Source organism: Kitasatospora sp. NBC_01302, from assembly GCF_035976515.1.
In the GTDB taxonomy this organism is placed as follows: Bacteria; Actinomycetota; Actinomycetes; order Streptomycetales; family Streptomycetaceae; genus Kitasatospora.
Genome location: NZ_CP108404.1, coordinates 3,094,024 through 3,204,945, shown reverse-complemented (window position 1 = coordinate 3,204,945; position 110,922 = coordinate 3,094,024). Strand labels below are relative to the sequence as shown.

At 72.8% G+C, this 110,922-nt stretch carries 107 protein-coding genes and 1 pseudogene (2 of these 108 cut by a window edge); 48 read left to right on the top strand and 60 right to left on the bottom strand.

Annotation, left to right across the window (positions count from 1 at the left end; all coding sequences use genetic code 11):
• On the top strand, nt 1-204 hold the 3' portion of the coding sequence (locus OG294_RS13260; RefSeq protein ID WP_327066690.1) for an ABC transporter ATP-binding protein. 729 nt of this gene lie to the left of the window's left edge; only the last 204 of its 933 coding nucleotides appear in the window; its start codon lies beyond the left edge, outside the window; the stop codon is at nt 202-204.
• Entirely contained in the window at nt 201-1,220 is a 1,020-nt protein-coding gene (locus OG294_RS13255) for an ABC transporter permease (RefSeq protein ID WP_327066689.1), read from the top strand. Before OG294_RS13260 ends, OG294_RS13255 begins: the two co-directional genes overlap by 4 nt.
• A 66-nt stretch (nt 1,221-1,286) precedes the next feature.
• On the opposite strand, the gene pgl is transcribed toward OG294_RS13255, so the two are convergent.
• The 5 genes from pgl to tkt all read right to left on the bottom strand — a co-directional run bounded on the left by pgl (nt 1,287) and on the right by tkt (nt 8,167).
• Nucleotides 1,287-2,072: a 6-phosphogluconolactonase gene (pgl, locus tag OG294_RS13250; protein ID WP_327066688.1), complete on the bottom strand. Its 786-nt coding sequence runs from the start codon at nt 2,070-2,072 to the stop codon at nt 1,287-1,289.
• Nucleotides 2,069-3,238, bottom strand: coding sequence for a glucose-6-phosphate dehydrogenase assembly protein OpcA (gene opcA / locus OG294_RS13245; protein WP_327066687.1), 1,170 nt, complete (start codon nt 3,236-3,238; stop codon nt 2,069-2,071). The genes pgl and opcA overlap by 4 nt, the downstream gene beginning before the upstream one ends.
• Nucleotides 3,235-4,779, bottom strand: a complete 1,545-nt coding sequence (gene zwf, locus OG294_RS13240) for a glucose-6-phosphate dehydrogenase (RefSeq protein ID WP_327071533.1) — start codon at nt 4,777-4,779, stop codon at nt 3,235-3,237. Before zwf ends, opcA begins: the two co-directional genes overlap by 4 nt.
• 79 nt (nt 4,780-4,858) lie before the next feature.
• Entirely contained in the window at nt 4,859-6,001 is a 1,143-nt protein-coding gene (gene tal / locus OG294_RS13235) for a transaldolase (RefSeq protein ID WP_327066686.1), read from the bottom strand.
• Nucleotides 6,002-6,067: 66 nt separating this feature from the next.
• Nucleotides 6,068-8,167, bottom strand: a complete 2,100-nt coding sequence (gene tkt, locus OG294_RS13230) for a transketolase (RefSeq protein ID WP_327066685.1) — start codon at nt 8,165-8,167, stop codon at nt 6,068-6,070.
• Between the two features lie 426 nt (nt 8,168-8,593).
• On the opposite strand from tkt, the gene OG294_RS13225 reads away from it, so the two are divergent.
• Both OG294_RS13225 and OG294_RS13220 read left to right on the top strand, forming a co-directional pair.
• Nucleotides 8,594-9,541: a heme o synthase gene (locus tag OG294_RS13225; RefSeq protein ID WP_327066684.1), complete on the top strand. Its 948-nt coding sequence runs from the start codon at nt 8,594-8,596 to the stop codon at nt 9,539-9,541.
• 152 nt (nt 9,542-9,693) lie between these two features.
• A complete protein-coding gene (locus OG294_RS13220) occupies nt 9,694-10,029 on the top strand; it encodes a hypothetical protein (RefSeq protein ID WP_442789150.1) in 336 nt (111 codons plus the stop codon).
• 97 nt (nt 10,030-10,126) lie between these two features.
• Here the strand turns inward: OG294_RS13220 and OG294_RS13215 are convergent, their stop codons facing one another.
• Nucleotides 10,127-11,038, bottom strand: a complete 912-nt coding sequence (locus tag OG294_RS13215; protein WP_327071532.1) for a COX15/CtaA family protein — start codon at nt 11,036-11,038, stop codon at nt 10,127-10,129.
• 198 nt (nt 11,039-11,236) lie between these two features.
• Here OG294_RS13215 and OG294_RS13210 point away from each other — a divergent pair, with 198 nt between their 5' ends.
• On the top strand, nt 11,237-12,655 hold the full coding sequence (locus OG294_RS13210; protein WP_327066682.1) for a choice-of-anchor A family protein: 1,419 nt from the start codon (nt 11,237-11,239) through the stop codon (nt 12,653-12,655).
• Between the two features lie 334 nt (nt 12,656-12,989).
• On the top strand, nt 12,990-13,730 hold the full coding sequence (locus OG294_RS13205) for an LPXTG cell wall anchor domain-containing protein (RefSeq protein WP_327066681.1): 741 nt from the start codon (nt 12,990-12,992) through the stop codon (nt 13,728-13,730).
• 73 nt (nt 13,731-13,803) lie between these two features.
• Here the strand turns inward: OG294_RS13205 and OG294_RS13200 are convergent, their stop codons facing one another.
• On the bottom strand, nt 13,804-14,523 hold the full coding sequence (locus OG294_RS13200) for an ABC transporter permease (protein WP_327071531.1): 720 nt from the start codon (nt 14,521-14,523) through the stop codon (nt 13,804-13,806).
• A 41-nt stretch (nt 14,524-14,564) separates the two neighbouring features.
• Nucleotides 14,565-15,491: an ABC transporter ATP-binding protein gene (locus OG294_RS13195; RefSeq protein ID WP_327066680.1), complete on the bottom strand. Its 927-nt coding sequence runs from the start codon at nt 15,489-15,491 to the stop codon at nt 14,565-14,567.
• A gap of 165 nt (nt 15,492-15,656) precedes the next feature.
• Between OG294_RS13195 and OG294_RS13190 the strand changes: the two genes are divergently transcribed.
• The 9 genes from OG294_RS13190 to OG294_RS13150 all read left to right on the top strand — a co-directional run bounded on the left by OG294_RS13190 (nt 15,657) and on the right by OG294_RS13150 (nt 23,242).
• Nucleotides 15,657-16,505 (top strand): helix-turn-helix transcriptional regulator, encoded by an 849-nt coding sequence (locus tag OG294_RS13190; RefSeq protein ID WP_327066679.1) that lies wholly within the window; start codon nt 15,657-15,659, stop codon nt 16,503-16,505.
• A complete protein-coding gene (sufB, locus tag OG294_RS13185; protein ID WP_327066678.1) occupies nt 16,502-17,917 on the top strand; it encodes a Fe-S cluster assembly protein SufB in 1,416 nt (471 codons plus the stop codon). The genes OG294_RS13190 and sufB overlap by 4 nt, the downstream gene beginning before the upstream one ends.
• Nucleotides 17,918-17,976: 59 nt before the next feature.
• On the top strand, nt 17,977-19,224 hold the full coding sequence (gene sufD / locus OG294_RS13180; RefSeq protein ID WP_327066677.1) for a Fe-S cluster assembly protein SufD: 1,248 nt from the start codon (nt 17,977-17,979) through the stop codon (nt 19,222-19,224).
• On the top strand, nt 19,221-19,541 hold the full coding sequence (locus OG294_RS13175; RefSeq protein WP_327066676.1) for a non-heme iron oxygenase ferredoxin subunit: 321 nt from the start codon (nt 19,221-19,223) through the stop codon (nt 19,539-19,541). Before sufD ends, OG294_RS13175 begins: the two co-directional genes overlap by 4 nt.
• 2 nt (nt 19,542-19,543) lie before the next feature.
• A complete protein-coding gene (sufC, locus tag OG294_RS13170; RefSeq protein WP_327066675.1) occupies nt 19,544-20,308 on the top strand; it encodes a Fe-S cluster assembly ATPase SufC in 765 nt (254 codons plus the stop codon).
• A gap of 2 nt (nt 20,309-20,310) precedes the next feature.
• Nucleotides 20,311-21,576 (top strand): cysteine desulfurase, encoded by a 1,266-nt coding sequence (locus OG294_RS13165; RefSeq protein ID WP_327071530.1) that lies wholly within the window; start codon nt 20,311-20,313, stop codon nt 21,574-21,576.
• Between the two features lie 16 nt (nt 21,577-21,592).
• On the top strand, nt 21,593-22,045 hold the full coding sequence (gene sufU, locus OG294_RS13160; protein ID WP_327066674.1) for a Fe-S cluster assembly sulfur transfer protein SufU: 453 nt from the start codon (nt 21,593-21,595) through the stop codon (nt 22,043-22,045).
• Between the two features lie 55 nt (nt 22,046-22,100).
• Complete coding sequence (locus tag OG294_RS13155; RefSeq protein WP_327066673.1) at nt 22,101-22,499, top strand: metal-sulfur cluster assembly factor; 399 nt, start codon at nt 22,101-22,103, stop codon at nt 22,497-22,499.
• 92 nt (nt 22,500-22,591) lie between these two features.
• On the top strand, nt 22,592-23,242 hold the full coding sequence (locus OG294_RS13150) for a Uma2 family endonuclease (protein WP_327066672.1): 651 nt from the start codon (nt 22,592-22,594) through the stop codon (nt 23,240-23,242).
• Nucleotides 23,243-23,403: 161 nt separating this feature from the next.
• Here the strand turns inward: OG294_RS13150 and OG294_RS13145 are convergent, their stop codons facing one another.
• Nucleotides 23,404-24,726 (bottom strand): MFS transporter, encoded by a 1,323-nt coding sequence (locus OG294_RS13145; protein WP_327066671.1) that lies wholly within the window; start codon nt 24,724-24,726, stop codon nt 23,404-23,406.
• A gap of 384 nt (nt 24,727-25,110) precedes the next feature.
• Between OG294_RS13145 and OG294_RS13140 the strand changes: the two genes are divergently transcribed.
• A complete protein-coding gene (locus tag OG294_RS13140) occupies nt 25,111-26,736 on the top strand; it encodes a hypothetical protein (RefSeq protein ID WP_327066670.1) in 1,626 nt (541 codons plus the stop codon).
• A gap of 25 nt (nt 26,737-26,761) precedes the next feature.
• Here the strand turns inward: OG294_RS13140 and OG294_RS13135 are convergent, their stop codons facing one another.
• Both OG294_RS13135 and OG294_RS13130 read right to left on the bottom strand, forming a co-directional pair.
• The gene (locus tag OG294_RS13135; RefSeq protein WP_327071529.1) at nt 26,762-27,232 is read right to left on the bottom strand and encodes an SRPBCC family protein; all 471 of its coding nucleotides are present in this window, start codon (nt 27,230-27,232) and stop codon (nt 26,762-26,764) included.
• Nucleotides 27,229-27,684: a VOC family protein gene (locus OG294_RS13130; RefSeq protein ID WP_327066669.1), complete on the bottom strand. Its 456-nt coding sequence runs from the start codon at nt 27,682-27,684 to the stop codon at nt 27,229-27,231. The genes OG294_RS13135 and OG294_RS13130 overlap by 4 nt, the downstream gene beginning before the upstream one ends.
• 245 nt (nt 27,685-27,929) lie before the next feature.
• Here OG294_RS13130 and OG294_RS13125 point away from each other — a divergent pair, with 245 nt between their 5' ends.
• A complete protein-coding gene (locus tag OG294_RS13125; protein ID WP_327066668.1) occupies nt 27,930-29,150 on the top strand; it encodes a hypothetical protein in 1,221 nt (406 codons plus the stop codon).
• 55 nt (nt 29,151-29,205) lie between these two features.
• On the opposite strand, the gene OG294_RS13120 is transcribed toward OG294_RS13125, so the two are convergent.
• Nucleotides 29,206-30,846, bottom strand: a complete 1,641-nt coding sequence (locus OG294_RS13120; RefSeq protein WP_327066667.1) for a PucR family transcriptional regulator — start codon at nt 30,844-30,846, stop codon at nt 29,206-29,208.
• Nucleotides 30,847-31,033: 187 nt separating this feature from the next.
• On the opposite strand from OG294_RS13120, the gene pruA reads away from it, so the two are divergent.
• The 3 genes from pruA to OG294_RS13105 all read left to right on the top strand — a co-directional run bounded on the left by pruA (nt 31,034) and on the right by OG294_RS13105 (nt 34,707).
• Nucleotides 31,034-32,662, top strand: a complete 1,629-nt coding sequence (gene pruA, locus OG294_RS13115) for an L-glutamate gamma-semialdehyde dehydrogenase (RefSeq protein ID WP_327066666.1) — start codon at nt 31,034-31,036, stop codon at nt 32,660-32,662.
• A 127-nt stretch (nt 32,663-32,789) separates the two neighbouring features.
• Entirely contained in the window at nt 32,790-33,719 is a 930-nt protein-coding gene (locus OG294_RS13110; RefSeq protein WP_327066665.1) for a proline dehydrogenase family protein, read from the top strand.
• Between the two features lie 223 nt (nt 33,720-33,942).
• Nucleotides 33,943-34,707, top strand: a complete 765-nt coding sequence (locus tag OG294_RS13105; protein ID WP_327066664.1) for a CDP-alcohol phosphatidyltransferase family protein — start codon at nt 33,943-33,945, stop codon at nt 34,705-34,707.
• A 112-nt stretch (nt 34,708-34,819) separates the two neighbouring features.
• On the opposite strand, the gene OG294_RS13100 is transcribed toward OG294_RS13105, so the two are convergent.
• The 3 genes from OG294_RS13100 to OG294_RS41100 all read right to left on the bottom strand — a co-directional run bounded on the left by OG294_RS13100 (nt 34,820) and on the right by OG294_RS41100 (nt 37,413).
• Nucleotides 34,820-35,146, bottom strand: coding sequence for a nuclear transport factor 2 family protein (locus OG294_RS13100; protein WP_327066663.1), 327 nt, complete (start codon nt 35,144-35,146; stop codon nt 34,820-34,822).
• A gap of 18 nt (nt 35,147-35,164) precedes the next feature.
• On the bottom strand, nt 35,165-36,349 hold the full coding sequence (locus OG294_RS13095; RefSeq protein ID WP_327066662.1) for a M20 metallopeptidase family protein: 1,185 nt from the start codon (nt 36,347-36,349) through the stop codon (nt 35,165-35,167).
• 308 nt (nt 36,350-36,657) lie between these two features.
• Nucleotides 36,658-37,413, bottom strand: coding sequence for a helix-turn-helix domain-containing protein (locus tag OG294_RS41100; protein ID WP_442789149.1), 756 nt, complete (start codon nt 37,411-37,413; stop codon nt 36,658-36,660).
• Nucleotides 37,414-37,640: 227 nt separating this feature from the next.
• Here OG294_RS41100 and OG294_RS13075 point away from each other — a divergent pair, with 227 nt between their 5' ends.
• Entirely contained in the window at nt 37,641-37,898 is a 258-nt protein-coding gene (locus OG294_RS13075; protein ID WP_327066661.1) for a hypothetical protein, read from the top strand.
• Here the strand turns inward: OG294_RS13075 and OG294_RS13070 are convergent.
• The 3 genes from OG294_RS13070 to OG294_RS13060 all read right to left on the bottom strand — a co-directional run bounded on the left by OG294_RS13070 (nt 37,868) and on the right by OG294_RS13060 (nt 40,584).
• A complete protein-coding gene (locus OG294_RS13070; RefSeq protein ID WP_327066660.1) occupies nt 37,868-38,914 on the bottom strand; it encodes a trypsin-like serine peptidase in 1,047 nt (348 codons plus the stop codon). The genes OG294_RS13075 and OG294_RS13070 overlap by 31 nt on opposite strands.
• A gap of 48 nt (nt 38,915-38,962) precedes the next feature.
• Nucleotides 38,963-40,075 carry a trypsin-like serine peptidase gene (locus tag OG294_RS13065; RefSeq protein WP_327066659.1) on the bottom strand — a complete coding sequence of 371 codons (1,113 nt, stop codon included), beginning with the start codon at nt 40,073-40,075 and terminating at the stop codon, nt 38,963-38,965.
• 218 nt (nt 40,076-40,293) lie between these two features.
• Nucleotides 40,294-40,584, bottom strand: a complete 291-nt coding sequence (locus OG294_RS13060) for a hypothetical protein (RefSeq protein ID WP_327066658.1) — start codon at nt 40,582-40,584, stop codon at nt 40,294-40,296.
• Nucleotides 40,585-40,674: 90 nt separating this feature from the next.
• Here OG294_RS13060 and OG294_RS13055 point away from each other — a divergent pair, with 90 nt between their 5' ends.
• Nucleotides 40,675-41,211, top strand: coding sequence for a DUF6879 family protein (locus OG294_RS13055; protein WP_327066657.1), 537 nt, complete (start codon nt 40,675-40,677; stop codon nt 41,209-41,211).
• Nucleotides 41,212-41,312: 101 nt separating this feature from the next.
• Here OG294_RS13055 and OG294_RS13050 read toward each other — a convergent pair whose 3' ends face one another.
• From OG294_RS13050 to OG294_RS13005, 10 genes are all read right to left on the bottom strand, one after another.
• Entirely contained in the window at nt 41,313-42,170 is an 858-nt protein-coding gene (locus tag OG294_RS13050; protein ID WP_327066656.1) for a hypothetical protein, read from the bottom strand.
• A 33-nt stretch (nt 42,171-42,203) separates the two neighbouring features.
• A complete protein-coding gene (locus OG294_RS13045) occupies nt 42,204-42,584 on the bottom strand; it encodes a DUF6879 family protein (protein ID WP_327066655.1) in 381 nt (126 codons plus the stop codon).
• Complete coding sequence (locus OG294_RS13040; protein WP_327066654.1) at nt 42,496-43,017, bottom strand: DUF6879 family protein; 522 nt, start codon at nt 43,015-43,017, stop codon at nt 42,496-42,498. The genes OG294_RS13045 and OG294_RS13040 overlap by 89 nt, the downstream gene beginning before the upstream one ends.
• Nucleotides 43,001-43,543, bottom strand: a complete 543-nt coding sequence (locus tag OG294_RS13035) for a DUF6879 family protein (RefSeq protein WP_327066653.1) — start codon at nt 43,541-43,543, stop codon at nt 43,001-43,003. Before OG294_RS13035 ends, OG294_RS13040 begins: the two co-directional genes overlap by 17 nt.
• 68 nt (nt 43,544-43,611) lie before the next feature.
• Nucleotides 43,612-44,157: a DUF6879 family protein gene (locus OG294_RS13030; RefSeq protein WP_327066652.1), complete on the bottom strand. Its 546-nt coding sequence runs from the start codon at nt 44,155-44,157 to the stop codon at nt 43,612-43,614.
• Between the two features lie 169 nt (nt 44,158-44,326).
• The gene (locus OG294_RS13025) at nt 44,327-45,541 is read right to left on the bottom strand and encodes a methyltransferase domain-containing protein (protein ID WP_327066651.1); all 1,215 of its coding nucleotides are present in this window, start codon (nt 45,539-45,541) and stop codon (nt 44,327-44,329) included.
• Complete coding sequence (locus OG294_RS13020; RefSeq protein WP_327066650.1) at nt 45,538-45,660, bottom strand: hypothetical protein; 123 nt, start codon at nt 45,658-45,660, stop codon at nt 45,538-45,540. The genes OG294_RS13025 and OG294_RS13020 overlap by 4 nt, the downstream gene beginning before the upstream one ends.
• A 103-nt stretch (nt 45,661-45,763) precedes the next feature.
• Nucleotides 45,764-46,591, bottom strand: coding sequence for a helix-turn-helix domain-containing protein (locus OG294_RS13015; RefSeq protein ID WP_327066649.1), 828 nt, complete (start codon nt 46,589-46,591; stop codon nt 45,764-45,766).
• The gene (locus OG294_RS13010; protein ID WP_327066648.1) at nt 46,588-47,103 is read right to left on the bottom strand and encodes a DUF6879 family protein; all 516 of its coding nucleotides are present in this window, start codon (nt 47,101-47,103) and stop codon (nt 46,588-46,590) included. The genes OG294_RS13015 and OG294_RS13010 overlap by 4 nt, the downstream gene beginning before the upstream one ends.
• A complete protein-coding gene (locus OG294_RS13005; protein WP_327066647.1) occupies nt 47,087-47,290 on the bottom strand; it encodes a hypothetical protein in 204 nt (67 codons plus the stop codon). The genes OG294_RS13010 and OG294_RS13005 overlap by 17 nt, the downstream gene beginning before the upstream one ends.
• Before the next feature lie 673 nt (nt 47,291-47,963).
• Between OG294_RS13005 and OG294_RS13000 the strand changes: the two genes are divergently transcribed.
• On the top strand, nt 47,964-48,338 hold the full coding sequence (locus OG294_RS13000; RefSeq protein WP_327066646.1) for a hypothetical protein: 375 nt from the start codon (nt 47,964-47,966) through the stop codon (nt 48,336-48,338).
• A gap of 46 nt (nt 48,339-48,384) precedes the next feature.
• Here the strand turns inward: OG294_RS13000 and OG294_RS12995 are convergent.
• The 3 genes and pseudogenes from OG294_RS12995 to OG294_RS12985 form a co-directional block, all read right to left on the bottom strand.
• A pseudogene (locus tag OG294_RS12995) lies at nt 48,385-48,596 on the bottom strand (hypothetical protein).
• Nucleotides 48,597-48,650: 54 nt separating this feature from the next.
• Nucleotides 48,651-48,896 (bottom strand): DUF397 domain-containing protein, encoded by a 246-nt coding sequence (locus OG294_RS12990; protein WP_327066645.1) that lies wholly within the window; start codon nt 48,894-48,896, stop codon nt 48,651-48,653.
• Nucleotides 48,893-49,813, bottom strand: a complete 921-nt coding sequence (locus OG294_RS12985; protein ID WP_442789148.1) for a helix-turn-helix domain-containing protein — start codon at nt 49,811-49,813, stop codon at nt 48,893-48,895. Before OG294_RS12985 ends, OG294_RS12990 begins: the two co-directional genes overlap by 4 nt.
• Nucleotides 49,814-49,922: 109 nt before the next feature.
• Here OG294_RS12985 and OG294_RS12980 point away from each other — a divergent pair, with 109 nt between their 5' ends.
• Nucleotides 49,923-50,390 (top strand): ATP-binding protein, encoded by a 468-nt coding sequence (locus tag OG294_RS12980; protein ID WP_327066644.1) that lies wholly within the window; start codon nt 49,923-49,925, stop codon nt 50,388-50,390.
• 95 nt (nt 50,391-50,485) lie between these two features.
• Nucleotides 50,486-51,496 (top strand): hypothetical protein, encoded by a 1,011-nt coding sequence (locus OG294_RS12975; RefSeq protein ID WP_327066643.1) that lies wholly within the window; start codon nt 50,486-50,488, stop codon nt 51,494-51,496.
• A gap of 7 nt (nt 51,497-51,503) precedes the next feature.
• On the opposite strand, the gene OG294_RS12970 is transcribed toward OG294_RS12975, so the two are convergent.
• Nucleotides 51,504-52,355, bottom strand: a complete 852-nt coding sequence (locus OG294_RS12970; protein WP_327066642.1) for a putative protein N(5)-glutamine methyltransferase — start codon at nt 52,353-52,355, stop codon at nt 51,504-51,506.
• A gap of 270 nt (nt 52,356-52,625) precedes the next feature.
• On the opposite strand from OG294_RS12970, the gene OG294_RS12965 reads away from it, so the two are divergent.
• The 3 genes from OG294_RS12965 to OG294_RS12955 all read left to right on the top strand — a co-directional run bounded on the left by OG294_RS12965 (nt 52,626) and on the right by OG294_RS12955 (nt 55,298).
• Complete coding sequence (locus OG294_RS12965; RefSeq protein ID WP_327066641.1) at nt 52,626-52,943, top strand: DUF6247 family protein; 318 nt, start codon at nt 52,626-52,628, stop codon at nt 52,941-52,943.
• A 124-nt stretch (nt 52,944-53,067) separates the two neighbouring features.
• Nucleotides 53,068-53,784, top strand: coding sequence for a TetR/AcrR family transcriptional regulator (locus OG294_RS12960; RefSeq protein ID WP_327066640.1), 717 nt, complete (start codon nt 53,068-53,070; stop codon nt 53,782-53,784).
• Entirely contained in the window at nt 53,781-55,298 is a 1,518-nt protein-coding gene (locus OG294_RS12955) for a glycosyltransferase family 39 protein (RefSeq protein WP_327066639.1), read from the top strand. The genes OG294_RS12960 and OG294_RS12955 overlap by 4 nt, the downstream gene beginning before the upstream one ends.
• A gap of 34 nt (nt 55,299-55,332) precedes the next feature.
• Here OG294_RS12955 and OG294_RS12950 read toward each other — a convergent pair whose 3' ends face one another.
• Both OG294_RS12950 and OG294_RS12945 read right to left on the bottom strand, forming a co-directional pair.
• Nucleotides 55,333-56,529: a TerD family protein gene (locus tag OG294_RS12950; protein WP_327071526.1), complete on the bottom strand. Its 1,197-nt coding sequence runs from the start codon at nt 56,527-56,529 to the stop codon at nt 55,333-55,335.
• A gap of 154 nt (nt 56,530-56,683) precedes the next feature.
• On the bottom strand, nt 56,684-58,219 hold the full coding sequence (locus OG294_RS12945) for a hypothetical protein (protein ID WP_327066638.1): 1,536 nt from the start codon (nt 58,217-58,219) through the stop codon (nt 56,684-56,686).
• 479 nt (nt 58,220-58,698) lie between these two features.
• Here OG294_RS12945 and OG294_RS12940 point away from each other — a divergent pair, with 479 nt between their 5' ends.
• Nucleotides 58,699-59,211, top strand: a complete 513-nt coding sequence (locus OG294_RS12940) for an SsgA family sporulation/cell division regulator (RefSeq protein ID WP_327066637.1) — start codon at nt 58,699-58,701, stop codon at nt 59,209-59,211.
• A gap of 43 nt (nt 59,212-59,254) precedes the next feature.
• Here OG294_RS12940 and OG294_RS12935 read toward each other — a convergent pair whose 3' ends face one another.
• From OG294_RS12935 to OG294_RS12925, 3 genes are all read right to left on the bottom strand, one after another.
• Nucleotides 59,255-60,763 (bottom strand): helix-turn-helix domain-containing protein, encoded by a 1,509-nt coding sequence (locus OG294_RS12935; RefSeq protein ID WP_327066636.1) that lies wholly within the window; start codon nt 60,761-60,763, stop codon nt 59,255-59,257.
• Nucleotides 60,764-61,046: 283 nt separating this feature from the next.
• Nucleotides 61,047-62,159, bottom strand: coding sequence for a M48 family metalloprotease (locus OG294_RS12930; protein WP_327066635.1), 1,113 nt, complete (start codon nt 62,157-62,159; stop codon nt 61,047-61,049).
• A complete protein-coding gene (locus OG294_RS12925) occupies nt 62,156-62,578 on the bottom strand; it encodes a BlaI/MecI/CopY family transcriptional regulator (protein WP_327066634.1) in 423 nt (140 codons plus the stop codon). The genes OG294_RS12930 and OG294_RS12925 overlap by 4 nt, the downstream gene beginning before the upstream one ends.
• A gap of 95 nt (nt 62,579-62,673) precedes the next feature.
• Between OG294_RS12925 and OG294_RS12920 the strand changes: the two genes are divergently transcribed.
• The 9 genes from OG294_RS12920 to OG294_RS12880 all read left to right on the top strand — a co-directional run bounded on the left by OG294_RS12920 (nt 62,674) and on the right by OG294_RS12880 (nt 70,593).
• Entirely contained in the window at nt 62,674-63,366 is a 693-nt protein-coding gene (locus tag OG294_RS12920; protein ID WP_327066633.1) for a DedA family protein, read from the top strand.
• The gene (locus OG294_RS12915) at nt 63,366-63,983 is read left to right on the top strand and encodes a phosphatase PAP2 family protein (RefSeq protein ID WP_327066632.1); all 618 of its coding nucleotides are present in this window, start codon (nt 63,366-63,368) and stop codon (nt 63,981-63,983) included. Before OG294_RS12920 ends, OG294_RS12915 begins: the two co-directional genes overlap by 1 nt.
• A 193-nt stretch (nt 63,984-64,176) precedes the next feature.
• Nucleotides 64,177-64,713, top strand: a complete 537-nt coding sequence (locus OG294_RS12910; RefSeq protein WP_327066631.1) for a pyridoxamine 5'-phosphate oxidase family protein — start codon at nt 64,177-64,179, stop codon at nt 64,711-64,713.
• A 143-nt stretch (nt 64,714-64,856) separates the two neighbouring features.
• Complete coding sequence (locus OG294_RS12905; protein ID WP_327066630.1) at nt 64,857-65,978, top strand: TIGR03364 family FAD-dependent oxidoreductase; 1,122 nt, start codon at nt 64,857-64,859, stop codon at nt 65,976-65,978.
• A gap of 12 nt (nt 65,979-65,990) precedes the next feature.
• A complete protein-coding gene (locus OG294_RS12900) occupies nt 65,991-66,695 on the top strand; it encodes a phosphonatase-like hydrolase (protein ID WP_327066629.1) in 705 nt (234 codons plus the stop codon).
• A gap of 214 nt (nt 66,696-66,909) precedes the next feature.
• Nucleotides 66,910-67,950: a hypothetical protein gene (locus tag OG294_RS12895; RefSeq protein ID WP_327066628.1), complete on the top strand. Its 1,041-nt coding sequence runs from the start codon at nt 66,910-66,912 to the stop codon at nt 67,948-67,950.
• Nucleotides 67,951-67,970: 20 nt separating this feature from the next.
• On the top strand, nt 67,971-69,206 hold the full coding sequence (locus OG294_RS12890; RefSeq protein ID WP_327066627.1) for a hypothetical protein: 1,236 nt from the start codon (nt 67,971-67,973) through the stop codon (nt 69,204-69,206).
• 53 nt (nt 69,207-69,259) lie between these two features.
• A complete protein-coding gene (locus tag OG294_RS12885) occupies nt 69,260-69,628 on the top strand; it encodes an effector-associated constant component EACC1 (RefSeq protein ID WP_327066626.1) in 369 nt (122 codons plus the stop codon).
• A gap of 8 nt (nt 69,629-69,636) precedes the next feature.
• Entirely contained in the window at nt 69,637-70,593 is a 957-nt protein-coding gene (locus tag OG294_RS12880; protein ID WP_327066625.1) for a caspase, EACC1-associated type, read from the top strand.
• A gap of 79 nt (nt 70,594-70,672) precedes the next feature.
• On the opposite strand, the gene OG294_RS12875 is transcribed toward OG294_RS12880, so the two are convergent.
• Nucleotides 70,673-71,926 (bottom strand): MFS transporter, encoded by a 1,254-nt coding sequence (locus tag OG294_RS12875; RefSeq protein WP_327066624.1) that lies wholly within the window; start codon nt 71,924-71,926, stop codon nt 70,673-70,675.
• Between the two features lie 181 nt (nt 71,927-72,107).
• On the opposite strand from OG294_RS12875, the gene OG294_RS12870 reads away from it, so the two are divergent.
• On the top strand, nt 72,108-73,742 hold the full coding sequence (locus tag OG294_RS12870; protein WP_327066623.1) for an APC family permease: 1,635 nt from the start codon (nt 72,108-72,110) through the stop codon (nt 73,740-73,742).
• Between the two features lie 237 nt (nt 73,743-73,979).
• Here OG294_RS12870 and OG294_RS12865 read toward each other — a convergent pair whose 3' ends face one another.
• The 8 genes from OG294_RS12865 to OG294_RS12830 form a co-directional block, all read right to left on the bottom strand.
• On the bottom strand, nt 73,980-75,974 hold the full coding sequence (locus OG294_RS12865; RefSeq protein ID WP_327066622.1) for a phosphocholine-specific phospholipase C: 1,995 nt from the start codon (nt 75,972-75,974) through the stop codon (nt 73,980-73,982).
• A 13-nt stretch (nt 75,975-75,987) separates the two neighbouring features.
• A complete protein-coding gene (locus OG294_RS12860) occupies nt 75,988-77,409 on the bottom strand; it encodes an endonuclease/exonuclease/phosphatase family protein (RefSeq protein ID WP_327066621.1) in 1,422 nt (473 codons plus the stop codon).
• Between the two features lie 214 nt (nt 77,410-77,623).
• Nucleotides 77,624-77,944, bottom strand: a complete 321-nt coding sequence (locus tag OG294_RS12855; protein WP_327066620.1) for a DMT family transporter — start codon at nt 77,942-77,944, stop codon at nt 77,624-77,626.
• Nucleotides 77,945-77,949: 5 nt separating this feature from the next.
• Entirely contained in the window at nt 77,950-78,636 is a 687-nt protein-coding gene (locus tag OG294_RS12850) for an HAD family hydrolase (protein ID WP_327066619.1), read from the bottom strand.
• Nucleotides 78,637-78,644: 8 nt separating this feature from the next.
• On the bottom strand, nt 78,645-79,736 hold the full coding sequence (locus tag OG294_RS12845; RefSeq protein WP_327066618.1) for an ABC transporter ATP-binding protein: 1,092 nt from the start codon (nt 79,734-79,736) through the stop codon (nt 78,645-78,647).
• Nucleotides 79,737-79,767: 31 nt separating this feature from the next.
• The gene (locus OG294_RS12840) at nt 79,768-80,607 is read right to left on the bottom strand and encodes an ABC transporter permease (protein ID WP_442789147.1); all 840 of its coding nucleotides are present in this window, start codon (nt 80,605-80,607) and stop codon (nt 79,768-79,770) included.
• Nucleotides 80,595-81,569, bottom strand: coding sequence for an ABC transporter permease (locus OG294_RS12835; RefSeq protein ID WP_327066617.1), 975 nt, complete (start codon nt 81,567-81,569; stop codon nt 80,595-80,597). The genes OG294_RS12840 and OG294_RS12835 overlap by 13 nt, the downstream gene beginning before the upstream one ends.
• Before the next feature lie 8 nt (nt 81,570-81,577).
• Nucleotides 81,578-82,735, bottom strand: a complete 1,158-nt coding sequence (locus OG294_RS12830; RefSeq protein ID WP_327066616.1) for an ABC transporter substrate-binding protein — start codon at nt 82,733-82,735, stop codon at nt 81,578-81,580.
• Between the two features lie 374 nt (nt 82,736-83,109).
• Here OG294_RS12830 and OG294_RS12825 point away from each other — a divergent pair, with 374 nt between their 5' ends.
• Entirely contained in the window at nt 83,110-83,904 is a 795-nt protein-coding gene (locus OG294_RS12825; RefSeq protein WP_327071524.1) for a GntR family transcriptional regulator, read from the top strand.
• 19 nt (nt 83,905-83,923) lie between these two features.
• Here OG294_RS12825 and tmpA read toward each other — a convergent pair whose 3' ends face one another.
• Both tmpA and OG294_RS12815 read right to left on the bottom strand, forming a co-directional pair.
• Nucleotides 83,924-85,555, bottom strand: coding sequence for a 2-trimethylaminoethylphosphonate dioxygenase (tmpA, locus tag OG294_RS12820; RefSeq protein WP_327066615.1), 1,632 nt, complete (start codon nt 85,553-85,555; stop codon nt 83,924-83,926).
• A 278-nt stretch (nt 85,556-85,833) separates the two neighbouring features.
• Nucleotides 85,834-87,231 carry an FAD-binding oxidoreductase gene (locus OG294_RS12815; RefSeq protein WP_327066614.1) on the bottom strand — a complete coding sequence of 466 codons (1,398 nt, stop codon included), beginning with the start codon at nt 87,229-87,231 and terminating at the stop codon, nt 85,834-85,836.
• A 543-nt stretch (nt 87,232-87,774) separates the two neighbouring features.
• Between OG294_RS12815 and OG294_RS12810 the strand changes: the two genes are divergently transcribed.
• The 5 genes from OG294_RS12810 to glnII all read left to right on the top strand — a co-directional run bounded on the left by OG294_RS12810 (nt 87,775) and on the right by glnII (nt 92,683).
• Complete coding sequence (locus OG294_RS12810; protein ID WP_327066613.1) at nt 87,775-88,866, top strand: amidohydrolase family protein; 1,092 nt, start codon at nt 87,775-87,777, stop codon at nt 88,864-88,866.
• A 132-nt stretch (nt 88,867-88,998) separates the two neighbouring features.
• Nucleotides 88,999-89,676 (top strand): uracil-DNA glycosylase, encoded by a 678-nt coding sequence (locus OG294_RS12805; RefSeq protein ID WP_327066612.1) that lies wholly within the window; start codon nt 88,999-89,001, stop codon nt 89,674-89,676.
• A complete protein-coding gene (locus OG294_RS12800) occupies nt 89,676-90,116 on the top strand; it encodes a hypothetical protein (protein WP_327066611.1) in 441 nt (146 codons plus the stop codon). The genes OG294_RS12805 and OG294_RS12800 overlap by 1 nt, the downstream gene beginning before the upstream one ends.
• 143 nt (nt 90,117-90,259) lie before the next feature.
• Nucleotides 90,260-91,477 carry an SCO1860 family LAETG-anchored protein gene (locus tag OG294_RS12795; protein WP_327066610.1) on the top strand — a complete coding sequence of 406 codons (1,218 nt, stop codon included), beginning with the start codon at nt 90,260-90,262 and terminating at the stop codon, nt 91,475-91,477.
• A 183-nt stretch (nt 91,478-91,660) separates the two neighbouring features.
• Complete coding sequence (gene glnII / locus OG294_RS12790; RefSeq protein ID WP_327066609.1) at nt 91,661-92,683, top strand: glutamine synthetase; 1,023 nt, start codon at nt 91,661-91,663, stop codon at nt 92,681-92,683.
• 82 nt (nt 92,684-92,765) lie between these two features.
• On the opposite strand, the gene OG294_RS12785 is transcribed toward glnII, so the two are convergent.
• Complete coding sequence (locus tag OG294_RS12785; RefSeq protein WP_327066608.1) at nt 92,766-94,145, bottom strand: MFS transporter; 1,380 nt, start codon at nt 94,143-94,145, stop codon at nt 92,766-92,768.
• Nucleotides 94,146-94,216: 71 nt separating this feature from the next.
• Here OG294_RS12785 and OG294_RS12780 point away from each other — a divergent pair, with 71 nt between their 5' ends.
• Nucleotides 94,217-95,206 carry an ArsR/SmtB family transcription factor gene (locus tag OG294_RS12780; protein WP_327066607.1) on the top strand — a complete coding sequence of 330 codons (990 nt, stop codon included), beginning with the start codon at nt 94,217-94,219 and terminating at the stop codon, nt 95,204-95,206.
• A 7-nt stretch (nt 95,207-95,213) separates the two neighbouring features.
• Here the strand turns inward: OG294_RS12780 and cobC are convergent, their stop codons facing one another.
• The 3 genes from cobC to OG294_RS12765 form a co-directional block, all read right to left on the bottom strand.
• On the bottom strand, nt 95,214-96,701 hold the full coding sequence (cobC, locus tag OG294_RS12775; RefSeq protein ID WP_327066606.1) for an Rv2231c family pyridoxal phosphate-dependent protein CobC: 1,488 nt from the start codon (nt 96,699-96,701) through the stop codon (nt 95,214-95,216).
• 125 nt (nt 96,702-96,826) lie between these two features.
• Nucleotides 96,827-98,545, bottom strand: a complete 1,719-nt coding sequence (locus tag OG294_RS12770; protein ID WP_327066605.1) for a glycoside hydrolase family 27 protein — start codon at nt 98,543-98,545, stop codon at nt 96,827-96,829.
• Between the two features lie 153 nt (nt 98,546-98,698).
• Entirely contained in the window at nt 98,699-99,205 is a 507-nt protein-coding gene (locus tag OG294_RS12765) for a MarR family winged helix-turn-helix transcriptional regulator (protein WP_327066604.1), read from the bottom strand.
• A 47-nt stretch (nt 99,206-99,252) separates the two neighbouring features.
• Here OG294_RS12765 and OG294_RS12760 point away from each other — a divergent pair, with 47 nt between their 5' ends.
• Nucleotides 99,253-99,999 (top strand): SDR family NAD(P)-dependent oxidoreductase, encoded by a 747-nt coding sequence (locus tag OG294_RS12760; RefSeq protein ID WP_327066603.1) that lies wholly within the window; start codon nt 99,253-99,255, stop codon nt 99,997-99,999.
• 3 nt (nt 100,000-100,002) lie between these two features.
• On the opposite strand, the gene OG294_RS12755 is transcribed toward OG294_RS12760, so the two are convergent.
• The 4 genes from OG294_RS12755 to OG294_RS12740 form a co-directional block, all read right to left on the bottom strand.
• Entirely contained in the window at nt 100,003-101,442 is a 1,440-nt protein-coding gene (locus OG294_RS12755) for a phosphatidylinositol-specific phospholipase C domain-containing protein (protein ID WP_327066602.1), read from the bottom strand.
• Between the two features lie 131 nt (nt 101,443-101,573).
• Nucleotides 101,574-102,095: a Uma2 family endonuclease gene (locus OG294_RS12750; protein WP_327066601.1), complete on the bottom strand. Its 522-nt coding sequence runs from the start codon at nt 102,093-102,095 to the stop codon at nt 101,574-101,576.
• Nucleotides 102,096-102,164: 69 nt separating this feature from the next.
• Complete coding sequence (locus OG294_RS12745) at nt 102,165-103,160, bottom strand: Lrp/AsnC family transcriptional regulator (RefSeq protein ID WP_327066600.1); 996 nt, start codon at nt 103,158-103,160, stop codon at nt 102,165-102,167.
• A 58-nt stretch (nt 103,161-103,218) separates the two neighbouring features.
• Nucleotides 103,219-104,253: an MDR family NADP-dependent oxidoreductase gene (locus OG294_RS12740; RefSeq protein ID WP_327066599.1), complete on the bottom strand. Its 1,035-nt coding sequence runs from the start codon at nt 104,251-104,253 to the stop codon at nt 103,219-103,221.
• Between the two features lie 365 nt (nt 104,254-104,618).
• On the opposite strand from OG294_RS12740, the gene OG294_RS12735 reads away from it, so the two are divergent.
• Complete coding sequence (locus tag OG294_RS12735; RefSeq protein WP_327066598.1) at nt 104,619-106,181, top strand: hypothetical protein; 1,563 nt, start codon at nt 104,619-104,621, stop codon at nt 106,179-106,181.
• Between the two features lie 6 nt (nt 106,182-106,187).
• Here the strand turns inward: OG294_RS12735 and OG294_RS12730 are convergent, their stop codons facing one another.
• The 4 genes in view from OG294_RS12730 to OG294_RS12715 are tightly spaced (at most 35 nt apart) and all read right to left on the bottom strand, a layout consistent with a single transcriptional unit that may run on beyond the window.
• The gene (locus OG294_RS12730; RefSeq protein WP_327066597.1) at nt 106,188-107,549 is read right to left on the bottom strand and encodes a cobyrinate a,c-diamide synthase; all 1,362 of its coding nucleotides are present in this window, start codon (nt 107,547-107,549) and stop codon (nt 106,188-106,190) included.
• A gap of 8 nt (nt 107,550-107,557) precedes the next feature.
• On the bottom strand, nt 107,558-108,154 hold the full coding sequence (gene cobO, locus OG294_RS12725) for a cob(I)yrinic acid a,c-diamide adenosyltransferase (RefSeq protein ID WP_327066596.1): 597 nt from the start codon (nt 108,152-108,154) through the stop codon (nt 107,558-107,560).
• A gap of 4 nt (nt 108,155-108,158) precedes the next feature.
• Nucleotides 108,159-110,267: a putative cobaltochelatase gene (locus tag OG294_RS12720; RefSeq protein ID WP_442789325.1), complete on the bottom strand. Its 2,109-nt coding sequence runs from the start codon at nt 110,265-110,267 to the stop codon at nt 108,159-108,161.
• 35 nt (nt 110,268-110,302) lie between these two features.
• Nucleotides 110,303-110,922, bottom strand: the 3' portion of a protein-coding gene (locus tag OG294_RS12715; protein ID WP_327066594.1) for a cobyric acid synthase. 907 nt of this gene lie beyond the right edge of the window; only the last 620 of its 1,527 coding nucleotides appear in the window; the start codon falls outside the window, past its right edge; it ends in the stop codon at nt 110,303-110,305.

Sequence of the window (110,922 nt, the reverse complement as noted above, 5' to 3'; positions counted from 1 at the left end):
GAGAACGGCCGCGGGGTCACCGTGCTGCTGCGCCCGAGCGGTGAGCTGGACGACCAGTGGGAGGGCGGCGAGCCGACGCTGGAGGAACTGCTGCTCGCGCACCTGCGCGCGCCCGACATCCCGGCCCTGCTGACCGCCGAGGCGCGGGTGCAGCCGAACGACCTGCCCGACCGGACCGCCCGTACGACCGAGGTGACCGCATGACCAGCACCCTGGCCCCCCGCCCCGTCGGCGCCACCGGGCCCGCCGTCCGCCGCGGGCTGCGGCCGCGCGGGATCACCTGGCTGATGTGGCGCCAGAACCGGCTGCTGATCTGTGGACTGCTGCTGGCGCTGGTCGTGCTGGCGATCGCGGCCCCGGTCCTGCGGGCCGAGATGGTCTCCTTCATCGACAGCCACCACATCAAGGGCTGCGCCATGATCAGCGCCGACCCGGCCTGTCAGCAGCCGAACCTCCAGCAGGCGGTGATGGACTTCCGCGCCGGCTACGGGGACATGCTGCGGGGGATCGGTCTGCTGCTGCTCCTGCTCCCGGCCGGGGCGGGGGCCGGCCTTGGGGCCACGCTGCTGGCCAGGGAGCTGGAGAACGGCACCTGGAAGCTGGTGCTGTCGCAGTCGGTGAGCCGGGACCGCTGGGTGGCCGCCAAGCTGGTCACCGCCGCCCTGATCGCCCTGGTCGCCACGGCGGTGCCGGCCGCGCTGATGCACTGGGTCTGGCTGCCCAGTGCCAACGACGTCTCCGGGGTCGCCTGGAACAGCCTGTTCTTCTACACCTCCGGCGGTCCGGTGCTGGTGGCGACCACGCTGCTGGCGCTCTCCGTCGGGGTGCTGGCGGGGGTCGCGCTGCGTCAGGTGCTGCCCGCGATGGGCCTGACCATCGTGCTGGTCGGCCTGCTCCAGTACGGGCTGGCCGCGCTGCGCCCGCACCTGTGGAGCTGGCAGACGCTGGTCGCGTCGCCGTCCGAACTGCCCAACAGCGTCTGGGGGTTCGCCCAGGGGATCATCCTGCCGGACGGCCGGAAGCTGTCGGCGGGCGTCTGCGACCAGGCGCTCGACTACGCGGCCTGCATGGGCAAGTACCCCGGGGCCCAGGAGTACAGCGAGGTGCACCGGGCGGCGGACTACTGGCCGCTGCAGCTGGTCGAGTCGGGGATCTGCCTGGCGCTGGCCGCGGCTCTGACCGCGGTGACCGTGCTGTGGGTGCGCAAGCGGCTCGCCTGAGGCGCACGGACACGCGGAAGGGGCGGTGCGCTCGATCGAGCGCACCGCCCCTTGGGCGTTGATCCGTCAGGCCGAGGCCGGCGGGTAGAGCTGCGCGGGCAGCTTGGCGGCCGCCGCGCGGTCCAGCAGCCAGAGCGTGCGGCTGGTGCCGTACGCGCCGGAGGCCGGGGCCTGCAGCTCGCCCGGGCTGGACAGGGCCAGCGCGACCGCGTCCGCCTTGTCCTCGCCGGCCGCCAGCAGCCAGACCTCGCGCGCCGCCCGGATGGCCGGCAGGGTCAGCGAGATCCGGGTGGGCGGCGGCTTGGGCGCCCCGCGCACCCCGACCACCGTGCGCGCGGTCTCCCGCACGCCCGGGTGCTCGGGGAAGAGCGAGGCCACGTGGGTGTCCGGGCCGACGCCCAGCAGCAGCACGTCGAAGGCGGGCACCAGGGCGCGGTCCTCGGGACCCGCGGCCTTGGCCAGCTCCTCGGCGTACCGCTCGGCGGCGGCCTCCACGTCGGCACCGTCCACGCCGTCCGAGGCGGGCATGTAGTGCACCTTGGCCGGGTCGAGCGGAACCCGGGCGAGCAGCTCGTCGGCCGCCTGCACCGCGTTCCGCTCCGGGTCGGCGGACGGCACGAACCGCTCGTCGCCCCACCAGAGTTCCAGGCGCGACCAGTCCACCGCGTCGCGCGCCGGGGAGGCGGCGATCGCGGCGAGCAGCGCGTTGCCGTTGCGCCCGCCGGTGAGCACCACGGAGGCGGTGCCCCGGGCGGCCTGCGCGTCGACGATCTTGGTGATCAGTCGGGCGGCGGCCGCCTGGGCCATCAGCTCCTTGTCCCGGTGCACGACCAGCTGCGGTACCGGGGTCATGCGCCGCTCCGCTTGCGGGGCGCCGCCTTCTTGCCGGTGCCGCCCTTGTCCGCCGAGGCCTTCTTGGTGGTGGCCTTCTTGGCCGCCGGCGCCTTCTTGGCCGGGACCTTGGCGGTCACCCGGGGGGTGATCACCGAGGCCTCGACCACGGGGGCGGAGGCCGCCTCGGCAGTCGCCTCGGCACTCGCCTCGGCGGCATCGTCGACCTGGGCCGGCGTGATGCCGTAGCTGGCCTGGGTCGGCTCCTGCAGGCGCTCCACGCCGGTGCGCACGGCCGCCGCGTAGATGGCGTCCTCGTCCAGGCGGCGCAGCTCCTCGGCGATCAGCTCGGCCGTCTCGCGGCGCTTGAGCGCCACCAGGCGGTCCGGCGAGCCGGGGATGGACAGCGTGCCCATCAGCCCGTCCGGCCGGTCGAGCACGATCTCGCCGTCCTCGCTGCGCAGCCGCACGGCGGTGATGCCGGGGCCGTCGGTGACCACCCGCTCGACCGGCACGTGCAGCCGGTCGGTCAGCCACAGGCCGAGCAGCTCGACGCTGGGGTTGTACGACTCGCCCTCGACCACGGCCGAGGTGACCTTGGTGGGCCGCTGGTCCAGGGCCGCCGCCAGCATCGAGCGCCAGCTGGTGATCCTGGTCCAGGCGAGGTCGGTGTCGCCGGGGGTGTAGTTCTCGGCGCGCACCGCCAGCTGGTCGACCGGGGACTCGGCGGTCACCGCGTCGGTGATCCGGCGCTGGGCGATCGCACCGAGCGGGTCCTGGGCCGGGTGCAGCGGCGCGTTCTCCGGCCACCAGACCACCACGGGGGCGTCGGGCAGCAGCAGCGGCAGCACCACCGACTGGGCGTGCGAGGTCAGTTCGCCGTGCATCCGCAGGATCGCGGTCTCGCCCGAGCCGGCATCGCTGCCGACCAGGATCTCCGCGTCCAGCCGGGCGCCGGCCCGGGCCCGGGGGGAGCGGCCCTCGCGCTTGATCACCGCGAGGATCCGCGAGGGGTGCTCGTGCGAGGCGTCGTTCGCGGCCCGCAGGGCGTCGTAGGCGCTGCCCTCGTCGGTCACGATGACCAGCGTCAGGACCATGCCGGCCGCGGTCGAGCCGCCGGCCCGGCGCGCGTCCATCAACGCGCTGTTGATCTTGCTGGACGTGGTGTCCGTCAGGTCGATCTTCATGGCCGGCGCCAGCTCCTGCCGTCTCGTGCGAGCATCTCGTCCGCCTCGGCCGGACCCCAGGTGCCGGCCGGGTACTGCGCGGGCTTGCCGTGCTGGTCCCAGTACTTCTCGATCGGGTCGAGGATCTCCCAGGAGAGCTCGACCTCCTGGTGCCTGGGGAAGAGGTTGGCGTCGCCGAGCAGCACATCGAGGATGAGCCGCTCGTACGCCTCCGGGCTCGACTCGGTGAAGGACTCGCCGTAGGCGAAGTCCATCGTGACGTCGCGCACCTCCATCGAGGTGCCCGGCACCTTGGAACCGAACCGCACCGTGACGCCCTCGTCCGGCTGCACCCGGATCACCAGGGCGTTCTGCCCCAGCTCCTCGGTGGCGTAGGAGTCGAACGGCAGGTACGGGGCGCGCTGGAAGACCACCGCGATCTCGGTCACCCGGCGGCCCAGGCGCTTGCCCGTGCGCAGGTAGAACGGGACCCCGGCCCAGCGCCGGTTGTTGATCTCCAGCTTGATCGCCGCGTAGGTGTCGGTCTTGGACTCGGGGTTGATGCCCTCCTCGTCCAGGTACCCGACCACCTCCTCGCCGCCCTGCCAGCCGGCCGAGTACTGGCCGCGCACGGTGTGCTTGCCCAGGTCCTTGGGGAGCTGCACGGCGCTGAGCACCTTGAGCTTCTCGGCGACCAGGGCCTTGGGGTGGAAGGAGGCCGGCTCCTCGATGGCGGTGAGCGCCATCAGCTGGAGCAGGTGGTTCTGGATGACGTCACGGGCCGAGCCGATGCCGTCGTAGTACCCGGCACGTCCGCCGATGCCGATGTCCTCGGCCATGGTGATCTGCACGTGGTCCACGTAGGACCGGTTCCAGATCGGCTCGAACATCGTGTTGGCGAACCGCAGCGCCAGGATGTTCTGGACCGTCTCCTTGCCGAGGTAGTGGTCGATCCGGAAGACCTCGTCCCGGGGGAAGACCTCGTGGACGACCTTGTTCAACTCCTGGGCGCTGGCCAGGTCGTGGCCGAACGGCTTCTCGATCACCGCGCGGCGCCAGGAGCCGGGCGGCGGGTCGGCCAGGCCGTGCTTCTTCAGCTGCTGGACCACGTTGGGGAAGAACTTCGGCGGCACCGAGAGGTAGAACGCGAAGTTGCCGCCGGTGCCCTGCGCCTTGTCGAGGTCCTCGATGGTCTCGCGCAGGGTGTCGAAGGCGGTGTCGTCGTCGAAGGTGCCCTGGACGAACCGCATGCCCTTGGCCAGCTGCTGCCACACCTCCTCGCGGAAGGGGGTGCGCGCGTGGTCCTTGACGGCGTCGTGCACCTCCTTCGCGAAGTCCTCGTCCTCCCACTCACGGCGAGCGAAGCCCACCAGGGAGAAACCCGGCGGCAGCAGGCCGCGGTTGGCCAGGTCGTAGATCGCCGGCATCAGCTTCTTGCGGGAGAGGTCCCCCGTGACGCCGAAGATGACCAGGCCGGACGGCCCCGCGATCCGCGGCAGCCGGCGGTCGGCCGGATCGCGCAGCGGGTTGGCAGGTTGCTGCGGAAGATCTCCTTGCGTCACCTCGGCCCCCTCCAGGTCGGGAAATGCCTGTGCATTGCTCACTGCTGGGCTCCGCTTCAATGCGTCGTGCGAGCGGGTGTCACTTGCCGTCGGAGAAGGAGGCCAGCGACGCCGTCACGGTGTCCAGCAGCTCCTGCCAGGAGACCTCGAACTTGGAGACGCCCTCGTCCTCCAGGACCTGGACGACGTCGTCGTAGTCCACGCCGGCCGCGGCCAGCGCGTCCAGCACCCCCTGGGCGTCGGCGTAGGCGCCGGTGATGGTGTCGCCGGTGACCTGGCCGTGGTCGCCGGTGGCGTCCAGGGTGGCCTCGGGCATGGTGTTGACGGTGCCCGGCGCGACCAGCTCGGTCACGTACAGGGTGTCCGGCAGGGCCGGGTCCTTGACACCGGTGGAGGCCCACAGCGGGCGCTGCGGCTTGGCGCCGGCCGCCTCCAGGGCGGTCCAGCGGGCGCTGGCCGGCTTCTTGCCGTCCACCGAGCCGAAGACCTCCTCGTACGCCTGGTAGGCCAGGCGGGCGTTGGCCAGCGCGGCCTTGGAGCGCAGCTTGACGGCGTCGCCGCCGATCGCCTCCAGGCGCTTGTCGATCTCGGTGTCCACCCGGGAGACGAAGAACGAGGCGACCGACTCGATCGAGGACAGGTCGATGCCCTTGGCCTTGGCCTGCTCCAGGCCGGTCAGGTAGGCGTCGACCACGGCCTGGTAGCGCTCCAGCGAGAAGATCAGCGTGACGTTGACGCTGATGCCCTTCGCGATGACCTCGGTGATGGCCGGCAGGCCGGCCTTGGTCGCGGGGATCTTGATGAACACGTTGGGACGGTCCACCAGCCACCACAGCTGCTTGGCCTCGGCCACGGTGGGCGCGGTCTGGTGGGCCAGGCGCGGGTCGACCTCGATGGAGACCCGGCCGTCGCGGCCGTTGCTGGCGTCGTAGACCGGGCGCAGCACGTCGGCGGCGTCCCGCACGTCCGAGGTGGTGATCATGCGGATCGCCTCGTCGGTGGTGACCTTGCGCACCGCCAGGTCGCGCAGCTGCGCGTCGTAGGAGGTGTCGCCGCTGCCGGCGATGGCCTTCTGGAAGATGGTCGGGTTGGTGGTGACACCGACGACGTGCATGTTCTGCACGAGCTCGGCCAGGTTGCCGGAGTTCAGGCGGGTGCGGCTGAGGTCGTCCAGCCAGATCGCCACGCCTTCGTCGCTGAGGCGCTTCAATGCGTCAGTCATGCTGTTCAGTCCTTAAGGTCTATCGGAAAATCAGTCAGGAACCGGGGAGCGGCCGGGCCGCCGCACTCAGCGGTTGACGGCTTCCAGCGAGCGCAGCGACTTGTGCGCCGCGTGCGCCACGGCCTCGGCCGTGATGCCGAACTCCTGGTAGAGCACCTTGTAGTCGGCCGAGGCGCCGAAGTGCTCCAGGCTGATGATCTGGCCGTGGTCGCCGACCAGCTCGCGCCAGCCCTGGGCGATGCCGGCCTCGACCGAGACGCGGGCCTTGACGGTGGGCGGCAGCACCTGGTCGCGGTAGGCCTGGTCCTGCTCGTTGAACCACTCGACGGACGGCATCGAGACGACCCGGGTCGGGATGCCCTCCGCCTCCAGGGTCTCGCGGGCCTGGACGGCCAGCTGCACCTCGGAGCCGGTGCCGATGAGGATGACCTTCGGGGCGTTGTCCGAGGCCTCGGCCAGCACGTAGCCGCCGCGGGCGGTGCCCTCGGCGGAGCCGAAGACCTCGCGGTCGTAGGTCGGCACGCCCTGGCGGGTCAGCGCCAGTCCCACCGGGCCGGGGTGGCTGGTGTGGCGCTCCAGGATGGTGCGCCAGGCGACCGCCGTCTCGTTGGCGTCGCCGGGGCGGACCACCGACAGGCCCGGGATGGCGCGCAGCGCGGCCAGGTGCTCGACCGGCTGGTGGGTCGGACCGTCCTCGCCCAGGCCGATCGAGTCGTGCGTCCAGACGTAGGTGACCGGCAGCTTCATCAGCGCGGCCAGTCGCACCGCCGGGCGCATGTAGTCGGAGAAGACCAGGAAGGTGCCGCCGTAGACACGGGTCTTGCCGTGCAGCGCGATGCCGTTCATGGTCGAGCCCATGGCGTGCTCGCGGATGCCGAAGTGGATCGTCCGGCCGTAGGGGCTCGCGCCCTTGAGCGGGTTGCCCACCGGCAGGAACGAGCTGCCCTCGTCGATCGTGGTGAGGTTGGACTCCGCGAGGTCGGCCGAGCCGCCCCACAGCTCCGGGATCACCGCGCCGAGCGCCTTGAGGGCGTCACCGCTGGCCTTGCGGGTGGCGACGTCCTTGCCGGCCGGGAAGGAGGGGAGCTCCTTGCGCCAGCCGTTCGGCAGCTCGCCGGCCTGGATCCGGTCGAACTCGGCGGAGCGGGCGGGGTTGGCGGTGCGCCAGGCGGTGAAGGACTTCTCCCACTCGGCGCGGGTGGCCTTGCCGCGCTGGATCACCGCGCGGGCGTGGCTGAGCACCGCGTCGGAGACCTCGAAGGTGCGCTCGGGGTCGAAGCCGAGGACCTTCTTGGTGGCCGCGATCTCGGCGTCGCCCAGGGCGGAGCCGTGCGCCTTGGCGGTGTTCTGCGCGTCCGGGGCCGGCCAGGCGATGATGGTGCGCATCGCGATCATGGACGGGCGCGAGGTCTCGGCCTTGGCGGCGTCCAGCGCGGCGGCCAGCGCCTGCACGTCGATGTCGCCGTTCGCCTTGGGGGCCACGCGCTGCACGTGCCAGCCGTAGGCCTCGTAGCGGGCGAGGACGTCCTCGGAGAAGGCGGTGTGGGTGTCGCCCTCGATCGAGATGTGGTTGTCGTCGTAGAGCGCGACCAGGTTGCCGAGCTTCTGGTGGCCGGCCAGCGAGGAGGCCTCGGCGGAGATGCCCTCCTCCAGGTCGCCGTCCGAGACGATGGCCCAGATGGTGTGGTCGAACGGGGAGGCGCCCTCGGCGGCCTCCGGGTCGAACAGGCCGCGCTCGTAGCGGGCGGCCATCGCCATGCCCACCGCGTTGGCGATGCCCTGGCCGAGCGGCCCGGTGGTGGTCTCCACGCCGGCCGTGTGGCCGTGCTCGGGGTGACCGGGGGTGCGGCTGCCCGCGACCCGGAAGGACTTCAGGTCGTCCAGCTCCAGGCCGTAGCCGGAGAGGAAGAGCTGGGTGTACAGCGTCATGCTGGTGTGGCCCGGGGACAGGACGAAGCGGTCGCGCCCCGCCCAGTTCGGGTCGGTGGGGTCGTGTCGCAGGAAGCGCTGGAAAATGAGGTAGGCCGCGGGGGCGAGGGCCATCGCCGTCCCCGGGTGCCCGTTCCCGACCTTCTGCACCGCGTCCATGGCCAGGACCCGGGCGGTGTCGACCGTCCGCTCGTCCAGCTCGGACCACTCGATTACGTTCGTCGGCGTCGTGCTCACCCTTCTCAGGGCTCCTTCCGTATTGAGGTGTGACCCCGTGAAGGGACCGGGTCGGCCACGACACTGTGGGCCTGACGCATGTTCGGTAGTGCCGGTCACGGAGGGTTTCCCGCTTCTCCGGGCGAGCCTACCGCCCAGCCCGGGGCACGCCTTCCGTACGGGGAGAACCCGGAGTTTCGTGACCCGATTCCCATGTGTACTGAGTGCAGTGCGCCGCTGCCACCGGAACCACCTTGACCCGGTTTGTCCGGTGCCGCCCTTCGGTGAACTGGGCAGTTCACCCACGGGGGTGCGGCGCGGCCCCGTCAGCGGACCCCGCGGCGGATCGGGATCTATGCACCGTCTAAGGTGGCGTGGTACGCGCAGGTGAACGGATTCACGAGCAATCGACCCGTGGACGCCTGCGAAGTTTCATCTTCAGTTGGGGTGTTCGTGACCGCCGTCGAATCCCGCCCCGCCGGGGTCCTCGGGACGACCCCCGCGCGTCGGCCGCTCGGGGCCCGTGTCGGGGCATTTGTCGCACTGACCAAGCCTCGGATCATCGAGCTGCTGCTGATGAGCACGGTTCCGGTGATGTTCCTGGCGAAGCGCGGGGTGCCCAACCTCTGGCTGGTGCTGGCGGTCGTCATCGGGGGCTACCTCTCCGCGGGTGGTGCCAACGCGCTCAACATGTACATCGACCGCGACATCGACGCGGTGATGAGCCGCACCGAGCGCCGCCCGCTGGTGACGGGGATGGTCTCGCCGCGCGAGGCGATGGTCTTCGGCATCAGCCTGGGCGTGATCTCCACGCTGTGGCTGGGCTACTTCGTCAACTGGCTGGCCTCCGGGCTGGCGCTGGCGGGACTGCTCTTCTACGTCTTCGTCTACACCCTGGGGCTCAAGCGCCGCACCGCGCAGAACATCGTGTGGGGCGGCATCGCCGGCTGCATGCCGGTGCTGGTCGGCTGGGCGGCGGTGACCGGCTCGCTGAGCTGGGCGCCGTTCGTGCTGTTCCTGGTGATCTTCTTCTGGACGCCGCCGCATTACTGGCCCCTGTCGATGAAGGTCCGGGAGGACTACGAGAAGGCCGGCATCCCGATGCTCCCGGTCACCGCCGGCAACCTGGCGGTTGCCCGGCAGATCGTCATCTACTCCTGGGTCATGGTGGCGGTCTCGCTGGCGCTCTGGCCGCTGGCGCACACCAGCTGGCTCTACCCCGTCTCCGCCGTGGTGCTGGGCGCCCTCTGGCTCAAGGAGGCGCACGGCCTGTACTCCCGCGCCAAGGCCGGGGTGGTGGGGGCCAAGCTCAAGGAGATGCGGCTGTTCCACTGGTCGATCACCTACCTGACGCTGCTGATGGTCGCGATCGCGATCGACCCGTTCCTGCGGTAGGCGTCCGTACGCCGGTACTCGGCCGACGGCCCCGGGGTGTCCCTGCGACACGCCGGGGCCGTCGGCGTTCTGCGGGGCGGACGGGCGTTTGTGGCCCGCGGCACATCGCGAAGCCGTCGCCAGCTGGGCTACCCGTGGGTAGCATGCCGGACATGAGCAGCGCAGAGACCTCCGCACCCGCCGCCGACGCCCGTACCGAGCGTCGGGCCAAGCGCGTCGCCAAGCACCTGACCGCCTTCAGCAAGCAGCACGGCGGCAACGCCGACGGCGTGGTGGAGTACGTGGGCGCGGTGGCGACCCGGATCGTGCTGGTGGGTCAGGACGGCGCCTGGGGCGACCAGGTGGCGCCCAGCTACGCCGTCGGCCGCCGGGCCGCCGAGCTGGCCGGGATCACGCTGCACGACTCCTTCGAGGGCGAGCTCGCCCTGAAGGTACGGACCGGACCGTACGAGTGGAAGCGGATGGCGGGCATCCAGCTCGGCGGCTGACCGCCGTTCGGTACGGCTCCCGGTCCGAAGGCGAAGGCCCCGGCCCCCCGGTGCGGTGGGGGTCGGGGCCTTCGCGGTCTGTCGGCCGTGACGGTGCTCAGACCGCCGCGGTCTGCGGCGCGGTCCGGGCGGGCGGCGCGTCTACGGGCTCCTCGGCGCGGGTGCGCAGCGCCAGCGGGACCCGCAGCACGGCGATCCAGGTCAGTGCGGCGCCCAGCATGTGCACGCCGACCAGCAGCTCCGGCGCGTCGGTGAAGTACTGCACGAAGCCCACCAGGCCCTGTGCCATCAGCACCGCGAACAGCTCCCGGGCCCGGGCCCGGGCGGCCGGGGGGGCCTTGACGGCGGCCAGCACGAAGATCACCGCGAGCGACAGTCCGACCGTCACGCAGGCGAAGTCGGTGTGCAGCTGGGCCAGCCGGTCGTAGCTGATCGGCACCCGCGGAACGTCGCTGGAGTCGCCCGGGTGGTGGCCCGCGCCGGTCACCAGGGTGCCGGCCACCACCAGCGCGCCGGTGGCGGCCACCAGCAGGTGGCTCAGCTGCCGGACCGGTCCGGTGACCAGCGGCCGGGGCGGCCCGTCGCCCTCCTTGGCCCGCTCCCAGGTCACCACCGCCACCCAGACCAGGGCCAGCGCCGAGAGCATGTGGCAGGCGACCACGTACGGGTTGAGATGGACCAGCACGGTGATCCCGCCGAGCACGGCGTTGCTCATCACCACCCAGAACTGCCACCAGCCCAGCCGGGTCAGCGACCGCCGCCACGGCTCGGCGCAGCGGGCCGCCAGGATGGCCCAGCCGATCGCCGCGCAGAGCACGTAGGTGAGCATCCGGTTGGTGAACTCGATGATCCCGTGCACGCCCATCGCGGGGGTGGGGGTGACGCTGTCCCCGGTGCAGGTCGGCCAGGTCTTGCAGCCGAGTCCGGAGCCGGTCAGGCGGACCGCGCCGCCGGTGACCACGATGACGACGCTCATCACCAGCGCGGCGAGTGCGGCGCGCCGCACCATGGTGGCGGACGGGTGCCAGCGCTCGGCGAGCTGGGAGAAGGGATTGAACACGGATTCATCCTAGGTTGCGCTGTTGCCGATCTTGCGGCGGGGGCGGCCTGCCGGTCCGGCGCGCCGCGCGGGGGGCAAAGACGACTGTTGGGGCGGATCGGACATTGGTCTTGACCAATGCCGGAGATCGTCGACAGAGTGCGCGACATGCGCATATCCGCTCCCATCTCGGCCCTCGCGCTCGGCGGTTCGCTCGCGCTGGGCCTTGCCGTCGCGCCGGCCGCTCTTGCCGCGCCCGCCCCGCAGCCCTGCCAGAGCCTGGGGACCGCCAACCTGTACGGCGAGTTCGTCGAGGGCGACGACACCCACGCGCCGGATGCCGAGGGTGCCGTCGCGGTCGGCGGCAACGCCGACTTCAGCGGCGGCTTCAGCATCGGCCAGGAGCTCACGGACGCCCAGGTGAAGGCGCTGCCGGGCGGCAACGCGCTGGTGGTGGGCGGCAACATCACGGTGGGCGGCGGCAACACCGAGGTGATGAAGGGCAACGGCGTCTACGCCGGCCAGAAGATCGGCGGCGGCCGGCTGGAGGGCCACGCCGGCACGGTGACCCGCGGTCCCTCGCCGATCGACTTCGCCGCCGAGTTCGCCAAGCTGCGCGCGCTCTCCGCCGGGCTCGCCGCGCAGGGCGCCACCGCTGGCACCACGGTGACCGCCGAGGGGCAGGGCGGCGCTGCCACCCTGACGCTGACCGGGACGAACGCCGCGGACAACAGCTTCGTGGTGAGCGCGGGCCAACTGCAGGGCGCCAAGGCCCTGCGGGTGCAGGTGCCGGCCGGGGCCACCGCGGTGGTCAACGTGACCGGTGACGGCTACGACTCGCGGGCGGCCGGCACCACCTCGGTCTGGCTCTGGGACCACGGCAAGCAGAGCTGGGTCGAGGACGACAAGCTGCAGAGCGCGGACGGCGGCGCGGTGCGCGCTTCGCTGCTGTGGAACTTCCCGACCGCCACCAAGGTGGTCAAGAACAGCGCGCTCGCCTGGGCGGGCAGCATCCTGGCCCCGAACGCGGCCGTCGACCTGGGCAGCGGCGGCCCGGTCAACGGCTCGGTGATCGCGCACTCGCTGACCGGCAGCGGGGGAGCGGAGACCCACCACTACCCGTTCACCGCCTGCCTGCCGACCCCCGGCGGGCCCACGGTGGCGCCGAGCGCCCCGGCCACCGGGCCGGCGGCGCCCTCCGCGACCGCTCCGGCCACCGGGCCGGTGAACGCTGCGACGAGCACGGCGCCCGCCGGTGGCGCCACGCCGGGTGCGCCGGTCACCGCGCCAGGGGCCGGGCCGACGGGGTCGGCCGGGCCGTCCGGTGCTCCGAGCAGCCGCCCCTCGGCCGGCGGCAGCGCCCCGGCCACGGCGACCCCCGCCCCGAGCGGCAGCGCCGGCGGGGTGCTGCCGGTGGGTGCGACCGGCGGCAGCCCGAGCCCGGCGCCCACGGCGCCCGCGCACGGCGGACTCGCCTTCACGGGAGCCTCCGGTGTGATCCCGCTGACCGTGGGGGGCGTCCTGGTGCTCGGGGCCGGCGCGGGGATCGTGGTCGCGACCCGTCGCCGCACGGCCAGAAAGGCCTGACCTTCCGCTGATCGTTGTCGGCTGTCCTGAACCGGCCCCCCTGTGATCGACGTGTATCACCGGGGGGCCGGCTCATTTCTTCGAACGCGAGGGAGAGGCCAGGAGAAAGGTTCGCCCGGGTGCAGGAACGTTGTTCCCGGTGAATCACGAGGTCAGCTCCGCCAGCACGCCAATGCCACCGCGGACAGGCGGAATTCAGCCGTTCGGTGGGGGTGGTGTGCCGGCTGTGGGCCGGTAGAGTCCCCCGCACCAGGTGTAGCCGGTCGCTCACAGATCATCCAACGGTCCATCAACGACCGCGCTGCACAGCCTCATTCGGAAGGATCATCACGTTATGGCGCGACAAGCGCGGATAACCGGCCGCACCTTTGCGGGGGCCGCTGTGCTCGCGGTGGCTGCCACCGGCCTGCTGGCCGGCAGCGCTTCGGCGCACACGAACTCGGTCACCGAGACCTGCTCGTCGCTGACGGTCAATCTGGCCAACTACAACGCGAACGTGAAGAACACGATCACGGTGACCGTCGACGGCAAGACCGTCGTGGACCACCAGGCGTTCAAGAGCACCTTCGCGCAGACGTTCCCGGTGGACCCCAAGCACGCCGCCACGGTCGATGCGACGGTCGCGGTCGTCGCGGGTGACGACCCGACGACGAAGGAGGGCTGGACCTTCACCAAGCAGGTGCAGATCCCGGTCTGCCCGCCGGCCAGCCCCAGCCCCAGCCCGAGCACCTCGGTGCCGAGCAGCCCGAGCCCGAGCCCGAGCACCTCCGTGCCGAGCAGCCCGAGCCCGAGCCCGACCAAGCCGGCTCCGACCACCCCGGCGCCGACCACTGCGGCTCCCACCACCCCGGCGGCGAGCCCCACGCCGACCGCCCCGGCGGCGAGCCCCACCACCGTGGCGCCCGTCTCGGCGACCACCCCGGCGGCGCCCAAGCCGAGCAGCACCTCGCCCTCGCTGGCCTTCACCGGCGGTGGCAGCTCGGCCGGCCCGATCGCGGCCGCGGGTGCGGCAGTGATCGCGCTCGGTGGCGGTCTGCTCTTCCTGGCCCGTCGCAAGAAGGCCGCGCGTCACTGACGCACAGGCCTGAGTAAGCGCTGAGGGGGTGGGGACCGGATCCGGTCCCCACCCCCTCAGCGCTTGGGGCCGCCTACTCCCAGCGGAAGAACCGCGCGGCGGCGGCCAGCGCGAGCACCGCCCAGCCGGCCAGGATCCCGAGGTCCGACCAGGGCACCCCGGCGCCGTTCTGCAGCACCGAGCGCAGCCCGTCCGAGAGGGCGCTGATCGGCAGCAGGTCGAGCACCCCGCGCACCGCGGCGGGGAACTTCGACAGCGGCACGATCACCCCGCCGGCCAGCAGCAGCAGGATGAAGACCAGGTTGGCGGCGGCCAGCGTGGCCTCGGCCTTCAGGGTGCCGGCCATCAGCAGCCCGAGCCCGGAGAAGGCGGCGGTGCCGAGCACCAGCAGCGCGACCACCGAGAACGGGTCGCCGTGCGGCGACCAGCCCAGCGCCAGCGCGATCACCGAGAGCAGTGCGACCTGGAGCACCTCGGTGACCAGCACGCAGCCGGTCTTGGCGGCCAGCAGCGTCCAGCGCGGCAGCGGGCTGGCGCCGAGCCGCTTGAGCACGCCGTAGCGGCGCTCGAAGCCGGTGGCGATGGCCTGCCCGGTGAAGGCGGTGGACATCACCGCGAGCGCCAGCAGGCCCGGGGCCAGGAAGTCGACCCGCTTGCCGGGGCCGGTCACCGAGACCACGTCCACGGCGCTGAAGAGCACCAGCAGCACGGTCGGGATCACCACGGTGAGCAGCAGCTGCTCGCCGTTGCGCAGCAGCATCTTCGTCTCGAAGGCGGTCTGCGCGAGCAGCATCCTGTGGACGGGGGCGGCGCCGGGCCGCGGTGCGTAGGTACTCACGAGCGCAGATCCCGTCCGGTCAGTTCGAGGAAGACGTCTTCGAGGCTGCGCCGCTGCACGGTCAGCTTCTCGGGCAGTACGCCGACGTCGGCGCACCAGGCGGTCACGGTGGCGACCAGCTTGGGGTCCATCGGAGCCTCGACCCGGTAGTTCCCGGGCGCCAGTTCGACGGCTGACGCGCCGTCAGGGAGCACCTTGGTCAGCGCGCCCAGGTCGAGGCCGGCCGGCCCCTGGAAGTGCAGGCTGCTCTCCGCGCCGCCGCGGCAGAGCTCCTCGGGGGTGCCGGCGGCGATCACCCGGCCGTGGTCGACGATGGCGACGGCGTCGGCGAGCTGCTCGGCCTCGTCCATGTAGTGGGTGGTGACCACCACGGTGACGCCGTCCCGGCGCAGGTCGCGGACCAGCTCCCAGGTGGCGTGGCGGGCCTGCGGGTCCAGGCCCGCGGTCGGCTCGTCGAGGAAGACCAGCTCGGGGCGGCCGACCACGGCCATCGCGAGGGCGAGCCGCTGCTGCTGGCCGCCGGAGAGCCGGCGGTAGGTGGTGCGGCCGGTCGCCGCCAGGCCCAGGCGCTCGACCAGGGCGTCCACGTCGAGCGGGTGGGCGTGCAGCCGGGCGGTGTGCCGGAGCATCTCGACGGCCCGGGCGCCGGCGTAGACGCCACCCGACTGGAGCATCACGCCGATCCGGGGTCGCAGCTCGGCGGCCTGCCGGACCGGGTCGAGGCCGAGCACCCGCACGGTGCCGGCGTCGGGGCGGCGGTAGCCCTCGCAGGTCTCGATGGTGGTGGTCTTGCCGGCGCCGTTGGGGCCGAGCACGGCGGTGACGGTGCCGCGCTCGATGCGCAGGTCCAGGCCGTCCACCGCGGTCTTGTCGCCGTACCGCTTGACCAGCCCGGCGATCTCGACGGCGGGTGAGTTCTGCATACCCGCGAGTGTAGGAGGCCCGGCCGAGGGGCCGGCACGGCGACCCGACTTGATCGTTTACGCAGGTCAGGTAAGGCTTACCTGCGTGACCGATCCCACCGCTGAGGCGTGGATCACGGCTTGTTCGGTCGGAAGTAATTACGCAACAATGGTGTTGTGAAAAACATGCGCGAGCACACGCAGGACCTGGAGGCCGAGTCGGCCCCCGGGTTCCCGGTGCCCGCGACCTCGGCGGAGGTGCTGCTGGAGGGCCACCGGGCCACCCGTGACCGGGTCGCCCGCTCGATCCTGGACCACGGCCCCTCCTCCGCCGCCGATCTTGCCAGCCGGCTGGGCCTGACCGCCGCGGCGGTCCGCCGTCACCTGGATGGCCTGCTCGCCGCGGGTCTGGTCGAGTCCCGCGAGCAGCGGGTCTACGGCAGCCGTGGCCGCGGCCGTCCGGCCAAGGTCTTCGCGCTCACCGAGTGCGGCCGGGACGCCTTCTACCAGGCCTACGACCAGCTGGCCGCCGACGCGCTGCGCTGGATCGCCGAGGCGGTCGGCGGCGGCAAGGCGGGCGAGGAGGCGGTCGCCGCCTTCGCCCGGGCCCGGTTCGGCAAGCAGGGGCAGAAGTACCTGAGCGCCCTGGAGCGGGCCTCGGCCGGCGAGCGGACCGAGGCACTCGCTCAGGCTTTGAGTGCCGACGGGTACGCTGCCACGGTGCGCAGAGTGCCCTCTGCCGGTCAGGCCGCCAAGGCTCCGGCCGGCGCCCAGCTCTGTCAGCACCACTGCCCGGTGGCGCACATCGCCGAGCAGTTCCCCCAGCTCTGCGAGGCGGAGACCGAGGTCTTCTCCCAGCTGCTGGGCACCCACGTACAACGGCTGGCCACCATCGCCCACGGCGACGGGGTCTGCACCACCTATGTGCCGGCACCCGGTGCCGCACCGTCGCCCGCTCCGGGCACCGGTGCAGCGCCGACTGCCGGTACGACCACCGAACCACCCGCTACGTCCGCGCGGAGGAACCCCGCATGACTGACACCGTTTCCCACCCGGAGCTCGAGGGTCTGGGCACCTACGAGTACGGCTGGTCGGACCCCGACGCGGCCGGCTCGGTGGCCAAGCGCGGCCTGAGCGAGGAGGTCGTCCGCGACATCTCGGCGAAGAAGTCCGAGGCGGAGTGGATGCTCAACCTGCGCCTCAAGGGTCTGAAGCTGTTCGGGAAGAAGCCCATGCCGACCTGGGGCTCGGACCTGTCCGGCATCGACTTCGACAACATCAAGTACTTCGTGCGCTCGACCGAGAAGCAGGCGGAGTCCTGGGAGGACCTGCCCGCCGACATCAAGGCGACCTACGACAAGCTCGGCATCCCGGAGGCGGAGAAGCAGCGCCTGGTCGCGGGCGTCGCCGCCCAGTACGAGTCCGAGGTCGTCTACCACCAGATCCGCGAGGACCTGGAGCAGCAGGGCGTGATCTTCCTCGACACGGACACCGCGCTCAAGGAGCACCCGGAGCTCTTCAAGGAGTACTTCGGCACGGTGATCCCGGTCGGCGACAACAAGTTCGCCTCGCTGAACACGGCCGTGTGGTCCGGCGGATCGTTCATCTACGTGCCGAAGGGCGTGCACGTGGACATCCCGCTGCAGGCCTACTTCCGGATCAACACCGAGAACATGGGCCAGTTCGAGCGGACGCTGATCATCGTCGACGAGGATGCCTACGTCCACTACGTCGAGGGCTGCACCGCGCCGATCTACTCCTCGGACTCGCTGCACAGCGCCGTGGTGGAGATCATCGTCAAGAAGGGCGGCCGCTGCCGCTACACGACCATCCAGAACTGGTCGAACAACGTCTACAACCTGGTGACCAAGCGGGCCGTGGCCTACGAGGGCGCGACCATGGAGTGGGTCGACGGCAACATCGGCTCCAAGGTCACCATGAAGTACCCGGCCGTCTACCTGATGGGCGAGCACGCCAAGGGCGAGACCCTGTCGATCGCCTTCGCGGGCGAGGGCCAGCACCAGGACGCCGGCGCCAAGATGGTGCACATGGCGCCGAACACCTCCTCCAACATCGTCTCCAAGTCGGTGGCGCGCGGCGGTGGCCGCACCTCCTACCGCGGTCTGATCGAGATCGGCGAGGGCTCCAAGGGCGCCAAGTCCAACGTGCTCTGTGACGCGCTGCTGGTGGACACCGTCTCCCGCTCGGACACCTACCCGTACGTGGACGTCCGCGAGGACGACGTGTCGATGGGCCACGAGGCGACCGTCTCCAAGGTCAGCGAGGACCAGCTCTTCTACCTGATGAGCCGGGGCATGACCGAGTTCGAGGCGATGGCGATGATCGTGCGCGGCTTCGTCGAGCCGATCGCGCGCGAGCTGCCGATGGAGTACGCGCTCGAGCTCAACCGGCTGATCGAGCTGCAGATGGAGGGTTCGGTCGGCTGACGTCCAGTCAGCAGTCCGACACCGCCCACACTTTCAGGAAGAGAGCAACACGAACAGCCATGGCTGACACGCCTTTGAATGTCGCAGCGAACACCCCCGGCTCCACCACCGCCGGCTCGATCGAGGTCGGCACCGCCGGTGCCGGCGCGCAGCTCGCCGGGCCCGGCACCGGCCGGGACAGCGTGCGGCAGCCGATCGACGCCCGCGTCGCGGTCCAGCCCTCCTACGACGTGAACGACTTCCCGGTGCCCACCGGCCGCGAGGAGGACTGGCGGTTCACCCCGCTGCACCGCCTGGCCGGCCTGCACGACGGCACCGCGGCCGGTAACGCCGCTGGTGAGGACAAGGTCGAGTTCGGCCTGCCGGAGGGCGTCACCGCCGACCTGGTCGGCCGCGACGACGAGCGGATCGGCAAGGCCGGCAAGCCCGTCGACCGGGTCGCCGCGCAGGCGTTCAGCGCCTTCGAGCAGGCGCTGGTGGTCACCGTCCCCAAGGACGCGGTGCTCACCGAGCCGGTCCGGATCGACGTGCACGGCGAGGGCGGCGTCAAGTTCGCCCACGTGGTGATCGACGTCAAGCCGTTCGCCGAGGCCGTCGTGGTGCTGAACCACACCGGTACCGGCACCCGGGCCGCCAACGTCGAGCTGCTGGTCGGCGACGGCGCCAAGCTGACCTTCGTCTCGATCCAGGACTGGGACCGCGACGCGGTGCACGCCTCCCAGCAGACCGCGCTGATCGGCCGGGACGCCGCGCTCAAGTCGGTCGTGGTGACCTTCGGCGGCGACCTGGTGCGCATCCACCCCCGGGTCACCTACGCGGCCCCCGGCGGCGAGGCCGAGCTGTTCGGCCTCTACTTCGCGGACGCCGGCCAGCACCTGGAGCACCGCCTGCAGATCGACCACGACACCCCGCACTGCCGGTCCAACGTGGTCTACAAGGGCGCCCTGCAGGGCCAGGACGCGCACGCGGTCTGGGTCGGCGACGTGCTGATCCGCGCCGCCGCGACCGGCACCGACACCTACGAGCACAACCGCAACCTGGTGCTCACCGACGGCGCCCGGGTCGACTCGATCCCGAACCTGGAGATCGAGACCGGCGAGATCGTCGGCGCGGGCCACGCCTCGGCGACCGGCCGCTTCGACGACGAGCAGCTCTTCTACCTGCAGTCGCGCGGCATCCCGCAGGAGGAGGCGCGCCGACTGGTGGTGCGCGGCTTCTTCGCCGAACTGGTGCAGCAGATCGGCGTGGCCGAGCTCCACGACCAGCTGATGGCCAAGATCGAGGCCGAACTGGCGGGCGTGGCATGAGCTACCAGCGTGTCTGCTCGCTGAGCGAGCTGGGCGAGGACACCCCCAAGCGGGTGGAGCTGGGCGGCGGTCTGGCGATCTCCGTCGTGCGCACCGAGGGGGAGGTGTTCGCGATCAACGACATCTGCTCGCACGCGAACGTCTCGCTCTCCGAGGGCGAGGTCGAGGACTGCCGGATCGAGTGCTGGCTGCACGGCTCCACGTTCGACCTGCGCACCGGCAAGCCCTCGGGACTGCCCGCCACCCGGCCGGTCCCCGTTTACCCCGTAAAGATCGAAGGGGACGATGTGCTCGTCTCCGTCACCCAGGAGTCCTGAGCATGGCAACCCTTGAAATCCGTGACCTGCACGTCTCCGTCGAGACCGAGTCGGGCCCGCGCGAGATCCTGCGCGGCGTCGACCTGACGGTCAAGCAGGGCGAGACCCACGCCATCATGGGCCCCAACGGCTCCGGCAAGTCCACCCTGGCCTACACCCTGGCCGGTCACCCGAAGTACACCGTCACCAGCGGCGAGGTGCTGCTGGACGGCGAGGACGTGCTCGCGATGTCCGTCGACGAGCGCGCCCGGGCCGGTGTCTTCCTGGCCATGCAGTACCCGGTCGAGGTTCCCGGCGTCTCGGTCTCCAACTTCCTGCGCACCGCGGCCACCGCGATCCGCGGCGAGGCCCCCAAGCTGCGCACCTGGGTGAAGGAGGTCAAGGAGGCCATGGCGACGCTGCAGATGGACCCGGCCTTCGCCGAGCGCAACGTCAACGAGGGCTTCTCCGGCGGTGAGAAGAAGCGCCACGAGATCCTCCAGCTGGAGCTGCTCAAGCCGAAGATCGCGATCCTGGACGAGACCGACTCGGGCCTGGACGTCGACGCGCTGCGCCAGGTCTCCGAGGGCATCAACCGGGTGCGCGCGACCGGCGAGGTCGGCACCCTGCTGGTCACCCACTACACCCGCATCCTGCGGTACATCAAGCCCGACTACGTTCACGTCTTCTCGGCCGGCCGGATCGTCGAGTCCGGTGGCGCGGAGCTGGCCGACAAGCTGGAGAACGAGGGCTACGAGGCTTACGTGAAGGGCGGCGCTTCCGAGTGACAATCCTCTCCGGCTCGGCGCTGAGCGGTCTGCTCGACACCGACGCGATCCGCAAGGACTTCCCGGTCCTGCAGCGCGTGCTGCACGACGGCAAGCCCCTGGTCTACCTGGACAACGCGGCCACCTCGCAGAAGCCCCGGCAGGTGCTGGAGGCGCTCAACGCGTACTACGAGCAGCACAACGCCAACGTGCACCGCGGCGTGCACGTGCTGGCCGAAGAGGCCACCGCGCTGTACGAGGGTGCCCGGGACAAGGTCGCGGCGTTCATCAACGCGCCGAGCCGGGACGAGGTGATCTTCACCAAGAACGCCTCGGAGTCGCTCAACCTGGTTGCCAACATGCTCGGTTGGGCCGACGAGCCGTACCGCGTCGACGCGGACGCGGAGATCGTCATCACCGAGATGGAGCACCACTCCAACATCGTGCCGTGGCAGCTGCTCTCGCAGCGCACCGGCGCGAAGCTGAAGTGGTTCGGGCTGACCGACGAGGGCCGGCTCGACCTGTCCAACATCGAGCAGCTGATCACCGAGAAGACGAAGATCGTCTCCTTCACGCTGGTCTCCAACCTGCTCGGCACCGTCAACCCGGTCGAGGCGATCGTCCGCCGCGCCCAGGACGTCGGCGCGCTGGTGCTGATCGACGCCTCCCAGGCCGCCCCGCACATGGTGCTGGACGTGCAGGCGCTGGAGGCCGACTTCGTCGCCTTCACCGGTCACAAGATGCTCGGGCCCACCGGCATCGGCGTGCTCTGGGGGCGCCAGGAGCTGCTGGAGGACCTGCCGCCGTTCCTCGGCGGCGGCGAGATGATCGAGACCGTCACCATGGGCTCGTCCACCTACGCCCCCGCGCCGCACAAGTTCGAGGCCGGCACCCCGCCGATCGCCCAGGCGGTCGGGCTCGGCGCGGCCATCGACTACCTGTCGAACATCGGCATGGAGCGGATCGCCGCGCACGAGCACGCGATCACCGAGTACGCGGTCAACCGCCTGCAGGAGGTCCCGGACCTGCGCATCATCGGCCCGCGCACGGCCGTGGACCGCGGTGCCGCGATCTCCTTCGTGCTCGGCGACGTGCACCCGCACGACGTGGGCCAGGTGCTGGACGAGCAGGGCATCGCCGTGCGCGTCGGTCACCACTGCGCGCGGCCGGTCTGCCTGCGGTACGGAATTCCGGCGACCACCCGGGCGTCGTTCTACCTGTACTCGACGCCGGGCGAGGTCGACCAGCTGATCGACGGCCTGCACCACGTCCGCAACTTCTTCGGCTGAGGAGGGTGACGCCGCCATGAAGCTCGACTCCATGTACCAGGAGATCATCCTGGACCACTACCGCAACCCCCACGGCAAGGGGCTGCGGGACGGCGACGCCGAGGTGCACCACGTCAACCCGACCTGCGGTGACGAGATCACCCTGCGGGTGCGGCTGGACGGTCCGGTGGTCGCGGACATCTCCTACGAGTCGCAGGGCTGCTCGATCAGCCAGGCCAGCGCCTCGGTGCTGAACGACCTGGTGGTCGGCAAGACGGTCGGCGACGCGCAGGCCATCCAGGAGGCGTTCCTGGAACTGATGCAGAGCAAGGGCCAGGGCGAGGGCGACGAGGAGGTGCTGGAGGACGCGGTCGCGTTCGCCGGCGTCTCCAAGTACCCCGCCCGGGTCAAGTGCGCCCTGCTGAGCTGGATGGCCTGGAAGGACGCCACCGCGAAGGCGCTGGCCGAGCAGCCCGCCATCACCGACTGACCGACCGGCCGGCTTCCTGCCGACCATCTGTCGACTTTCTGAGGACCGATTGCGTATGAGCGACACCGAGGCCGGCACCCCGGCCGCCGCTGAGGCCGAGGCCCCGACCGAGGGCCCGACGGTCATCGTCGGCACCACGGCCGGCACCGTCTCCGTCGAGGACCTGACCGAGGCCCTGATGGACGTCGTCGACCCCGAGCTGGGCATCGACGTGGTCAACCTGGGCCTGATCTACGGCATCCACATCGACGAGTCCGACGTGGCCACCATCGACATGACGCTGACCTCCGCGGCCTGCCCGCTGACCGACGTCATCGAGGACCAGGCCAGGACGGCCACCGACGGCCTCGTCCAGGACCTGCGGATCAACTGGGTCTGGATGCCGCCGTGGGGCCCGGACAAGATCACCGACGACGGTCGCGAGCAGCTGCGGGCGCTGGGGTTCAACGTCTGAGGCTCGCCGTACGGTCAATCCACTGCCGCGTGACTCGCTCCTTCGGGGGAATGAGTCACGCGGCAGCGGTATGTCTGCCTACCCTGGGTGCTGTGTCCGAAGCCGCGATCGCGCACTTCCCGTTGCCTGACTTCCCGTATGTGATGTGGCTGCGGGGTGAGTTGGCCGACTGGTTGCGGGTGCCGAAGAACGTTCCGGTGGAAGTGATCGCGGGGGACGTCGTTGTGTCACCTGGCCGGACTCTCGCACATGCCATCATCGTTGGGGATATCCAGCAGGAGATCTGTGGCCGGGGGATCGCCGATTCCCGGTTTCCCTGGCGGGCCATTCAGCTGCTCGGGCTTGACTTGGCCGGGATCGGCGATGGTTACATCCCCGATCTGCTGGTTCTCCACCAGCAGACGGAGGCCGAAGGTTGGGCCGGGGCCTTTGAGTTTCCGCGAGCGGATCAGGTTGAGCTGGTCATGGAAGTGACGGCGAGAGCCAGCGCCCACGATGACCGGGAGCCTGTTCAGGGCTGTCGCGCGACCAAGTGGAGCGGATACGCCCGAACCGGCGTGCCGTATTACCTGCTGATCGATCGGGACCCGAAGCGGTCGGGGATCACCCTGTACGGCAACCCCGACCGCTTCGCAGGCCGTTACGAGGAGCTTCAGAGCTGGAAGTTCGGCGAGCCGGTGCGGTTGCCCGAGCCGTTCGACGTCGAGTTCCGCACCGAGCTCTGGCGCCCCTGGGACGACTAGTGCCGCGTCAGGCAACTTTTGCCCGTCAAGGAGCGGCGTCCGGTGCGTGCTGTCGGCGTGCCGGCCGGAAGTCCTCGTACTGGACGTACTTGGGCTTTCGGCCGGTGCGGCGAGAGTGCGTGCCGGGCGTCGCGACGGGGCGAAGGTTGCCTGACGCGGCACTAGCGTCGGCGCAGCACGGCGCCCGCCAGGGCGAGGCAGGCGGTGGCGGCGATGACGGCGAAGCCGCTGACGGCCGGGAGGAGGCCGTAGTGCTGGGAGAGGGCGCCGACGGCGACGATGGGGAGCGAGCTGCCGAGGTAGACGATGACCCAGAGGGTGCTCATCTCGCTGGCGCGGCGGGCCGGGTCCATGGCGGCGACGGCGGTGGTGAACAGGGAGCGGAAGGCGATGCCCTGGCAGGCGCCGCCGAGGACGCTGCCGAGGAAGAGCAGGGCCGGCTGGTGGGCGTACTGGGCGGTGACCACCAGGGCCAGGCCGAGGGCGAGGCCGGTCATGCCCAGGGCGATCAGGCGGCGGTCGGTGGTGGGCGGTATGAGGAGCTGGGCGAGGGCCGAGGAGCCGAGCAGCAGGGCGGCGACCACGGCGCCGACCATGCGTGAGTGGGTGTGCAGCAGGCCGGCCGAGAAGGCCGGGGCCAGGCTCAGGTAGACGCCGAAGACGGCGTAGGAGACGAAGCCGGCGCCGGCCGCGAGCAGGAAGGTGCGGCGGCCCTGGGCGGGCAGCGCCAGGCGGCGCGGGCGCAGGTGGAGCGGGGCGGTGACGCGCGGGGGCGCGTTGTGCGGGCGGCGGGCGCCGGGCATCCGGGGGTGCACCAGGGCCAGCGGGACGCAGAGCACCAGCAGCGCGACCGCATGGGCCAGGAAGGGCGTCAGCAGGGGGTGGGAGCCGCCCGCGAGCGAGGCGCCGACCACGGGGCCCAGCGCCACGCCGCCGGCCGAGCAGGCCAGGGTGAGCTTGGCGGCCAGCGTCGGGTGGTCGGGCAGCAGGTCGCCGAGCGCCGCGCCGGCGGCGCCGGTGGCCAGCGCGACCGCGATGCCCTGGACGGCCCGGCCCGCGGCCAGCTGGCCGAAGCTGTTGGCGGTGGCGAAGATCGCGTCGCCGCTGGCGGCCAGGCAGACGGCCGGCAGGATCAGCGCGCGGCGGCCGACCAGGTCGGACCAGTGGCCCACCGCGGCGAGCACCGGCACCAGCGCGAAGACGTAGACCGTGAAGAGCAGCGTGGTGTCGAAGGCGGTCAGACCGAGCCGCTGCTGGAGCAGGGGGTAGACCGGGGTGGCGAGGTTGGCTCCGATCAGGAGCAGGAGGAGGGCGGCGGCACAGAGGCCGACGCGCACGCCGCGCAGTGCGTTCCAGCGGCTGACCGCGGCGAGTTGGAGCTGGGTGCGTGGTGCGAGCTCCAGGGGGAGCAGGGCCTCCGAGAGCCGGGTACCGGACAACTGCGCGTTGGGCAGGCCGGGACCGGCAGGGGAGAGGTCCGCCATGGCAGGGGTCTCCTGTGGCCGGGCACCACCGCGGGCCGGCGTGGGAGGCCGACGCGCCCGTCCGGTGGCGCTGTGGTGGTGGCCATGGTGCGGGAGATCCGTGGTGGTGCGAGCTGTGCTGACGAGAGCTGGGCGGCTTTGCCCAGGCAGGACCGCGCGCGGGGTGTGCACGGGGTCCAGTCGAAGGATACGGGGTGGCGCGACAGGGGCGCGCATGAGTGGCGCGCGCCCCCCGCAGGACGGGCGCCGCCGCCGGTCCGGCCGATACGCTGATCGCAGTGCGCCCCGCCGTGACACCCCGCCGTGACACCCTGCTGTGACACCGTGCAGACCCGCCTTGACGTAGTGCAGTGCAGACCCGCCCTCATGAGGAGAACGCGCCCGATGGCCGCTCGACGCCGCAAGAACCCTGACCACCCGTCGGCGACCGGGCCTGACGCACAGCCCGGCGAGAGCCTGCTGCCTGCCGACTTCGAGCTCGCCGACCTCTACGGCGCGCACGGTTCGGACGAGGAGGAGGACCTCGACGACCTCGCCGTGCTGGTGCCGCCGGTGCGGCTGCTGCCCGAGGCCGAGCTGGCCGCCGCCGCGCTGGCCGTCCCGCTGATCGCCCACGCGGTCAAGCTGGCCCGGTGGAGCGCCCCGACCCGTCCGGTGGACGAGCTGGGCGACCTGCTGGACGCCGACCGCGAGGCCGCCGCCCGGTTCCTGGGCCTGGCCCCGGCCGAGGGCGAGGTTTCCGAGGAGGCGGTGCTGGAGGCGATGCGGGTCTGGTCGCTGGCCAGTGACCTGGAGCTGGTGCTGGTCGCCCACGACGAGGCCGGTCAGCGCTCGGCGGGCCCCAGCCAGGAGCTGGCCCCGGTGGAGCAGGGCGATCCGGAGTCGGTGCTGGAGCTGTGGCTGGCCGCCGCCGACGTGATCGCCGAGCTGGCCGTCGAGATCGAGCCGCTGGACGCCGAGCCGGACGCCGGTGAGCGCGCCGACGACGAGCGGGCCGAGGAGCTGCTCGCGCAGTACGAGGAGGTCCAGGAGCAGGCCGCGGAGCTGCTGGACGAGGCCCTGCAGGTGCTCTACGAGGCCACCGCCTTCGCCGAGCCGGGCCAGGAGACGGTGCCGCTGGGCGTACTGGCCGCGCTGCTGGTGGTGCCCGAGGGCGAGGAGCCGGACGAGGAGATGCTCGGCGACATCACCGATGTGATGGTCGCCCTGGACCCGATGCTGGCCGACCTCGCCGAGATCGGGCTGCTGGAGTACCAGCCGATCGATCCGGAGCTCTTCGACGAGGAGGAGGGCGAGGAGGCGGCGCAGGGCGCGGCGGCCGAGCAGGCCCTGGACGAGGCGGAGGCGGCCCGGTTCGGCCTGGTCAAGCTGACTCCGCTGGGCCAGTACGGGGTGCGCCAGTGGCTGCTGGACGAGGGCTACGAGGCGCCGCTGATCGGCGAGCTGGCCACCGGTGACGCCGCCGCGCTGCTGCAGGGCATCGCGGAGGCCGGCAACGTGCTGCCCGAGCAGGAGATCCGGGTCTGGCTGGCGGACCGCGAGCCGCTGACCGCCGCCCGGGAGCTGCTGGCCGCCGCGCGCGGCGAGGACCGCACCGCGCCGCTGCGCCGGATGCTGGCCCAGCTGGCGCTGGGCGAGCTGGGCGAGGCGGCCGAGCCGGCCGCCCGGGAGGTGCTCGGCGACCCGGAGCTGGGCGGCGGGGTGCGGGCCTGGCTGGTCTCCCGCGGGGCCGAGGACGTGCCCGCCCCGGACCGCACGATGGTGCTGTGGACCACGGTGGACACCTTCGCCGCCCAGCTGCTGGACAGCGAGGGCGACGCCGAGCTGCTGCGCGAGCTGATCTCCGGGATGCCGGTGACCGACAACCCGGCGAGCTTCTTCGGCGAGCTGTGGCGGGTCGAGCACCCCTACACCGCGCGGGTGCTGGAGGCGGTCGGGGAGCTGCACCTGGACCGGCAGGTGGCCAAGGAGGCCCGCAAGGCGGCGTTCAAGGCGAGGTCGCGGCAGTAGGGCTGCCGCAGGACGGCGTGCGCCGCTACCCGCCGTCGAGCAGGTAGCGGCGCAGGCCGCGGTGGCCGGCGCGCATCATCAGCGCGTGGTTGGCGAGGAAGAGCGGCCGGGCGGGCAGCGCGAGCAGCCGCATCAGCGGCCGGCCGCCGCGCACGTCCTCCTCGAAGACGGCCAGCGCGGCGCCGGGCCCGTCCGGGCGCACCGTCCAGCGGGACCAGCCGGCCAGATCGCCGGCCAGCGCGGCCTCCAGGACCCCGCCCCGGCCGCCCGGGGCCGCCTCCTCGCGGCGCGCGGTGGCGGTGAGGAGCAGCTCGTAGGGCAGCACCGAGCGGATCCGCAGCCGCCCCGAGTCGGCGTCCAGCTGCTGGACCTCGCGGACCTGCGGCCACCAGCGCGGATAGTGCTCCACCTCGCGCAGCACCCGGTAGACCTGCGCGGCGGGTGCGGGCAGCTGCCAGGCGCTGGTCAGCCGGTAGTGGTTGAAGTCGGTCTTCAGGGCAGGTCCAGCCGGCCGTCGGCGGTGAACGCGAAGGACGGGTTGTGGGCCAGCTCCCAGAGGTGGCCGTCCGGGTCCTCGAAGTAGCCGCCGTAGCCGCCCCAGTCGGTGGCGGCCGGCGGCTTGACCACGCCGGCGCCCGCCGCCACGGCGACCGCGAACGCCTCGTCCACCGCCCGGGGCGACTCCAGGTTGACCGCCAGCGTCACGCCGCGGAAGGCCGGCTCGCCGCCCGCCGGGATGCCGGCGTCGGCGGCCAGCTGCTCGGAGGGGACGAGGCCGAGCGCCGAGTCGGCGGTGCGGAACCAGGCGATCTCGGGGGTGGAGGCGGTGGAGAGCTGCCAGCCCAGCGCCCGGTAGAAGGCGGTGCTGGCGGCCAGGTCGGCCACGCCCAGGGTGATGATGCTGATCCGGGCGGGCACCCGCGGGGCGCCCTCGTCGCTGCTCGTCATGGTGTCCAGCCTAGGCCGCGTCCAGGGGTGCGGCACCGGGTACGGGATGGTGGCGCGACACCTTAGGCCGGATCGCCGCGCGGCGGGAGGGAGCGGGCGATCTGCCAACCGTACGAGGGAAGCTGATGGCCCCGCAGGTCACGCGCACGTATCGTGGGCGGACGCGGTCCGACCTGCCGGATACCCCCCGGCCCGCGGTCGGCCGCGGGACCGGACGAGGGCGAAACCGCGGGGGTGCGGCGAAGGTGACGATCAGCAGCGGGAGCTGGGCCGCGGAGCCGGACGACGACGCCCTGCGGGCGCTGACCGAGCGGGACCAGGAGCAGGGCCTCGACCCGGTCGCGGTCTTCGAGGAGCTCGACTTCCTGGTGTACAGCGTGAACCGGGCCGGGCGCGGTGCGCGCGGGGTCGCGCAGGTTCGGGCGCCGCTGCCGCAGGAGGCCGCCGAGCCGGTGGCGGGCGGTGCGGCGCCGGCCGTGGACAGCGATGCGATGACCGGCTGCGAGAGTGCGGGCGGCGAGCTCTGCTGGGTCGAGCTGCGCTCCGGCGACTGGACCTCGCTGGAGGGCCCGTACGTCACCGTGCGCACCTACCAGCCCGGCGTGCAGCGCTACACCCCGCTGCCCGAGCTGGAGGAGCTGGTGGAGCGCGAGCGCGACCGGGTCTACGAGCAGCTCGGCATCGACGAGGGCGACAGCCCGGGCCAGGTGCGGGCGATGCGCGAGTGGATCAGCGTGGAGGGCGAGCCGGTCGCCGTGCAGATCCACGAGGAACGCGGCGCGGGCAACGGCCCGTCGGCGCAGGCCAGGACGGTGTGGGCCGGGCGGCTGCTGGTCTACGGCTCGGTGGTGCTGATCTGCGGCCGCGGCATCGGACCCGCCGACATCGAGCTGAGCCACCTGCGGCACGACGACTACGAGCGCTTCACGGTGGGCCGCACCGCGCTGCTGCGCCAGGTGCGGGACCGCCGGCTGGCGCGGGTGGCCCAGGCCCAGCGCAGCCGGCTGGCGCTGACCGGGATGGACGCGCACCGGGCGCTGCTGGAGTTCAGCGTGGAGCGGGCGATGGCGCACCGGGCGCACCGGCTCTCCTGCGGCCGCACCAAGCTGCCGCGCCGGTTGCGGGTGGCCGAGCCGCCCGAGCAGTGGGAGGCGGCGATCCGCCAGCAGATGCGCTACGCCGGGGAGGACCGGGCCGAGGCGGGCGAGGCGGTCGGGCTGATGGTCGCCCACCTGCTGGCGCTGGCCGAGCGGGTGGAGTGGCTGGTCGGCGGCCAGGCGGGCCGGGACGCGCTGGAGGAGCTGATCCGCTACACCGTCTTCGCCAGTCAGGTGCCGAGCCTGCCGGCCCAGGCGGCGTGGGCGGAGCTGGTCGCCAGCCGGGGGCTGGGGCCGGAGGCGGTCGAGCAGGCCGAGCGGCTCTGGCTGGCGGCCTGGGAGCGGTGGCGCCGGGAGCGCGCGCACTGAGGCGGCGCGCACTGAGGTGCCGGGCCGCTCCGGGGTCGGAGCGGCTGGAGCGGCGCTACTGCTCCTCGTCGGCGGGGAGCCGCAGTTGGAGCATCGCCAGCAGCCGCTGCTGCGGCTGGGCGAGGTCGATGCCGGTCAACTGCTCGGCCCGGCGCACCCGGTAGCGCAGGGTGTTGGGGTGGATGTGCAACGCCTGTGCGGCCACCCGTACTTCGCCCAGCGCGTCCAGCCAGGCCAGCACCGACTCGGCGAGCCGGGTGCCGTGCCGCGCGTCGTACTCGGTGAGCGCGGACAGCCGCGGGTCGCGCAGCGCCGGGCGCTCCTGGAGCAGTGCCAGCACCTCGCTGACCAGCACCTCGGCCTGCACGTCGATCAGCGCGGCGACCTCGGGCACCACGCCGCCGCGCCCCATCGCGTCCAGGATCCGGTCCGCCTGGGCGCGGGAGGCGGGCACCGCGCCCAGCCCGTTGACGGTGCTGCCGATCGCGGCCCGCAGCTCGACGCCCAGGTGGTCGCGGGCGGCGTCCACCACCTCCTGGGCCCAGGCCCGCACGGTGGCCATCGGCAGGCCGGCGGGCAGTTCGGGCAGCAGCACGTAGATCCGGGTGTCGATGGGCGCCAGCAGCGCACCGCGGTGGCGGGCGGCGGCGTGCACCGAGATCAGCCCGGTCACCTCGCTGCGGTTGAGGTCCGCGCCGACGGCCGCGTACCCCAGCACGGTGGCCGGGCGGTGCTGGTGCAGGCCGAGGTGGGTGGCCAGCGACTGCGGTCCGGTGCTGCCCTCCAGCAGTCCGGTGAGCAGGGTCTGGGTCAGCCGGACGTCCGCGGAGACCTCGCGCCGGCGGCGCATCAGCTGAGCGGCGGCCACCCGGGCCGCGCCGACCAGCGCCTGCTCGGCCTGTCCAGTGAGCGGCTGCGAGCCCTCCTGGACCCAGATGGTGCCGAGCGGCTGGGCACCGGCCCGGATGCCGATCGCCAGGCGCCGGCGCAGGCCCAGCTCCGGGTGCGGCTCGACCGCGATCACGGTGTCCGAGGTGCGCAGGTGCTGGAAGATGCCCCACTCGCGGAGCTTGGACAGGTAGGGCTCGGGCCCCTGCCAGCCCAGGATGGACAGCCGCCGCAGGTCGTCCACCTCGTCGGAGTCGGCCGAGCGGGAGTAGGCGAGCACCCGGCTGGAGGTGTCCTCGATGGAGACGATGCCGCCGGTCAGCACGGCGGTGGTCTGGGCCAGCGAGAAGAGGTCGCCGGTGCCGGAGCCCGAGGACGGATTCTCGGCGCTCTCCGGTGCGTCCGGGCCGCCGATGACCGCCCTGGCCAGCGCGTCCAGGTGCTCCCAGCGGGTCTCGCGGCGCACCGAGAGCAGCGCCACGCCCGCCTCGGTGGCCGCCTCGCGCAGCGCGTCGGCCTGCCCCGGGGCGTCCAGCTTGACGGCGACGGCGGCGGCCCTGGCGCGTCCGGCGGCGCGCAGCGCGGGCAGCGCGGCCCGGCCGCGGGCGCCGATGGCGAGGATGAGCTCGCCGGGGTTGGCGGTGGCCGGGTCCTCGGGGTCGAGGATCGCCACGTCCTGGACGAGCACGTCGAGTCCGGCCGGCGCGGCCTGCAGCTCGACCAGCGGCTCGCCGAGCGACATCAGCAGTTGGCGCAGCGGGATGCCGCGGAGCGGGAGGCCGGGGACGGGGAGGCCGGGAGCGGGCATCCGGGGCCTCCTTCGGGGTGTTGCCGCGCGGGCTGCGTGATGTTCATCCACTCGGACAATGCCGTACGGATGACTTTAGCCGCCTGGCCAACCATCGTGGTCCGGCCCGCGGCTTAACGTTCCTCCAAGGCCCGCGTGTGACCCCCGCACTGGCCGTCCCCCACGACTCGAAGGAGAGCGCGCGCTCATGGATGCTGTGACCCAGGTCCCCGCGCCGGTGAACGAGCCGGTCCACAGCTACGCCCCCGGCACCCCCGAACGGGCCCGCCTGGAGGCGAAGCTGAAGGAGCTGGGGGGCCAGGAGCCCGTCCAGCTGACCATGACGATCAACGGTGAGCGCCGGATGGGTGGCGGCACCGAGATCCACGTCGTCCAGCCGCACAACCACGCGGCTCGGCTCGGCACCCTGCGCAACGCCACCCAGGACGACGCGCAGGAGGCCATCGACACTGCCCTGGCGGCGGCCCCCGCCTGGCAGGCGCTCTCCTTCGACTCGCGCGCCGCGATCTTCCTCAAGGCCGCCGACCTGCTGGCCGGCCCGTGGCGCGAGACGCTGGCCGCGGCCACCATGCTCGGCCAGTCCAAGACCGCGCAGCAGGCCGAGATCGACTCCTCCTGCGAGCTGATCGACTTCCTGCGCTTCAACGTGCACTTCGCCCGGCAGATCATCGCCGAGCAGCCGCTCTCCTCGGACGGCGTGTGGAACCGCAGCGACCACCGCCCGCTGGAGGGCTTCGTCTACGCGATCACCCCGTTCAACTTCACCGCCATCGCGGGCAACCTGCCCACCGCCCCGGCGCTGATGGGCAACGTGGTGCTCTGGAAGCCGTCGCCCACCCAGCAGTTCTCCGCGCACCTGCTGATGCAGCTGCTGGAGGAGGCGGGCCTGCCCAAGGGCGTCATCAACATGGTGACCGGCGACGGCCTGGCCGTCTCCGAGGTGGCCCTCAAGCACCCGGCGCTGGCCGCCATCCACTTCACCGGCTCCACCCCGACCTTCCAGCACCTGTGGCGCGAGGTCGGCAACAACATCGCCGGCTACCGCACCTACCCGCGGATCGTCGGCGAGACCGGTGGCAAGGACTTCCTGGTCGCGCACCCGTCGGCCGACCCGAAGGTGCTGAAGACCGCGATGACCCGCGGCGCCTTCGAGTTCCAGGGCCAGAAGTGCTCGGCGCTCTCCCGCGCCTACGTCCCCGCCTCGATCTGGGCCGGTCTCAAGGACGAGTTCAAGGCCGAGGTCGAGGGCCTGACCATGGGCGACGTCACCGACCTGGCGAACTTCATGAGCGCCGTGATCGACGACCGCTCGTTCGCCAAGAACAAGGCCGCCATCGACCGCGCCCAGGCCGACCCGGCCGTCGAGGTGCTGGCCGGCGGCACCTACGACGACTCGGTGGGCTACTTCGTCCGTCCGACCGTGCTGGTCTGCACCGACCCGGCGGCCGAGTACTTCCGTGACGAGTACTTCGGCCCGATCCTCGCGGTGTACGTGTACGAGGACGAGAAGTACGAGGAGATGCTGGCCCAGATGGAGTCGGTCTCCCCCTACGGCCTGACCGGCTCGATCATCTCCCAGGACCGCGCGGCGGCCCAGGACGCGATGCACAAGCTGCGCTTCGCGGCGGGCAACTTCTACATCAACGACAAGCCCACCGGTGCGGTCGTCGGCCAGCAGCCGTTCGGCGGCGGCCGGGCCTCGGGGACCAACGACAAGGCCGGCGCCAAGCAGAACCTGGCCCGCTGGACCTCGACCCGCTCCATCAAGGAGACCTTCGTCCCGCCGACGGACTACCGCTACCCGCACATGGGCTGACGGTCCGTCAGTCACACCCCGAGGTCCTCTCCTCCTGCCGACCTCACCTCCCGGGGCGGCGGCCCGACCCTCGGCCGCCGCCCCACCCCTCTCTTCCTCCCCCACACCCTGTGATCCAGGAGTACCGATGCTCCGTTCCGCCCTCCTTGCCGCGTCGCGCTCGCCGCAGGTGCGCACCGTCGTGGAGAAGTTCCCGCCGACCCACGCGATAGTCGAGCGCTTCGTCGCCGGCGAGCTGCTCGACGACGCCGTGACCGCCTGCGACGACCTGGTCGCCACCGGCCGCAAGGTCACCCTCGACCACCTCGGCGAGGACACCAAGGACGCCGCGCAGGCGGCCGGCACGGCCGAGGCGTACGAGCACCTGCTCGCCGCGCTGAAGGAGACCGGCCTGGCGGCGGGCGCCGAGGTCTCGGTCAAGCTCTCGGCGGTGGGCCAGTTCCTCCCGGTGGACGGCGAGAAGATCGCGCTGGAGAACGCCCGGCGGATCTGCGAGGCCGCGGCCGACGCGGGCACCACGGTCACCCTGGACATGGAGGACCACACCACCACCGACTCCACCCTGTCGATCGCGCGCGAGCTGCGCGCCGACTTCCCGTGGCTCGGCGTGGTGCTGCAGGCCTACCTGCGCCGTACCGAGGAGGACTGCAAGGAGTTCGCCGCGGCCGGCTCCCGGGTCCGGCTGTGCAAGGGCGCCTACAAGGAGCCCGAGTCGGTCGCCTTCCAGGGCAAGCACGACGTCGACCTGGCCTACGTCCGCGCCCTCAAGGTGCTGATGGCGGGCGAGGGCTACCCGATGATCGCCTCGCACGACCCCAACATGATCAAGATCGCCGGCCAGCTGGCCGAGTGGAACGGCCGCGCCCGCGACAGCTTCGAGTACCAGATGCTCTACGGCATCCGCCCCGAGGAGCAGCTGCGCCTGGCCCAGGCCGGCAACACCATGCGGGTGTACCTGCCGTACGGGCAGGAGTGGTACGGCTACTTCATGCGCCGCCTGGCCGAGCGTCCGGCCAACCTGACCTTCTTCCTGCGCGCGATGGCGACGCGGGGCTGATCAGCCGGTGGTCGAGCTGCGGCGGAGTCGGATTCGGCTCCGCCGCAGTCGTGTTCGGTGCGGGCGCGGCCGGGGCGGGGAGCTGCGCCGGTGCAGGTTCGGGGGAGGAGCGGGCCAGGAGCGGGGGCCGGGTCGTTTGCGCTCGCGTTGTTCCCTAGGCTTGCGCTGATCACGTTCGCGGCCGCAGCGGCCGGGCGGATCTTCGGCCAGACACGGAGACAGCATGAGCAGGGTCCAACTCGAAGAACTGCGTGGTGTGATCCACCCGCCGGGCAAGCTCGACAGCAGGGCGGAACACTGGGCCGGGCGGCTCTACATGCGCTCCGTCTCGCTGCGGGTCACCCGGCTGATGCTGGACACGCGCTGGTCGCCGAACCAGATCACCGGTGTGATGGTGGTCGCAGGCGTGCTCTCCGGCGCCGCGCTGCTGATCCCGGGGCTGACCGGGGCGGTGCTCTGCGTCCTGTTCATGCAGCTCTACCTGCTGCTCGACTGCGTCGATGGTGAAGTCGCCCGCTGGCGCCAGCAGTTCAGCCCGCTCGGGGTCTACCTGGACCGGCTCGGCGCCTATCTGGCGGACGCCGCGGTGATGATCGGCATGGGTTTCCGGGCCTCCTCGCTCGGGCTCTCGCCGTACCTGGTGGCCGGGATGTCGGCCGCCGTCGGCGTGCTGCTGCTCAAGGCCTCCTCCGACCTGGTGCACGTGGCGCGCTCGGACAGCGGACTGGCGAAGGCCACCGACCAGTCGGTGGTGCCGCGTTCCTCCGGGATCGCCCGGCTGCGGCGGCTGGCCTCGGGCGTCCAGCTGCACCGGCTCTGCAACGGGATCGAGTGCACCCTGCTGCTGCTGGTCGCGGCGGTGGTCGACCAGGCGCGCGGTGACCTGCGGGCCACCAAGGTCGCCGTGATCGTGGTCACGGCGATCGTGTGGGTGCTGGTGCCCGCGCACGTGGTGTCGATCCTCTCCTCGTCGCGGCTGAAGAAGTAGCGGCCGGGGAAGGAACGGATGACGTGGCAGCGGCCGGCGGGGGCGGCTGCTGCGGACGGCTGTTGCCGACGGCGGCCGGTCGGGCTCCTCGGGGCCCGGCCGGCCGCCGTGTTCAGCCGAGGAAGTCGACGCGGTCGATGAGGCCTTCGCGCACCCGGTAGGCCACCAGCACGCGGAGCGGCTCGTCGGCCAGGCCGTGGGCGACCTCGTGGTCGACCACCCAGTCGCCCTCGGTGAGCCGTCCCACGATCTCCGCCCGGCAGCGGCCTTCGGCGAACTGTCCGGTGTACGTGTCGCGCAGCGCCTGATGCCCCTGCAGCGGGCTGCCGGTGCGCCGGTTGATCACGACGTCCTCGGCGTAGGTGGCGACGAAGGCGTCGATGTCGTGGCTGTTGTAGGCGGCGAGCTGCTGCTCGACGACCTCGCGGGGGTCGGTCATGGCTGTGGTCCTTCCTGTTCAGGCCGCGAGGCGGCGGGTGGCGAGTTCGGCGTAGAGCGCGGCGCCGTCCGGGAGCACCGCGTCGTCGAACTCCGCGTAGGGCGAGTGGTTGAGCGGCAGGTCCTCCGGGTCGACCCCCTTCGGGGCGGCGCCGAGCCAGGCGTACGAGCCCGGCACGGCGTCCAGGACCCGGGAGAAGTCCTCCGACCCGGTCATCGGGTTCGGCATCGCCTGGTAGCGCTCCTCGCCGAAGACCTCCCGGACGGTGTCCGCCAGGAAGTCGGTCTCGGCCCCGTCGTTCACGGTCACCGGGTACTGGGGGAGGTACTCGACCTCGGCCCGCAGGCCGTGGGCGGCCGCGATGGCCCGGATCAGCTCCACCGTGGTGTCGGCGACCTTGGACTCCGCCTCGGCGGAGAAGGCGCGCACGGTCGCCTCGAAGTAGGCGGTCTCGGGGATGATGTTGCGCTGGGTGCCGGCCTGGATCAGCCCGACGGTCACCACCACCGGGTCGAACACGTCGAACCGGCGGGTCACCATGGTCTGCAGCGCGGTGACCATCTCGCAGGCCGCGGGGATGGGGTCCTTGGCCCGGTGCGGCACCGAGCCGTGGCCGCCCGCACCGTGGACCGTGACGTTCAGCGAACCGGAGGCGGCCATGATGGGTCCGCGCCGGGAGCTGAACTCGCCGTGCGGCATGGCCGTCGCCACGTGCAGGGCGTAGGCGGCGACGGGGTGTCGGCCGGCCGCGTCCAGCACGCCCTCGGCCAGCATGGCGCCGGCGCCGTCCCAACCCTCCTCGCCGGGCTGGAACATGAACACGACGTCGCCGTGCAGTTGCTCGCGCCGTGCGGCCAGCAGGTGCGCGGCGCCCGCGAGCATGGCGGTGTGCAGGTCGTGTCCGCAGGCGTGCATGGCGCCGTTGGCGGCGGCGAACGGCACCGGGGCCTTCTCGGCGACCGGCAGGCCGTCCATGTCGCCGCGCAGCAGCACCGCCGGGCCCGGCCTGCCGCCGCGCAGCACCGCGGTGACCGAGCTCAGCGACGCGCCCAGGCTCACCTCCAGCGGCAGGCCGTCGAGGGCCTGCAGCACCCGCTCCTGGGTGCGCGGCAGGGCCAGGCCCAGCTCGGGGAAGCGGTGCAGGTCGTGCCGGAGCCGGACCAGGTCCGGGGCCAGCGCGAGAGCGTCGTCGTAGAGGGACACGGTTGTCTCCGGGATCTTGGTCGATGCGATCTCGTGCGATGCGATCTTGTTCGGCGATTCTGAGTCTTTCGGCCGGAGTCTCCGGAGATTCGCAGGATCATGCCAGGAAGCGGCCCTCTGATGAACGAATCCACCGGTGGTCGTGGACTGGCGCGCCCCGGTTCCGCGAGCGGTGAACCGGGGCGAGGTGACGGTACGTCAGAACAAGTGCAGCCCCCGCTGTATGCCGGGTGCCGGGACCCTGCCCGGCACCCGGCGCTCTACGCGGGTCTCTGCGTGGGTCTCCAGGTGGGTCTCTGCGTGGGTCTCTACGTGGGGTCGGAGCTCGGCGCGGCAGCATCGCCCGAGGCCGCGGCGGGTCGGGTGTAGAGGATCTCGCGGGCCTGCTCCGCGGTGCGGGTGAGGCCCTCGGAGACGAAGTCGAGGAAGCGGGCGACGTTTTCGAGGCGGGTGGCGGCCGGCGTGCCGCGCCCGAGGAGGTCGGCGCCCTGCTGTGCGGTCTCGATGAACCGGGTGTTGGAGCGGGCGCTGCGGATCATCGACTGGTACCAGAGGTCGTCGTCGACGATGTAGCGCTCGCGGCGGCGTTCGTCGCGTTCCCGGCGGACGAGCTCCATGCTGTCCAGGAAGCTGATCGCCTTGGAGACGGACGCCGGGCTGACCTGGAGGCGCTGGGCGAGTTCGGCTGCGGTGAGGCTGCCCGAGTCGGTGGTGTAGAGGCAGGCCAGCACCCGGGACATCATCCTGGGCAGGCCCGACTGGACGAGCACGAGGGTGAGTTCCTCCTCGTACGCGCGAACGGCGTCCGCGTTGCGCCCGGCCGGCTGGGGGGCCGACTCCGGCCCTCGGGCGGTGGCGGGGCTGCGCCGGTGGGCGCGGCGCTCGGTGGCGCGGTGGGCGAGGTCCGCGCGGTAGGCGGTAGGGCCGCCGTTGCGCATCACCTCGCGCGTGACCGTCGAGGTCGGGCGTTCGAGGCGCCGGGCGATCTCGGCGTAGGGGAGGCCGTCGGCCAGCCCCAGCGCGATCTGCTGGCGTTCCTGCTGAGTGAGCCTGCCTCCCGGCATCGGGATCTCCCTGGTGGTCCTTCGTGCTGGTTCCTGACTCCCCCAGAGTAGCGTTCACTTCCATCTCATTGCAATGAGTGGGGTGGGCGCCGTTGCGTTACTGGCTAGATCGTTGCAACAGTTTCCCGCTACCTGCCTGCAGTTATGCGGTTTTGGCGCAACGAGTCCGTTGCCGAGATGTGGAAAGCAACGTAGCGTTTCCGTTGTCAGAAATAAGGATCGACGAGGTGGGGAGCTTGCGGCCGATCGCGGTCGACGGCGATGCCGAGGCCGGCCGACCGGGCGGCCCCACGGAGATCAACACCACGCGGGGCGACATCCGGATCACCGAGGCCCTGTGCGGCGAGCCGGTGCTGCGCACCGAGTCCGGCGACATCTCGGTCGGCGCCGTCCTTGTCCGGGCCGAGGCCGGGTGGACTCGGCCCGTGGTGGGTGGACGGACTGCTCGGGGTGGTCAGGCCGGGCGGGTCTGCGCCCAGGCGTAGAGGCGGTGGGCGCTGTCGCCGAGCCGGGTGGCGTAGAGCGTGTCGGCCGGTCCGCCCGCGAGGTCGTCGGTGGTGGTGGTGACGCCGACGACGGTGCCGACGCCGGTCCTGGTGTCGAACTGCGCGAGGTGCGGGCCGCCGCTCGCGCCGTGGGACATGTCGCAGCGCTCACCCCACAGGAGCGGGGCCTTGGGGCCGGGCTCGGCCGGTCCGGCGCAATGGATCATGCGGGAACCGGCGTACTTGCTGCTGGGGTTGTTGAGCCGGTCCTTCGGATACCCGAAGGTGTGGATGAACTCGCCCTTGACGGGCTTGGTGAACGCGATCCGCTGGCTGCCGGTGACGTCCGCGATCCGCCGTCCGTCGGCGGCGGGGTTCGCCACCAGGACTCCGGTGTCGTAGCCGGCGACGGCCACCTGCTCGGAGCTGGTACTGCTCGGATCGGCGTCCCAACGGGAGGAGGTGGCAACGGACTTGATGCTGAAGCCGCCGAGCGGCTTCGTCCCGTTGCGGTAGCCGGGCACGAAGTACAGGTTGTGGTTCCACGTGGTGTCGGTGGCGGGAGCCCCGACGCCCCGCAGACAGTGCGCTGCCGTGACGAGGGTGCTGCGGTTGGCGCTGGTGACGACGGTCGCGGTGCAACTGCCGTCGTAGCCGTCGGAGAAGGTGAAGAAGAGACGGCCGATGCTCCGGTCCGCCGCCCCGCCGTGCGCCCAAACCGCCCCGGGATCGGGCGTGTTCGGGGGGAGCGGGGTCGGATCGTCGGGCGTGTCGTCGTCCGCGGGCACCGGGGTGACCTCGGGGACCAGGGCGCCGGCCAGCTTCATCCGGGTCGGGGTCCAGTAGCCGTCGATCCGGCTGCGCTCCTGGTCGGTGGTGGCGCCGGCGTGCGTGGTGATGGGCTCCGGCTCCGCGGCGAGCGCCGCGGTGGGCAGCAGGACCGCCGTCGTGGTCGCGCTCAGCAGGAGGGCTCCCGCGGCGGCGAGCCTACCGGGGAGGGTGGGGTGCGTGGACATCGTCGCCAATCCTGGGTGGGGTGCGGTTTGTTTCAACGCGCTTGCTGCTCAAGCGCGTTCGGCGGCCTGGTACAGCGGCTTGGTGATCGCGGAGGTGAACTGCGGGCCGACCAGGTGCCGGGTGCAGTCGGTGGTGCCGGCGGTGCAGACCTGGCCCGAGGCGTCGAGGTACGGGCCCAGGGTGTCGTCGCCCACCACCGTGCCGATCCCCGAGGACGGGTCGAGGCCGGCGATGCGGGGGCCGCCGCTGGAGCCGCCGCCCATCACGCAGGGGGCGCCCCACTGGCCGCGGGGCTCCGGGTACTCCTTGGTACCGGGGTTCTCGCGGGTCTGCCCCGCGCAGTACGCGAGCCGGGCCCCGGTGTACTCGGGCAGGCCCGCGCGCGCCGGATCGCCCGCCGCCGCCCGCGGATAGCCGAACTCGTGGACCGACGCGGCGCCCGGCCGGTCGAAGCCGATGCGCTGTGCGGCGCCGACCGCGTCCTGCACGCGCTTGCCCGCGGCGTTGCCGTTCAGGACCAGGAAGGCCTGGTCGTACGCGTCGAACTTCAGGGGGCTCTGCTCGTCGTTGAGCAGCCAGGTGGCGTCGGCGACCCCGGCGCGGGCGACGAACCTGCCGTACGGCGCGAGACCGTCGTGGTAGCCCGGGACGAACATCTCGTTCGTCAGCCACTCGTCGTTGTCACCGAGGAGGTCGGGGCTGTTGACGCAGTGCCCCGCCGTCACGACGGTGCTGCGGTTGGCGCTGTTCACGACGGTCGCGGTGCAGCTCTCGTCCTCACCGTGGTTGGTGAAGAAGAGCCGGCCCACCGTCCTGCTCAGGGCGTCGGCCCCGGTCCACGGAGCGCCGTCGGGGCCGCTCTTGGCCGGGTTGCCGGACGACGGCGTGGTCAGGGCGGCGATCCGCTCGGGGGTCCAGTAGTCCAGCACGGCCTGCTGCTGCGCGGGGGTGATGGCCTCGGGGTGGACGGCGACCTGGCTGGGGGCGGGGGCGGGGGCGGCTCCGGCGGGGGTGGCGGCTTCTGCGGGGGTGGCGAGGGCGAGGCCTGCGGTTAACAGGGCTGCTGCCAGGGCGGTTTGGGTGCGGGTGCGGGTGCGGGTGCGGGTGCGGGTGCGGGTGGTGGCGGGGTGGCCGTCGGTCCGGCCGTGCGTGGTTGGCATGTGCGGCACGGTAGTGACGAGGTGTCAGATACCTGTCTGGGGAGGGTCTCAGTCGTTCGGCGGTTGCGGCAGGGTGCGGTAACGAGCGTTGCATCCGTGTATCGGTCATCGGGTCCCACCAGTGGCCGGCCGCGTCGGGGTGGGGTGGGTCCGGGCGTGACGTGCCCGCCGGTGTGGGCCGGCGGGCGTTTTCGGGAGGTGGGCGGGCGAGTGGGGTGCTATGGGGCGCGGCGCAGCCAGCGGGCCAGGGTGTGGCCCAGGGCCAGGTAGACGAGCGCGGGGATGCCGTAGTTGAGCAGGGTCCGCAGCCAGCCCTGGGCCGGGGTGAACAGGTCGTGCGCCCAGGCACCCAGCCAGTCGGCCGCCTCGTGGACCCAGTGCGCCAGGTCGTTGGAGGGATTCGCGCTCAGCAGGTACAGGACGATCCACAGTCCCAAGATCCCCGCGACGACGTCGGTGACGACCATGACCGTGCGGGCCGCGCCCGCCCCTCGGTATCTGCCATCCATGAGTGGCGTGTAGCCGCGATCGGGGGCGGCAAACATGCGGGGGCCCAACTAGGCTGTGGAGAGTACCGGTTGACGGGAGGGAGGCGTGCCATGCGGTCGAGCGTGCCCAGCTTCGCCGAGCTGCTGGGCGGGTGCGAGCGGTCCGCCGTGCACCTGGAGCTGCGGGACTCGTACGCCCCGACCGAGCGGTTCGCGGCGTGGCAGCGCGGTGAGCGGATCAACTGGGAGGACCGCGCGTCCTGGTGGCACCCCTACGACCAGCTGATCGCGGACACGGTGGCGCGGGGTGTGGTGATCCGTCGGGCGCGGGTGGTCTCGGAGCCCGTGTCCGCGTACATCTGGTGGGAGCACTACGTCACCCACGCCAACGTCACGGCGGGCGAGGAGGTCCGCTGGCTGCCGCGCCGACGGGCCACGAGCATTCCGCTGCCGGGCAACGACTTCTGGCTGTTCGACGGCGCGCTGCTCCGCCTGCACCACTTCTCCGGTGACGGCGCGGTGGTGGAGGACGAGATCACCGAGGAGCCGGAGATTGTGGAGCTGTGCGCCACTGCCTTCGAGGCGGTCTGGGAGCGAGCGATCCCGCACCACCTGTTCGACGTGGGGCAGGCTGGGAGCTGCCAGTAGTCGGCGTACGGGATTCGCGTGGACCGCGAACCGGGCGCGGCTGCGGACACGGGAGGTGTCGCAGGGCCGCGCCCGTCCGCCGGGTGGGCGGGCGGCCCGGATCAGCCGCGGCCCCAGGTCCCGGTGGACCAGATGGCGCCGCCCGGGTCGCTGCGGCCCTGGAGGTAGACGACGACGTTGGCGTCGTCCTGTACCTTGAGGTAGGAGGACTCGCGCAGGTCCCCGCTCTGGCTGGACCAGAGCTGCCCGCCCGAGGTGCTGACGGTCAGTCGGCCGCCGCTGATCACGGCGTAGGCGCCGGGGTGGTTCCAGGTGCCGCTGGCCCACAGCACCGCGCCGTCGCGCTTGCGGTAGAGCACCAGGTTGCCGTCGGCCTGCATGACCAGCCAGACCGACGCCGACTCGGCGTAGGTCTTGGACGACATCATGCCGGTCACTGTGTCGCCGTAGAGGGTGTTCGAGTAGCCCTGCCAGTGGACACCGCTCATGCCCTCGACGGAGAGCGTGTCGTTGAGGATCCCGACGTTGCTGCCCGGGTTGCCCCAGGTCGAGGAGGACCAGAGGGCGCCGGCCGGGTCGCTGCGGCCCTGGCGGTAGACGACGAAGTTGCCGTCGGCCTGCATCACCGCGTAGGCCCCGGGATTGCCGTAGGTGCCGGAATTCCAGAGCGCCGGGCCGTGGTTGCCGGACGGGCCGACCAGGTAGAGCACGAGGTTGCCGTCGTCCTGCATGATGAGGGTCATCTCACCGTTCACCAGGCTCTGGCCCGGCTGCAGGGACTGACCCGACTGCAGAAGCGACTGGCCTGCCGAGGTGGAGCCGGTCGCGAGCATCGTGGTGGCCGCCGCCGGCGCAGCCACGGCCGCGGGTGCGGCGGTCGCGAGTGCGGTCGCCCCGAGCAGGACGGCGGCGGCGGCGCGTCTGAGCGCTGCGGGCCTTCTGTCGCGTGTAGTTCGCATGAACATCCCCTCCGGAAGTTACTGATCCACTTCTTACACCGTCGGGGTCGGACACCTGCCACCGGGCTCCCTGCGGCGAACTCCGCAGAGTGCGGCGCGTCCTGCCCACTCGTTTCGATCGCCGTGGACGGGAGCATCCGGGCAGGTCAGGAGGGGGGTGATGGGCGCGGGGTTGCCCCCGTGGCCGCCGCCTTCGGTCTCGGGCATGTCGTACCTTCCGGTGGTGGGATCGGACTCGGCACGTTCGCCGGCGACGTCGTAGCGGTCCCGGGTCTCCATCTTGAAGGCGGAGGAGGCGAAGGTCCGGAACAGGTCGTTGAAGTCGTCACCCGTGAGCAGCAGGCACGTACTCCTCGAAGGGGACGGAGGCGGTGATCGCGATGCGCTGGTACTCCCGGTACTGCTCGGGGTCACCGTTGTGCAGCTCGCGGCTGAGCTGGGTGCCGTCGGCGGCGTAGTGCATGAGGACGATCTCCGCCCGGTCGAACATCCAGAAGTCCTGGACTCCGGCCAGCGGGTTCTCGCGGTCGGTCACGTCCAGGATGCGGATGTCGTCCCCGGCCCACAGGTGGGGGAGGTAGTACATGAACTCGTAACGGAGGTAGTCGGAGAGCGGTCGGGTGACGATGTGCACCCGGCCCTTGGCCCTGCCGTCGCGGCGGACTTGCTTCAGGTGTTCGGTGTAGTCGGAGGAGTAGGTGTGCGGGTCGATGCGGTGGCCGGCGAGGAAGTCCCGGATCTCCGCTTCTTCCTGCGGAACCCGGTAGACGGGCAGGGTTTCGAGCCGCCAGGCCTCCGAGCGGAAATCGCGACACCTGGCTTGCCACTGGTCACCGTCCAGGAACACAGGGGGTCTCCTCTCCGTACCGCTCCCACCACTCGGCGAAGGGCACCGCGTGCTGGAGGGCGGTGTCGCGATGCGTCAGCCAATCATGGGCGGATGGTTGCAGGTCGGCGCCCTTGAACGAGCCGGAGGGGGTGTAGGACATGGTGACCACAGCGGTCTCGTCGAAGGCCCAGAAGTCCGGTACGCCTTCGAGTGGGTTGGGCTGCTCGGTCGTGTCGAGGATGAAGAACTCCTCACCGGCCGTGCTGTTCTTGACGTAGCCCCAGCCGAGTTCGAACCGGAGGTAGGGCGTCAGCGGGCGGCGGAGGATGTGGACGCGGTACATGCGTTTGCCGGCGCGGGTGTTGGCGCGGACCTCGTCGGCCCAGGCTTGGTTGTAGTCGGCCGGTTGGGGTTCGGCAGCGAAGAAGGCGCGGAGGCTCTCGGGGTTCGAGGAGCCGGTGTAGTCGTCCAGGGTCTCCAGGCGGAATGCTTCGCGCTGGAAGTCGGAGAACAGCTTTTCGAAGTCGTCACGCGAGATGTGCATCGGCATCTCCAGATCTGGCTGGATGGGACGTCGGATCGGCGGACTTCTGGGGCATCGGACATCGGCGCTCAGGTGCCGGACGGTACCTGAGCGCTGAACGCGTGGTGCGGGGTGGCGAAGTGCCAGGCAGCGTCGCGTACCTGGCAGGCGCGGGCCACCGGCACCGGGTCGGTGAGCAGCTCCACACCGGTCAGATCGTCGTCGGCGTCGAAGTGCAGCAGGGCGATCACGCGTGAGTCGAACAGCCAGGTGTCCTCGCCCGGAAGGCTCAGGCGGTCGGCATCAGCGCGCCAGAGGTACCGGATGTCCTCGCCGACGGCACTGTTGCGCTTGGCGTTGTCGAGCAGATAGCGCTGCCCGGGGGTGGGCGGGTTGTCCGTGATCCGGACCCGTTCGAAGCGCTTGCCCATGGCCACCTGCTCGCGGCGCGAACGGCACCAGGGGTCGTCCAAGTCCCAGTCGGCTTCCCGCCCGGCGGCGAACCGGTGGTAGGTCTCCGTGTGTTCGTCGGAGCGGTACCGGCGGCGGGTCTCCAAGCGGAAGGCCGCGTGCTGGAAGCTCTCGAACATGCCGTCGAACTCATCGAAGCTGATGTACCGCAGTCGTCGGCTCACAGCCGCTCCCCTCGCTGTCGTGGAATCGTCCCAGAGCGTGGCTGCGCGCGTGTGGGTCATTCGGAGCGGCTTCCGCTTCCGGTGGTGGTCTCAACGTCGGGCCGGCGGACTTCTGGGGCGTCGGAGGCGTAGCTTCAGGGCTCGTCGGGGCCGTGGGTGTGGAGCTGTGTCACGGCTGCTCGTCCACGTGGCCGTGGCGGGGCACGGGGTGGTCGGGGGTGTCGAGCCAGGGGGTGTGGTGGCCGTCGCTGACGGTCAGGCCGAAGCGGTGGATGGCAGGGCGGTCGTGCTCGTCCCACCAGTCGAGGGTGCGTTCGACGGCCTGCCAGAGGCGGCGGGGACCGGCCTGGTAGACGGTGCTCGCGGTCGGCGGCCCGTCGGTGGGCCAGGTCACGGCGGCCCAGGAGCTGTCGGTCAGCGAGTAGAACCAGGCGGTGGTGGAGCGTCCGGCGTCGTCCTGGGCGAGGACATGGGTGATGTCGGAGACGGCGAGGCCGATGGCGAAGGACTGCACGTCCCAGGAGTCGCCGAGGTCGGCGGCGGTGCGAGTGGTCCGGTGGGTGGTGTCGGCGTTGCCGGGGAACTCGGGTACGTGGGTGGCGTGTTCGGGGTAGGGGGTGCGTTGGTCGCGGGCCTTCATGAAGCCGACGAGTTGGGTGAAGCGGCCCGAGGCGGAGTGGTGGTCCTCGGCGACGGTCAGTCTCACGACGGCGTCGCGCTGGCTGTAGTGGGTGCCCCAGGGCGCGAGGATGATGCCGCCGGGCCTGGTCTGTTGAAGCCAGCTGCCAGGGATGCGGCGCAGGCCGTAGGTGGCGATGACCCGGTCGTACGGCGCACCGGCGGGCCAGCCAGACTCGCCGTCGCCGGTGACGATGTGCGGGCTGAGGCCGACTGTGGCGAGGTTGGCTCGAGCCTGGGCGGCGATGGCGGGGTCGACCTCGATGCTGACGACCTGTCGGGAGCCGAGGCGCTGGGCGAGCAGGCCGACGTTCCAGCCCGTCCCGGCACCGGCCTCCAGGACTTTCAGGCCGGGGCGTACGTCGAGATCGCGCAGCATCGACATGACCAGGCTGGGCTGGCTGGTGCTGCTGGTGGAGAGTCGGCCGGGCTCGGGGCCGGTGTGGTGGCCGTCGTCCCACTGGGTGACGAGCGGGATGTCGGTATGCACGGCGGCGAGCCAGCCGTCCGGGTCGTTGGCCCGGTCGACGGCGACGCTGCGGCCCTGCTCCTCGTTCCAGGCCCAGGCCAGGTCGGGGACGAAGCGCGAGCGGGGGACGGCGGCGAAGGCGGGCGCCCAATCGGGTGACATGGCACCGGTGTTGAGGAGGAGCCGCCCCAGCTCCTGGCCGGGGCGGTCCGTTCCCTCGGAGAGGGGGAGAGTCACTTGCGGTGGCCTCCGTTGCCGGGCGGCGGGCCGCTGTCGGGCGAGGGGGTGGGCGGCCAGGGCATGGGCGGGGTGGGCGCGGGGCTGCCCCCGTGGCCGCCGCCTTCAGGCTCGGGCATGTCGTACCTCCGGTGGTGCGGTTGGGCCCGGCAGGGGATTCTGACGGGTCGTCGGGGTCACCACGGTAGGGCCGGAGGCGAGGGGGTTCGAGGCCCTTTCCTGTTACCGCAAGAATCCGTCTCGGATGGGCTCGATCAGGCTCAGCATTTCTTCGCCGTAGGCGGCTGCCGAGGAGAATCGGTCGAACGTTTCGACGTATATATCAAGGTCCTTGGGGTCTCTTGTGGTGACCTCGGAGTGGAACGTCTCCACGATCACAATGTGATCGTCGTATGAGCTGAAGCAGGTCATCGGGAAGTCGGGCATGCGGCGGCTGAGCGGGAGGATGCCGATGCGGACGTTGGGCAGGCGAGAGAATGAGACCAGCCGATCCAGTTGGGTTGCCATGACCAGCTGGTCGCAGATGAGCCATCGCAGGACGTGTTCACAGATGAGAAAGTGAAACGACTTGGTGGGGTCGTAGAGGACTGCCTGCCGCTCTGTCCGGGCCGCCACCGTCCTCGCCCTGGAGTCCGGTGACTGCCCTGGGATGAGGGAGAAGACCGCTGACATGTATTCGGGGGTCTGGAGCAGGCCGGGGATCAACTGCCCCTGGAACACCTTGAGTGCGGTGGTACGAGCCTCGATCGCCATGATGGACTGCTGGTGCTTGGGCGGCCCCAGACGGCGCAGGACACGCCACACGGTTGCCTCCGTGACGGCGGCTCGCGCCTGGGTCAGGAACGCGGCCTTTGCGGACTCGGAGACACCGAGCGCTGTCAGGATGAGCTCGACGTCGGTCACGGTCGGCAAGATCCGACCGTTCTCGATCTTGCTGAGCTTCCCCGGAGACATGGAAGCCCTGCGGGCGACGAAGTCACCGGTAACGCCCGATGCTGTTCGAAGTGCCCGCAGGGCTTTGCCCAGCTCCTGGCCGTCGGGGGCGGTCAAGCCGGTTGCCGCCAGTAGTCGGCGTACGGGATCGCGTGGCGCCAGGCGGTGTCGCGGTAGGCGAGGTATTGCGGGAGCAGGTCCTGGTGGAGGGGTTCGGCGCCGAGGAACTCGTCGTCGGTGCTGTAGTGCATGCGGTAGGCGCGGGAGTCGTCGAAGAGCCAGAAGTCGTGGTCGGGGAGGCCGGTGACGTTGAGTTCGGCGAGGTCGATGATCCTGATGTCCTCGCCGGCCCGGGCGTTCCCGACGTAGCCCCAGCCGAGCTCGAAGCGCAGGTAGTCGGTCAGCGGCGAGCGGAGGATGTGGACTCGGCGCAGGCTCTTGCCCGCGCCGGTCATCGACCGCACCCAGGGGCTGTCCTCCCACTCCTTGGGCATGTCGGCGCCATCGAGGAAGGCCTGGTACTCGGCACGTTCTCCGGCGACGTCGTAGCGGTCCCGGGTCTCCATCTTGAAAGCGGAGGAGGCGAAGGTCCGGAACAGGTCGTTGAAGTCGTCACCCGTGAGAAGCACCGAAGTATCCCTCCAGCAGCTCGGCCGTCACCTCGACGGCCGTCTCGTTCTCCGGCAGGCCGAGTTGTGACAGGCGCTCGGCGTCGAGCACCTTGTAGCCCTGGACAATGTACCGGCCGTCCTCGGTGCGCCACAGGGTCGGGCACGGTCCTTCGCGGCAGTCGCTGATCAGTTTGGTGAGCGCCAAGGCTCCCCCTCCTCATTCGAGTCGGCTGTTCCGTCCGATACTCCCGATTCACCGTATACAGGGTCAAGGGCAGCGGCTTTCCATTACAGGAAAGGGCACTTGGGGCCCTTCAAGGGAGGGAGAGCGTGTAGGGACGCCGTGGAGATGTGCGAGGCCGCAGTGCTTCCAGGCTCGCGGAGTGCGGTGGTGGCCTCAACGTCGGGCTGGCCGACTTTTGGGTCGGAGGAGCGCGGTGCTCATGTGCAGGGCGGTACCTCCGTGCTGAACTCGTTTTGCGGGGTGGCGAAGCGGCGGGCAGCGTCCCGCATCTGGCAGGTGCGGCCACCGGTATCGGGTCGGTGATCAGTTCCGCGGCGGTCGGATCGGCGCCGAACGGGCTGTCGGTTGTGCTGCGCATGGCTGAAGCGCTCAGGTCGACCCAGGAAGGAGCGGGGCAGTGCAGTGTGAGCGTGCTGAGGGACAGCCTCTGGGAGTCGGATGTGACGGCTTCAGGGCGGCTGCTCGCGCTGGGGGCGAAGGTCGGGGGTTGGTGGCTGGGTGGTGCGCCGGGGGTGCTTCGTGTTCAATCTAATGGGGGGTTTGGCTCAAGTCGTTGGTGTGGAGCGCCGATTCTGGAGGTGGAGGGCCGGTCCTGATCGTGGGCCTGCCGTGTTTCGCGAAGGAGAAGACGCTGATGATGCGGAGCAAGCTCGTGCTGGGCGCGTGTGCGATGGCGCTGACGCTGGCCGGGGGTGTGGGCTGGGCGGTGCAGGCGAACGCCGATGCGGCCGGGGCGCAGCAGAAGAGTGAGCCGGCCTCGACCCGGGCTATCGCGGGCTACGAGATCGTCAAGCTGGACAACGCGAACGTGGGCAACTTCCAGCGGCGGGTCGTCAACTGCCCCGGTGAGAAGGTGGCCATCGGCGGCGGCGCCGAGGCCCGGGGCGACGACTCGGTGCTGAACGGCAGCTTCCCGACCGACAACGGCCGGGGCTGGATCGGCATCGGCCACCAGCCCGGCGCGGACACCGTGGGCATCAGCGTCTTCGTGGTCTGCGCCGACCGCTGACAGGCTCCCTAGGACTGACGGGACAGCAGCTGGGGCTGCTGTCCCGTCAGTTCGTATGTGCGTGTGCGGCAGCCGGTTCCTCCTCGGTGAACGCGCCGTGCTGCTCTTTGTAGCGGCGCGTTCGTTGCCGAGTCGCTGGTGTCCGATCTCCCGGGCGACCGCCTCGGCGACGTAGCTGGGGATGTCGGCCATGAGCCTCTTCAGCTCGGCGACCTGTTCGGTCGGCAGGGTGACGGTGATCCGGGTGGTGGCTGCCAGAGGGCGCGAAGTGCCCGCCGGGTCGGGATGGCGGGCACTTCGAGGGTGGGGGTGTCAGAGGGTGGTGGCGAGGGTGAGGAAGGCGGACCAGGTGGCCGGGGAGAAGGTGAGGTGGGGGCCGGCCTTGTCCTTGGAGTCGCGGACGTGGACGTGGGGGCAGGTGGGGGTGGCGGCGACCTCGATGCAGTTGCCACCTTCGGCGCTGCTGTGGGTGCTCTTGGTCCAGGCGATCTCGATGCAGTCGCCACCCTCGGCGTTGCTGTAGCTGCTCTTGAACCAGGCGAGTTCCGCGGTGCTCATAGTTCTCCCAGCATCTTCTCGATCAGAGCCTGGGTCTCCAGCGGCGTGAGTGCCTGGGCCCTGAGGCTGCCGTACTGTGCAGCCAGGATACGGACCTCCTCTGGATCTTTGGTCAGATGGCTGAAGCTCTGGACCTCGATGTAGCCGAGCTGCGGCTTGCCCTTGGGGGTGAGGAGGACGAATGGGCCGCTCATGCCTGCATGTTCGGGACGTTCGGTCGGCATCACCTGGATTTCCACGTTGCGCTTGCGGCTGACGTGGAGCAGCTTTTCGAGCTGGTGGCGGTGTACCTCTCGACCGCCAACGGGGCGGCGCAGCACTGCCTCCTCGATGATCCAGCTTGTGTCACAGAACGGCCAGACCTCCAGAATCTGTTGGCGCGCCATGCGCGCCAACACCCGCTCCTCGATGGTTGCTTCAGCGAGGAGCGGTCTGCGCGCAGAGAACAGGGCCCGCGCGTGCTCCTCGGTTTGGAGTAGGCCCGGGATGTCGTGAGTGCTGTACTGGTGCCGCTCGATGGCCTGGGCCTCCAGCAGTGCGTAGTCGCGGAACCAGGCCGGATGCCGGATCTTCGCCTTCTGCTGGGCCTTGTCGATCTCCTCTTGGGTGACCACCATGATGCCCTCGGCCTTGAGGAGCTTGTCGACCGCGAGCATGTAGTCCTTCTGCGGCACCCGCCGCCCGCGCTCCAGCGACGACACCAGGTCCTCGCTGTAGCCCAAGATGTGCGCGACCTCCCGCTGCGTCAATCCCTGGCGCTCGCGCAGGAGTTTGAGCTGTTTGCCGATCGCGCGGAAGAACTCGGAGCTGTCGTCCGAGTCGTCCGGCGCGTCCGGTCGCTGCTCCGGTAGCTCTGGGGTTGCTGTCTGGTCCGCTGTCGTCATCACGACCACCACCCGTGTGCTGTGTGCCCGCATCTGGTAACGGTCGAAGGGTCGGACTGGCAACACTCTGCTCTGGTACCCGTACGCTCCGTACCGGATCTCACTCTGGTCAGCGTACGCTTCAGTTGCCACGCTCGGTGACATGACGACCGAAATCACCCTTGCCCAATCGTCCTTGACCTCGCTCTGCGCCGGTTGGCAGTTCGTCTCGTCGAGACGAGGGGCCTGGCAGGCCCGGCTCGCGGCCGGGCGACAGTTGACTTCCTGGGGGTGGAGTCAGGCCGAGGAGCTGTATCACGACGTCGCGCTGATCGTGTCCGAGCTGGCGTCGAATGCCGTGACGCACGGTCACGTTCGCGGCCGGGACTTCCAGCTGCACATGCTGCTCGGGCCCTGCCCCGGCCTGGCGACGGTGCTGCGGATCGAGGTCTCCGATTCGCGCGGCGAGCGGATGCCCCAGCTTCCGACGGCTCCCGAGTACGGTGCGGAGGCCGGGCGCGGGCTGCTGCTGGTGGATGCGCTGGTGGACCGGTGGGGGGCGGTGGCACGGCCGCCGTCAGGGAAAACGCTCTGGTGCGAGCTGGATCTGACGACAAGTCAGCAAGAGTGATCAGTTGCGGAACGTGGCTGGACGGGCACGGAGTGTGTGGATACCGTGGCCGCAAAAGCGCGGTTGCCCTGGAAAGAAAAGGGCGAGCCCGGTAGGTGTTAGCAGCACCAGGCCGGGCTCTTCACCGCCAGTGGACTGAGATAGAGGCCACCACGATGCTCACGCATGTTATCGCGCCCACGCGCGACTTCACCCAGATCTCGAACGACCACATCTGGAATGACGATCTGTCAGACGCAGCCTTCCGGTTGCTGGTAAGGGCTCTCGCCCTGTCGCCCGCCAAGGCCCGCGCCACCACCGTCACCGAGCTGGCCGCCGGCCTGAGCGGTGGACGGATCACCGCTGATCGGGCGCGCAAGCAGCTCGCGCGCGCCGGTCTGCTGAACTCCACGCGCTGGCGCTGCCGGGGCGGGCAGGTGCGGACGGAGTCGATGATCTCCAACGTCCCCGTGGATGACGGTGATGCGGAACGGATGTTCGCCGCGCACTTCGACCGGGAGGACACGCGGCGGGAGGATGATCGGCGGGACGGCGAGCGACGGGAGGAGGAGCGGCGGGACGACGACCGGCGAGGCGGACCGGGTGCCGGAGGGCGAGGGGGCGGCCCGCCCGCAGCGTCGTCGGACGGCACCGCCCTCCCTTCGGGAGTAACACTGACGGAGGAGGACACTTCCCCCCTCCCGGTCCCCGCGATCGAGGCGGAGGCCGAGCGGGTGCTGCTCTCGTTGCGGCAGTCCGATCCGCGCCTCGTGCTGGGCGGGCGCGAGGTGCGGCGGCTGCTGCCGCTGGCCGTGGAGTGGCTGCTCAGGGGCGTGAGTTCGGCGTCGTTGCGGCACGGGATCAGCGACGGACTGCCGCCGGAGCTGAAGAGTCCGTATGCGGTGCTGCGGTACCGGCTGATCGAGAAGATGCCGGAACAGCCCACCGTGCTGGAGCTGGTGGGCTGTTCCGGCTGCGAGCGGGTGTTCCGCCCGGTGAGTGGCGAGGAGCGGTGCGGGGCCTGTCGCAGTGAGGTGGCCGCGGAGAGGCCCGGGGGCCGGGGTGTCGGTCAGGTGGGTTGGCGGGAGCGGCTGGCCATGCTCAACGCTGCCACCGAGGGTGGCTGACGGTGGCTCAGTGGGCGGCGACCACCACGGTGGCGTCCAGCTCGTCGTCCGTCCGGACGTCGGCGCGCAGCCCGGCACGGGTCACGACGTCGACGGCGTGCGGGACTTGGCGTTCACTGGTCTCGAAGAGCAGGTGGCCGCCCGGCGCCAGCCACTGCGGCGCTGCCGCCGCGACCCGGCGCAGCACGTCCAGGCCGTCCGCGCCGCCGTCCAGCGCGACGCGGGCCTCGTGCACCCGGGCCTCGGCGGGGAGCAGCTCGATCGCGTCGGTCGGTACGTAGGGGACGTTGGCGAGCAGGGTGTCGATCCGGCCGCGCAGCGCGGTGGGCAGCGGGTCGAAGAGGTCGCCCTGGTAGACGGCGCCGACCGCAGGCGGGATGTTGCGGCGGGCGCTGGCCACGGCGGCGGGGTCGATGTCGGTGGCGTGCAGGTCGACGGCGTGCAGGTCGGTGCCTCCGACCGCCGCCGGGTCCGCCGCCGCGACCGCCGCCGCGACCGCCGCCGCGAGCGCCGCGCCGAGGGCGCCCGCGCCGCAGCACAGGTCGACCACCAGGGCGCCGGGCGAGGTGAGGGTGGTGGCGACGTCGACCAGGAACTCGGTGCGGCGACGGGGCACGAAGACGCCGGGCCCGACGCTGATCCGCAGCCCGTGGAAGGAGGCCCAGCCGAGCACGTGCTCCAGCGGGAGGCCCTGGACGCGCTGCTCGACCATGGCGGCGAGCTGTTCGGCGGTGGTGGCGGTTTGGAGGATCAGCTCGGCCTCGTCCTCGGCGAAGACGCAGCCGGCGGCGCGCAGCGTGGTGACGATGACGGCGTAGGGCAGCGGGGCGGAGGCGGCAGTGGAACGGGAGAGCGACATGAGAGCGGTGAGACGCCTTTCGGGACAAACCGAAGGGGCTCTCGCGACCGTCTGGAGGGCCTCGATCAGGCCGACGGACCGTGCGGGGAGAGCACCCAGCCTGCGACAGCGGTAATGGGTCTCACCTCCTGGGTCGGTCCGGGTCCTGCGGAGGGCCCAGGCTAGCAGAGCGGCGGGGCGGGCCGGAGCGAGTCCGATGGGCGTTGAAGGGGGCGGGCATGGGGCGGCCGGAGTTGTTGGAGAAGGGCAAGTGAGAGGCCAGGAGGAATGATGTCCGTTCTGACCACCGAGGCGGCACTCCGAGCGGCGGTGAACCGTCTGCACGCGCCGTCCGGAGCCCTGTTCGAGCAGGAGTTTCGGGCCGCGTGGGAAGAGGCGATCCAGACCGAGAGCGTCGTGCCCATGCACGTCTTCCTGCACCGCTGGGCCGTGTGGGTGTGCATCGAGAGGCACCCGGGCAAGGCCGACCGCCAGCATGAGCTGGAGCGCATCGTCGGCACCTCCGAGGACGTCCGCGCTCGGCGCGCGGCGGCCATCGAACTCGCCTCCATGCTTTCCTGGGCGCAGCAGGAGCTGGAGCGGGCCTGACGGTCCATGAGGGCGGGCCGGTTGCGGAGACCACCCCTTGGCGGCAGAAGTGGTAGGGCAGGGCCGTTGCGTAGCTGGCTCCGACCCGTTGATTGACTGACTGAGTCAGTCTTATGGTGTCCCCATGCGTGGACGGATGCCGATGCGGCCGTTGGAGGAGATCGCCGATGCGGCGGTCGCCGTGTTCCTGGAGCGGGGGTTCCGGCCTGCGGGGATCTCGGACGTGGCTGCTGCGCTCGGGCTCAGCCATGGCGCCGTCTACACGTATGCGAAGAGCAAGCAGGCGCTGTTCCACCTGGCGCTGACGCGGGTGCTGCAGCCGGGTGCGGTGGGCGGGATGGCGGTGCCGGTGCCCAGTCCGAGCGCCGGGGAGATCATCGCGCTGGTCGAGAGCTGGGCGGGCGACCAGAGCGGGCTGGCGCTGCTGACCGAGGCCGCGTCCGGACCGTCCGAGTCGTCCGGGCAGCGGTCGTCGGCGGCGGAAGTCGAGGCACTGGTCGACGAGTTGTACACGTTCGTCGAGCGGAACCGGGTGGCGCTGCAGTTGGTCGAGCGCTGTGCCGAGGAGCTGCCCGAGCTGGCGCAGTGGTACTTCGTGCAGCGGCGGCGCTCGACGATCGAGCTGATCGGTGCGTTCCTGGCCACCCGGATCGAGGCCGGTCTGCTGCGGCCGGTGCCCGATGTGCCGGTCGCCGCCCGGTTCATCGTCGAGACCGTCGCCTGGTTCGCCATGCACCGCCACGGCGACCCGGACTCGCGGATGCTGGCCGACGACGACTGCCGCCGCACCGTGCGCCACCTGCTTGTCGCCGCGTTTCCGACCACCGGGGGAGAGTCATGACCGAGACCGTTGAACGTGCTTTAGACCCCACCGACCCTGCGATACCCGGCCGCGAGCGGCTGGCGTGGCGCCCTGTGGGGCTGATCGCGCTGGCCGTCGCGCTGGTGCACCTGGCGGTCGCCGCCCGCTACGGCTGGCACCGCGACGAGTTCTCCTACGTGATCTGCGGCCGGCACCCGGACTGGGGTTACGCCGACCAGCCGCCGCTGGCCCCGCTGCTCGCCGCAGGCGCCGCCGCCCTGCCCGGCGGCGTGCTGCCACTGCGGGTGCTGGCGATCGCCGCGCAGGTCGGCTGCGTGCTGCTCGCGCCCGTGCTGGCGGCCGAGTTCGGTGGCGGGCGGCGTGCGCAGACCCTCACCGCGGCGGCGATCGCGGCCTGCCCGGCGTACGTGGCCTCCTCGCTGCTGTTCGGCACGACCGTGCTGGACCAGGTGGTGTGGGTGGCCGTGCTGGTGCTGGTCGCGCGCGCCCTGCGGCTGCGGACGGCCGGGGCCTGGCTGGCGGCCGGTGCGGTGGCGGGCATCGGGCTGGAGAACAAGGACACCGTGGCCGTGCTGCTGCTCGGCGTCCTGGTCGGCCTGGCGCTGCTGCGGCGCCAGGCGCTGTGCACCGCAGGGCCGTGGCTCGCCGGGGTCGTGACGCTCGCGCTGGCTGCGCCGAACGTGCTCTGGGACGCCGGGCACGGCTGGCCGAACCTGCGGATGGCCCGGTCGCTCGCCGCCGGGCAGGGCGGTCCGCTCGGCTCGCTGGCCCATCTTCCGGTGCTCGCCCTGCTGTTGGCCGGTCCGCCGATGATCATGCTGTGGGCGTTCGGGGTGCGCTGGCTGGCCTCGCCGGCCGGCCGTGCGCACCGGTGGGTGCTGGTGGTCGCGGCGGTGGCCGTGGTGGTGTTCACCGCGAGCGGCGGGAAGGCGTACTACCCGGCCCCCGTCCTGGCCGGGCTGTTCGCGGCGGGGGCGGTGCGGATGGAGTCGGCGGGGCAGCTGCAGCCGCGGGCCTGGGGGAGAGGCGGCTGGGCGTGGCCGATCGGGGCGTGCGCCCTGGTCGCGCTGCTGATCGGGCTGCCGGTGCTGCCGGTGAGCGCGGCCAATGCCATCCGGGTGGTGAACCCGACGCTGGTCGAGACGTACGGGTGGCCGGGGTTCGTCGCGCAGGTGCGGCAGGCCGCCGCCGCGCTGCCGCCCGGCACCCCGATCTTCACCAGCAACTACGGCGAGGCGGGCGCCCTGACGATCCTCGGCCCGGCGCAGGGCCTGCGGCAGCCGGTGGTCACCGCGCAGAACACCTACGCCCTGTGGGGCCCGCCGGCCGGGCGCCCGGATGTCGCCCTGTGCGTGGGCGAGTTCGGGCCCGCCCAGCTGCACCGGTCGTGGGACGAGGTCACCGAGGTCGCCCCGATCCGGATGAACGGGGTGCACGACGAGGAGACGGAAAAGCACGCCGCGATCTACGTCTGCCGTTACCCGCACGGCAGCTGGGCCCAACTCTGGCCGGGCCTGGTCCACTTCGACTGAGCGCGCGACCGGAGCGGGGCGGCGGAGCGGGCCGTCAGAGCAGGGCGGCGGCGGGTTTGACCATGCCGCGGGCGGTCTTGGCGTCCACGTACTCGCCGAGGGCGGTCATCACCCACTCGCCGGAGAGCTGGCGGACCAGTTTGCACATGACGACGCCGGTGTGGGGTTCGGCGTTGGTCAGGTCGAAGCGGACCAGCTCCTCGCCGGTGGTGGCGTCGAGCAGGCGGCAGTAGGCGTCGCGGACGTCGGTGAAGCGCTGGCCGGAGAAGGAGTTGACCACGAAGGCCAGGCCGACGACCTCGGGCGGCAGGCCGTCGAGGTGGACGTCGATGGCCTCGTCGTCGCCGGTGCCGCCGCCGGTGAGGTTGTCGCCGGTGTGCTGGATCGCGCCGTTGAAGACGTTGAGCTTCATGAACCAGACCGTCTCCAGCCGCTCGCGCCGGGCGTCGAAGGCGATGCAGGAGGCGTCCAGGTCGATGTTGCGGCCGCGGCGGGCGGGCTGCCAGCCGAGCGCCATCCGGACCGAACTGAGCAGCGCGTGGCCGCCCTTGACCAGGGAGACGGAGCCGCCCTTGACCAGCGAGACCCGGCCCTTGTCCAGGGTGACGCGCGGGGCGGCGGCGGGGGCGGGCGTGTAGGCGGGCATCGGCGGGACGTGCGCGGGGGAGGAGGGCGGCGGCGGGGTCGGCGGGGCGTACTCGGGCACCGGGGGAGCGGCGGCCGTCGCGGGGCCGGCCACCTCGTCGATCGAGACGCCGAAGTCGGAGGCGATCCCGGCCAGTCCGTTGGCGTAGCCCTGGCCGACCGCGCGGATCTTCCACTCCGCGCCGCGCCGGTAGACCTCGACCAGCACCAGGGCGGTCTCGCGGCCCAGGCGGGGCGGGGTGAAGGTGGCCAGGACGCGGCCGGTGTCGGCGTCCAGCACGGTGGCGGTCGGCTCGATGCCCGCGAAGGTGGCGCCCTGCCCGTCCAGGCTGGCGGTGATCACGACAGTGGCGACGTCCGAGGGCACCGCCCAGGTGTCCACGGTGATCGCGTCGGCCTGCGAGCCGCCGGCCGGGTTGTGGGTGACGCCCGGACCGCGCGGGGCGTTGTAGAAGACCAGGTCCGCGTCCGAACGGACCTTGCCGGTCTTGGTGATCAGCAGGCCCGACACGTCCAGGCGCTGACGGGCGGTCACCTCGATGCGTACCCGGACGGCGGTCAGCGGCGCGTTCGCGCCTTGGGACAGGGCCGTGGCCACGTGATCCTCCTCAACTGGGCGAACGCGACGGGACGGACGGAACGTCCCGCTGCCCGGCGCGAGGGGTGCGTGCTGCGAGCGCTCGATGCGCCCCGGTGCGCCGGTGCAGGGCCAGCCTAGCCAAGGGGAGGTCGGGGTGGGGTCAGCGGCCGGGAGAGGCGCCGACGAGGGTGCGGGGCAGGGGCGCTGGGGTGCCGGCGAGGGTGGCCGACGGGGCGCCCGGGGCGGTGGCCGGGGTGGGCCTGGCGCTCGGGGTGGGCTTGGCGCTCGGGGTGGCCGGGGCGCTCGGGGTGCTCGGGCCGAAGGCGCCGAGGGCGGCCACCGCGCGGGGGTCGTCCAGGGCGAAACCGGAGGCCGTCCAGCCGCCGGCGACCAGACGGCCGGCGGCGGTGGTGGCAGCGGTGGCGGGGGCGCCCTGGACGGTGAAGGTGTAGGTGCCCGGGGCCACGTCCGCGCCGGGCGGCGGGGCGAAGCGGTAGATCACGGCGGAGCCGCGCGTCAGCAGCGTCACCCGGGCGCCGGGGAGGGTGCTCCAGGCCAGCGCGCCGGGGCCCGCGTCGGCGCGGTCCAGGCGCAGTTCGACCTCGGTGGCGGTGAGCTCCTCGGCGACGGTGAGGGTCACGGTGCGGGCCCGGCCGCCGCCGGGGAGGGTGGTGGTGCTGCCCTGGCCGGTGAGGGCGGGGGCGTCCTCGGCGGGGGTGCTGCTGTCGGGGGCGTCCGTGCCGGGAGCGGACGCGCCGTCGGTGGCCGTCGGGTCCGGGGCGGGGCGCGGCGCCGGGATCAGCGGGCGCGCGGGGGAGGTCGGCGTCAGCGGCGCGGGAGGCGTGCGCGCGGGCGGCACGGTGACCGGGGGCAGGGGCTGGTCGGCCGCGTCGCCGCCGGTGGTGGTGACGTTCGGGCGGGTGGCGTGCGGCGCGCCGGCGGACGGCGTCGGGCTGGGCGAGGCCTGGGCCTGCTGGGCCTGGGCCTGGGCCTGAGGCTGCTGGGGCTGCTGAGTCTGCTGGCCGAGTGCCCCGGCGGCGGGGGTGGCGCCCGGGCTGACGGGAGCGTTCAAGGGGCTGGCGCTCGCCGCGGAGGGCGTGGGCGAGGGCGAGTACGCCGGAGCGATCGGGGCGCCCGCGACCGGCGCGGGGCCGGTCGGCCCGGCGCCCGGAGCGGCTCCGGTGGTGGATCCGGTACTTCCGGTGCTGCTCCCGGTGGTGGCTCCCGCGTTGACTCCGCTCAGCGGCAGCGCGGTGGTCGGGCCGGCCGTCGGGCCGGTGGCGCCGGTCGTGGGCCCGGCGACGGGGCGGCTGCCCGGTCCGCCGACCACGGTGCCGGTACCGGTCAGCCGGGCGCCGGTCGGGCCGGTACCGGTCGGGCCGGTGGTGGCCGGGGCGGCTCCGCCGCCCGCGAGCGGCACGGCCGCCGGCTCGGGCGTGCCGGTACCGGTGGGGGTGGCGCCGACGGTGGACATCCGCACGCCGTAGCCGATCCGCTGCTGACTGCTGACCAGCCAGGTGGTCGCGATGCTGATGCCGACCACGGTGGACATCGCCATCGCGGCGCCGGAGACCCTGATCGCGGGCAGTCGCAACTGCCCGCCCAGCGGCTTGGGCCGGCTGTGCCGACCGTGTGGCAGCGGCGGGTGCTCGTCGGTGTGCCGCGCCGCCGCGGGGGTGCCTTCCCGGTGCGTCACCGGACTCCTCTCCTCCCCAGCCGGCCTCCCCGGCCGACTGACGCTGCCCCGCTCCAGGTCTCGCTGTCCGTCGGTACGGCCCTGCCGAACCGCCATCGGTACGCCGTGCTGAACCGACCGGCCCCGGCCGTCCGTAGGGACTGTCAGGGCACTCGTCCGCCGTCGGTGGCCGCCACCCCCCGTGCAGGCCACCCGGATCGGCGGAGTGACGAGAGTACCAGCGCGGCGGCGGTGAGTGACGGGACCGGTCCCACCAGTTCGGGTACCCGGTGTCAGCTGCTCGTTAACGGGCTCACGGCGTGTGGTGGGACCTGATGCACAGGAAGTTGACGTACCGTCGGACGGTCGGTGGACGCACGGCGGGCGGGGCGCCGGAGCCGGCCCGAACGGCGGTGCGTTGCAACCCCCTGCAACCTTTGCGGCGCGCGACGGCGGCGGAGCAGGCTGGGCCGGTCCCGCCTCGCCCCGGAGAAACAGCCATGCCGCGCGATCCACTGTCCGCCAGCGGCGGAGCCCCGTACCAAGCCACCTACCCCGCCACCCAAGCAGCCCGGCAGCAGCTGCCGTTCCGTCCGGCCTCGCCGGTGGAGGAGATCCTCACCCTGCGCATCGCGCTGGGCCGGGACAAGGTGGGCACCGTCCCCACCCGGTTCCGCTACGAGCCCGCGCGGCCCTACGAGGTGCTGGTCACCTTCCATCTGGGCCGCCCCGACGAGGTCGACTGGGTCTTCTCCCGCGAGCTGCTGCGCGACGGCCTGATCGGCCTGACCGGTCAGGGCGACGTGCGGCTGTGGCCCGCGCACTGCCCCTGCCACGGCGCGACCCTGCACCTGGCGCTGGAATCCCCCTACGGCAGCGCGCTGCTGGAGGCCTCCGCACCCCGGGTGCGGGACTGGCTGGAGCGCACGTACGCCGAGGTGCCCGAGGGCGCCGAGCCGGACTGCGCCCCGACGGACGAGCAGTTGACGGCGTTCCTGTTCGGGGACTGCTGACGGCTCGCGCCGCCGATCGGCCCGGTCCGCTGCCCGGTCGGCCTCATCGGCCCGGTCGGGTGCCGGGTTTCAGGGCGCCGGCCTCTTCGAGTGCGCCGGATTCGAGTGCGCTGCGTTCGAGGGCGCCGGCCGGCCGTCTGGGGCTCGGCACCTGACTGCCCGTCATGCCGCCCTCCGGTCCGCCCTGGCTGGCGATCCGGCAGCCGGGCAGTAGCGCCGAACCGCTGTCCAGCACCGCGCGCAGGCGGCGGATGCCGGGCGCCGAGGAGGCGGGCAGCAGCTGGTAGGAGTCGGCCGGGTGGACCACCTCCACCTGCACCGACTCGGCGAACCGGTACGGCCGGTGCTCCAGCAGGCCGCCCAGGTAGCGGCGCAGCCGGGAGAGTTCGGCCCGGACGGTGACCACCCGGGACGGGTCGCCGAACAGCCCTTCGGCCAACTGGGCCGCCGTGCGGCCGCTCTGGTGGGTGGCCAGCAGCAGGAGCAGCTCGGCGTGCCGCGGGCTGAGCGCGTGCGACCAGCTGCCGACGCCGCCGCGCACCGAGACCTCCGGGCGGGCGGTGTTGCTCAGGTCGAGCACCAGCCGGGCCCCCACGGCCTGTTCGGAGACGGCCTGCGGTGAGCTGGTGAGCGGGCGGACCAACCAGCCGTCGGCCAGCGGTTCGACCGCGCACTCGCCGAGCGAGGGCAGCCAGTGGATCGGCGCGGAGGCCCAGCCCTCGGCGGGCAGCCGCAGCCGGTTGACCGGCGGCAGGCCGGCGGCGGCGGCCGTCCAGCCGTCCCGGTCGACCACCAGGGCCGGCCCGGCGGCCTGGGCCAGCACCGGTGCCGCCACCGTGCGCAGCCGGTGCAGCGACTCCAACTGGGCGGCGCGCAGCTCGGTCTCGGCCAGCCGGGCGGCGGTCACGGCGAGCGCGAGCAGCTGCGGGTGGACACCGCGGGCCGGTCCGCTGAGGTCGACCACGCCGGCCACCCGGCCGGTGCGCGGGTCGCGGACGGGGGCGCCGACGCAGGTCCAGGCGTGCTGGTTGCGCACGTAGTGCTCGGTGGAGTGCACGCGCAGCGGGCGCCCGGTGCGCGCCACCGTGCCGATCCCGTTGGTGCCGACCGCCTCCTCGTCCCAGCGGCCACCGGTCATGAAGCCGATCAGGTCACCGCTGCGGCGCAGTTGACGTGGTCCCTCGTGCCAGAGCAGGGTGCCCTGGGCGTCGGCGACGGCGAGGATCAGCGGCAGGTCGGTGACCGGGTCGAGGAGCGTGCCGCGCAGCGTGGGCATCACGGCGTCCAGGCCGCTGGCCCGGCGGCGGTGCTCGATCTCGGCGGTGCCCAGGTGCTCCGGGTCCCGGCCGCGATCGGGGTCCAGGCCGAGGCGGCGCAGGCGCTCCCAGGAGTCGCCGATCTCGGGGCGCGGGGCCTGGCGGGGGATCTCGCCCAGCACGGCCTGCTCGTGCGTTCTGGCCTGCTCGGCCGGGGAGCGGAGGGCGAACTCGTCGGATCGGCCCAGGTGGGCCGCGTCGGCGTGCGACGTGTCCCGGTGTGCCGTGTCCCGCATGGTGGCTCCCCTCGCCGCATGTCCGGTCCCAACTCGGCCGGAGCAGGGCCGGGCAAGCCCTGTCGCCCACAGCGTACGGGTGCCGGGAGCCGGTCGGTCGAGCGATCCTCGCACGAGCAGGCCGGGTTGACGCCCCCTCGGGCGCGGTCCGGGTGGGGGTGGGGTGGCGCGGGGGAGCGGACAGGGTGGCGCGGGGGAGCGAAGGACGCTGGCGCGCCCGGCCCGGACCAGCGGGAGGTCCGGGCGGGGGCCGGGTGAGGTCCGGGTGAGGTCCGGGTGAGGGCTAGCGGGATCCGCTGCCGGCTTCGGTGTCCGGGGTCTGGGCGTCCTGCTGCTGGGCGCGCTCGACGGTGCGGTGCAGGTCGTGGGTGGCCGTCATGGTGGCGGCCGTGCTGACCGCGAGGCAGCAGCCGAGCAGCAGGCCGGCGGTCGCCAGGCGGCGGGTGCCGGTGCGCGCGCGGCGGCGCGGGCGCGCGGGTGCGGGCGGGGCGAGCAGGGCGGCGACCCGGCGGGGGACCGGCCCCGCGGCGGCGGCCGGGGCCAGCAGGGGGCGTGCCGGGCGCGGGCTGCGGGCGGCGGCCAGGGCGGCGCGGCCCACCGCCCGGGCGGTCACCGCGCGGTCGCCGACCGCCGCGGCGGCGGACTCGTCGGCCCAGCGCTCCAGGTGGAAGCCGAGCGGCGCGCGCAGCTGGCCGAGCGCCGGGTGGAGCACGGCGGCGTACTCGGCGGCGGCCAGCAGCAGGTGGTGGCGGCCGTGCAGGTGCGCTCGCTCGTGGGCGAGCAGCGCGGCCCGCTCGGGGCCGGTCAGCGCGCGCAGCATGCCGGTGGTGACCACGATCCGGCCCGGTCGGCCGAGCCGGCCGGGCAGCGCGTAGGCGTCGGCGCGGTCGTCGGTGAGGACGGTGAGGGGGTGGTGCGCGGCGGGGCTGAGCAGCGCGCGCAGCGCGGCCAGGGAGAGCGGGCCGGCGGGTGCGTGCGAGGGGGCGGGTGCGTGCGGGTCGGCGGAGGCCGCGGCGTCGGGGTGCTCGCCGAGGGCGGTGCGGGCCCGGTGCAGGTCGGTGTACTGGCGGTGCGCGGTGCGCAGGGTCAGTCCGCCGGCCACCAGCAGCGCGAGGGCCGCCGGTGCGGCCAGGAAGAGGGCGGCGGGCGAGGCCCGGTCGAGCCAGGGCAGCGAGAGGTGGCCGAGGGCCGCGACCGGCGGCAGCCGCAGCAGCCCCGCGAGCGCGAGCAGGCCGAGCGAGGCGGCGCTGGCGACGGCCAGCACGGCCCCGGTGGCGCTCAGCACCCAGGAGGCGGCGCGCGGCGCCAGCGCGTCGGCCAGGCGGCGGGCGGCCGGGGCAGCGAGGAAGGGGACGACGAAGGGGAGCAGGAAGGGGAGCCAGATCGCCAGGATCACCGGACACCACCCAGGGCCTGCCCGCCGCCGTCGCCCGGCACGGCGTCGCCGTGCCCGTCGCCGAGGAGCTCGCGCAGCAGCCGCTCGTCGTCGGCGGAGAGGTCGGAGACGAAGCGGGCCAGCACCGTGGAGCGGTCCTGCTCGCGGTCGAGCTCGGTGCGCATCCGGCGGGCGGCCAGGCCGGCCGGGTCCTGGACGGTCGGCGTGTAGGCGTAGGCGCGCCCGGCCCGGGTGCGGCCGACGGTGCCCTTCTCGTGCAGCCGGGCCAGGATCGTGGCGATCGTGGTGCGGGCGAGCTCACCGCCGAGGGCAGCCTGCACGTCGTGCGGGGTCAGGGGCCGGTCGGCGGCCCAGAGGGCCGCGAGGACCTGGGCTTCGAGTTCCCCGGAGGAGCGGCGGGCGGCGGGCACTTCGGGCATATCGACGTGACCTCCAGTCATCGTCTACAGTCGTGTAGACCGTCTACGTCACTGTAGACGGTCGGGGCGCGTTCCGCAGGACCGCCTCGACCAGTATGAGAGGTCCGCCGAACGTGCTTTCTGCCTCCACCCTGCAAGCGGTGAATGTGCTCGACGCCTCATCGCTGCTCGCCGCCTTCGGTGCGCTCGGCATCGCCGTGGTGCTCTTCGCGGAGACCGGCCTGCTGGTCGGGTTCTTCCTGCCCGGCGACTCGCTGCTCTTCACCGCCGGGCTGCTCTGCGTCTCCGGCAGCCACAGCGGGCCGCACCTGGTGCTCTGGCAGGTGGTGGTGGCCGCACTCGTCGGCGCGCTGGCCGGCGCCCAGGTGGGCTACCTGATCGGCCGCCGCGGCGGCCGGACGCTGCTCGCCCGCTCCCGGGCCAAGGCGCTGCACAAGGGGGTCGCGCGGGCCGAGGAGCTGCTGAACAGCTACGGCCACGGCAAGGCGATCGTGCTGGCCCGGTTCATCCCCGTGGTGCGCACCGTGCTCAACCCGCTGGCGGGCGTGCTGGAGGTGCCGGTGCGGACCTTCACGCTGTGGCAGGTGGTCGGCGGCACGGTGTGGAGCGTGGGCGTGGTGCTGGCCGGCTACGGTCTCGGGTCCTCGGTGCCCAGTATCGACACGTACCTCCTGCCGATCATCGGTCTGGTAGTAGTTGTCTCTGTGATCCCGATTGCGCTCGAATTGCTCCGTGCCCGCCGCGAGGCCCGCAGGGCCGCCAGCCCCCGTGAGCGGGGTGACGTCTGATGGCGGCGACCCTGCTCGCCTACGACGGCAGCACCATCGACGGCGGTTTCTACAGCACCGTGACCGGCTGGGCGGCGCACGCGCCGCACTGGCTCGACCAGGTGATCAAGACCTGGTCGGCGCTGGGGCTCGGCCTCTTCGCGGTCTTCATGGTCTGGGGCTGGTGGCAGGCCCGGCGGGCGGACTCGGTGGTGATGGCCCGGGTGCTCGCCTCGCCGCTCATCGTGATCGTGGCCTACCTGGTCAACTCGGTGCTCAAGAGCATGGTGGACGAGGTCCGGCCGTGCCAGCAGCTGCCCAGCACCGTGACGCTGGAGACCTGCCCGGCGCCCGGCGACTGGTCGTTCCCGAGCAACCACTCGGTGATCGCGTTCGCCGCGGCCGTCGCGCTCTGGTTCGCGTTCCGCCGGCTGGGCTGGATCGCGCTGGTCTTCGCCGCGCTGATGGCGGCCTCCCGGGTCTGGGTGGGCGTGCACTACCCGCACGACGTGGTGGTGGGCGCGCTGGTCGGCACGGTGGCCGCGCTCGCGCTGGCACCGGTCGCCCGGCGGGCGGCGCCACTGGTGGACAAGCTGCGGGGCGGGGCGCTGGGGCCGGTGCTGGGGGCCGGCGCGTAGGGCGTTCCCCTTGATGACAGGAGCCGGGTTCGGGCGCACGGGCGCCCGGGCCCGGCTCCTTCGTACGGGTGCGGTGCCGCCCGGCCCGCGGCGGTGATCCGCACCCTTGTGCGGCCGGGGCCGCGGGAGCAGCATGAGACCCCGGGCCGACGCCCCCTGTGCCGGCCCCACTGGTCGGTCGAAGGGGACGCGCATGCCGTACCGGCTCGACAACATCCAGGGCGACTGGCCCGCCGAGGAACTCCGCAAGGGCGTGGAAGGCCTGCTGGCCGAATCCATGGTGCTGACCCTGGCCACCGCGGGGCCCGAGCACGGCCCGCACGCCAACCTCGCCTTCTACGCGTTCGACGACGACCTGGTGCTCTACTTCGTCAGCGAGCGCTCGACTCGGCACAGCCTGCACCTGTCGGAGCAGGCGCGGGCGGCGGCCACGGTCTTCCTGCCGCCGCCGGTCTTCGGCGAGCAGCTGCGCGGGGTGCAGCTGGCCGGGCGGGCGGGCGAGGCCTGGGGGCACCAGGCCGAGGCGGCGCTGGCGGCGTACCAGGGGCGGTACCCGAGCTTCGCGCAGGATCCGCAGGTGCGGGCGCAGTTCCTGGCCGGGGGCGGGGCGGCGGCGCTCTACCGGTTCCAGGTGGAGGAGCTGACGGCGGTGGACGAGCCGCACTTCGGGCGGCGCAACTACCTGCGGGCGAGAGTGGTGCGGGAGGGCGGCCGGGTGACCGCCGACTGAGGGGGTGCGGCCCGGCGATGTGAAGTTGGCTGTACAACTTCTCCCGGTTTGGGCCTGGGTTGGCTGTACAACTTGATAACTATTCGCTCTCTCGTGGCGAGTCGGCCACCTCGCGGCCACCTGGGCCACGCAGGCTGGACGCCATGAGAGTCATAGTCGTTGGAGCAGGCGTACTCGGCACCATGCACGCCTGGCAGGCCGTCGAGCGCGGCCATGAGGTGGTCCACATCGAGCGTGAAGCCGAGGCCCGTGGCGCCTCGGTACGCAACTTCGGCCTGGTGTGGGTCGGTGGCCGCGCCGGTGGCGAGGAGCTGGCGACCGCGCTGCGCGCCCGCGAGCTGTGGGAGCGGATCGGCGAGCGGGTGCCGGCGCTCGGCTTCCGTCCGGCCGGCTCGCTCACCGTGGTCCGCACCGAGGCCGAGCTGGCCGTCGCCGAGCAGGCGCTGACCCTGCCCGATGCCGAGCAGCGCGGCTACCGGCTGCTCGACGAGGCCCGGACGCGGGCGCTCAACCCCGCGCTGCGCGGCAAGCTGCTGGGCGCGCTGCACTGCGAGCGCGACGGCGCCGTGGAGCCGCGCACCGCGCAGCCCGCGCTGCGCGAGGCGCTGCTGGCCAGCGGCCGCTACACCTTCTTGCCCGGGCGCGAGGTGCGCGAGGTGATCGGCGAGAACGCGGTCCGCGACGACCACGGTCAGGTGCACACCGGCGACGTCGTGGTGCTGTGCACCGGCGCCTGGCTCGGCGGCCTGGTCCGCGAGCTGGTCCCCGACCTGCCGGTGCGCCGGGTCCGGCTGCAGATGATGCAGACCGACCCGCTGGGCGAGGAGCTGACCACGGCCGTCGCCGACGCGGACAGCTTCCGCTACTACCCCGCCTACACGGGCAGCGCGCTCAGTGGCCTGCAGCAGGCGCAGCCGCAGCCGCCGGTGGCCGCCGAGCACAAGATGCAGCTGCTGGTGGTGCAGCGCAAGGACGGCGGCCTGACCATCGGCGACACCCACGAGTACGAGCACCCGTTCAACTTCGACGTGGTCGAGGAGCCGTACGAGCACCTGACCACCGTGGCCGAGGAGCTGCTGGGCCGCCCGCTGCCGCGGATCCGCCGCCGCTGGGCCGGGGTGTACGCGCAGTGCACCGACACCACCCGGGTGGTCCACCGCCAGCAGGTGCGCGACGGCGTCTGGCTGGTCACCGGGCCCGGCGGGCGCGGCATGACCTGCTCCCCGGCGATCGCCGAGACCACCGCCGACCAGATCAACCTGTGAGGAACAGCACTGATGACGACTGACAACACCGCCGAGTCCATCCGCCTGGTCGTGCTCGACATGGCCGGTACCACCGTGGCCGACGACGGCCTGGTCGAGCAGGCCTTCCAGGCCGCGGCCGGCGCGCTGGGCGTGGTGGCCGGCAGCGACGAGCACCAGGAGATGCTGGCGTACGTCCGCACCACCATGGGCGAGTCCAAGATCTCGGTCTTCCGCCACCTGTTCGGCGAGGAGGAGAAGGCCCAGCGGGCCAACGCCGCCTTCGAGCAGGCCTACCACGACCTGGTCGACGCCGGGCACTGCGCCGCACTGCCGGGCGCGGCCGAGGCGATCGCCGAACTGCGCGCCCAGGGCCGCAAGGTGGTGCTCACCACCGGCTTCTCCCGGGCCACCCAGGACCGGATCCTGTCGGCGCTCGGCTGGCAGGAGATCGCCGACCTGACGCTCTGCCCGGCCGACGCGGGCCGCGGCCGCCCGTTCCCGGACCTGGCGCTCACCGCGCTGCTGCGCACCGGGACCGACTCGGTGCGCCAGGTCGCGGTGGTCGGCGACACCGGCTACGACATGCTCACCGGCACCCGGGCGGGGGCGAGCGTGGTGGCGGGCGTGCTGACCGGCGCGCACCAGGCCGAGCGGCTGCGGGCGGACGGCGCGACGCACGTGCTGGGCTCGATCGCCGAGCTGCCGGCGCTGCTGGCGGGCGCTGACGGGCGCTGACGGGCGTCGAAGGGCGTTGACGGTCCGTCGGACAACTCCGCCTGACAACTCCGTCGGACAACTCCGTCGGACAACGTCGGACAACGGGGTGGCCAGGGTTCTGCAACACCTTGGTCACCCTGTCCGTCGGGGCGGTCACCGCAGGTGACAGCATCGGCGGCCATGTGCCACGATGCACAGCGCAGTTGACGGCCTGTTGGATCGGGGGACACACATGCCATTCGGAAACGCGCTGCCGGTACCCGGCTGGGTCGGGGGTGACGGCAACGCCGCGTATCTGGACAAGACACTGAGGCACGAGCAGGTCGAGACAGCGCTGGACGACCGGGTCTCCGGGCGGACGGTGCTCCAGCTCTGGCTGCGCGCGGCGCTGATCTCCTGGATCGCGCTGCTCGTCCAACTTCCCTTCCTCATCATGTCGTTGGCCGGAAGCACCGATTCGGGCCAGTACGGGGAGAGCAGCGGCTCCTCGATCGGGGGCTTCGCGCTGTTCGTGGTCTTCGACGTGCCGGTGATATTCCTGCTGGTGCTCTTCTGCGGCAAGCTCACCGAGCCGATCGGCGAGTGGCGGGTGCTGCTGGAGAACCGCAGCGAGCAGGACGTGCAGTCGACCTACCACAAGATCTGCGGCGTGGTGGCCCGGCGGTCCTTCCCGCTCGGCGTCAACTACCGCCGCCTGAAGACCGGTTACGGTGCCCAGCAGTCCAACGGCCGGCTCGCGCTGAGCAACGGCGACTGCGAGGCGGTCATCTCGGTCTTCCGGTACGGCGACAGCCTGTACCTGGGGTGGCAGATGTGGCGCACCCGGCGTGGCTGGCGGCTGATCGCGCGCTTCGTCGGGGACTCGCTCGGCAGCGTCTTCGGGCAGGCCGACCTGGCCTGGGCGATGCTGCGCACCGAGAACGTGCGGGCGATGCGGGAGGCGGTGCACGCGGTCTGCCGGGAGGGGCTGGTGACCGCGATCGAACGCGAAGAGGTGCCGGAGCAGTTCGGCTTCGGCGGTGGCCGCGCGCCGCAGGTGGAGCACCCGCGGACGTCCGGCCCGGTCGCCGCCGCGGCGCCCGCGCCGGCGCCGTACCTGGAGCGTGCGACGGCCGCCGCACCGGCACCGGTGCCCGGCCCGGTCGTTCCTGGCCCGGTCGTCCCTGGTCCTGTCGTGCCGGGGCCGGTCGTGCCCGCGCCCGCACCGGAGCAGCCGCAGGGGCCGCCGACCATCGGGGACGGCTGGAGCACCGGCGAGCCGGCCCGGCCGTGACGCGGCCGGTGACCCCGGGCGTGCTGTCGCACACCACGGAGGCCGGCAGCTGGGCCTGGGTCGGGCTGCGCCTGGCGCCGGCCCGCTCGCTGCATGCGCACCGCGGCTATGCCGACGTGCCCGAGGAGGAGCGCCGGCGACAGGCCTCGGCGGCCGAACTCGCCTGGCTGGCCGGGCTGTGCCGCCCCGGCGAGGCGGTCCGCTTCGAGCTGCGCCACATCAGCGAGCCGGGGCGCGGCCTGCTGCGCTGCGTGCTGCTCGGCCAGGCGGCGGGCGCCACGCCCGAGGCGGCGCAGGCGCTCGCCGGTGCGCTGCGGGGACGGCTGGCGCAGCTGCCGCCGCACGTGGTGGGCCAGGAGATCACCGAGGAAGGCGAGTTGCTGGCCGAACTCGATCCGTTCGGTGGCAGCACCGGCGCCGGTGCCAGTGCTGGTAGCGGCGCCGGTGACAGCGCCGGTGGCGAGCGGCGGGCGGCGGTGGTGGTCGAGCTGCGCAAGCGGTTGACGGCCCGGCCGCTGAGCCGGACCGACACCGACCGCAGTCATGCCGTGGTGGCCCACAACCTCGCCGGGGCGGGCGTCGGTTGGGAGCCGTTCTGGGCGGCGCTGGCCGACCGGCCGGAGCGCACCGTGCTCTCGGTTGCGCTGGCGGCGCAGCAGCTGGCCCGGCCCGAGATCGACGAACTGGCCCGCTACGCCCAGGAGTACCAGCGGCTGGCCGCGCCCGCGCGGACGGCCTCGACCTGGCAGCTGAGCCGGCCGGGCGACCCGGCGGCGCACGAGGCCGCCGGGTGCCTGGCGCAGGCGGTGCAGCGCGCGGTGCACCCGGGCTACCGGATGCGGCTCACCCTGGTCGGCGCCGAGCAGCAACGGGCGGGCTCGACAGCCGAGTTGGCGCACCTGCTGGCCGGGCTGCTGGGCGGCCCGGCGGCTCCGGCCGCGGTGCTGCCGGTGCTCGGGGCGGAGCGGGCGGCGGCGCTGGCCAACCTCGCCGCGGTCAACCTGGAACCGCTGCCGCACACCTATGCGCAGGGGCTGCCCCCGGGCCACTACGGCTGGGTGGAGCAGACGCTGAGCGCGTTCGGCGACCTCGGCGAGGCGGCCGGGGCGCTGCGGCTGCCGTACCAGGTGCTCAGCCACCGCCCGCTCTTCGACGACCGCTTCCTCGCCGCCGGCGCCGGCCCGGTGGCGAACGGGTCGGCGCCCGCCGCGCCGCCTCGGCCGCCGGGCCCCGCGCCCGCCCGTCCGCAGTTCTGAGCCGCAGCCGAGCCGCGGTTCCGAGCCTTCTTCGACCACCAGGAGCCCTCCCGATGACCGAGTTTCTGATCAGCTTCGACGGCGACCCCGACGAGGTCGACACCGACGCCCGCGACCTGCGCGAATTCCTCAGCCAGGACGGCGCGTTGCGCGGCCGGGTGACCAACCGGCTGGTCCCGCCCGGGCCGGGGGAGCAGGGCGGGGTGGCCGACGCCGTGCAGTACGCCACCGAACTCGGGCCGCTGGTGCTGCAGCCGTTCACCCTCTGGCTCGCCTCCCGGCTGCGCCGCGGCAAGGGCCAGGTGAAGATCACCCTGCACCGGCCCGACGGCACCGAGCTGAAGATCAGCGCGGACGGCCTCGCGGACGTCCAGGCGGTGCTCGACCGGGTCGAGGGATTCCTCGATCCCGAGGACGAGTGAGCGGGGCGGTGGACTGGCCGCCGCTGCTGCCCGATCCCACGCGCTCCTCGGCGGTGCTGGTCTCGGTCGGCACTTTCCACGCCGAGGGGCTGGACCCGCTGCCCCAGGCCCACGCCGCCGTCGACGAGTTGGCGGACGCGCTGGCCGGGGCCCACGGGCCGCTCGACTGGGACCGGGTGATCAGGATCAGCGACCCGCAGAGCCCGGGCGAGGTACTCGGCCCGCTCGCGGCCGTCGCCGCGGGCAGCGAGGACCTGCTGCTCTTCTACTACGCGGGCCACGGCGTGCTGGACGCGGGCGGGCGGCTGCACTTCGCGCTGCCGGGCACCGAGGAGCAGCGGGCGCCGAGCACGGCGCTGCCCGCCGCGGCCGTGCTGGAGCTGCTGGCGGGCCCGGAGAGCCGCGCGCGCCACCGGCTGGCCTGGCTGGACTGCTGCTTCGCCGGGCGGGCGCTGGACCTGCCCGCCGCCGGTGACGTCAACCTGCTCACCGCCGCCGACCGTACGCGCAAGGCGCTGGCCCCGCCCGCCGCGCGCACCACCAGCTTCGCCGCCCACCTGGTCGAGCTGCTGCGGGACGGCGTGCCGGACGGGCCGCCCCACCTGGACCTGCCGCTGATCCACCGCCGGATCGAGGTGGCGCTGGGCCGGGTGCCGGACGACATGCCGAACCGGCGCCGGATCCTGGCGCCCAACCCGTGCCACCGGATCACCCACACCAGCGCCGACCTGGCGCTGACCCGCAACGCCGCCCACGGCACCGCGCGCAGCCGCGAAGGACTGCTGGCGCGCAGCCGGTTCGCGGTCCAGGTGGCCGAGGCCGACCGGCCGGGCCGCGCGGCCCAGGCCGTCCAGCTGTTCACGGCGATCCTGCAGGACGCCGAGCAGGCGCTCGGGCCGCGGGACCCGGACACCCAGCGGGTGCGCGAGGCGCTGCGCTGGGCGCAGCACCGGGCCGCGAGCTGACGGTGCGTCCGGGCCTGTCCGGTGGGTCCTGCCGGGCGCGGGACGCCGGGCAGGATCCACCGGACAGGCTCTGGAAGGCTCAGGCCGCGAGTGCGGCGTGGCGATCGGCCGGGAGCGCCCGCAGGTGGTGCAGCCAGGCCGCGCCGGCCGCGGAGAACAGGCCGAAGGCCGTGCAGCAGGCCCAGGGCAGCCAGGCCCGGCCGGTGTGCCGGGCCAGGTCCATGGTCCAGCCGACCAGGAAGTTGCCGCCGGCCGAGGCGAAGCCGGAGAAGAGGTAGAAGAGCCCGAAGTAGGTGCCGGTCAGGTCGGTGCGGCCGAACTTGGGGATCAGCTCCATCACCGCCGGCTGCGCCACCATGACGCCGAAGTACAGCACGCAGGCGCCCGCGCAGACCGGCACCAGGCGCACCGCGATCGCGGCGAGACCGGGCGGGTGGTGCAGCCCGGCCACCAGGGCGGGCGGCAGGAACCCCAGGCCCATCAGCGCCAGGCCGGGACCGACCCACCGCCCGATGTCGCCGCCCGCCCGCACGCGGCGGGTGATCCGCAGTTGGAGGGCGAGGTTGGCGAGGGTGCCCAGGGTCGGCGGGATGGCACCCGCGCCGTCCCAGCCGGAGGCCGCCCGGGCGCCGTCCGGCATCAGCAGGAACATCTGGTTCTCCATCGTGGCCATTCCCACCATGGTGGCCGAGAAGGCGAGAAAGCCGCGATTGCCGAGAGCCTCGCGCAATTCCTCCAGCACGCCCGGACGGGCGCTGACGGTCTGCTGGCGGGGCAATGCGAAGATCTGCGCGACGGTCAATACGGCGAACATCACCGTGGCGGCCAGTGCGCACAGGCGGAAGTCGAGCAGGATCAGCATGCTGCCCAGGGCCAGACCCGCCAGGCTGCCCGCGGTGGAGACAATGTTCAGCAGCCCGAATGCCTCGGCCGCGCGATCGCCGGATTCCACCGTCAGATAGGCGCGGACGGACGGATAGAAGAGTGCGGCCGAGAGCCCGGTGAGGGCGGAGGCGGCGAGCACCAGGTGGATGCCGTCGCCGCAGGCGAAGAGCCCGAATCCGACCGTGCGCAGCAGGCAGCCGGCCGGGATGACCAGGTGTGCGCCGAGCCGGTCGGTGGCGCTGCCGCCCAGGACGAACAGGCACTGCGAGCAGAGGTTGCGCACCCCGAGGATCAATCCGATCAAGGCCGCCGACATTCCGAGATCCCGGTCGAGGTGGGTTGCGAGATAGGGGATCAGTACGTAGAAGCCCAGATCAACACCGAACTGGTTGACCAGGAGCAGGCGTACCGACATGGGAAAGCTGCGAAAGGAGTTGAGTGTTCCCATATCGGCAGATTAGGGAGACTCCCGGGGGGTGAGTGCCCGGTCACTCTTTTCAGCTACAGTTGCCATATTTACGGTACCCAGATGAGGACGTTTCCTGGCGCCGGTGGACCGACTACTGCGTCCCAGTGACAGAGTGCTCTCTATACGCATGGTCATTTCATCGTCGCGGTAGAGATGGGGGATGTCCTCCTCTTCGCAGCCCGTCCCGCGGGATTCGCCGCCGTCCGCCGATACGGCCCGGTGCGGAACGCAGGAAGGGGGTGCGGCGCACGGCCAGGAGCGCAGGCTCCATCGCCAGCTGGGGTACTGGCGGCTGGCGGGGATCGGGCTCGGGGACATCATCGGCTCCGGCTGGCTGTTCGCCGCGATGTACGCGGCGCGGATCGCCGGGCCGCTCTCCCTGCTCTGCTGGCTGGCCGGCGGCGCGCTGGCCGCGCTGGTCGCCCTGGTCATGGTGGACCTGGGCGCCTCGCGCCCCGAGGCCGGCGGCACGGTGCGCTGGCCGCTGTACGCCAACGGACCGCTGGTGGCCGCCATGCTCGGCTGGGCCGTGCTGCTGGCGGTGGGGGCCAACGCCGCCGAGGTCGCGGCGATCGTGCAGTACCTCGCGCACTGGCGGCCCCAGCTGTACGACGGCTCGCGGCTGACCTGGAGCGGGGTGCTGCTGGCGCTGGCCATCACCGTGCTGCTCGGCGTGCTCAACGCCTTCGGCGTGCGGCTGTTCGCCCGGGTCAACCTGCTGGTGACCGCGGTCAAGCTGGTGGTCCCGGTGCTCACGGTGGTGCTGCTGCTGGTCAGCGCGCGCTTCGAGCCGGGGCGGCTGAGCGGGCACGGGCACGGCGGCTTCGCCCCCTACGGCTGGTCGGCCGGGCTGACCGCGCTCTCGGTGGGCGGCATCGTCTACGCCTTCAACGGCTTCCAGTCGCCGGTGGAGTTCTCCGGCGAGGTCCGCGACCCGCGCCGGGACGTGCCGCGCTCGGTGCTCACCGGCCTGGCCCTGGCGGTGGTGCTGTACCTGGGGCTGCAGCTGGCCTTCCTGGTCGCCGTGCCGGAGCGCGACCTGGCGGGCGGCTGGCAGGGGGTGGCGTTCGACTCGCCCTTCGCGGAGCTGGCCCTGCTGCTCAACCTGCACTGGCTCTCCATGGTGATGTACGCGGACGCCGTGCTGTCGCCCGGCGGCTCCGCGCTGGTGGGGCTGGCGGCCACCGCCCGGCGCACCTACGCACTGGCGAAGAACGGCACGCTGCCGCGCTGGTTCCGGCGGGTGCACGCCGGCTCCGGCATCCCCCGGCGGGCGCTGGTGCTCAACACGGCGATCACCGCGATGTTCCTGGTGCCGCTCGGCGGCTGGCAGGACATCGTCAGCACCCTCGGGGACCTGCTGCTGATGGTGTACGCGACCTCCGCCGTCGCCGCCCGCACGCTGCGCGTGGGCGACCCGGCGCGGGCGGCCGGGCGCTCGCCCGCACTGCGCTGGGTGGCGCCGCTCGCCTTCGTGGTGGCCACCCTGTTCGTCTACTGGTCGGCCTGGCACCGGCTGCGGGTGACCGTGCCGCTGACCCTGCTGGGGCTGCCGCTGTTCTGGGTCACCCGGCGCGGGGAGCCGGCCGCCCAGCTGCTGCGCGAACTGCGCAAGGGCGCCTGGCTGATCGCCTGGCTGCTCGCGCTGCTGGCGTTCTCCGCGGTCGGCGGCTTCGGCGGCAGCAACCTGGTGCCCAAGCCCTACGACTCGCTCGCGGTCGGCGGCTGCGGCCTGGCGGCCTTCTTCTGGGGCGTGCGTTCGGGCCGCAGCCATCTGGCGGAGACCGCGGGGTAGCGGGTCGCGCCCGGCGCGGGCCCGCGGAAAGGCGGAATTCCGGTTGCCGGAACGCCCGGGATCTTTCGCCGAGTGGATCGCACATTGATCGAATCTTCGGGGTCCGAACCTGATTCGAGAGGAACGGCGGATTCCAGGTCGGGTCGGCCCGGGAGTATTGCGGCCGTGTGTGGTCGACGAGAATACGGGCTGCCGTGCTGCGGTCCGACAGACTGCAGCACGGCCATTCGGCTCCGGTCAGCGCTGCGGGTGCGCCCAGCCCGCGTAGCGCTGGGCGAAGCGGGTGCCGGTGCCGGCCGTGACCGTGACGTCGTAGCGGCCCTGCGGGTCGAGCGGCCAGTCGATCCGGGTGGTGCGCCCGGCGCCGACCCAGACGGTCTGCGGCGTGCCCGCGAAGTCGTTGCCGGTGGCGGTGAAGCTCACCTGCCCCGCGCCGTCGTTGGCCAGCTCGAAGCGGATCGACTTCGGGTCGCGCAGGTCCGCCGAGACGATCGGCACCGCCACGTCCTCCTGCTCCAGGCGGGTCACCGTGCCGGCGAACCGGGTGACGAAGCCGTCGGCGCCGTGCACCGTGAAGTCGTAGCGGCCGTCGGTGGTCGAGGCGTCCCAGACGTAGGTCTTGCTCGCGCCCGGCTCCACGGTGAACGGGGTCGCGGCGAAAGGCAGTTGGATGTTCGGGTAGACCATGAAGGAGTAGCCGACCGTGCCGAAGTTGGTCATCGTGCAGGTGACCCTGCCACTGGCCCGGTCCACGTCGATGTCGGCCCACGGGCGGTACGGCAGGGTGCGGTGCGGGCGGTCGCCGCGCTCCTGGGGCGGCATCGACTGGGTTCCGCTCTTGGGCAGCGCGACCGGCGGGAGCGAGGCGTTCGCGTCCGCCTTGGCCATCAGCGCGGTGGTGTCGGGCAGTTGCGGGATCGAGAAGTCCGGCTTGGTGAAGTCGAAGCAGCTGGTCAGGTCGCCGCAGACGGTGCGCCGCCACTGCGAGATGTTCGGCTCCTGCACCCCGGTGACCTGCTCCAGGAACCGCAGCACCGAGGTGTGGTCGAAGACCTGGGAGTTGACCCAGCCGCCGCGCGACCAGGGCGAGGCGACCCAGAGCGGCACCCGGTTGCCGAGCCCGATCGCCCGTCCCTGGGTGAACTCCTCGGGGGTGCCGGGCTCGGGGGTGGGCGGGACGTGGTGGTCGAAGTAGCCGTCGTTCTCGTCGTACATGACCAGGAAGACGGTGTGCTGCCAGACCTCGGGGTTGGACATCAGCGACTGCAGGGCGGTGTTCACCCAGTGGGCGCCGTAGTCCGGGCTGGCGTTGGGGTGTTCGCAGAACAGGTAGGGCGCGACCAGCCAGGAGACGGTGGGCAGCGAGCCGTCCTTGCAGTGCCGGTCGAAGTCGGTGGGGTCGAACTTCGTCATCGCGTTGATGTAACGCGGGTCGGTGGTGGGGAAGTTGTGGAACTGCTTGAAGTAGCTCAGCGCGTTGTCGTCGTAGTCGCCGGTGCGGTCGTCCTCGCTCGGGTTGTGGTAGACCCGCCAGCTGATGCCGGCCGCTTCGAGCCGCTCGGCGTAGGTGGTCCAGTCGGCCACCGGGTTCTGGGTGACCGGGGTGTTGTCGATCCACGGGCCGGTGGTGCCGTCCCGCCCCGGGCCCGAGGTGCCGGTCCACAGGTAGAGGCGGTTCGGGTCGGTGGGGCCGGCCAGCGAGCAGAAGTACGCGTCGCAGAGGGTGAACGCGTCGGCCAGCGCGTACTGGTAGGGGATGTCCTCGCGGGTGAAGTAGCCCATGGTGCGCTCGCCCTTGGCGGCCACCCACTTGTTCATCGCGCCGTTGTTGATCGCCTGGTGGCCGGTGGCCCAGTCGTGCGCGAGGCCGGCGGCGTTCTGCGCGTTGTACCGGGTGGTGTCCATCCGGTACGGCAGCATCACGCCGCCGTCGCTGCGGCCCGGGTCCGGCTGCCGGAAGACCGGGTCGCCGTTCGGGAAGGTCAGCGCCTGCTTGTCGGCGAAGCCGCGCACGCCGTTCAGTGAGCCGAAGTAGTGGTCGAAGCTGCGGTTCTCCTGCATCAGGACGACCACGTGCTTGACGTCGGTGACGTCACCGGCGTGGCTGCCCCTGCCACTGGCGCCCTTGCCGTCGGTCTCCTTGGCCTGCGCGGTGCCGGGGAGCCCGACCACGGCGGCGGCGGCCGTCGCGGCGGCGGCGCCCATGACGGTACGGCGGTTCAACTCGGTCATCGGTGTGGCCCTTTCAGAGCGCGAAGGTCGCGACGGCGGCGGCGGTGTCCGAAGGCCAGCCGTTGGCGGCGGTGTCCGGGTCCGCGGCCGGCCAGCCGGTGGCGATCACGTGCGCCTCGCGCAGCTCGATCCGCCCGGTGTCGGCGTAGAGGACGTAGTCGATCCGGTCCTGTGGCTCGGGCCTGCCGCCGCGTGCCTTGCGGGTGGGCGACCAGGTGGCGCCGGGGGTCCTGGCCGGGTCCGGGTGGTCCTCGCGGAAGCTGTCGGTCAGCCCGGCGGCCTGGAGCGCCTCGCTGACCGGCCAGGCGAGCGCGGTGCCGCGGGTGGCCGCGGTCCAGTCCAGGTGCGAGGGCGAGGAGAGCTCGCCGGCCAGGATCACCGGGCCCTTGTTCTCCGCCTTGATCGCGGCCACCAGCGCCTGGGCCTGCTGGTAGCGCACCGAGGCGGTCTCGGTGGCGATCACCTCGGCCGGCGTGCGGCCGTCCTGGATCGCGTACGGGCCGTAGGAGTTCTCGTCCAGGTGCACCGTCCACAGCCGGATGCCGGTGCCGTTCGGCAGCTGCACGGTGACCCCGGCGGCGGGCAGCGTGGCGGTCGCCGGGGTGACGTCGGCCAGCGGGTAGCGGCTCAGCACGCCGACGCTGCCCGCGCTCTGGTAGGCGTACCAGCCGAGCGCGTCGGCCAGTCGCTGCGCGCCCGCACCGGCGGTCTCCTGCAGGCCCACCACGTCCCAGCCCTGGGTGAGGATCACCCGCAGCTGCTTCTCGAAGCCGTCGGTGCTGTGCGTGCCGGCGTCCCAGAGGTTCCAACTGGCCACCTTGAGCGCCTGCTTGCCCTTCGGCTCGACGACCGGCAGCTGCACGGTGACGGTGTCCTGCGCCCCCGCGCTGTCGCGCACCCCGACCGTGACGACCGCGGGGCGCGCGAGCGCCTTGCCCGGCGCGGTGCCGGTGACCGTGCCGTCCGCGGCGACCGAGAGCCAGGAGTCGCCGCCGGCCCGCCGGAACGTCGCGCTCCCCGCCGGGTTCCCGGCCGGCCGCGCCCACAGCCCGCCCAGCGCGATGCGCACCGGGGCGCCCGGCGCCGCCGGCGTGGCGGTCAGCGCGTCCACCGCGCTGTGCGGCGGGACGACGGCGGGCTTGGGCGCGAAGCCGAACGGCGCGCTCTGCGCGAGGACCGCGTAGCCGTCCTTGGCCAGCAGGTAGGCCGTGTACGGGCCGCCGGTCAGCGCGGAGGTGTCGAGCGTGAGGTCGCCCGAGGTGCCGGGGGTGTACTTCCAGACGAGGGAGGAGCCGTTGCCCGGCTGGCGGGTGCCGTCGTAGATCCCGACCCAGTTGGTGGCGTCGGGCACGTCGGTGCTCCAGTGGAAGGTGAGCTTGTCACCCTCGGTGGGGCTGGGCGGGCTGCTGAGCGCGAGGGAGCTGCCTGTGGCCACGGGAATCCTGTCGGTCAGGGGCTTCGACACGGCCCGAGTTGGCTGAACAACTCGGGCCGCAGAACACTGCCCACATTCAGGCGATCCGTGACGGACGGTGCATGAACGCCGTATGACGGACAGTCGGGAATCCGTCGAACTCGCCGCTCGCGGCCGGGGAAAGGCTCGAGCCCCGGGACGGGGTCCCAGGGCTCGAAGGGTGTGCGGAGGTGCGTCAGTGCGAGGCGCGCAGGTTGAGCAGCACCACGCCCAGGATGATGAGCGCGATCCCCGCCAGCTGCGGTTTGCCCAGTTGCTCGCCGAAGGCGGCCACGCCGATCGCGGCCACCGCCGCCGTCCCGGCGCCGGACCAGACGGCGTAGGCGACCGAGACCGGTATGTGCTTCAGTGCCCGGCCCAGCAGCACGAAGGAGAGCACATAGCCGATCCCCACGCCCACGCTGGGCCACAGCCTGCTGAAGCCGTCGGTGAGTTTCAGGCAGCTGGTGGCGCAGACCTCGCTCAGGATGGCGAAGGTGAGGAGCAGATAGGGCATGAGCGCTATTCTCGCGGACCGGTCAGCCCGGCCAGCAACGGCAGGTCCGCCTCGGTGAGGCTGCCCAGCAGGGTGATCCCGGGGCCGGACGGCATCGTGACCGCGGAGGAGGGCACCGCCAGCACCGCGCAGCCCGCCGCGTGCGCGGAGGCGACGCCGGTCGGGGTGTCCTCGACCGCCACGCAGGCCGCCGGGTCCAGGCCCAGGTGGGCGGCGGCGGCCAGGTAGGGCGCGGGGTCCGGCTTGGTGCGCGGGGTGTCCTCGGCGGCCAGCGTGACGGCGAACCAGTCGGCCCCCAGGTGGGTGAGGACCAGGTCGACCACCTGCCGGGGCGAGGCGGAGACCAGCGCGGTGGGCACCGCGGCCTCGCGCAGCCGGCTCAGCAGGGCCAGCGCCCCGGGGCGCGGCACCACCTGGGCGGCGACCCTGGTGATGAACGCCTCGTTGAGCCGGGCGGCCAGCACGGTCGCGCCCGGGGAGTGGGCCACCACCCGGTCCAGGTGGGCCGCGGTGTGCTCGACGGCGTGGCCGAGCACCTCGGACTGGTCCGAATCGCCGAGCCGGTGGCCCAGTTCGGCGGCGATCTCGGCGGTGGCCGACCACCAGAGGTGCTCGGTGTCGACCAGGGTGCCGTCCATGTCGAACAGGACGGCTTGGGGCAGTCCGGCCTGGGGCTGCAGCGCAGTGGTCATCGCGGCGATCACTGCCCGGCGCCGGCGCGGACGTCCACCAGGACGGGGCGCTCGGGCAGGCTCACAGTGGCGCCGCCGCCGATCGGCAGCGCGGCGGCCTCCTCGGTGGGCAGGTCCGACTTGACCTCGGTGCCGTCGGTGAGCCGGACGGTCAGCCGGGTGACCGCGCCCAGGAAGCTGGCGCCGACGACCACCGCGTTGCCCGTCCCGTCCGGGGTCAGGCCGACGTTCTCGGGCCGGACCAGGACGTCCAGCTCGCCGGCGGCGGGCACCGCGCCGTCCACCGCGTGGCGGCGGCCGAGCACCTCGACGCCGTCGCCGGAGCGGGCGGCGGGGATGCGGCTCATGGTGCCGACGAACTGGGCGACGAAGGCGGTGGTGGGGCGGGCGTAGAGCTGGCTGGGGGTGTCGCACTGCTCCAGGCGCCCGGCGCGCAGCACCGCGACCCGGTCGGCCATCGACAGCGCCTCCTCCTGGTCGTGGGTCACGAACAGGGTGGTGATGCCGAGCTCCTGCTGCAGCCGGCGGATCTCCTCGCGCAGGTTGAGCCGGACCTTGGCGTCCAGCGCCGAGAGCGGCTCGTCCAGCAGCAGCACCCGCGGCTGCAGGGCCAGCGCCCGGGCCAGCGCGATGCGCTGCTGCTGGCCGCCGGACATCTGGTGCGGGTAGTGCCCGGCGCGCTGCGGCAGGCCGACCAGCTCCAGCAGCTCCAGCGCCCGCTTGCGGCGCTCCTCCTTGCCCACGCCCCGCATCTTGAGCCCGAACGAGACGTTGTCCACGGCGGTCAGGTGCGGGAAGAGGCTGTAGGACTGGAACACCATGCCCGCGTCGCGCTTGTGCGCCGGGATCCGGGTGACGTCCGTGCCGTCGACCAGCACCTCGCCCGAGTCGTGGGTCTCGAAGCCCGCCAGGATCCGCAGCGCGGTGGTCTTGCCGCAGCCGGAGGGGCCCAGCAGGGCGAGCAGCTCGCCCGGGTGGACGGTCAGGTCGAGCCCGTCCAGTGCGACGGTCGAGCCGAACGCCCGCCGCAGCGAGCGGAATTCGACGGTGGCACTACCTGGTGCGAGGGGGACGCCGGCGATGGCGGTGGCCGTGGTCATGGGAAGAACTCCTGGAGAAGTGCGTGGGGGATCAGGAACGCGCGGACTTGCGGCGGCCGCTGCCGAGCGCGGACATCAGCAGCAGCACGATCCAGACGACCATCAGGCTGATCATCGAGACCGCGACGGACATCTGGCCGTCGGTCTTGCCGTAGGTGTTGATCCACACCGAGAAGGGCTGGAAGCCGAGGATGGAGGCGGTGGTGAACTCGCCGAGCACCAGGGCCACGGTGAGCACCGAGGCGCTCAGCAGCGCGCTGCGCAGGTTGGGCAGGACCACCGAGAGGACCGCGCGCGGGTAGCTGGCGCCGCAGTTGCGGGCCGCCTCCACCAGCGTCACGACGTCCACGCCGCGCAGTCCGCCGTCCAGCGCCCGGTAGGCGAAGGGCAGCGCCATCAGCACGTAGGCGATCAGCAGGACCACCGGGAAGTCCGGGTTCTGGATCGCCACGAAGGTCTGGAAGAACGGCGAGTTCGCGAAGTAGTCCGGGCCCCAGCGCAGCACCCCGACGATGCCGGTGGTGAGCGCGACCACCGGGACGACCAGCGGCAGCGAGCACATCACCTCCACCACCGGGCGCAGCCTGGGCGCACCGAGCCGGGCGGCGAGCAGCGCGGGCACCAGCACCAGCAGCAGCACCACGACGGTGGCGCCGGCCAGCTCCAGGCTCAGGTAGAGGCTGTCCAGGAAGCCGGGCGCGGAGAGCAGCTCGGTGTAGGCGTGGAAGGTGAAGCCGCCGTGGTAGTCGTCGATGCTGAAGAACAGCGAGGCGGCCATCGGCACCGCGAAGTAGACGCCGCAGATCAGCAGCACCAGACCGCGGCCGACGCGCAGGCGGCTCAGGGGAGCGGGAATCTTCAGCTGAGCCACTTGGCACTCCGGCGCTGGAGGGGCAGGTAGACGGCCATCACCAGGCCGGCCACCACGATCATGTCGAGGCCGAGCGCGAGGGCCAGGTTGCCCTGGCCGACCAGCACGTTGCCGGAGAGCGCATCGCCGATCTGCATCGAGATCAGCGGGATCGAGCTGCCGACCATGGCCTCGGCGGTGGCGTACGCGGCGAACGAGGCGCCGAAGAGCAGCACGTAGCCGCCCAGCAGCGAGGGCAGCAGCACCGGCAGCGCCACGTACCGCCAGTACTGGAAGGTGGTCGCGCCGTTGTTGGCGGCGGCCTCGCGCCACTGCACCCGCAGGCCCTCCAGGGCCGGGGTGATGGTGAGGATCATCAGCGGGATCAGGAAGTACAGGTAGACGATCGCGAGACCGTCGAAGGTGTACAGGCTCCAGCCGTACTTCTTCAGACCCAGGCCGGTGGTGACCTCGCCCGCGTTGCCGAGGGTGGCCACGAACATGAACGCCAGCGGCACGCCGCCGAAGTTGGCCAGCACGCCGGAGCCGGACAGCACCGCCTCGCGCACGATGCGGAACCGGGAGGTGGCCACCGCCTGGGCCAGCGGCAGGCCGATCACGGTGCCGATCAGGGCGGTCAGCGCGGAGAGCTTGACACTGCCGAGCAGCGCGGTGAAGTAGGCGCCCTGGAGCGAGGCGGTGAGGTTGGAGAGGGTGAAGGTACCGCCGCCGCCCGGGGCGTCGGAGGAGGTGGTGAACGCGCCGATGGCGATCGCGACGGCGGGCAGGCCGAACCCGATGGCGAAGAAGACCATCAGGGGCAGCGCGCCGAGCCAGGCACGGTTGCCCGAGCGGCGCTTGCCGCCCTTGGGGCGGTCGGCCGTGGGGGCGGCCTCGGAAGCGGGAGCGGTACCGGGGGTCCCCGCGCCGCCGTTGCTGTCAACGGCGGCGGGGGCCGGCACCGGGGTGGGAGCCGTAGTCATGGTGTGGGTCAGCCCCCGATGGCCTTGGCCCAGTTGGACGTGATGGCCGTCTTGGCGGCGTCCTGCTGCGACTGGGACGGGAAGGTGGTGAACGGCTTGGCGATGTTCGGCAGCTTGGCGACGGCGGTCGCGTCCAGGGTGCCGGCGGTCTTCATCGAGTCGAACAGGGCCGGGGTGGCGTAGCCGCCCAGGAAGCCGTTCTGGCCCTCGGCGCTGTAGAGGTACTCCTCCCACAGGCGGGCGGCGGCCGGGTGCGGCGCGTCCTTGTTGATCGCCTGGTTGTAGTACTGGGCGAAGCTGCCGTCCGAGGGGATCGAGACCTTCCAGTCGATGCCCTTGCTGGCGTACTGGCTGGTGTAGCCGGTGTTCAGGTACGACCAGTCGATGGTGATCGGGGTCTCGCCGTTCTGCACGGTGGCGGAGGTGGCCTCGACCGGGTTGAAGTTGCCGATCTGCTTCAGCTTGCCGAAGAAGTCGATGCCGGGCTGGATGTTGTCCAGCGAACCGCCGTTGGCCAGCGAGGCCGCCCAGACGGCGCTGAGCGCGGCGTTGGCCTTGGTCGGGTTGCCGTTGAGGGCGACCATGCCCTTGTAGGCCGGGTTCAGCAGGTCCGCGAAGGTCTGCGGGCAGGGGTTGACCTTCTTGGCGTCGCAGCCGATCGAGATGTAGCCGCCGTAGTCGTTGTAGGTGTTGCCGTTGGCGTCCTTCATGGAGGCCGGGATCTGGTCGAAGCCCGCGACCTTGTACGGCGCGAACAGGCCCTGCTGGGTGCCGGAGATCGCGAAGGCGCTGCCCAGGTCGACCACGTCGGGCGCGCGGTTCTGGCCCTTGCGGGAGGTGATCGCGTTGATCTCGTCCTGGCTGGAGCCGTCCGGGTTCTCGTCCTCGATCTTGATGCCGTACTTCTTGGTGAAGCCGTCCATCAGGGTGCCGTAGTTGGCCCAGTCCCGCGGGAGGGTGATGACGTGCAGGTTCCCCTCCTTCTTGGCGGCGGCGACCAGCGCGTCCATGCCGCCGAAGTCGGCGGCCGAGGTGGCGGTCTTCGCGTCCTTGCCGCCGCTGCTCGCGGTCGAGGAGCTGCTGGCGGAACCGCAGGCGGTGAGGGAGAGCGCGGCGGCGGTCAGCACCGCCGCGAAGGCGGCGGCACGGGCACGGTGCACGGTCACGGGAGGATCTCCTGGATCGAGGTGCGCAGGGGTCGCAAGGGGCAGGATGCGGGGCTGCGACTGCGAGGAAAGGGAGCCGGGATCAAGTTGGTCAGCCAACTTCGTCCGACACCGGACAGTACGCCGGAGCTTGGTGACCAGAAGGTGAACGGGCGCCCCAGAACAGGGGTCGGCTGTGGGAACGGTCAAGGCCGGTCGGCCGATATCCGCCCATCCGCCGCGCCGGGGGCCCGCGCGAAGCGGATATGGTCGGAACGTCCTGAGCTGCACGAGACCCTGAGGCCTGAGGGCCGGGCGCGCGGGACACTGAAGTCGCAAGGAGACCGAAGTCGAGGGGGGATCTGGTGGTGGGAGGCACGGTGACCGGGAGCGCTATGCAGCTCGACGGGCAGGAGGTGCAGGAGACGCCGGACGGTGGTGCCGCCGGCGGCGCCCTGTACCGCCAGGTCGCGGCCGACCTGCGGGAGGCGATCACCACCGGCGCCTACGGCGAGGCGGGCCGGCTGCCCGCCGAAGGCGCGCTGGCCGAGCGGTACGGCGTCTCGCGCGGCACGGTGCGCCAGGCGCTGGCGGTGCTGCGCGCCGACGGCCTGGTGACCTCGCGGCGCGGCACCCGGCGGGTGGTGCTCGGCAACGCCCGGGTGCAGAGCTTCTCCGAGCTGCTGAGCTTCACCCACTGGGCCCGCGCGATGGGCGAGGAGCCCGGCGGCCGGCTGGAGTCGCTGGTGCGCCGCCCGGCCGACGCCGCCGAGCGCGAGCAACTGCGCCTCGCCCCGGGCGCCGAGGTCTACGTGACGCTGCGGCTGCGCACCCTGTCGGGCAGCGCGGTGATGGTCGAGCGCACCGTCTACCCGCCGCACGTCGGAGTGCTGGTGGCCCAGCTGCCGCCGGACGTGGTCTCGCACACCGAGCACCTGCGGGAGCACGGCATCCTGTTCACCGACGCCGACCACACCATCGACGTGGTGGCCGCCAACGCCGAGGACGCCAAGCTGCTCGGCTGCCGGCGCGGCGCCCCGCTGCTGCGCGAGCGCCGCCGCACGACCGACCCCACCGGGTGCCCGGTGGAGTGGTCGCAGGACCGCTACCTGCCGGGCACGGTCGCCTTCAGCGTGCACAACTCGATGGTCACCTCGGCGCTCTCGCGGCACGCGCGGGCGGGCGACTGACGGCCCGACCGGTCGGTGCTCAGCCCAGCAGCCGGGCGAGCAGCGGCCGGAAGTGCTCGAAGCCGGGGGTGTCCGCGTCGGCCACCTTGGCCGCGTCGTCCCACCGCCGCACCGCCACCGCCTCTGCTGCGCCCGGCAGTTCGGCGAAGGCGGCGGCCTGCTCCGGGGTCATCGGGCCGCCCTGCACCTGCAGGGTGTACTCGGAGGCCGCGGAGAGCCCCGCCCGGTAGGCGGGCTCGACCGCGCACAGGTAGCGCTTGGCGGACACGTGCAGCCGCACCGGCTCGGTGACCCCGGGGGCGAACCACTGGGCCAGCCAGTCGGCGCCGGTGTGGCTGTGGCGGTTGTCCTGGCCCTCCATCAGCTGACGGCCCGTCATCACGCCCTGGCTGTCCTTGTCGAAGAAGTGGCCGACATCGTGCAGCAGGGCCGCCGCCACCAGGTGGTCCGGGGCGCCCTCGCGCTGGGCCAGGGCGGCGGCCTGGAGCATGTGCTCGGCCTGGGTGACCGCCTCGCCCAGGTACTCGGCCGCGCCCGCGCCCTCGAACAGCTCCTGGATCCGGTCCAGCGCGGCGGCGCGCCGGTCCAGCACGGCGAGGGTGGAGGCGAGGCCGTCCAGGTCGGCGTAGCAGCCCTGCAGGTGGCGCCGACCGTCCTGTTCGAAGGCCGTACGGGCGTGCAGCAGACGGACGTTGTCGAAGATCAGGCAGTCGCCGGGGTCGAGCCGGAAGTCCAGCTGCAGCTCGGGGCGCAGGGTGATCGCGGCGAACTTCCGGTAGGCGGTGTAGAAGGCGTCCAACTCGGCGTCGGGCAGCTGGAGTCGGCCGATCGAGCGGTTGTTGAACCGCACCTCGCGGATCCGCCCCAGCGGGTCGGTCCCGATCAGCGGCCGGTCCGCGCGCAGCTCGGTGTCGCGGTCGCGGAAGACGAACGGCACCAGGGTGCGGGTCAGCACCTCGAAGTCGGCCGGGGCCTCGGCGCGCAGCAGTGCGGCGGCCTGAAAGCCGTCGACCAGGCCCGAGTCGCCGCCGGCCGCGGCGTTCTCCAGGCAGTGCAGCAGCTGCAGGGTGGGCACCGGGTCGCGGTAGGGGTTGTCGGTGTGCGGGCTGATCGCCACGCTGGTGAAGGCGAGGTTGTTGGGGTCGGGCTCGACCCGGACGTCGAAGATCTCGCCGTAGTTGGTCTGCCGGACGTAGCCGAAGCTCGCCGCGACCTCAAGCACCTGCCGCTCCACGGTGGGTACTTCGCGCAGCACCGCGAAGCCGAGCCGCTGCACGGCGCGCAGCACCGCGGCCCGCTCGGCGGGGTCGGCCAGGTAGTCGCTCCAGCGTGCCTCGGGGATCCCGGCGGCGAAGTCGGCGGCCCGCCAGAGCCGCTTGCCCGCCTCGCTGCGGCGGTCGCCGGTGGCGGGCTGCTCGGGCGTGATCCGGTCGGGCGCGGCGAACCAGTCGAGCGGGTAGCGCGAGCGGTGGCCGTCGGACCAGAGCACCTCCCGCCGGCCGTCCTGCTCGATCTCCGCGGAGATGCCCAACTCCGCCGGGAGATCGGTGATCTGGAAGAGCTTCTGGCCGTTGCGCGGGTCGCGGCACTCGGCGCACGGGCAGTTGTCGCGCAGCCAGTACAGGGAGCGCGACGCGATGGCGTCAGACATGGAACGGGCCCTTCGGCAGGTGAGATGGCCGCCAAGTTGTATAGCCAACTTGGCCTCGGAAGGACCCTTTCGGGCGATGGTGAGCACGGAGTGGCGCGCAGTTGGCGCGCAGCCGAACAAAGCACCACAGCGTGGTGGTCGGGGCATGGCGGGGCCCGGCCGCCGGGGAGGAGGTGCGGCGGCCGGGCCGGTCCAGGGGCGCACCGGCCCGGCCGGAGCGGGGGTGCACGGCCCGGCCGCCGCGGAGGTGCTCCGGTTCGGCCGGTGCGGAGGTGGCGTCAGCCGTTGCCGGCCGGCAGGGCGGGCACGCCGGAGAAGACGGCCGCCGGGTCGAAGCGGCGCTTGACGGCCAGCAGCCGCTCGGCGTTGGCCCCGAAGCCGAGCAGCGCGCGCTCGCTCTCGTCCGCGCCCATCAGGTTGGGGTAGCCGCCCGGCAGCGCGTGCCCGGCCAGGTCCGCGGAGAGCCGGCGGGCCCACTGCCGGTGCGCCTCGCCCGCGATGTCGCCCGGCGCCCAGGAGGCCGCGATCTCCACCAGCAGGTGGTCCTGGCGCAGTCCGAAGGCGGTGTCGGCCGGCGGCACCCGGCTCGCCGCGCCGTGGAAGTGGTGCAGGAAGATCCCGGAGTACGGCGCCGCCATCCGGGCGGCGGCCTCGGTCAGCACGGCGATGGACTCCTCGCCCAGCGCGGGCAGCCAGCGGGTGCGCATCTCGGTGTGCCGGCCGTTCGCGACGCTGTCGTCGAAGAGGCCGGCCACCTGGAGGTAGGGCACCTGGGTGAACTCCCCGGCCACCGCGCCGCCCAGCTTCCCCAGCAGTGAGGCCCAGGGCGCGGCGGCGGCCGGCTCGCCGGCCCAGAGCGGCAGCAGGAAGGCCAGCGGCTCGGCGTCCGGCACCGCGAAGAAGCCCGCCATCACGGTGAGTTCGTCCGGCGCCTCGGCGACGATCTCGGCGTGGTGGCGCAGCACGGCCGCCGCCCGCTCCAGCGGGTAGAGCAGCAGGCCGCTGGTCACCGTGGTGAGCGGGTGCACCCGGAGGCGCAGCGAGGTCAGCACGCCGAAGTTGCCGCCGCCGCCGCGCAGCGCCCAGAACAGGTCCGGGTTCTCCTCAGGGCTCGCGGTCACCGCGCGGCCGTCGGCCAGCACCACCCGGGCGCTCAGCAGGTTGTCGCAGGCCAGCCCGTGCGCACCGGCGAGCAGCCCGTAACCGCCGCCCAGGGTCAGCCCCGTCACGCCGACCGCCTTGACCGTGCCGGTCACCGGCGCGAAGCCGTGCGCCTGTGCCGCGCCGATCACGTCCCCGGCCCGTACCCCGCCCTGCACCTCGGCGGTGCCGCTCGCCGGATCCACCGTCACCTCGCGCAGCCCGGACAGGTCGAGCACCACCCCGCCCTCGCGCAGCGCGCGCCCGGCCCAGTCGTGGCCGCCGCCGCGCACCGAGAGCGGCAGACCATGCTCGCGGGCGATCCGCACCGCGGCCACCACGTCCGGCTCGCCGGTGCAGCGGGCGAGCACCGCGGGCCGGTGGTCCACCGCGGCGTTCCAGAGCTGCCGGGCCTCCCGGTAACCGGGGTCGGCGGCCACCAGGACCTCTCCGGCGAGCGCGGCTCGCAGGGCGGCGGCGGCCCCGGTGGCCGCTCTCGACAGGTCGGCGCCGGACAGGGCGGGGGAGCTGGTCATCGCGGGTCCTCACTCGGTCGTCGTGGTTGCTCTCGCGCGGTCGGGGTGGTCAAGGTGGCCGGGGCGCGGCTCGTGGTGAGGGGTCGGACCGTGGGAGGCAGCCTCGGTGGCCGCGCCCGGGGCCGGGCGACCGGGGGATGTGGTCGCTCGGCCCCGGGTTGCGGGGGCTCACCGGCGGTGACGGCATCGCGCACGTCGGCGGGCGGTGAGCCGGCGGTCGGGGGCGGCCGGGCGGATGGCGGCCCCGGACCGGGTCTGGGGTGTGGCGCTGGGGCGGTGCGCGGGAGCTTGCTCGGGTGGTGCGCGGGCGATGCTCGGGGAGGTGCTCGGAAGGTGCTCGGGAGGTGCGAGGCCTTGCGGTGAAGGGAGTCAATCACGTCAGTCATGCTGAGTCAATCGATCTGTCGAGATCGATTCCCAAGGCTTCCCGCTATTTCTGCTGATGTGTCCGCGATTTCCAAAATAGGTGGGGGAGAATAGGGGTAATAAAGATGACGGCAATTGACCATCGAAGTCATAAAGTGGCTGCGATAGAGTGCCGCCATGACGGATGGCGCGGTGCTGCACATCACGGGCCGGGTGCTGGTCGGCCCCGACGAGGTCCGGGACGAACTCTGGGTGCTCGACGGCCGGGTGACCTACCAGCGGCCCGCGGGCGCCCGCGACGTCCGCACGGTGCACGGCTGGGTGCTGCCCGGCCTGGTGGACGCGCACTGCCACGTCGGCCTGGACGCGCACGGCGCGGTGGACGAGGCGACCAGCGAGAAGCAGGCACTGACCGATCTCGGCGCGGGCACCCTGCTGATCCGCGACGCCGGCTCGGCCGCCGACACCCGCTGGATCGACGAGCGCGAGGACCTGCCGAAAATCATCCGGGCCGGCCGGCACATCGCCCGCACCCGCCGCTATCTGCGCAATTACGCGCACGAGATCGAGCCCGGCGATCTGACCGCCTACGTGGTCCAGGAGGCCCGCCGCGGTGACGGCTGGGTCAAGCTGGTCGGCGACTGGATCGACCGCGAGCGCGGCGACCTGGCCGCCTGCTGGCCCGGCGACGCGCTGCGCGAGGCGATCGCGGCGGCGCACGCCGAGGGCGCGCGGGTCACCGCGCACTGCTTCGCGGCCGAGTCGCTGCCCGACCTGCTGGCGGCCGGCATCGACTGCGTCGAGCACGCCACCGGCCTGACCGAGGAGTTGATCCCGGTGTTCGCCGAGCGCTCGGTGGCGATCGTGCCGACGCTGGTCAACATCGCGACCTTCCCGAGCCTGGCGGCCGGCGGCGAGGCCAAGTTCCCCGCCTGGGCGGCCCACCTGCGCCGCCTGCACGAGCGCCGCTACGACACGGTGGGCGCCGCGCACGACGCGGGCGTGCCGATCTACGTCGGCACCGACGCGGGCGGCTCGCTGGCCCACGGCCTGGTCGCGGCCGAGGTGGCCGAGCTGGTCAAGGCCGGGCTGAGCGCCACCGAGGCGCTCTCGGCGGCCAGTTGGGGAGCGCGGGCCTGGCTCGGCCGGGACGCGCTGAGCGAGGGGGCACCGGCCGACCTGGTGGTCTACGCCGAGGACCCGCGCGCGGACGTGCGGGTGCTGGCCGACCCGCAGCTGGTGGTGCTGCGCGGCCGGCCGTTGGGCTGAGCCGCCGCACCGGGCTGCCCTCCGGGTTGCCGTGCCGGGGCGCCGCACCGGGTTGCCTCGCCGGGGCGCTGACCTGGGCCGGGCCGCCAGGCGCCCTCGTGGCGGGCTGCCTTGGGCCGATAGGGTGATGCCATGGCACCGCGTCCTCTGCATGAGATCGTCGAACCAGGCTGGGCCCAGGCCCTGCAACCGGTGGCCGGGCAGGTCACCGCCATGGGTGAGTTCCTGCGCGGCGAGCTGGCCGCCGGGCGCACCTACCTGCCGGCCGGGCCCGACGTGCTGCGCGCCTTCCAGCAGCCGTTCGACCAGGTGAGAGTCCTGATCATGGGTCAGGACCCGTACCCGACGCCGGGCCACGCGGTGGGGCTGAGCTTCTCGGTGGCGCCGCAGGTGCGGCCGATCCCGGGCAGCCTGATCAACATCTACCGCGAGTACGGCCAGGACCTCGGCTTCCCGCCGCCCGCCAACGGCGATCTGACGCCGTGGACCCGGCAGGGCGTGCTGCTGCTCAACCGGGCGCTGACCACCGCGCCCGGCAAGCCGGCCGCGCACCGGGGCAAGGGCTGGGAGCAGGTCACCGAGCAGGCGATCCGGGCGCTGGTGGCCCGCGGCACGCCGCTGGTGGCGATCCTGTGGGGGCGGGACGCGCGCAACCTGCGTCCGCTGCTGGGCTCGCTGCCGGCCATCGAGTCGGCGCACCCGAGCCCGATGTCGGCGGACCGCGGCTTCTTCGGCTCGCGGCCGTTCAGCCGGGCCAACGAGCTGCTGGTGCAGCAGGGGGCTCAGCCGGTGGATTGGCGGCTCTCCTGATGGCGACGTCTGCTGAGCCCACGCAGGCTGCGCAGCTGACCAAGGAGCCCGCCGGGGCTGCTCAGCCCGCGGCCGGTCAGCCCGCGCAGCCGGTGCCGTCCGGGCCGGCGGCCGTGCTGGCGGCGGTCGGGTTCGGCCTGCTGATGGTCTTCCTGGGCGTGCTCGGCTGGGACGGCAACTCCCAGCTGCCCAGCATGGCACAGACCGCCCCCGGCCTGGTGGCCGCGCTGCTCGGCGCGGTGATCAACCCCGGCCACACGGTGCGGCAGCCGGTCTGGAGCGGCCTGGCGACCTGTGCGCTGCTCGCGGCCGGCTCGGCCGGCCTGGCCGTCCTGGTCGACCCGCGGCATCCGGACGCCGTGCCGGCGCTGACCGCGTCGGTGGCCGCGTTCGCCGGTCTCTTCGTCAACACCAGCAAGATCACCCACGCCAGTGGGTGAAGTGGGCCTGGTTCACTCCAATGAGTGAACCAGGGGCGGTAGTTGCCCTCGGGACGGTTGAACCGCCCCGAGGATGACGGGATTCCGCAGCCGGTGCCGTCTCCGTGCCCGGCTCAAGTTCCGTACTCCGTGGGGGTTCCACCGTGCTGTCCGCTGCCCGTCCCGTCCACCGCCGCGCCGCCGTCGTGCTGGCCGCCACCGCCCTCGCGGCGCTGCCGGTCCCGGCCTTCGCCGCCACCCCCGACACTGGTCGGGCCAGTGCGGTGACCGCCGAACTCAGCCTCGACGTCAGCCTGTTGAACAATGCGGTGGACGTGCCGGTGGACGTCGCGCTGAACAAGGTGCAGTCCCCGGCCGAGGCGAACGGCGCGATGCTCACCGCGGACGTCGCCGGGGTCGGGCAGTCCGGGCCGATCGACCTGGTGCGGGCCGAGGTCGGCAAGTCGGTCACCCATGTCGACGCCCAAGGCGCCAGCGCCGCTGTCCAGTTGGTCAACGCCAACGTGAACGTCCCCGGTCTGCCCGGCAGCGCGCTGCTCGGACTGCAGGCGCTCGGCAGCTCGGTGAGCTGCCCGGTGGACGGCCAGCCGACCGCCACGGTGACCTCGCCCGCCAAGCTCACCGTGCTGGGCCACTCGGTCACCTTGAAGCTGGACGGGACGACCCAGGTGAGTGTGCCCGGGGTCGGCGAGGTCGACATCGACTTCTCGCCACGCAGCACCACCTCCACCTCTGCGGCGGCTGCCGCGCTCACCGTGCGGGTGGCGCTGAACCCGCTGAACCTCAACGTCGCCAAGGTGACGGGGACGGTCACGGTGGCGTCGGTGAGCTGCCAGAAGCCGACCGGGGCGGGCGGGGCGCCGTCCGGCTCGGCCGCGCCGTCCGCGCCCGCCTCGGTGAGCGCGCCGTCCGCGGGCCCCTCGGACTCGTCCAACCCGTCCACCCCGTCCACCCCGTCCGCCGCGCCGTCCGGGTCCGGGCCGGCGGGGGCCGGGTCCTCGGGCGGTCCGTCGGTGGGCGCCTCCACGGGCGCGCCGTCGGCGGGTGGCCCGGCGAGCACCGGCGGCACCGGCACCTCCGGCGGCGCCGGCAGCTCCGGCGGCTCCGGTGGCGCCGGGGTGCCGGTGAGCGGTGAGCCCGTTGCCCAGCTCGGCGTCGGCGGCTCGGGTGCCCCGAGCGCGGCCGCCTCCGGCAACCCGGCCCCGAGCGTGGCGTCCGGCGGGACCTCGAAGGCCTCCGGCCTTGCCTTCACCGGCGCGGCCGGCACCATCCCGGCGCTCGCCGGCGGCAGTGCGCTGGTGGTGGTCGGGGTGGCCACCGTCCTGCTGGCCCGCCGTCGTCGGGCCGCGCACCGCCGCTGAGCTGCGACGATCCGGACGAGCGCCGGTCAGCGCGGCCGTCCGTCCGGTTGGTGACACCTTCGCACTGTGAGGGTGTCACTTCGGACAGTCGGTTCACATGCTGGTTACACAAGAGGAACAACGGGGAAACGGCGGCTTGCGACGCTACGCGGGCACCCACCGAGACATGCGAGGTAGACCGCCGTGGCAATCAAGGCCGAGTACATCTGGATCGACGGCACGCAGCCGACCGCCAAGCTCCGCTCCAAGACTCGGATCCTGGCCAACGCCGACAAGCTGCCGACCTGGGGCTTCGACGGTTCCTCCACCAACCAGGCCGAGGGCCACGCCTCGGACCGGGTGCTCGAGCCGGTCGCCTCCTTCCCGGACCCGATCCGCGGCGGCGACCACATCCTGGTGCTCTGCGAGGTCAACGAGACGGACGGCACCCCGCACGTCTCCAACACCCGCGCCCTGCTGCGCCCGATCGCCGAGCGGTTCGCCGCGCAGGAGTCGATCTTCGGTATCGAGCAGGAGTACACCTTCTTCAAGGGCTCGCGCCCGCTCGGCTTCCCCGAGGGCGGCTTCCCGGCCCCGCAGGGCGGCTACTACTGCGGGATCGGCGCCGAGGAGGTCTTCGGCCGCGAGATCGTCGAGCTGCACCTGGACCGCTGCCTGGGCGCGGGCCTGGCGATCTGCGGCATCAACGCCGAGGTCATGCCCGGCCAGTGGGAGTTCCAGATCGGCCCGGTCGACGCGCTGACCGCCTCCGACCACCTGTGGGTCGCCCGCTACCTGCTGTACCGCACCGCCGAGGAGTTCGGCATCGACGCCACCCTGGACGCCAAGCCGGTGCGCGGCGACTGGAACGGCGCGGGCGCGCACACCAACTTCTCCACCAAGGCGATGCGCGAGGGCTACGACGCGATCATCACCGCCTGCGAGTCGCTCGGCGCCTCCCAGGACATCGTGCTGGAGCACGTCAGCCAGTACGGCGACGACATCCAGGCCCGCCTGACCGGCAAGCACGAGACCGCCCCGTGGAACGTCTACTCCTACGGCGTCTCGGACCGCGGTGCCTCGGTCCGCATCCCGTGGCAGGTCGAGGTGGAGAAGAAGGGCTACATCGAGGACCGTCGCCCGAACGCCAATGTCGACCCGTACGTGGTGACCCGCCTGCTGGTCAACACCTGCTGCTCCGCGCTGGAGAAGGCCGGCCAGGTCTGAGCACCCGACCAGCCGCCGAGCTGCTGACGCACCGCTGCCCGGCCACCCCCCGTGGGTGGCCGGGCAGCGGTGTCGGGCGCCCTCATCCGGCGGCCGCCGCGGTGCGGCCGCGCACCGCCCGGGAGAGCAGGAGCGGCAGCCCCGCCCCCACCAGGCCGAGCACCGCGCAGCTCCACCAGAGCGCCGCCGGACCCAGGCCCGCGTAGACCGCCGAGCCCAGCACCAGGGCGACGAGCCGGGCCAGACCGCGGGCCCACCCCGAGGCGCCCTGGTAGCGGCCCTGGGCGTCGGCCGGTGCCAGGTCGGCGACGATCGAGGTGTAGAGCCCGCTGGCGAAGACCTCGCCCAGGCTCCACACCACCACCGTCAGCGCGAACCCCCAGGCGCTGTCCGCGATCCCGGTCAGCGCGACGCCGGCACTCACCAGCACGATGGCCACCGACCAGAGCCGGAGCCGGTCGAAGCGGACCAGCCAGACCGAGGCGATCGGCTGCAGCGTCACCACCAGCAGCGCGTTGACCACGGCCGCCAGACCGAAGACGGTGGCCGGCAGGGCGTGGTCGCGGATCGCCAGCGGCAGCGTGAACTCGGTCTGCGCGTAGATGCCTTCGGCCAGCACGATGGGCAGCAGCAGGGAGAGCAGCAGCCGGTCGCGCAGCACGACCCGGTAGCCGCCGCCGTCCGCGGCCGCCCGCCGGTCCGCGGCCCGCCCCGCCGAGCGCGGCAGCAGGGTGGCCGCCAACAGGGCGTAGCCCAGGCAGGTGGCCGCGTCGAGCGCGAAGAGCAACCCGTAGCCGTGCTCGGCCAGGAACCCGCCGATCGCACCCGCCACCGCCGTACCGACGTTGATCGACCAGTGGAACAGCCCGAACGCGACCCGCCGCCGCTCGGGCCCGGTCGCGCCGGCCACCAGCGTGGCGGCGCCGGGCAGGTGCAGGCTGCCCGCCGCGCCCAGGGCCACCGCCGCCAGCGTGAGGGTGGCCAGGTTCGGAGCGGCGAAGAGCAGGCCCTGCGAGGCGGCCGTGCCGATCATCCCGGTGACCATCGCGGCGCGGCTGCCGAGGCGGTCGGTCAGCAGCCCGCCGAGCACCGGGCCGAGCAGCCCGCCGAGCCCGAGCGCGCCCAGCACGAAGGGGATCCGGTCGGTGGCGATGTGCCGGGAGCCGAGGAAGAAGACCAGGAATGGCAGCACCATGTTGCCCACCCGGTTCACCGCCGTGCCGCCGATCACCACCCAGAACGGGCCGCCGAAGCCGCCGAACCGGGCGCGGAGCCGGTCGGTTCGGCGGGGCCCGGCCGGCAGCGCGGCAGGGGAGGTGGGCGTGGAGACGGCGTCGACCAGGGCGGACGCGTCGGGGAGGGCCGCGACGGCGACGGACTCGACAGGGAGGGATTCGGAGGGGAGGATCCAGGCGGGGGCAGCGTCGAGGGGGGCCTCGACGGCCGTGGTGTGCGGGGTCATGGCGGGAATCCTGCGCGGGTCACCGAAGTTGCACCATTCATTCAGGCAGGGCCGAATCCAAGGGGGAGACCGTGCTCGAACTGGCCTTTTCGGCCCGCGACCTGGCCCACACCAGACTGGCGCTCTCGCCGCTCTGGGAGGTGGTGACCAGCCTTCGGGTGCTCGCCTCGCCCACCGCCCGCCCGCTGCACCGGCGCTGGGCCGACCGGACGCTGCCGCGGCTGGCCGCCGCCGGCCTGACCGGCGCTCTGCTGGCCGACCTGGTCCCGGCCCAGGGCTACATCCCCGACTTCCTCAACCCGCCGCCGCCCTCGCTCACCCCCAGCCCGCGCGCCGACCTCGCGCTGGAGGGCGAGCTGGCCGTGCTGGCCGCCGCCACCCCCGAGCAGATCCGCGCCGACCTCGGCCGGCTGGCGCCCTGGACCCCCGCCGTGCGGGCCTTCGACGAGGACCCGGCGGCCGTCCTGCCGCAGCTGATCGACGAGCTGCGCCGGTACTGGGAGGTCGCGCTCGCCCCCTCCTGGCCGCGGCTGCGCACCGTGCTGGAGGCGGACGTGCTGCACCAGTCGCGGCGCTTCGCCGCCGGGGGCGCGGCGGCCGTGCTGGGCGAGCTGGACGCGCGGGTGGAGTGGTGCTCGGAGGTGCTGCGGCTGCCGCAGAACACCTGCGACCACAAGGGCACGCTGTCCGGGCGCGGGCTGCTGCTGGTCCCCTCGGCCTTCGTGGGGCCCTCGGTGCTGCTGATCAACCGGCCGACGGAGGTGGTCCAGCTCTGCTACCCGAGCCGGGGCGTCGGCATGCTCTGGGAGCAGCCCAGTGCCGAGGTGCCGGACGCGGTGGCCGCCGTGCTCGGCCGCTCGCGCGCCCTGCTGCTCACCGAGCTGGCCGCCCCGGCCTCCACCACCGAACTCTCGCACCGCACCGGGATGTCCGCCGCCGGGGTCTCCCAGCACCTCACCGCGCTGCGGGCGGCCGGCATCGTCTCCTCGCAGCGCTCCGGCCGCTCGGTCTTCTACCAGCGCACCCAGCTCGCCGACTCGCTGCTCGGCGCGTCCGGCTGACGGTCCGTCAGACAGCTTGGGCGAGCGCCGCGCGGAACGCGTCCACGGTGGCCCGGTCCCGCACGGCCAGTCGCAGCCAGTCCCGGCCCAGCCCCGGGAAGGTGTCCCCGCGCCGGACGGCGAAGCCCGCCGCCCGCAGCCGCTCGCGCACCCCGTCGGCGCCGGGCAGCCGGATCAGCACGAAGGAGGCGGCCGGTTCGCCGTGCACCCGGATGCCCGGCAGCTCGGCCAGCCGCTTCAGCAAGTACCCGCGGTCCTCGGCGAGTCGGCCGGCCGCCGCCTCGGCCTCGGCCAACGCGGCCGGGGCGCTGCAGAGTTCGGCGGCCAGCAGGCCCAGGCTGGAGACCGGCCACAGCGGCTGGCTGCGGGCCAGCTCCGCGACCAGGGCGGGCGGCGCCAGCAGATAGCCGATCCGCAGCCCGGCCAGCCCCCAGGTCTTCGTGAGGCTGCGCAACACCACGACCTGGCCGGGCAGTTCCCGCAAGGAGGCGAGCGAGGCCGGCTCGCCGGGCACGGTGTCCATGAAGGCCTCGTCCACCACCAGGGTGCGCCCGGGCCGGGCCAGGGCGATCAGGCCGGCGGCGGGGTGCAGCACCGAGGTCGGGTTGGTCGGGTTGCCGATCACCACCAGGTCGGCCTCCTCGGGCACCGCGCCCGCGGTGAGCCGGAAGCCGTCCTCGGGCCGCAGCAGCGCCCGGTGCACGGTGATCCCCGCGTCGCGCAGCGCGGCCTCGGGCTCGGTGAACTGCGGGTGCACGACCACCGCGTGACGCGGGCGCAGGGTGCGGGCCAGTAGCACGAAGGCCTCGGCGGCGCCCGCGGTGAGCAGCACCTCCTCGACCGGGCGGCCGTGCCGGGCGGCGACGGCGGCGCGGGCGGTGGTCTGCTCGGGGTAGGCGGCGAGGTCGCCGAGCGCCTCGGCGAGCGCGGTGCGCAGCCAGCTGGGCGGCGTGCCGGTGCGGACGTTGACCGCGAGGTCGACCAGGCCCGGGGCGCGGACCTCGGCGTCGCCGTGGTGGCGCAGGTCCGGCTCGGTGGCGGGCTGCGGGTCGGCGGGCTGCGGTCCGGTGGGCTGCGGGTCGGTGGGCTGCAGGTCGGCGGGCTCGCGCGGACCGCTGGGCAGCGTCGCGACGGCCACCGTCGACCGGCCCGACTTCCGCTTCCCGACGAGGAGCTCCCCGCCGCCGAGCAGTGCCGCCGCCTCCGCCACGCTCGCCGTCCCGGTGGCGGCCAGCACCCGGGCCGAGGGGTTGGGCACCGCGACCGCGCCCAGCTCCGCTGCCGGATGACCGACCAGTGGGACCCCCAACGCCCTTGCCGCACCCAGCAGTCCGGGCTCGGCACGGCGCCCGTCGACGGTGGCGAGCCGCCGCACCGCCGCGGCCGGCAGACCGGCGGCGGCCAGTGCCTCGGTGATCAGCGTGAGCACCTCGTCCTCGGCCACTCCGGCGCTCGCACCGACCCCGACCACCACGCCGTCCGTAGCATCGCTCACCTGTTGGTTCTCCCTCCGCGCCCCGGAATACCACCACGTGGCGCGGAGGGAGGTCAATCACGGCCGTGCCGGTCAGGGGCGCCGGTCAGGGCCGCTGGTCAGTGGCACAGGTCGGGCGGCGCGGGTCACTGCTGGGTCCAGCGCTGGTTGGCGCCACCGTTGCAGGAGTAGACCTCGACCGGGACGCCGTTCACGTTGCCGGACGGCAGATTGCCGCCGGTGACGTCCAGGCAGAGCCCGTAGGCGCTCGGCGTGGTGATCGAGCCGTCGCCGTTCACCGTCCACTTCTGCGCGGCGCTGCCGTCACAGGGCTCGACCGTCACCGGGGTGCCCGAGGCGAGGCCGCCGCCGGCCGTGCCCAGGCACTGGGTGCCGCCGTAGGTGCGCAGGTCGCCGTCGGAGCCGGCCGCCCAGCGCTGGTTGGCGCCGCCGTTGCAGTCCCAGATCTCCAGCTTGGTGCCCGGAGCGGTCTGGTTGTCGTAGGCGTCCAGGCAGCGGCCCGAGGACTGCGAGACCAGCAGGTGCGAGGCGCCGACGGTGACGTTCAACGGCGTGACCCGGTACATCACCGAGCCGCCGGGCGGCACGCTCGCGGAAATGGTCCCGTCCTGGCTGACGGTGCTGGTGTGCGCCCACAGGTCGTCGAGCCGGTAGCCGCCGACCGCCGACGGCAGGCCGAGCGCCGAGGCGGTGGTGGAGATGGTGGCCGGGGCACCGGTCTCGTTGAAGAGCACGGTCGCCACGTCGCCGTCGGCCAGCGGCCGGCGCAGCACGTCGAGGCCGCCGGTGCCGCTCACCTCGGTGCCCTGGACGCCGAGCGCGTCCTGGTCGACCGCGATGACGTCCTTGTCCAGGTAGAGCCCGAGCATCTGCTGGGTGATCGGGTAGCCCGGGTCGGCGGGGGTGGCCGCGGCCCGCAGGTCGGCGCCGGAGATCAGCGGGGCCGCCAGCACGGCCGCCAGCGACAGCTCGGACTTGGACTCGTCATAGGTCAGCTGGGCGGACGGGTCGGCGTAGTTGCCGGTGGCGAGCATGTCGATGTCGTTCCAGGCGCCCGGGCCGGCGTCCTGGGACTTGTCGAGATCGGCGTGCACCAGCCGGGTGAGCCCGGCGAAGGAGGAGTCGCGGTCGCCGTCGATCCGCCACAGGTTGGCCACGCTCCTGCCCCAGACCCAGGGGGTCTCGCCCTGCGCGGCCGGCTGCAGCGAGAGGCTCAGCACGATCGGGCGGCCGGTGGCGGCCAGCGCGTCGCGCATCCAGCCGTCGCGGGTCTCCAGCGGCAGCTTCTCGTCGCCGACCCGCTGGTCGGGGTCGCTGGCGAGGCAGTTGTCGTACTTGAGGTAGTCCACGCCCCAGGAGGCGAAGGTCCGCGCGTCCTGCTGCTCGTGGTCCAGGCTGCCGGGGAAGCCCTGGCAGGTGTGCAGGGTGGGGCTCTCGTAGAGGCCGAACTTCAGCCCCTTGCTGTGCACGTAGGCGGCGGTGGCGGCCATGCCGTCGGGGAACTTCGCCGGGTCGGCGACCAGGTTGCCGTTGGCGTCGCGGCTGCGGGAGAGCCAGCAGTCGTCGACGTTGACGTACTGGTAGCCGGCGTCGCGCAGCCCGGAGGAGGCCATGAAGTCGGCGGTCTCCTTGACCAGGGCCTCGCTGGTGTTGCAGCCGAAGGTGTTCCAGTCGTCCCAGCCCATCGGCGGGGTCAGGGCGACGCCGTTGTCCAGCGCGTGCGCGGGGGTCGGGGCGAGCAGGGCGCCCGCGCCCAGGCCGGGCAGCGCGAGGGCGAGGGCGAGCAGGGTGCGGCCGAGCAGCGTGCGAGGGGTCAGCGACCGCAGGTGACGGTGGGGCGTCATGGGCGCTCCTGTTTGATTGAGAGTGGAATCCGATGGGTGGGGGATCAGATTCCAACGCGATGCGACACAAGCTAGCGATGTGACATTGCAGTGGCAAGGCTTCGTGCAAGGCCTGCCGTCAATATCCGGTGCCGACCCCTGCCGACTCCCCGCTCACTCCCGGGGCAGGGCTGCCAGCAGCCTGGCCAGCAGGCGCGCCAGTTCGCGCTGCTCCGGGCCGTCCAGTGCGGTGTCCACCAACTGCTGCTCGTGCCGCAGCAGATCGCCCACCGCCGCCTCGACGGCCGCGTGCCCGGCCGCCGTCAGCTCCACCGGCACCGCGCGGCTGCCCGGCTCGGCGGGCAACCGCCGGACCAGTCCGGCCCGTTCGGCCCGGTCCACCCGCTGGGTGACCGCACCTGCGGTGATCAGTGAGCGGGCGGCCAGTTCGCGGGTGGGCAGCCGGTAGGGCGGCCCGGCCCGGCGCAGGGTGCTGAGCAGGTCGAGGGTGGCGTCGTCCATCGCGACCCGGGTCAGGGTGCGGCGCCGGTCGTCGGTCAGCAGCTTGGCGGCCTGCCGGATCCGGGTCAGGATCGGGATCGAGCCGACCGGCAGCTGTGGCTGCTCGCGCTGCCAGGCCCGCGCGATCGCTGCGGCGAGGTCGTCCTCGGGTTCACTCATGCTGCTAGTGTGCCATTCACGTTTAGGTCTAAACGAGGGGATGCGCCATGAGCCGGACCGCACGTCAGATCGTCGTCACCGGGGGAGGCACCGGCATCGGACGGGCGGTCGCCGCCGCCTTCGCCGAACAGGGCGACCGGGTGGTGATCACCGGCCGCCGCAAGGGCGTGCTGGCCGAGGCCGCCGCCGAACTCGGCCCCACCGTGAGCGCCGTCGCCTTCGACGCCGCCGACCCGGCCCAGGTGGCGGCCGCGATGGCCGAACTCCCGGACCAGGTCGACGTGCTGGTCAACAACGCGGGCGGCAACACGGACATCGGCGCCGAGCCGGCCGAGGAGCTGCCCGCCCTTCAGGCCCTGGCCGCCGCCTGGCTGGCCAACCTCAACGCCAACCTGCTCTCCGCCGTCCTGGTCACCACCGCGCTGCGCGAACGGCTGCGCCCGGGCGGCGCGGTGATCAACCTCGGCTCGATCGCCGCCCACCGCGGCGGCTCCGGCTCCTACGGCGCGGCCAAGGCCGCGGTGGAGGCCTGGAACCTGACCCTGGCCCAGCAGCTCGGCCCCGAGGGGATCACCGCCAACGTGATCGCCCCCGGCTACATCGAGGAGACCGAGTTCTTCGGCGCCGGCATCGCGCCCGAGCGCCGCGCCTGGAACATCGCGAACGCCCTCAACCAGCGCGCCGGCACCCCCGCCGACATCGCCGGCACCGCGCTCTACCTGGCCTCACCGGCCGCGAGCCACCTGACCGGCCAGACGCTGCACGTCAACGGGGGTACCTTCAGCGGGCGTTGAGCGCTACGGCAGCGCCCAGCGCTGGGCGGCCGTCCCGTTGCAGGACCAGATCCGCAGCCGGGTGCCGTCGGTCGTGCTGGATGACGGATCGTCAAGGCACGTACCGGACTGGGCACTCACCAGTGCGCCGCCCGCAGTCACGCTCCACTGCTGGTTCGCCCCGCCGTTGCACGGCCACAGCTCGACCGGCGTTCCCGGGGCGGTGGCCGCGCCGGTGACGTCCAGGCACCGGCCGTTGATCCGCAGCGTGCCGTCGGTGGCCGGGCGCCATTGCTGGGCCGGGGTGCCGTTGCAGGTGTACAGGTCGACGGCGGCACCGTTGGCGGTCGCGTCGCCGTAGTCGTCCAGGCACTTGCCCGCGATGCCCGAAGTCACCTGCCCGGTCCGCCAGATGCCCGGATTGCGGTCGATCAGCCCGGCGATCACCGCCCACCCGGGGAAGTCCATCCGCAGCACGCCGGTCTTCCCCGGGCCGGCCGCGTCCAGGTAGTCGAGCAGGCGCTGGTTCTCGCCCTCGCCACCCAGGTAGCCGCCCGCCATGTCGGCCGGATCCGCGCCGAACGGGGCGCAGTTGGACGAGGTGTAGGTGACGTAGAGGGCGCCGGAGGTGTCGTTCGCGGCGTTCGTCAGGTTGCTCTGCGCCTCGCCCCACTTCTTCGCCAGGTCGCACTGGCCCCAGTCGTTCTCCACCGTGCTGCCCGAGTCGCCGCCGGGCAGCTGGGACAGCCCGAAGCCCGCGTACACCTCGCCGCTCGGGCCGGTGAAGTCGGCCAGCACGATGTGGCCGCGCGCCTGGCCGAGCGTGGGGGTGGCGGCGGTGCTGCCGCCGGTCACGGTCGGCGCGTAGAACAGGCCCGGGTAGCGGGCCAGATAGCCGTCGAAGATGCGGATCCGGTCGGCCTCGGTGGTGTTCGACGGATCGTCGGCACAGTGCCCGATCGAACCCGTCCCGCTGCCGCCCTCCGTGGTGTCCGCGTCGCACTCGCCGTGCAGGTTCATCACGACGGTCTCGCTGGGATGCGCACTCAGGAAGGCCTGCGCGTGCGTGAGCACGTCGTCGAAGTTGGCATCCTGGTACACATCGGTGTGATGGATGGCGAACGCCCCGCCGATCACCCGCACCCGGATGTCGACGGCACGGATCCCGGCGTCCAACTGCGCGGTGAGCGTGGCGGCACTGTCCCCGTGATCCTCCTGCGCCTCGTACGCCCAGGGCGCCAGCCCGCCGTGGATGGCGAGCGTGTCGTGCGTGCCGGGAATCGACATCGCGGCCAGACTCGTACCGTCCGGCACCTGCGCCATCCAGTCCGGATGGCTCTGCCCGGTCAGGCTGTTGAACGCGTCCGAGGACGAACTCGGCTGGGCGACGGCCACATCGGGCGCCGCCAGCAGCGCCCCGCTCGCGGCGGCGAGCGTGGCGGCGACGGCGACGGCGGCTCTCATGGCACGCGGCGGCAGTAACGGGGGGAAGCGCACGGGGGTCCTCCTGGGGTGGGGGAGAGGTCGGTCGCCCGACCGACGGTCGGTCGGCCGTGCGATTCTCCGCCCTGGGCCCCGGCCTGGGAAGGCCGCCGTCAGTCGCCGTAGGGCACGAGCGTGTCCAGCTCCAGCTCGAACCCGAACGGCTCGGGGATCCGGATCCGGTCGCCGAACTTCCGGTCGCTGCGCGTGTGGTACTCGTCGTGGTTCGGCTCCGAGAAGAGCGTCACCGTCTGCTGGCGCGGGTCGATGATCAGGTAGAGGGGGATCCGCATCACCGCGTAGTCCCGCAGCTTGTCCATCCAGTCGTTCCCCGGGTTGGACTTCGACACGACCTCCACGGCGATGACCGCTTCGTCGGCCGCGAGGCAGCTCAGGTCCGGGACCCGCGCCATAGCCATGTCCGAGCTCGCGACCGCGCTGTCGTTGCCGAACAGATAGCCCGCGGGTGCATGCTGCTCGAACTGGCGCTGCACGAGGCCGACGTTCAGCTGGTGGATGCTGGACGGCGCGGCCTGAATGATCAGGGTGTCGCCGGACCACTCGATCCGGACACCTTCGGGGGCGGTTCGCTGCAGGTCCTCCACGAAGTGGCGGTGCTTCTCGTAGAAGCCCACGGTGTCCTCCCAGGGGTTGCCCCGACCACCGTACGGCAGCCGGGGCGTGGCGGGTGGTCGGGCACGAGGTCACCCCCGGCGGCGGGGTGGGGCGGGGAGGACGGGGCCGGCGGCCTTGAGGGTCCGCAGTACGGGTGAGGACTCCAGGCAGTGGATGCCCCGGAGCGCGCCGAGCCGGTGGGCCAGGTAGGCGTGCAGGTCGGCGGGGCCGCTGCAGAGGGCGTTGGCGACCAGGTTGGTCGGGCCGGTGGTGGCGGCGACGTAGGCCAGCTCCGGGTGCCGGGCCAGGGCGGTGGCCACCTCGTGCAGACGGCCCGGGGCGACCGACAGCCAGAGCAGCGCCTGGGTGGCAGCGCCGAACAGGGTGCTGTCGACCTCCACGTCGAAGAAGAGTGTGCCGCCGGCCCGCAGCTCCGCCAGCCGGCGGGCGATGGTGGCGGGCGACCAGCCGGTGGCGGCGGCCAACTCGGCGAGGCCGGCCCGGCCGTCCCGCTGCAGGGCGGCGAGCAGGTGGTGGTCCGCGTCACCGAGTCCGCCCGGTCCGGCGGCCGGCCCGGGCCCGGCGGCGCCGCCCTCGCTCGGCGCCAGCCGCAGCTGCTGCTCCGCGGTGAGCGCGGTGCCGGTGGCCTGCCAGCCGGTGGGGCCGCCGAGGTAGGTGTGCAGCAGACAGTGCGCGGAGACGGCGGTGATGCTCGCCGTCCGGGGGATGTCCCGGAGCAGCAGGGTGTGGCTGGCGGAGGAGAGCGTGGTGTTCACGATCGCGGTGATCTCGGTGCCGCCGGAGGTGAGCTTCACCCAACTGGTGTCGGGCCGGCGGACCAGCGCCTGCGCCACGTCCTGGGCCGAGTGCGGACTCGCGCTGAGCCGTACCAGCCACTGGGCCCGCCCCGCCCGCTCCGGATCGGCCAGACCGACCACGCGCAGCGAGGCCTCGGCGCGCAGCTGCCGGTACCGGCGGCCGACCGTCTGCGGTGAGACGTCGAGCACGGCGGCGATCCTGCTGAACGGCGCGCGCCCGTCGATGCGCAGCGCGTGGATCAGAGCGCGGTCGAGGTCGTCGAGCATGGTTCAGTATGGCAGGGTCGGTGCCTGGTGGCCGGCGCCCGGTGGCGGCGTGGCCGGGCTACAACTCCACGACGACCAGGCCAAGATGCCCACCGCGGACGACCTCGCAGGCAGCCTGCGGAGCCCGTTCGATGCCGTCGATCCGCACGTGCGGGACGGCGATCTCGCCGCTCCGCAGCCACCCGGCCAACCGGGCCGTCCACTCGGCTCGGGCGGTGGTGGTGGCGACGTCGTCGGCACTGAAGCCGCGCAGGGTGATCCGCTTGAGGATGAGCTGGAAGGAGTCGAGCTCCACCGGGGAGCCGGTACCGGGCCGTGCGGGGTCGAGCTGCCCGGAGAGCGCGCCGACCAGGACGTACCGGGCCCCGGGCCGCGCCACCCGCACGGCCGCCTGGAGCTGGTCGCCGCCGACGCTGTCGAGGAGGACGTCGATGCCGTCCGGCGCGGCCAGCGCCAGCTGCTCCGCCAGCGGTGCCTGCGCACTGCGCACCACGGCGGCGTCGTAGCCGAGTTCGGCGACCAGCCGCTCGGCCTTCGCCGGGGAGCCGGTGCTGCCGATCACCCGTCCGGCGCCGAGCAGTCGGGCGATCCGGCCGGCCATCGAGCCGATGGCGCCGGCCCCGCTGGAGACGAACACCGTGTCACCGGGCCGGAGTTCGACGCCCCGGGTCAGGGCGGCATAGGCGGTCCAGCCCATCGAGAGGCTCGCGACCGGGTCCGGCAGGTCCGCGTCCAGCGGGGTGCACTCGGCGGCGGGCACCACCGCGTACTCGCGCCAGCCCGACCAGTGGGTGACCAGGTCGCCGGACTGCAGGCCGGTGCCCCCGGGCGCCGTCACCACCTCGCCGACCGCCGCACCGACCAGCGTGTCACCGGGGCGCAGGACCGGGAAAGGGGTGCCCTCGGTGGCCCCGGCGATCAGCATCCGCAAGGTGCCGGCGACGTGGAAGAGCCGGTTGCGGACCAGCACCTCGCCGGGCCCCGGCAGCGGCAGCAGAGCCTCGACCACGGCGAAGTCCTCAGGCCGCGGAAGCCCGTGCGGCACGGCGGCGAGGCGGACTTCACGGTGCGTCGTGGGGAGGGCGGTGGGCATGGGAGCTCCTCGGCGTGGAAGGGGACGCTGCCCTGGCGCTGCTGGTCACAGCCCGGGCCGGTGGTTCCCATGGACGGTCACCGGCCCGGGCTGCGACCAGCAACGGGGTCCGCTTGGTGGATTCCTTCCATCCGAGCGCCCCCCAGCCGCGATTTCTCACACCGCCGCTCTCTCCTGTGCCCGTACTTCGGGGGTGCGTGAGCTGACCGAGGATGACGGCACAGCAGTTCGCCGATGCGATGCCGGTACGAAAAGCCCCGCCGGAGCATCGCTCGAACGACTGATGTCCACCTGCGCAGTCCGGTGGCCGACGGAGTGGCGGCGGACAATTGCGGGGTGGTCGGCTAGCGATTCGGGGGAGTCCTATGCACAACACATGGCACTACGATCGATGGATCGACGTCACTGTCCTGCTCCGCGATGACGGGGTCTCCTGCGAACGGGCGATCAAGGCGTTCACAGCTCGCGGTTGGACGATGGCACCTGCCACCAGCGAGGGACGCGACAGCCCGTTCCGGGCCGGCTATCGAGCCCATGTCGTCACGGTCGGCCGCGACGGTGGTCGGTGGCGGGCCCGAGCCGCTGCCGTCTGTGAGGTAGCCGAGCTCATTCGTGTCGCTGGGCTGCGTGGTGCGGAAGTCAGAGATGCCGACTTTCCCGAACGCACCGACGACAATTATCTCTACCGCCTGCACCGTGTTTGGCGGCACACGCACTCCGCGCCGCAGCGGATGATCGGGAGGTGCGCCTGTGCGCTTGGCCTCCTGGACACCGGTGACGTCGCCAGACTGCGGCCGGGAGACAACATCAGAGCGGAGGCCGACCGGCTCGAACGGCTGCGGGGCCATCGGGTCGGCGATCACATGCTCCGAGAGACCTGGATGGATCAACCGCCCAAGCCGCGCGACCCGGCCGCTGCGAGCCGCGAGGCGGCGAGCGAGGCACCGAGGATCAGTGATGAGGCGGGGTCCGTCCTGTTTCTCGCCCTGTTCACGATGTCCCTTCTCCTCGGTGCCGAACTGCCGCCGGCCCGTACCGCGAACGTGCGCGCTCTGCTGGCGGCGGCACTCCTGCTGACACTCCTGGGGGCCATGGCCTTCGTCCACTGCAGCGGGCGCCGCCGCGACGGGCTGCCCATGCTTCGGCTCATCGCCCTGACGTGCTTCGCAAGCGCGGCCATCACGGTCATCCCCGCCACCTTGGGCGCCGTCCTGAGCAGCAGAGTTCCCCACCTGGGGCCGAAGGTGCCGGTCCAGATCGTCCTGGTGCTGTTCGGGGCCGTCGGAACGGCGTTGCTGGCCCGTCGCTCCTGGCTCGTGCGGGCCGGCCTGGTTGCCGTGCCCGTGGCGCTCACACTGCTGCGGCCGGTGCTGCCCGTCGGCGCGAGCACGCTCTATGAGGTGTACCTGGAGGACTTCGGCCTGAGGGCGGCCGAGCTGCCCGTCTCCACCCTCTGGCGCACCCTTGCGGGACTGAGTGTCGTCTTCCTCGTCCTCAAGGTGCTGCTGGTACCGCTGGGCGCACTGGGATGGCTGCGCTACTTCCATGTCAGGTTCCGGCCAGCCATGACGGCTTACCCCGTGGTGGCCCTCTTCCTCATGACATGGGTGCTCCTGACCATCCAGGGCGCCATGAATCATCCGGCGCGCGCCGCGGACAAGCTCCGCTCGCAGGCTGTCGCCGGGCGGCCGCCAACCGCGTACTTCGGTGTCCAGCCACGTCTGGTCTGCGTCAGGGCGCTGTCTGCGAACATCCCGATCGACGGTGAGAGCCTGCCGACGGCACGGCCGCTGCTCTGGTTCGGCACGGTCACCGACCGCGCACCGCTCTGGGATCCACGGACGGGTGAGACCACCCGTCCGTTCGCGCGCGATGTGGCGATCGTTCCGGCGCACCCTGACGCGACCACCGGGGCACTCGGCTGCTGAGGCCCCTCAGCGCCCAGCCGCAGCCTCGGTGAGCCGCTGTGCCACGCTCGGTGCTCCTGCCCAGTGCAGGTGGAGGTAGCTCGCGTGGACGTTGTCCGCTGTGAAGCCCTCGGTGTGGGGGGTGCCGGTCGGGGTGCGCCAGGCCCAGGCGGGGGTGGGGCCGTTGCCCGGGGTGCAGGTGGTGCGGTGGAACTCGTGGCCGCGGATGCGGGTGCCGGCGGCGGCGAGTGGGCTGTCGTGCAGGGCGACGGCCTCGCGGTAGCCGAGGGTGAGGCGCTCGGTCATCCGGGCGGTGGTGTCGAGCACGCCGCACATCGGGCGCCCGTCCAACTCGCGTCCCAGGTAGAGCAGTCCGGCGCACTCGGCGGCGATCGGGGCGCCGCCGGCGGCGAGGTCGGCGATCGCCGCGCGCAGCGGGGCGTTGTCGCTCAGCTGGGCCGCGTAGACCTCGGGGAACCCGCCGCCGATCACCAGGGCGGACGTGCCGTCGGGCAGGCGGGTGTCGTGCAGCGGGTCGAAGGGGAGCAGCTCCGCCCCGGCGGCGGTGAGGAGTTCGGCGTTCTCCGCGTAGGAGAACGAGAAGGCGGGGCCGGTGGCCAGCGCGATCCGGGGGCGGCCGGCGACCGGGGTGACCTCGGCGGCCGGGTCCCAGGCCTCGGCGCGCAGCGGCGGGGCGGAGCGGGCCAGCGCCAGCACGGCGTCCAGGTCCACCGAGGCGGCGATGAGTTCGCCCATCTCGGCGACGGCGCGCAGCGCCTCGGCGGAGCGCTCCACCACCGGCACCAGGCCCAGGTGGCGGGAGGGCGTGGCGACGGCCGCGGTGCGGCGCACCGCGCCGAGCACCGGCACGCCAGCGCCCTCCTCCAGGGCCTCGCGCAGCAGGTGCTCGTGCCGGTCGGAGGCGACCCGGTTGAGGATCACCCCGGCCAGGCGCACTTCGGGGTCCCAGGAGGCGAAGCCGTGCACCAGCGCGGCCACCGAGCGGGACTGCGAGGAGCCGTCCACCACCAGGACCACCGGCGCCCGCAGCAGCTTGGCGACCTGCGCGGTGGAGGCCAGCTCGCCGCGCCCGGAGGCGCCGTCGAACATCCCCATGACGCCCTCGACCACCGCCAGGTCGGCCCCGGCGGCGCCGTGCCGCAGCAGCGGCTCGATCCGCTCGGGGCCGCACAGGAAGGCGTCCAGGTTGCGCCCCGGCCGGCCGGTGGCCAGGCCGTGGTAGCCCGGGTCGATGTAGTCGGGGCCGACCTTGTGGGGGGAGACCTTCAGGCCGCGCGCGGTGAGCGCGGCCATCAGGCCGGTGGCGACGGTGGTCTTGCCCGCGCCCGAGGAGGGGGCGGCGATCACGACCCGGGGGAGGTGCGGCACAGCTGTTCCTACCACTCGATCCCGCGCTGGCCCTTGCGGCCGGCGTCCATCGGATGCTTCACCTTGGTCATCTCGGTGACCAGGTCGGCCAGTTCGAGCAGCGGCTCGGGTGCGTAGCGGCCGGTGATCACGACGTGTTGGGAGCCGGGACGCTCCCGCAGCACCTCCACCACCTCGGCGACGTCCACCCAGCCCCAGTGCATGGGGTAGGTGAACTCGTCCAGCACGTACAGCCGGTAGGTCTCGGCGGCGAGGTCGCGCTTGACCTGCTGCCAACCCTCCTTCGCCGCCTCCTCGCTGGACTCCAGATCCCGCTGCACCCAGGACCAGCCCTCGCCCATCTTGTGCCAGGTGACGCTGCCGCCCTCGCCGGAGGCGCCCAGCACCTTCAGCGCGTTCTCCTCGCCCACCTTCCACTTGGCGGACTTGACGAACTGGAACACCCCGATCGGCCAGCCCTGGTTCCAGGTGCGCAGCGCGAGCCCGAAGGCGGCGGTCGACTTGCCCTTGCCAGGACCGGTGTGCACGGCGGTGATCGGCTGGGTACGGCGCTGACGGGTCGTCAGGCCGTCGTCGGGGACGGTCTCGGGCTTGCCCTGGGGCATCGGGTCACGCTGCCTTTCGCGCGGAGGGGAGGGCGGAGGGACGGGCGGAGGGGAGGGAGGGGGAACGGTGGGCGTGCACCAGGGCGGCCACGCCCTCGGCGCGCAGCTCGTCCAAGGTGACGGTGGTGGCGCGCAGTTGGGCCGCCAGGGTGCCGGCGAGGCCGAGTCGCACCGGCCCCGACTCGCAGTCCAGCACCACGGCGGCGGTGCCCTGGGCGGCCAGCAGGCCGGCGGCCCGGCCCGCCTCGCCGAGCGCCGCGCGCCCGCCGGTGGCCCGTCCGTCGGTGACCACGACGAGCAGCGGGCGGCGCAGCGGATCGCGCAGCCGCTCCAGCCGCAGCACCTCGTGGGCCCGCAGCAGCCCGGCGGCCAGCGGGGTGCGGCCGCCGGTGGGCAACTGCTCCAGGCGGGCCGCGCCGACCTCCACCGAGGAGGTGGGCGGCAGCGCCAGTTCGGCCCCGGCGCCGCGGAAGGTGATCAGGCCGATCTTGTCCCGGCGCTGGTAGGCGTCCATCAGCAGCGAGAGCACCGCGCCCTTGACCGCGGTCATCCGCTGCCGGGCCGCCATCGAGCCGGAGGCGTCGACCACGAAGAGCACCAGGTTGGACTCCCGTCCGTGGCGCACCTGTTCGCGGAAGTCGTCGCTGCGCAGCTCCAGCGCCCGCCCCGCCCGGCCCCGGGCCAGCTGGTGCGGAGCGGCGGCCCGCAGGGTGGCGGACAGGTGCAGCCGGGTCAGCGTGCCCTGCGGGCGCCGGGCGCGCACCGTGTGGCCGCCGTCGGTCTCGGCGGGCGAGCGCCGGCCCTGGGTGCCGTGGCCGGTGCCGGGGACCTTGAACAGCCTTGTCCGGTACGGGTGTTCGGCTGCCACGGGGGCGGACTCGCGGGACGGCGCGGCCGGGTTGGGCAGCCGCGGCGGGGTGTCGGTGGCGGGTTCGGCCGGTGCCGAGGGCTCGGCGGGCTGCGACGCGGCGGGGTCGGGCGCACCACCGCCGTCCGGCCCGCCCTCGGGCCCGCCGTCCGGTCCGTCGTGGTCCGGACCGCCTTCCGGCCCGTCGCCGCCGTCCTGCGGGCCACCGTCGTCCGGACCGCTGCCCTGCGGCCCGTCGCCCTCCGGCGGCTCCGGCTCCTCGCCGCCCTGCTGGCCGTGCTCGTCCAGCGTCCGCTCCAGCTGCTCCTCGTCCAGCCCGGGCGCGTCGAACGGATTGCGCCGGCGCCGGTGCGGCAGCGCGAGCCGCGCCGCCATGCGGACGTCGTCCTCGGCCACCGCCGTGCGCCCGTCCCAGGCCGCCAGCGCGACCGCCGTGCGGGCCATCACGATGTCGGCGCGCAGCCCGTCCACCTCGAAGGCCGCGCAGACGGCGGTGATCTGCCGCAGCGCCGCGTCGCCGAGCACCACCGAGGGCAGCAGCCCGCGCGCGGTGGTGATCCGCTCGGCCAGCGCCCGCTCCTCGTCCTGGTAGCGGGCCGCGAAGCCGGCCGGGTCCGCGTCGTAGGCGAGCCGGCGGCGCACCACCTCGGCCCGCTCCACCGGGTCCCGGGTGGCCGCGATCTCCACGGTCAGCCCGAACCGGTCGAGCAGCTGCGGACGCAGCTCGCCCTCCTCCGGGTTCATCGTGCCCACCAGCAGGAACCGCGCCGCGTGCCGCACCGAGACGCCCTCGCGCTCCACGTACGAGCGCCCCATCGCCGCGGCGTCCAGCAGCAGGTCCACCACGTGGTCCTGGAGCAGGTTGACCTCGTCGATGTAGAGCACGCCGCGGTGCGCCTGGGCCAGCAGGCCGGGCTCGTAGGCCTTCACGCCCTGGGCGAGGGCCCGCTCCAGGTCCAGCGAGCCGACGATCCGGTCCTCGGTCACCCCGACCGGCAGCTCCACCAGGCTTGCGGGGCGCGCCAGTTCACCCGGCGCGGGGTGCGGGCCGTCCGGGCACTGCGGGTCCGGCGCCGCCGGGTCGCAGGCGAAGCGGCAGCCGTCGACCACCGTGATCGAGGGCAGCAGCCCGGCCAGCGCGCGCACCATGGTCGACTTGGCGGTGCCCTTCTCGCCGCGCACCAGCACCCCGCCGACGGCCGGCGAGACGGCGTTCAGCAGCAGGCCGAGCCGCAGGTCCGCCATGCCGACGATCGCGGTGAAGGGGTATCGGACGTCGCTCACGGGCGGTCACCTTCCATAGTGCGCGCAGCCGGCGCGCCCGGGGGTACGAACGGTGCGTCGCCGACGACGCCGCCCTCGATCAGCCGCCACAGCGCGTCGGTGTCGGCGTGCTCCTCGATCAGGTCGCCCAGCCGGTCCAGCCGGGCCTCGCGGGCGGCGGCGAACGCGGTGTCGGGGGCCGGGGTGAAGTCCCGTCCGGCGAGCGCGGCCACCTCGCGCAGGAACGCGCGGCGGAAGCCGTCGTTCTCCAGCGCCCCGTGCCAGGTGGTGCCCCAGACCGCGCCCTCGCGGCAGCCGTCCAGGAAGGCCTCTCCGCCCTCCACGGTCACCACCCCGTGGTGGATCTCGTAGCCCTCGACCCGCTCGCCGAAGGCCTCGCCGACCGGTCGGGCGAGCACCTTCTCCGGGCCGAACTCGACCGCGGTCGGCAGCAGCCCCAGACCGTCCACCTGCCCCGCGCCCGACTCCACGACGTCGGTGATCCGCCGCCCCAGCATCTGGTAGCCGCCGCAGATCCCGAGCACCGGGCGTCCGGCGGCGGCCCGCTCGCGCAGCGTCCGCTCCAGGCCGCGCTCGCGCAGCCAGGCGAGGTCGGCGACGGTGGCCCGGGTGCCGG

Excerpts from the sequence above, each read along its gene's own strand:
- sufB (WP_327066678.1), top strand. The coding sequence starts at position 16,502 with ATGACTGACACCGTTTCCCACCCGGAGCTCGAGGGTCTGGGCACCTAC.
- OG294_RS12885 (WP_327066626.1), top strand. The coding sequence starts at position 69,260 with ATGACCGAGTTTCTGATCAGCTTCGACGGCGACCCCGACGAGGTCGAC.
- OG294_RS12865 (WP_327066622.1), bottom strand. The coding sequence starts at position 75,974 with ATGACCGAGTTGAACCGCCGTACCGTCATGGGCGCCGCCGCCGCGACG.
- OG294_RS12825 (WP_327071524.1), top strand. The coding sequence starts at position 83,110 with ATGCAGCTCGACGGGCAGGAGGTGCAGGAGACGCCGGACGGTGGTGCC.
- OG294_RS12800 (WP_327066611.1), top strand. The coding sequence starts at position 89,676 with ATGGCGACGTCTGCTGAGCCCACGCAGGCTGCGCAGCTGACCAAGGAG.
- OG294_RS13155 (WP_327066673.1), top strand. The coding sequence starts at position 22,101 with ATGAGCGACACCGAGGCCGGCACCCCGGCCGCCGCTGAGGCCGAGGCC.
- OG294_RS12745 (WP_327066600.1), bottom strand. The coding sequence starts at position 103,160 with ATGCTCGACGACCTCGACCGCGCTCTGATCCACGCGCTGCGCATCGAC.
- OG294_RS13195 (WP_327066680.1), bottom strand. The coding sequence starts at position 15,491 with ATGCAGAACTCACCCGCCGTCGAGATCGCCGGGCTGGTCAAGCGGTAC.
- OG294_RS12735 (WP_327066598.1), top strand. The coding sequence starts at position 104,619 with ATGCACAACACATGGCACTACGATCGATGGATCGACGTCACTGTCCTG.
- OG294_RS12925 (WP_327066634.1), bottom strand. The coding sequence starts at position 62,578 with ATGCCCGAAGTGCCCGCCGCCCGCCGCTCCTCCGGGGAACTCGAAGCC.
- OG294_RS12970 (WP_327066642.1), bottom strand. The coding sequence starts at position 52,355 with ATGTCGCTCTCCCGTTCCACTGCCGCCTCCGCCCCGCTGCCCTACGCC.
- OG294_RS13050 (WP_327066656.1), bottom strand. The coding sequence starts at position 42,170 with ATGCGAACTACACGCGACAGAAGGCCCGCAGCGCTCAGACGCGCCGCC.
- OG294_RS12785 (WP_327066608.1), bottom strand. The coding sequence starts at position 94,145 with ATGACCCCGCACACCACGGCCGTCGAGGCCCCCCTCGACGCTGCCCCC.
- OG294_RS12850 (WP_327066619.1), bottom strand. The coding sequence starts at position 78,636 with ATGACCACTGCGCTGCAGCCCCAGGCCGGACTGCCCCAAGCCGTCCTG.
- OG294_RS12875 (WP_327066624.1), bottom strand. The coding sequence starts at position 71,926 with ATGGGAACACTCAACTCCTTTCGCAGCTTTCCCATGTCGGTACGCCTG.
- OG294_RS12810 (WP_327066613.1), top strand. The coding sequence starts at position 87,775 with ATGACGGATGGCGCGGTGCTGCACATCACGGGCCGGGTGCTGGTCGGC.
- OG294_RS13000 (WP_327066646.1), top strand. The coding sequence starts at position 47,964 with ATGATGCGGAGCAAGCTCGTGCTGGGCGCGTGTGCGATGGCGCTGACG.
- OG294_RS12845 (WP_327066618.1), bottom strand. The coding sequence starts at position 79,736 with ATGACCACGGCCACCGCCATCGCCGGCGTCCCCCTCGCACCAGGTAGT.
- OG294_RS12900 (WP_327066629.1), top strand. The coding sequence starts at position 65,991 with ATGACGACTGACAACACCGCCGAGTCCATCCGCCTGGTCGTGCTCGAC.
- cobO (WP_327066596.1), bottom strand. The coding sequence starts at position 108,154 with ATGCCCCAGGGCAAGCCCGAGACCGTCCCCGACGACGGCCTGACGACC.
- OG294_RS12720 (WP_442789325.1), bottom strand. The coding sequence starts at position 110,267 with ATGGCGGACCTGCGGCTCGGCCTGCTGCTGAACGCCGTCTCGCCGGCC.
- OG294_RS12760 (WP_327066603.1), top strand. The coding sequence starts at position 99,253 with ATGAGCCGGACCGCACGTCAGATCGTCGTCACCGGGGGAGGCACCGGC.
- OG294_RS12755 (WP_327066602.1), bottom strand. The coding sequence starts at position 101,442 with ATGAGAGCCGCCGTCGCCGTCGCCGCCACGCTCGCCGCCGCGAGCGGG.
- OG294_RS13145 (WP_327066671.1), bottom strand. The coding sequence starts at position 24,726 with ATGGCGGACCTCTCCCCTGCCGGTCCCGGCCTGCCCAACGCGCAGTTG.
- OG294_RS12955 (WP_327066639.1), top strand. The coding sequence starts at position 53,781 with ATGACCGAGACCGTTGAACGTGCTTTAGACCCCACCGACCCTGCGATA.
- OG294_RS13190 (WP_327066679.1), top strand. The coding sequence starts at position 15,657 with ATGCGCGAGCACACGCAGGACCTGGAGGCCGAGTCGGCCCCCGGGTTC.
- sufU (WP_327066674.1), top strand. The coding sequence starts at position 21,593 with ATGAAGCTCGACTCCATGTACCAGGAGATCATCCTGGACCACTACCGC.
- OG294_RS12855 (WP_327066620.1), bottom strand. The coding sequence starts at position 77,944 with ATGCCCTATCTGCTCCTCACCTTCGCCATCCTGAGCGAGGTCTGCGCC.
- OG294_RS12910 (WP_327066631.1), top strand. The coding sequence starts at position 64,177 with ATGCCGTACCGGCTCGACAACATCCAGGGCGACTGGCCCGCCGAGGAA.
- OG294_RS12905 (WP_327066630.1), top strand. The coding sequence starts at position 64,857 with ATGAGAGTCATAGTCGTTGGAGCAGGCGTACTCGGCACCATGCACGCC.
- OG294_RS13055 (WP_327066657.1), top strand. The coding sequence starts at position 40,675 with ATGCGGTCGAGCGTGCCCAGCTTCGCCGAGCTGCTGGGCGGGTGCGAG.
- tal (WP_327066686.1), bottom strand. The coding sequence starts at position 6,001 with ATGACTGACGCATTGAAGCGCCTCAGCGACGAAGGCGTGGCGATCTGG.
- OG294_RS13065 (WP_327066659.1), bottom strand. The coding sequence starts at position 40,075 with ATGCCAACCACGCACGGCCGGACCGACGGCCACCCCGCCACCACCCGC.
- sufC (WP_327066675.1), top strand. The coding sequence starts at position 19,544 with ATGGCAACCCTTGAAATCCGTGACCTGCACGTCTCCGTCGAGACCGAG.
- opcA (WP_327066687.1), bottom strand. The coding sequence starts at position 3,238 with ATGAAGATCGACCTGACGGACACCACGTCCAGCAAGATCAACAGCGCG.
- OG294_RS12895 (WP_327066628.1), top strand. The coding sequence starts at position 66,910 with ATGCCATTCGGAAACGCGCTGCCGGTACCCGGCTGGGTCGGGGGTGAC.
- OG294_RS13120 (WP_327066667.1), bottom strand. The coding sequence starts at position 30,846 with ATGCCCGCTCCCGGCCTCCCCGTCCCCGGCCTCCCGCTCCGCGGCATC.
- OG294_RS12960 (WP_327066640.1), top strand. The coding sequence starts at position 53,068 with ATGCGTGGACGGATGCCGATGCGGCCGTTGGAGGAGATCGCCGATGCG.
- OG294_RS12920 (WP_327066633.1), top strand. The coding sequence starts at position 62,674 with ATGAGAGGTCCGCCGAACGTGCTTTCTGCCTCCACCCTGCAAGCGGTG.
- OG294_RS12815 (WP_327066614.1), bottom strand. The coding sequence starts at position 87,231 with ATGACCAGCTCCCCCGCCCTGTCCGGCGCCGACCTGTCGAGAGCGGCC.
- OG294_RS12870 (WP_327066623.1), top strand. The coding sequence starts at position 72,108 with ATGTCCTCCTCTTCGCAGCCCGTCCCGCGGGATTCGCCGCCGTCCGCC.
- OG294_RS13060 (WP_327066658.1), bottom strand. The coding sequence starts at position 40,584 with ATGGATGGCAGATACCGAGGGGCGGGCGCGGCCCGCACGGTCATGGTC.
- OG294_RS41100 (WP_442789149.1), bottom strand. The coding sequence starts at position 37,413 with ATGCCGGGAGGCAGGCTCACTCAGCAGGAACGCCAGCAGATCGCGCTG.
- OG294_RS13130 (WP_327066669.1), bottom strand. The coding sequence starts at position 27,684 with ATGACGAGCAGCGACGAGGGCGCCCCGCGGGTGCCCGCCCGGATCAGC.
- OG294_RS12980 (WP_327066644.1), top strand. The coding sequence starts at position 49,923 with ATGACGACCGAAATCACCCTTGCCCAATCGTCCTTGACCTCGCTCTGC.
- OG294_RS13175 (WP_327066676.1), top strand. The coding sequence starts at position 19,221 with ATGAGCTACCAGCGTGTCTGCTCGCTGAGCGAGCTGGGCGAGGACACC.
- OG294_RS12915 (WP_327066632.1), top strand. The coding sequence starts at position 63,366 with ATGGCGGCGACCCTGCTCGCCTACGACGGCAGCACCATCGACGGCGGT.
- OG294_RS13100 (WP_327066663.1), bottom strand. The coding sequence starts at position 35,146 with ATGACCGACCCCCGCGAGGTCGTCGAGCAGCAGCTCGCCGCCTACAAC.
- sufD (WP_327066677.1), top strand. The coding sequence starts at position 17,977 with ATGGCTGACACGCCTTTGAATGTCGCAGCGAACACCCCCGGCTCCACC.
- OG294_RS13200 (WP_327071531.1), bottom strand. The coding sequence starts at position 14,523 with ATGCTGCTCGCGCAGACCGCCTTCGAGACGAAGATGCTGCTGCGCAAC.
- OG294_RS13215 (WP_327071532.1), bottom strand. The coding sequence starts at position 11,038 with ATGGTGCGGCGCGCCGCACTCGCCGCGCTGGTGATGAGCGTCGTCATC.
- OG294_RS12940 (WP_327066637.1), top strand. The coding sequence starts at position 58,699 with ATGCCGCGCGATCCACTGTCCGCCAGCGGCGGAGCCCCGTACCAAGCC.
- OG294_RS12805 (WP_327066612.1), top strand. The coding sequence starts at position 88,999 with ATGGCACCGCGTCCTCTGCATGAGATCGTCGAACCAGGCTGGGCCCAG.
- OG294_RS13205 (WP_327066681.1), top strand. The coding sequence starts at position 12,990 with ATGGCGCGACAAGCGCGGATAACCGGCCGCACCTTTGCGGGGGCCGCT.
- OG294_RS13255 (WP_327066689.1), top strand. The coding sequence starts at position 201 with ATGACCAGCACCCTGGCCCCCCGCCCCGTCGGCGCCACCGGGCCCGCC.
- OG294_RS12770 (WP_327066605.1), bottom strand. The coding sequence starts at position 98,545 with ATGACGCCCCACCGTCACCTGCGGTCGCTGACCCCTCGCACGCTGCTC.
- OG294_RS13110 (WP_327066665.1), top strand. The coding sequence starts at position 32,790 with ATGCTCCGTTCCGCCCTCCTTGCCGCGTCGCGCTCGCCGCAGGTGCGC.
- OG294_RS12935 (WP_327066636.1), bottom strand. The coding sequence starts at position 60,763 with ATGCGGGACACGGCACACCGGGACACGTCGCACGCCGACGCGGCCCAC.
- OG294_RS13070 (WP_327066660.1), bottom strand. The coding sequence starts at position 38,914 with ATGTCCACGCACCCCACCCTCCCCGGTAGGCTCGCCGCCGCGGGAGCC.
- OG294_RS13020 (WP_327066650.1), bottom strand. The coding sequence starts at position 45,660 with ATGCCCGAGCCTGAAGGCGGCGGCCACGGGGGCAGCCCCGCGCCCACC.
- pruA (WP_327066666.1), top strand. The coding sequence starts at position 31,034 with ATGGATGCTGTGACCCAGGTCCCCGCGCCGGTGAACGAGCCGGTCCAC.
- OG294_RS12965 (WP_327066641.1), top strand. The coding sequence starts at position 52,626 with ATGTCCGTTCTGACCACCGAGGCGGCACTCCGAGCGGCGGTGAACCGT.
- OG294_RS13035 (WP_327066653.1), bottom strand. The coding sequence starts at position 43,543 with ATGCACATCTCGCGTGACGACTTCGAAAAGCTGTTCTCCGACTTCCAG.
- OG294_RS13210 (WP_327066682.1), top strand. The coding sequence starts at position 11,237 with ATGCGCATATCCGCTCCCATCTCGGCCCTCGCGCTCGGCGGTTCGCTC.
- OG294_RS13105 (WP_327066664.1), top strand. The coding sequence starts at position 33,943 with ATGAGCAGGGTCCAACTCGAAGAACTGCGTGGTGTGATCCACCCGCCG.
- pgl (WP_327066688.1), bottom strand. The coding sequence starts at position 2,072 with ATGACCCCGGTACCGCAGCTGGTCGTGCACCGGGACAAGGAGCTGATG.
- tmpA (WP_327066615.1), bottom strand. The coding sequence starts at position 85,555 with ATGTCTGACGCCATCGCGTCGCGCTCCCTGTACTGGCTGCGCGACAAC.
- OG294_RS12985 (WP_442789148.1), bottom strand. The coding sequence starts at position 49,813 with ATGCGGGCACACAGCACACGGGTGGTGGTCGTGATGACGACAGCGGAC.
- OG294_RS12765 (WP_327066604.1), bottom strand. The coding sequence starts at position 99,205 with ATGAGTGAACCCGAGGACGACCTCGCCGCAGCGATCGCGCGGGCCTGG.
- OG294_RS12990 (WP_327066645.1), bottom strand. The coding sequence starts at position 48,896 with ATGAGCACCGCGGAACTCGCCTGGTTCAAGAGCAGCTACAGCAACGCC.
- OG294_RS12740 (WP_327066599.1), bottom strand. The coding sequence starts at position 104,253 with ATGCCCACCGCCCTCCCCACGACGCACCGTGAAGTCCGCCTCGCCGCC.
- OG294_RS13140 (WP_327066670.1), top strand. The coding sequence starts at position 25,111 with ATGGCCGCTCGACGCCGCAAGAACCCTGACCACCCGTCGGCGACCGGG.
- OG294_RS12835 (WP_327066617.1), bottom strand. The coding sequence starts at position 81,569 with ATGACTACGGCTCCCACCCCGGTGCCGGCCCCCGCCGCCGTTGACAGC.
- OG294_RS13220 (WP_442789150.1), top strand. The coding sequence starts at position 9,694 with ATGAGCAGCGCAGAGACCTCCGCACCCGCCGCCGACGCCCGTACCGAG.